Genomic DNA, 108,068 nt, shown 5'->3' with positions numbered 1-108,068 from the left:
AGAAACCAAGCGACATGTCCGAGGAGGAGGCACGACGAGAGACGGAAGCGCGACGAGACGAGGACGTAGAACCGAGCGGCGCGCCCGACATCGCCGAACTGTCGCGCCAAGTCGAGGAGCTGCAGGCGGAACTCGACGCCTTCGAGTCGGACGTGAACGAGCGGACAGTCGACAAGCCGAAACTCGAAGCGGAACTGAAACGCTACGTTCGCGGACGGATGCGACGCGGGAAAGCCCGCGGATGGGGGCCGTACCTCGTGCTCCTCTACGGGACGGTGCTGACGCTCGGCGCGTTCTACTACCTCGGCGAAGCGCCGCTCGTCGCCGTGCTGGCGATGCTCATCATCTTCCTGTCGACGCTCGGCCTCTACGTCGTCTTCGTCGTCGTCGGCGTCGGCCTCAACGCCCTCGGCGTCCCGAGTCGAGCAGCCGACTGGGTCCGCAAGCGACGCTCCTAAGCGAATCGAACCGCAACAACGACCGATGCGTGGACTGGGATTCACTGAGACGCTCTCGAACCTCCCGGAGCCGTTCGTCGCCGCGTTCGCGCTCGTCACCCAACTCGGCGACGTGTGGTTTCTCTTTGCGACGCTCGGGCTTCTGTACTTGCTCGCCGGCGAGCGTATCGCCCGCCACCCGCGTCGGACCGGGGCGCTCCTGGTCGCGCTCTCTGTCGGCGCGCTGGCGACGACGCTCGCGCTCAAGGCGGCGTTCGGGTTTTCGAGGCCCCCCGACGCCGGGACGGCGTCGATTCCGCCGTGGCTACCGGCGATGCTGGAGACGGTGTATCTCAACGCCGCGACCGGTGACGGGCTCGGCTTTCCGAGCGGCCACGCCATCGGGACGACCGTGGCCTACGGCGGCGCAGCGGCGGTTCTCGACGTGTGGAACCGACGGAAGCGGACGCTCGTCGCGGGGACGCTGGTCGGCCTCGTCTGCCTCGCGAGGCTCGTCCTGGGAGTCCACTATCTCGTGGACGTCGTCGCCGGCGTCGCCGTCGGTCTCGCCTATCTCGCAGTGGCGCTCCGAGTCGCCGACGGCAACCCCGCCCGCGCGTTCGGCGTCGCCGCAGTCGCAGCCGCGGCGGGACTCGCCGTAGTGGTGTTCCGCGGAGTCCCTTCCGAACTCGGTCCGATGGCGACGGCGCTGGGTGCGGGCATCGCCGGCGGGGTCGTGTGGCAGCGCCTCGACGCCTCGCAGCTGTCGAACCCCGTCTCGGTGCCCGTCGCCGTCGTGGGTATCGCGCTGTCGGGTCTGCCGTGGGTGAGCGCGTATCTCGTCGAACCGGGGCCGGTCGTCTCGCTCGTCGCAGGGGCGACGGGGCTCTCGATTCTCGTCGCGCTGCCGGCGCTGTCGGGGCGTCTCGGCGGCGAAAAGAGCGGCGGGGAAACGTCTCGGGCGGCCTGAGCCGGCCGTTCAGAACGTCTCGAGGTAGCGCTCGACTTCCCAGTCGGAGACGTCGACGCGGTACTCGTCGTACTCCTGCGTCTTCGCTTCGATGAACTTCTCGCAGATGTGCTCGCCGAGCGCTTCCTGAACGTCTTCGTCCGCTTCGAGCGCGGCCACGGCTTCGCCGAGGTTGCCCGGAAGCGTCTCGATACCGTACTCCTCGCGCTTCTGCTCGTCGAACTCGTAGATGTTGTCTCTCACCGGGTCGGGCGCTTCGAGTTCCTGCTCGATGCCGTCGAGACCCGCGTGAATCATCACGGCGAGCGCGAGGTAGGGGTTGCACGACGGGTCGGGCGAGCGGAGTTCGATGCGGGAGGCGGCCGGGACGCGCGCGGCCGGTTTGCGGATGAGCGCCGAGCGGTTGCGGTCGGACCAGGCGACGTAGACGGGGGCCTCGTAGCCGGGGACGAGACGCTTGTAGCTGTTGACCGTCGGGTTGCAGATGGCGGTGATGGCGGGCGCGTGTTCGAGGATACCCTGGAGGAACTGCTTCGCGGTCTCCGAGAGGTCGAACTCGTCGTCGTCGTCGTGGAAGGCGTTCTCGCCGTCTTCGAACAGCGAGATGTGGGTGTGCATCCCCGAGCCGTTGATCTTCGCGATGGGCTTGGGCATGAACGTCGCGTGCAGGTCGTGCTCGGCCGCGATGGCGCGAACGACCGTGCGGAACGTCCCGACGTTGTCGGCCGTGGTCAGCGCGTCGTCGTAGGTGAAGTTGATCTCGTGCTGGCCCTCGGCGACCTCGTGGTGGCTAGCTTCGATCTCGAAGCCCATCGACTCGAGGCCGTAGATGATGTCGCGGCGGACGTCGGAGGCGAGGTCCTTCGGCGCGAGGTCGAAGTAACCGCCGGCGTCGTTGGTCTTTCTCGTCGCGCGGCCCTCCTCGTCCTCCTCGAAGAGGAAGAACTCGGGTTCGGGCGCGGCGTTGATGTCGTATCCCATCTCCTCGGCGCGGGCGATCGCCTGCTTGAGGACGTAACGGGGGTCACCCTCGAACGGTTCGCCCGTCGAGGTGTCGATGACGTCGCAGATGAGGCGGGCCGACGCGCCGCCCTCCGTCTTCCTCCACGGGAGAATCGCGAAGGTTTCGGGGTCCGGCTTGAGGCGCATGTCGGACTCCTGGATGCGGACGAACCCTTCGATGCTCGAACCGTCGAAGTAGATGCCTTCGGTGAACGCCTTCTCGGCCTGCGTGGCCGGAACGGCGACGTTTTTGACCGTACCGAGAATATCGGTGAACTGGAGGCGGAGGAAGTCGACGTTTTCCGACTCGATCTCGTCGATGACTGCCTGCGCTTCAGTGCTCAACCCCCCGTCTGGAGATGCGTTTTCGTCCGTCATGTTTCTGGACAGTCTATGCGTGCACACCCAGTATAAAGACGTTGTCGCTTACCGCAAAACACCCGCCAACGTTCTAGAATTGGATATTCGTTAAATTCTAATGCCCCCAGTGTGTGCGTGGGTGTAATGACGTACGAAAACCTCGATGCAAAACTCATCAATGCACTGCTTGGCGACGGACGCGCGAGCCTTCGTAGTCTCGCCGAAGAACTCGACGTGTCGGTCACGACCATCTCGAACCACCTCCGCGACCTGGAGGCGGAAGGCGTCGTCGAAGGCTACACGCCCATCGTCAACTACGACGCGCTCGGCTACGACGTGACGGCGGTTATCCAGTTGAAGGTCGAAGGTAGTGCGCTCCCCGACATCACCGAGCGACTGCAGGAGCAGAAGCAGATGATATCGGTGTACGAGGTGACGGGCGACTACGACGTCATCGCCATCGGCAAGTTCACCGACACCGACGGCATGAACCGGCAGATCAAGGAGTTGCTCACCGACGCGGACATCCGCGAGTCGAACACGAGCGTCGTGCTCAACGCCGTCGTCGAGAACCAGCAGTTCGAACTCGACGTCGAAGAGTAGGCGGAGTTCGACTCGTTCTCGCGGAACTCGCCGACGGTGAGCGACCGCTACTCGAAGTCTTCCTCGAACACGAACGTGCCGTTGCGCTGCACGACTTCGCCGTCGAGTTCGATGGTCGAGTTCTCGCTCATGTCGACGATCATGTCGACGTGTTCGGCGGACTCGTTGACCTCGTTCTCCTCGCCGACGCACTCGGCGTAGGCGCTGCCGACGGCCATGTGGACGGTGTCGCCCATCTTCTCGTCGAACAGCATGTTGTAGGTGAACTGGTCGATGGCGCGGTTCATCCCGATGCCGAGTTCGCCGAGGTAGCGAGAGCCCTCGTCGGTGTCGAGGATGCTCGTGAGTAGCTCTTCGTTGCGTTCGGCGCTGTGAGAGACGACCTTTCCGTTCTCGAACGTCAGGCGCGCCCCCTCGATTTCGCGGCCGTAGCGGTACAGCGGCAGGTCGAAGTAGACATCGCCCTCGACGCTGTCCTTGACCGGCGCGGTGAACACCTCGCCGCCGGGGAGGTTCGCCTCGCCGTAGTCGTTGATGGTCTCGTTGCCCGCGAGGCTCATCGTCACGTCCGTCTCCTCGCCCGAGGTGATGCGTACCTCGTCGGCGTCGTTCATCAGGTCGACCATCTGCTGTTGGAACTCGCGCTGGGCGTCCCAGTCGAGCGTGACGGCGTCCCAGACGAAGTTCTCGTAACCCTCGGTGCTCATCCCCGCGAGCTGGGCGTGACCCGTCGTCGGGTACTGGGTGAGACACCACGTCTTCGAGAGGCGCTCGTGGAGGATTTCTTGCTCTGCGCGGCGGAACGCGGCGTTCGTCTCGGGGGCCACGTCGGCTTTCTCGGAGACGTTACCGCCGCTTCGGGCGACGATGTACACGTCCATCTCCTCGTAGAGCGCGAGCTTGTGCGCCGGGGTGTCGAACTCGTCCTCGCGCGCGCGGAGGAACGCGCGCTCGGCGCGGTCGGAGTTGTTCAGGAAGATGGGGTTCGCGCCGCGGTCGCCGATGAGTTCGTGCAGCGCGACGGCGAGGTCCTCGGCCTCGCTCGGCACGTGGACGACGACGTTGTCGCCCGCGTCGATATCCGTCGAGTGGTCGACGATGGTCTGTGCGTGTTCGCGGATACGCGGGTCCATGACACGGGGTTCTTGCGGTGAGTGGATACGGTTTTCGGAGTTGTCGTCTGGATTTCGTGATTTCGCGGCGTGGGCGGCGAGTCGGTGAGTGACCGCTGACCCGAGAACCGGGACAGAGAGCGGAGCCGCCGGTGAAGAGGAGGTGTGTTTCTGCTGCCGGGCGCGCCGAGAGACCGCACCACAGCCTCCCCATCCGATTCGCTCACTTCGTTCGCTCATCCCTCGCGCGCGGCCCGTCGCCACGGAGGGCGACCGAGCCGCGCGCCATCGTATTCGCTTCACGGCCGTCTGCCCCTCCGTTTCCGCCACCACCGACTATTTCTCGCTGCGCCGGTATCGCCGTTGTATGATAGACCTCCGGAGCGACACCGTCACGATGCCGAGCGACGAGATGCGCGAGGCCGCCCGCGACGCCGACGTCGGCGACGACGTCTACCGCGACGACCCGACCGTCAACGAACTCGAACGCCGCGCGGCCGACCTCGTCGGCAAAGAGGCCGCGCTGTACGTCCCCTCGGGGACGATGGGCAACCAGATCGCTGTCCGCGTCCACACCGACCGCGGTCAAGAGATCCTCTGCGACGAAGAGGCCCACGTCGTCAAGTGGGAACTCGGCGGCATCGCCCAGCTCTCGCAGCTCCAAGTTCGAACCATCGACTGCGGCGACCGGTGCGTCCCGACGCCCGAACAGGTCCGAGAGCGCTACGTCGAGGAGGACCTCCACCGACCCGGCACGGGTCTCCTGTCGCTCGAAAACACGCACAACAGTCGCGGCGGCGTCGCCGTCCCCAAAGAACACGTCGACGCCGCGGCGAGGGCGGCTCACGACCTCGGCGTCCCGGTCCACCTCGACGGCGCGCGCGTGTTCAACGCCGCCGTCGCCCTCGACGAAGACCCCGAATCCCTGGTCGAGAACGTCGACAGCGTGATGTTCTGTCTCTCGAAGGGGCTCGGCGCGCCCGTCGGCTCGATTCTCGCCGGCGACGAGGAGTTCGTCGACCGCGCTCGACGGACCAGAAAACTGCTCGGCGGCGGGATGCGTCAGGCGGGTATCATCGCCGCGCCCGGCCTCCTCGCGCTCGACAACGTCGACCGACTCGCCGAGGACCACGAGAACGCCCGGACGCTCGCGGCCGGACTGGACGCCATCGACGGCCTCCGCGCGCCGACGCCCGACTCGAACATCGTCGTCGTCGACGTCGCCGGCGCGGGGCTGACCGCCGACGAGTTCGTCGACGCGTGCGTCGACGAGGGCGTCGCCTGCGGGGCGTTCGGCGAGACGACCGTCCGACTCTGTACGAACTGGGACGTCTCCGCGGCCGACGTCGAGGAGGCGCTCGACCGCATTCCCGTGGCCGTCGAGTCGGCGTAGACGGGGTGCGGACGCCGGACGAGGCGCGGACACCAGACGGGGTGCGGACGCCGGACGGGGCGCGGACGCCGGACGAGCGCGGTGCTCCGAACGAATCAATACCGCCTACTCGCCGCGCGGACCGCTGTTCGTCCCGAGCGTCGGAAACGCCTCCTCCGAGAGGTCCGCGCCGGATTCACCGGACTGGTCGTCCGCTTCGTGGGTGACGAAGTGGAAACAGGCACCGCCCTCGGGGCTGTCGCAGACGGTCACCGACCAGTCGTGCGCCTCCGCGATAGTGCGGACGATGTGGAGACCGACGCCGATGCCGTCGCCGCCGGTCGAGAAACCCCGGTCGAAGACGCGTTCGCGGTCCGCCTCGTCGACGCCGGGTCCGTCGTCGGCGACGAAGAAGCCGTCGTCGACCGGACCGACCGAGACGGAGACCGCGTCGCCGCCGTGTTCGACGGCGTTGCGAAAGAGGTTCTCGAACAGTTCGCGCAGTCGGCTCTCGTCGGCGTCGACGGCTATCGGCCCATCGGAGTGAAGCGTCGCGTTCGAGGTGTCGACGCCGCCCCACGCCCGCATCGCGATATCGGCGGCGTCCAGCGGCGTCCGCTCTTCGACGGTTCGGCCCGCCCGCGCCAGCGACAGCAGGTCGTCGATGAGGTCGTCCATCCGGCCGAGCGAGCGTTCGACGGCGTCGAGCGACTCCTCGGCGCCGGTCTCGCGCGCGATAGAGAGGTGGCCGACGGCGACCGACAGGGGGTTTCGGAGGTCGTGCGAGACGATGTGTGCGAACTCCTCTAACTGTTCGTTCTGCCTGGCGAGGCGCTTCTCGCGGCGGGTTCGCTCGGTGATGTCGGTGTAGATAGCGAAGCCCGCGACGTTCGTCTCGCCGATGGCCAGCGGGACCACGTGGAGGAGGAACTCCCGCGGACCGTCGGCGGTGAGTCGTCGGCACTCGCGGCGGAGGCTCTCGCCGTCCTGTAGCTGCCGGTTGAGCCGCGAGGCGGAACTCGGGTCGGTCCCGTCGACGCCCTCCCCGACGATGTACTCGTCGACGTTCTCGCCGACGATACTGTCGGCGTCGTAGCCGAATATCTCCTCGAACGCCGAGTTGACGCGCCGGACGATGGGTTCGCCGTCGACGAACTCGTAGGCGACGGCGGCGTCGGGGACGTTCTCGAACAGCGCGCTGAGTCGGTCGCGCTCGGCGGTGAGTTCGCGTTCGCGCGCGCGGAGCGTCCGCTCGGAGCGAATCCGGGAACGGGTCGTCCGGACGTACGAGACCAGAATCTCGGCGAACTCCAGGTCGCGCTCGTCGAAGGCGGCGGGTGTCGCCGAGAACGCCTGAAACACGCCCGCGTCGCCGATGGGGGTGCTGAGCACCGCGTGGTAGTTGTTGCTCACCGGTTGGGATTTGGCGTCGGTCTGGGCGTCGTCCACCAGGTACGAGCGGCTCTCGCGAAGCGTCCACCCGGAGAGGCCGTGGTCGACCGGAATCGTCTGTATCTCCCACTCGTGGTCGGTGTCGGACTCCGCGCGTATGCGGAACTCCCCGTCTTCGACCATCCGGATGTAGCAGGAGTCGAACGAGAGGACGTTCTCGGCCGTCTCGATGGCCCGTCGGTACAGTTCGTCTTCGTCCGTGCAGCCGACGAGGTCCGTCGTCGCCTCGTGGAGACGGGCGATCTCCTCGCGGCGCCGTCGCAGTGCCTCCTCCGAGCGGATACGCGACAGCGTCTCCGTCGCGTACGTCACCAGCAACTCGGCGAGGTGGAGGTCCGTCTCGTCGAACGCGTCGGGCTGCGTCGAGATCGCCTGGAAGACGGCGTCGTCGCCGAGCGCGACGCTGAGACCCGACTGGTAGGCGACATCCGAGGGTTCGGCCACCGGATGCGCGTGCAAATCGTCGATGACGAGCGACTCGCCGGTTCGGTACGTCCGTCCGGCGACGCCGCGCGACACCGGCAGTTCGTCGACGTGCGCCGAGGAGGGACAGGTCGCCTCCGGAACGACCCACTCGTCGCCGTCTGCGACGTCCTGGCGGTCGGCCGTCGGGTCGTCGGTGACGACGCCGACGTAACAGGTGTCGAACGCGAGCACCCGAGAGGCGATGTCGATCGTCGACTCGTACAGTTCGGCGGCGCTTCGAGCGCCGATGAGCGTCGCCGCGCCCCCGTGCAGTTTGGCGATTCGACGGCGGTTCGCGCTGTCGTTTCGACGCGTCGCCCACCGAATCTGCGCCGGCAGCACCGACGGGGTCTCGGCGGGCGCGAACGCGTCGTACCGCTGCGGACTGTCCACCGCGGTCGGCGAACCGCGCGTACAGAGGACCGTCGGAATCTCGCGCGCAGCACCCGAGAGCGAGAACGTGTCGGTGAGAACGAGGCAGTCGACGCCCGCGAGATTCTCGTCCACGGCGTCGAAGCCGCACCGCCGGACCGAAACCGTCTCCTCGGCGTCGAGAACGGCGTCGACGTTCTCGGCGGGGGCGTCCGCGACGAGAAGCACCTTGACCGACGATTTGGTTGGCATGAGAGAGAGTATTACTCAGATTAGTGTTTCAGCACCAACATAACGATTCCGGAGCCAATCGGACGGCGAGAAAATCCAGATTCACAGAGCCTCTGCCCGGAAGGTGAGTGTTCGGTCGGTCGGGGAGTCGATGACGAATCGCCGGGGACCGTTACAGCATCGGGGCGAGCGAGGTATTCAACCGCCAGATTTCGAAGTTGAGGACGGCGGCGAACGACGCCCAGAGCAGATAGGGGACGAGAAGCGCCGCCGCACGGCGGTCGACGCGGGCGAACAGCGCGATGGTGACCACGACGGCGACCCAGAGTGCGACGATGATACCGAAGGCGACGAGCGGCAGCTGGAGCGCGAAGAACGCGGGTGTCCACGCGAGATTCAGGACAAACTGCGCGGCGAAGGCGGCGTACGCGGCTCGAACCGCCGACGAGGGGCGGCGCTCCCACAGCAACCAGAGGGCGATTCCCTGCAGCGTGAACAGCGCCGTCCAGACGACGCCGAAGGTGATGGGCGGCGGGTAGAACCACGGTTTCTCGAGCGAGGCGAACCACGCCGTGTCCGGGCCGGCGAGCAGTGCGGGCGCCGCACCGACTGCGTTGACGAGGACGACGAACCCCAGTGCAGTCGCGAGCGAGCGTCCGTCCGGGAGCGTTCGGCTTTGCGTGCGTTCCATACTCACCGTGAGGGACGCCGGGAGCCTAACGCTTCTCCCGACAAACCGATGGCGAAACGCCGCCCGGCGTTCCCGAATCCTTTTAGCCGGTCATCGGCCAAACAGAACCAATGAGCAGCCTCGAATCGGAGTATCGTCTCGACTATTTCGAAGAGAACGACTTCGAGCGCAAGGAGTGCGTCTCCTGCGGTGCCCACTTCTGGACGCGCGACCACGACCGCGAGACGTGCGGCGAACCGCCGTGCGACGAGTACAGCTTCATCGGCGACCCCGGGTTCGCCGAATCGCACACGATGGAGGAGATGCGCGAGGAGTTCCTCTCGTTCTTCGAGGAGAACGGCCACACGCGTATCGAACCGTATCCGGTCGCGGCGAACCGCTGGCGCGACGACGTGCTGCTGACGCAGGCGTCCATCTACGACTTCCAGCCGCTCGTCACCTCGGGCGAGACGCCGCCGCCGGCGAACCCGCTCTGCATCAGTCAGCCGTGCATCCGAATGCAGGACATCGACAACGTCGGCAAGACGGGCCGCCACACGATGGCGTTCGAGATGATGGCCCACCACGCGTTCAACGCCCGCGAGGAGGTCGGCGACCGGTACGCCTACGAGGGCGAGGTGTACTGGAAGGACGAGACGGTGCAGTACTGCGACGAGTTCTTCGAGAGCCTCGGCGCGAACGTCGAGGAGATAACGTACATCGAGGACCCGTGGGTCGGCGGCGGCAACGCCGGTCCCGCCATCGAGGTCATCTACAAGGGCGCGGAGCTGGCGACGCTCGTCTTCATGTCGATGGAGCAGGACCCCGACGGCGAGTACGAACTGAAGGACGGCAACCGGTACTCGCCGATGGACACGTACATCGTCGACACCGGCTACGGTCTCGAACGCTGGACGTGGATGAGCCAGGGGACGCCGACCGTCTACGAGGCGGTCTACCCCGATATGATCGCGTTCCTCAAGGAGAACGCCGGCATCGACCACACCGACGAGGAGGAGGAACTCGTCCACCGCGCCGCGAAACTCGCCGGGGCGATGGACATCGACGAGGCCGAGGACATGAAGACGGCGCGTGCCGAAATCGCCGGGCGACTCGACGCCGACGCCGACGAGTTGACCGAACTGATGCGGCCGCTCGAAGACATCTACGCCATCGCCGACCACTGTCGGACGCTCGCGTACATGTTCGGCGACGGCATCGTCCCCTCGAACGTCGGGACGGGCTACCTCTCGCGGATGGTGCTTCGACGAACGAAGCGACTGGTCGACAACGTCGGCGTCGACGCGCCGCTGGACGAACTCGTCGACATGCAGGCCAAGCGCCTCGGCTACGAGAACCGCGACACGGTTCGCGATATCGTCCGCACCGAGGAGCGCAAGTACAGAGAGACGCTCGAACGCGGCGGTCGGCGCGTCCGCCAGTTGGCCGAGGAGTTCGCCGAGAAGGGCGAGCCGATTCCGACGCAGGAGCTCATCGAGCTGTACGACAGCCACGGCATCCAGCCCGACATGGTGCAGGAGATAGCCGACGAGCGCGACGTCGACGTGGAAATTCCCGACGACTTCTACTCGCTCGTCGCCGCGCGCCACGAGACGCCCCAGCAGACCGAGGCGGCCACGGAGCGCGACGAACGGCTCTCGGACCTCCCGGAGACCGAGCGACTCTACTACGACGACCAGGAGCGCACGGAGTTCGAGGCCGTCGTCCTCGACGTGTTCGAGCGCGATGACGGCTACGACGTCGTGTTGGACCAGACGATGTTCTACCCAGAAGGCGGCGGTCAACCCGCCGACCACGGCCATCTCGTCTCCGACGACGGCTCCGTCGAAGTGAGCGACGTGCAGCGTCGCGACGGCGTCATCCTCCACCGGACCGACGCCGACCCCGGCAAGGGCGAGTTCGTCCGCGGGCAGGTCGACATCGAACGTCGCCGCAGCCTGATGCAACACCACACCGCGACGCACATCGTCGGCTACGCGGCCCGAGAGGTCCTCGGCGACCACGTCCGACAGGCGGGCGCGCAGAAAGGCGTCGAGCGCTCGCGTTTCGACATCACTCACTACGAGCGGCTCACGCGCGAGCAGGTCGAGGAGATAGAGCGCGTCGCCAACCGACTCGTCCGCGACAACGTCCCGGTGAAACAGGAGTGGCCCGACCGCAACGACGCCCAGGAGAAGTACGGCTTCGACCTCTATCAGGGCGGCATCCCGCCGGGCGAGCAGATTCGACTCATCCAGGTCGCCGACGACATCCAGGCCTGCGGTGGCACGCACGTCAATCGGACCGGCGACATCGGCACCATCAAAATCCTCACCACCGAGCCCGTGCAGGACGGCGTCGAGCGCATCATTTTCGCGGCGGGCGACGCCGCGATTCGCGCGACTCAGGAGACGGAGAACCACCTCCGCGACGCGGCCGAGGTGCTCGACGTCAACCCCGAGGACGTGCCGGACACCGCCGAGCGGTTCTTCACCGAGTGGAAGGAGCGCGGTAAGCAGATAGACCGCCTGAAGCAGGAACTCGCCGAGGCTCGCGCCGCGGCCGAGGCCGAGGAGATAGACGTAGGCGGGACGCCAGCCGTCGTCCAACGACTCGACACCGACACCGACGAACTCCGCGCGACGGCCACCGCGCTCTCCGAGGACGGGAAGGTCGCCGTCCTCGGCAGCGGCGCGGGCGGCAGCGCCCAGTTCGTCGTGAGCGTCCCCGACGGCGTCGCCATCAACGCCGGCGAAGTCGTCGGCGAACTCGCCGGGAGGGTCGGCGGCGGCGGCGGCGGTCCCGCGGACTTCGCGCAGGGCGGCGGCCCGGACGTCGACAGCCTCGACGAGGCGCTCGACAGCGCGCCCGACGTGCTTCGGAACGTTCTGAACGCGTAGGCTCGCGGACGGTCGGCCCCTCTGTCTCTTTCTCTCTCCGCGACTCGCAGACGCAACGCTGACGGTGTCGAGAGACGAGCATCCGTCAATGACTACCGCAACGAACGGCGGCGTCTCGCTTCACTACCAGACCGACGGTGACGGCGAAACCGTCGCGTTCGTCGGCGACGCGGGCTACGGCGCGTGGCAGTGGGGCTGGCAACACGCCGCCGTCGCCGGGCCGTTCGAGAGCCTCGTCTACGACCAGCGCGGCGTCGGCCGCTCGGACGTGCCCGACGGACCGTACACGGTCGGCGAGCTCGCACAGGACCTCGAAGTCGTCCTCGCCGACCACGGGGTCCGGAAAGCGCACCTCGTCGGCGCGGGTCTCGGCGGGATGGTCGCTCTCCAGACGGCGCTCTCGTCGAACCGCGTGGCGAGTTTGACGCTGGTGGCGACCGCCGCCACGGGGACGGGGTTGGAGCTCGCACCGCTGCACGGGCATCCCGACGACCGTGAGGAACTCCGTCGGACGACCGAAGCGGCCCTCTCGGCGGCGTTCGTCGAGCGACACCCCGACGTCGTCGACCGAATCGTCGCGTGGCGGGCCGACGAGGACGCGTCGCCGCGAGTGTGGGACGCGCAGACGACCGCCACCGAGCGGTTCGACGCGAGCGACCGACTGTACGAGATTACGGCTCCGAGCCTCGTCCTCCACGGGACCGCCGACTCGGCGTGGCCCGTCGAACGAGGGCGGAGACTCGCAGACGGCCTCCCGCGCGGGACGTTCGAGGCGGTCGACGGCGCGGGTCACCTCGTCGGCGTCGAAACGTCGAAGGACGTCAACGACCGCCTCTTGGCGTTTCTGGAAGAGCACTCCGACGTGGAGTATCTCTGAGACCCACCCCATAGACGTCGGCAGGATTCGCCCGGACGCAACGCCTTTGACCCCCGAGAGACTCAGTCTCCAGCATGAGCAGACTTCGCTTCGCGCTTCTCGACGCCTCTCACGGCAGCGGAAGCACCAGACGGAACTTCAGACGCGAACTCGACGCCGACCTCGTGGAGTTCGCCGCCAGCGAGGGAGAGCTTCCCGACGGCTACGAGTACGACGGCGTCGTCGTCACCGGCTCTCGGGCCTCCGTGTACTGGGACGAAGAGTGGATACCGCCGCTCGTCGACTACGTCGCCGAAGCCGCCGGGCGTGGGATTCCCGTGCTCGGCGTCTGCTACGGCCACCAGGTGCTCGCGGAGGCGCTCGGCGGGCGCGTCGGCGGCATGGACGACTTCGAAATCGGTTACAACGAGGTCGAGCATCTCGACAACGACCCGCTGTTCGAGGGCATCGACGACCGGTTTACCGTGTTCACGACCCACGGCGACGCGGTCCTCGAACTGCCGCCGGGCGCGGAGCTACTGGCGAAAAACGAGTTCGGCGTCCACGCCTTCCGTACGGGCGACAGCTACGGCGTGCAGTTCCACCCCGAGTACGACGTTGAGACGGCGCGCGAGGTGACCGAGGGCAAGCGCGAGCGACTCGGCGACGAGCGGGTCGACGAGGTGCTCTCCGGTATCACGAGCGAGAAGTTCGACGCCGCCTGCGAGGCCAAGCAGTTGTTCGACAACTTCGTCGCGCACGCGAAGCGCGTTCGCGAGGGGCAGGCGGCGGAAGTCTGAGCCATCTCGGCGGCGGGTGCGTCAACAGGCAACAGGCAACACTTACGAACACTTTTTCACACGACGCCGCGCAGAGTCCTACATGCTCGATTACGTAGATTTGGAGGCCGACCTCGACGAGGAGGAGCGGATGATTCGCGACACCGCCCGCAGGTTCGTCGACGAGAAGGTCAAACCGGAGATCGGCGACCACTACGAGGCGGGGACGTTCCCCGAGGAGCTCATCCCCGAGATGGGCGAACTCGGCTTCTACGCGCCGAACCTCGACGGCTACGGCCTCCCGAACGTAGGCGAGCGCGCCTACGGACTGCTGATGCAGGAACTGGAGGCCGGCGACGCGGGCATCCGGTCGATGGCGAGCGTGCAGGGCGCGCTCGTGATGTACCCCATCCACGCCTTCGGCAGCGACGAGCAGAAAGAGCGCTGGCTCCCGGAGCTCGGGACGGGCGAGGCCGTCGGCTGTTTCGGTCTCACGGAGCCGAACCACGGGTCGAACCCCTCGGGGATGGAGACGCGTGCGGAGCGCGACTCCGCCGAGGAAACCTCGGCTGACCCCCGAGAAGCGACGAACGCTTCTCGGGACGGCGACGAGTACGTCCTCAACGGCTCGAAGACGTGGATCACGAACTCGCCCATCGCGGACGTGGCCGTCGTCTGGGCGCGCGACACCTCCGCCGACGGGTCGCCGATTCGCGGGTTCCTCGTCGAGACCGACCGAGACGGCGTGACGACGAACAAGATAGACGAGAAGCTCTCGATGCGCGCGTCCATCACGGGCGAGATCGGCCTCAACGACGTCCGAATCCCCGAGGAGAACGTCCTCCCGGGTGTCGAGGGGCTAAAAGGCCCGCTCTCGTGTCTCACGCAGGCGCGGTTCGGTATCGCGTGGGGCGCGGTCGGGTCGGCGCGCGACTGCTTCGAGACGGCGCGGCAGTACGCGACCGACCGCGAACAGTTCGGCGGCCCAATCGCACGCTTCCAGATTCAGCAGGAGAAACTCGCGGAGATGGCGACGCAGATCACGACGAGTCAGTTGCTCGCGTACCGCCTCGCCGACCTGAAAGAGCGCGGCGACCTCCGACCCGAGCAGGTGTCCATGGCCAAGCGCAACAACGTGCGGATGGCGCGCGACCAGGCGCGAATCGCCCGCGAGATGCTCGGAGGCAACGGTATCACGACCGACTACCCGCCGATGCGGCACCTCTCGAACCTGGAGACGGTGTACACCTACGAGGGAACCCACGATATCCATACGCTGGTCCTCGGGAAGGATCTCACCGGGATTGCGGCGTTCGAGTAGTCTTCGAGAAATATCGCAATCGCGGTGAGAAACCGGGATTGCGGCGTTCGAGTAGTCTTCGAGAAATATCGCAATCGCGGAGAGAATAACCAGTTCGACTATCTTACAGTCAATTTCTGAATCAGTTTTCGCAGAGACGCCGCAGACGTTGGAAATCGAGCACCTATACCGGTTAGGGATGTACGTTTCGGTTGTGACACGGACGGGGAGGCTTTACCTGTCGACGACGTAGCGTCGGGCGAGCCATGACCACTCCAGCGTACAACGGCTCAGCCGAACTCGACCTCACGCACGCCGAGTCGTGGGTCGTCCACGCCGCCGTTCTCGCGGCCATCGAGCGCACGCTCGACACCGGGCAGAAGCCGATGCAGGAACACGCCCTCCGCGAGAAGGTCGAAGAGGACGAAACGTTCACCGACAGCGAACTCCGGAGGCTCCGACAGATGCTCGCGACGTATCTGGAGTCCGCACCCGAACGCGACGTCGAACCCGGCGAAGCCGTACTCGGCTACATCCGCCGAACCATCGAATAACTGGCCCTCGGTCCCCGAACCGGGCGAACGCGCCGCCGTTTCGCCGCCCCGTCAGACCGACGACCGACTGACGAACCGTCCCCAGACCGCCCGTCGGTCGGCGGCCCACCGATACAGTCGCTCGCGGAGCGACGGGTACGCCGGCACTCGACGGAGTACCGAAAACACACCGTCGAAGACGGGATGCAACGCCGCGAGCACTCGCTCCGCGGCCGCTCCGCAGGAGTAGACAGTCTCGTCCGTGAGCAGATGCGCACAGTTCTCGTAGTCCGCCGGGAGGCGCGCGAGCTGGTCGTCGGCGAGTTCCGCGAAGCCGATCAACTCGAACTCGCCGTAGCGGTCGGCGACGACGGCACACCACGTGCAGAAGCCGCAGTCGTCGTCGTAGACGAGACGTGGCGCGGACATACGCTCCCGTTCGACGGCCGCCCCCTTAGTGTTCCCCGTTTTTCACCCCTCCCAGTAGCCGACGGTGTCGTCGCGGCGGTAGTAGCCCTCGACGACTCGCGGGGCGTCGCTGCCGGGAGCCGACCCGGCGAAGATGCCGACCTTCCCCGAATCCGGGTAGACGCTCACGTCCGGGTCGTCCATCGTCGACAGCATCAGATAACGGAGCGTCTCGCCGCCGTCGCTGCCGACTCGGTGGGCGCTCTCCTCGCCGGCCGGCAGTGCGACGTAGTCGCCTTCTCGCAGGTCGTACTCGTCGCCGTCGAGACGGAGCGTGCCGCGACCGGAGAGTACGTAGATTGCCTCCTCGTTGCCCGTGTGGAAGTGATAGGGCCACGAGTTTCCGCCGGGCGGGAGTTCGTAGAGACTGCAGCCGAGGCGGTCGCCGCCGGCGGCGCTGGCGAGTTTCTTCCGTCGGAAGTGGGTGTCGTCGCGCTCGGTCTCGGTCCAGTCGATGTCGGCTTCGTTGACGGGTTCCATACGCCGGCTTCGCGGGCGGTGGCTATCAAACCGGGTCGAAACGAATCGGACGCCAAAGGCAGTAATGGGGTGACGACGCCACGAGCCGTTCGCTCGCGGAGACGCCATCAGACTCGTCTGACTCGGCTGACGGGCCATCTGCTCACGCCGTTCGCAGAGACGTGCCCTTAAGTAGCTGACTCTCTCACCGTTCGGTAATGGGAATCGACCCGAACTTCGACGCAAACCTGGAGAAAGTCGGCGAGGAGAACGGCGTCGACGTGTGGGGACCCGTCGACCCGCCGGAGAAACTCGGCATCCACGGCACGCACGTCGCTGTCGACTACGACATCTGCTTCGCCGACGGCGCGTGTCTCGAAAACTGTCCCGTCGACGTATTCACGTGGGTGGACACCCCCGACCACCCCGAGAGCGAGAAGAAAGTCGAACCGACCTACGAGGACCAGTGTATCGACTGCATGCTCTGCGTCGATATCTGCCCCGTCGACGCCATCGACGTGGACGCGAGTCGAGACTGAGCCGCCGTCCGTCGCCGCGGACCTCCTCTCGAAGACGAGAGTCCCCGAGAGCGACCGGTACCCAGTTAGATAACGTCGGATGTGGCACTCACTAGTGTAATGACCTCGCAAGAAGTCACGGACACGCTAAAGCAGGCGTACATGGACGAGATAGAGACGGTGATGAACTATCTGACGAACTCTATCGTGCTCGACGGCGTCAGCGCCGAGGAGGTCAAGGAGTCGCTCCGCGAGGACATCCAGGAGGAGCTCGGCCACGCGGAGATGCTCGGCGAGCGGCTCAAACAGCTCGACGAGCAGCCGCCGGGCTCCGCCGAGTTCGAACCCCGACAGGAGACGCTCCAGCCGCCGGAGGACACGACGGACGTGTACTCCGTCATCGACGGCGTGCTCGACGCCGAGGAGGACGCTATCGAGACGTACCGCTCGCTCATCGAGCAGGCCGAGGAGGCCGGCGACCCCGTCACCGAGGACATCGGCGTGACCATTCTCGCCGACGAGGAGGCCCACCGCACCGAGTTCCGCGGCTTCAGAAAAGAGTACAAAGGCGACTGAGTCAATCTGCCCGTCGAGCGCGCCGTTCGTCGCTCGACCGGCGTACCGGACCAGTAACGTTAATACGGACAGAGAGGATAGGGACAGGTATGAAGCGCCGTGCCCAGCGCAAGATGGACGAACTTGAGCGCGAAAACTACGACGCGTACGTCGCGATGGGCGAAGTTCAGCTCGACGAGTAGCTGTATTCTCAGAACAGGTTGTCGAAGTGCGCACACCAGACAGCGTACAGCTCGTCGCGCTCGCGGAGCGTATCCATCCGAACGGTGACGAGGTCACGCCGAACCCGTTTCGAGTCGCGTATCGTAGTTACGATCCGTTCTCCGGGCCATCCAGACGGACGGATGTCGTTTTCGGCGAGAAGGTAATCCAGCGTGACCATCGCAGTTCGGTGGTTAGCGTCCGGGAAAAAGTGTTTCCCGACGAAAGCGCGCATCCAGTACGCACACTGGCAGTGCACCGCTGTTCGCCGAGGTAGTCCACGCATCACTCGCCGAAGGTTTTGATTACGGACGTTGCTGATACGACGTTCGGTAACTGCCGGAAGCAACCGGGTATCGTAGACGTGATCCGGGTTGTGATAGAATATCCGATTTCGGTCTTTGACGTCCTCCGCCTCGAGACACGAAAGATCGGTGATTCTGGTCACGGGTCGACAACCGAAACGGAACGGGTGACGACATTACAGTTACGGTTAGAGTGACAAAGAGCGACCGAAGTGTAGCCGCAGCGGAGTCAGTCCGCGGTCGCCGGACGCGCGTCGTCGACTGCGGTCGCCGTCTCCGCCTTCGCGTCGAGCGCTTCGATGAGCAGTTCGGCGACGTCGACGATTTCGATGTCGTCCTCGAAGTCGCCCGTTTTCCGCCCGTCCTCGTACATCGTCATGCACATCGGACAGGCGACGACGAACTTCTCGACCGCCGAGCCCGCGTCGGTGTCTTCTAGCGCCTCGCGGAGTCGCTCCTCGCTCGGTTTCGGCTCTTCGTCGAACTCCATCCAGAGCCCGCCGCCGCCGCCGCCGCAGCAGAAGGAGTCCGCGCGGTTGCGCGGCATCTCGTGGAGGTCGCAGCCGGTCGCTTCGATGATGTCTCGGGGTGCTTCGTACACGTCGTTGTAGCGGCCGAGGTGGCAGGGGTCGTGGTAGGTGACGGTGTAGTCGAGTTCGGTGCCGTCGAGTCCGAGGCGGCCCTCGGAGACGAGTCGTTCGACGACCTGCGACCAGTGGTACACCGGAATTTCTCCATCATCGTTCCAGTACTCGTCGTACTCGAACGGCATCACGGGGTCGTCGGCGAACTCGCCGAAGTCGATCTCCGGGTACTCGTTCTTCATCGTGTTGTACGAGTGCGGGTCCGTGCAGACGATTTTCTCGAATTCGCAGTCCTCGAACGTCTCGACGTGGTGGCCGGCGAGTTCGAGGAAGAGGAACTCCTCGCCGACGCGGCGGATGTCGTTGCCGTCGAACTTCTCGTCGTCGAAGAGGATGCCGAAGGAGACGCCCGCGCGCTCGAACAGCGTGGCGAGCGAGCGCGCGACCTTCTTGTTCCGGTCGTCGTAGCTCGGGTAGTCGCCGACGTACCAGAGGAACTCGACTTCCTCCTCGCGGGCGTCGGTGAGGTCGAAGTCGAGGGTATCGGCCCAGTCGGCGCGTTTGCGCGGCGGGTCGCCGAACGTGTTGCCCTTCTGCATCAGGTTGCCGAAGACGTCCTGCATGTTCGACTGGACCGCGCCCTCGTCGGTGAGTTGACGGTTCATCCGGGTGAAGGAGTTGAGGTGCTCGATTTCGACTGGGCAGGCGTCCATACAGGCCATGCAGGCCATGCAGGACTCCATCGTCGAAGCGTCGATGACGGCGTTACCGCCGTCGGCGATTATCGGCTTCGACTCCGTCTCGCCGGCGTCGAGCGACTCTCTGTAGGATTTGAGGTCGAGAATCACGTCGCGCGGGTCGAGCGGCCGGCCGGACGCTTTCGCCGGGCAGACAGACGAGCAGCGACCGCACTTCGTGCAGGCGTCCTGGTCGAGAATCTCCTTCCAGGAGAAGTCGTCGATGGATTCGGCGTTGACGTGGTCCAGGTCGGCGGGGACGCTCGGCAGTCGCTTGCCCGCCCTCTCGTCGCGGGTGACGACGTTGGCGAACGACGAGAGCATGTGGAACGGTTTGGCGTAGGGAATCCACGCGATGAACCCCAGCGCGAGAAGCGAGTGGCTCCACCAGCCGAACCAGTACAGCGACTCGGCCTGTCCGGCCGACATCCCCGCGCCGTCGAATACCAGCGCGAGGAAGTAGCCGACGAAGCTCACCGTCTCGAACTCGGGGAACCCGGTGCCGACGATGCGGAGCCCCTCGATGAGGTAGCCGCCGACGCCGAGCAGAAACAGCGTCCAGACGAACGCGTCGTCCTCCGTCGAGGTGTGTTTCCCCCAGAGTCGGTCGTGGCGGACGGCGTAGCGTCGGTACAGCGCCATGGAGACGCCGACGACGAACAGAAAGCCCATCGCGTCCATCACGAGCGAGTACGAGAGGTAGAAGTCCCCTCGGAAGAACGACCCCTGTCCGAGCAGTTTCGTCCAGATGTCCATGTCGAACGCGAGGATGGAGGTCCCGATGAACAGCGTCAGAAAACCCCAGAGGATGAACGCGTGCATCACACCCGCGTAGAGGTCGCGGTCGAACTGCTTCTCGTTCGAGAGGGCGATTCGGGCGGCGGTCCCGACTCGCTCGGGGAGTTCCGCGAGGCGGTCGACGGGTTCGTCGCTCCCGCGGGTGTAGCGGGCGAACCGCTCGTACACGCCGTAGGCGAAGACGAGAATGACCAACGCCGCCAGCCAGTAGAAGACGACCTCGCCGACGTGGCTGATAGTCCAGAACGTCGGACGCGTCGGCGCCTCCGCCTGCAGGAGCGCCGCTGGAACGCCCGGAGACGGCGCGAACGCGCCGCCCACCTGCAAATCTGTCATACTCAATCACCGGGGTACGGACCGGTTAAATCTTGCCACCCGCTTCGCCGCGCGAGAGAGCACGAACGGGGCGGAGCGGTAGACGGCGCGAGGGTCAGACGACCGCCCACGCCGCAAGAACTGCCGCGACGGTAAACCCGAGCCAGTCCAGACGGGCGAACCGGAGCATCGGCAACGTCGGGTTCCAAGCGAAGCAGCGAGCGCGGAGTGCGAGCGACAGTCGGTCTGCGCGCCCGAACGCGCGACCGAGGCCCGCTATCGCCGTGAGTTCGATGCGCTCGACGACCGGTCGCTCGTCGCCGAGTCGGGCGGCCATCGCCTCGCGGGTGCGCCGCAAATCCGAGAGCAAGAGCGGGAAGAATCGGAACACGAGCGCGATTCCCGTACCGAGGAACTGTCCGAGTTTCCCGGGCACGGTGCGCTGGACGGCCGCTCGCGTCTCGCGGACGGGCGTCGACCGGACGTAGGCGGCGGTGACGAACAGTACGAGGAGGGCGCGATAGCTGGCGAGCGCGGGGTCGATGGCGTCCGCGAAAACGACCCACGGCGGGCCGAGCGTCAGCGCCGAGACGAGCGGCCCGGCGGCGAGAAACGGGAGCACGAAGCGGTACCCCCGCAGCGCGGAGAGGGGCGAGAGACCCGAGGACGACAGAAGTGCGGCGGTCACACCCGAGAGCACGAGCAGGCCTCGGGGCGTCTCGTGGGCGAACGCGGCACCGACGAAAGCGAACTGCACGAGGAGCTTCGTCCGCGGGTCGAGGCGGTGGGCGAGCGAGTCGCCCGGCGAGTACGTCAGCACGGGTCGACCGGTGGAACGCGCACGTCGAGGTCCGCGAGCGACTCGCGGGTCGACGCCGATTCGGGGTCGCCGTCGACGACGACTCGACCGTCGGCCATCGCCACCACGCGGTCCGAAAGCGAGAGGAGGTCCCGCAGGTCGTGGGTGACGACGACGACGCTCGTCCCGTCGGCGCGGAGCGCCCGGAGACGGTCGAGCACCGAGCGCCGCGCGGGTTCGTCGAGACCGGTGAACGGTTCGTCCAGCACGAGATGCGTCGGTTCCATCGCCAGCGCGCCCGCGATGGCGACGCGTTCGCGCTCGCCACCCGAGAAGTCGGCGACGCGTTCGTCTTCTCGCCCCGCGAGGTTCACCGCCGAGAGCGCGGCGTCGACGCGGCGGTCGATTTCGGCGTGAGAGAGGCCGAGGTTCTCCGGGCCGAACGCCACGTCGGCGCCGACGGTGGCGGCGACGAGTTGGTCGCGCGGGTCCTGAAACACCATGCCGACGGCGACACGCGCGGCGACGAGGTCCTCGTGGACCGCTCTGCCGTCGACGGACACCTCGCCCGAATCCGGTTCGAGCAGACCGTTGAACTGGCGGACGAGCGTCGACTTGCCGGAGCCGTTCGCGCCGACGAGCACGAGGAACTCGCCGTCTTCGACGGTGAGCGACACGTCGTCGACGGCGACGGTGTCGCCGTAGCGGTGCGTGAGGTTGCGGACCGTTATCATCCTATGCGGCGGCGACGGCGTCCGAACGGACGATACCGACGGCGGCGGCGATCTTCAGCGCCTCGGCGGGCAGAAAGGCGGCCGCGCCGACGGCGAACGCCTCGCCGACGCCGACACCGAGTGTCAGCATCAGCCCGACCATCCCGAAGGCGTAGACGACGACGGTGCCGGCGACCATCGCGCCGACGAGCAGCGACGTGCTCGCCTCGCGGTACTCTCGGAGCGAGAGGCCTCGGTGGACGACGACGCCGACGAGCGCGGCGGCGACGGGGTACGACCAGAGGTAGCCGAGCGTCGGGTCGGCCAGCAGTGAGCCGAAGCCGGCTCCACCGCCCGTGAAGACGGGGACGCCCGCCGCGCCGGCGGCGAGATACAGCACCATCGCCGCGCCGCCCCAGACGGGGCCGAGCATGATTCCCGCGAGGAAGACGCCGAGGACCTGCAAGGAGACCGGCGCGGGCGACACTGGGTTCGGAAACGAGACGTACGCGAACGCGCCCACCAGCGCCGCGAACAGCGCGGCGCGGGCGACGTTCTTCGCCGTCTCGTCGCCGACGAGTTCGACGTTGTCTGTCGATGTGGCCATAGTTCGATTGTTTCGTAAACCCACTTTAACACCACGGTTTACGACATTCCGTACCCCGTGTGAGTTGGCAGTAGGCTTTTGTACGGCAGGGATGTCTAATAGCCACCATGGACGAGAAGACGGCGGAACTCCGGGACATCTTCATCGATGCTACCGGCTCGGATACCGTCACGGAGAGTCAGGAGGAGGGGCGGGGGTCCCTGACCGAGGACGAGGAGAACATCGAGCGACGACTCGACGAACTCGTCACGACGATGCGGAACCGGTACGAGTTCGCGAACGACCTCGAAACCGCGACGCTCGTGCAGGTCGTCCGCGGATTCTACGACGAGCAGTCGGACGAGGAACTGGCCGCGGAGCTGAATCTCGACGAGTCGGAACTGTTCGACGCGCGAATGGACCTCCACCTCGTGAGCGAGTCGGACCGCGACGCGCCGTTCGCACTCGACGAACTGCGGACGCTCGTCGTCGACGACGTGCCGATGAGCGACCGGGCCGCCGAACTCGACAGCGACGAGTCGACCGTCCGCCGGTACTCGGCGGTCGTCGAGGCCGACCAACGCTCGACGCGGGCGAACGACCGGTTCCGCGACGAGTTCGCCGAACTGCTCACCGATTCGGACCTCTCGGCGCGCCTCGTCGAGACCGCCCGCGAGGACGGCCTGAAAGAGGCAACCGAAGATATCGAGACGAACGTTTCCTTCTGACGCACCTTTTTACGCCTCGGGTTCGCGCAGAGCGCGAACCGCTCGGCGCAAAAATCTGCACCAAAAAGGCCGCTCGCTCGACCTGACGGCCTCGCTCGCGGTCGAACGGCTCGGCGAACCGCTCCGCACAGCACGATACTGCACAGCACCGAACCGGGCCGTAGGTTCAAATACCGGAGCGGGACCAACCCACCGCGTGCCGACGTTCACCGACCTCTCGCGGGCGACGTACTGTCCGCGACAACTGTACTACGCTCGCCGCGACGAGGACCGGGGACCGCCGCCGGAGGTCGCCGACGTTCGCGAGTTGGCGTTTCGCTACGAGGAACTGGTCGACGCCGACGACGAGGCGATTCGAGGGCTTCCCGTCGCAGTCGAACCCGACGAGTATCGGCGTGCGCTCGACCGACTCCGCGAACGCGACGAGTGGACGAGTCTCTGTAACCCCGCAGAGCGTGACCGCCTGCTTCGCGGGAGGGACGCGCGGGGAATCGCGCACAAGATTCTCCCGGACGAGTCCGAAGACGACCCGCCGACACCGACGCTCGTCTCGCCCGGCCACCCGCCGGAGCAGGGGGTCTGGAAGCCGCAGAAAGTGCGTGCCGTCGCGGCGGCGAAGGCGCTCTCGTGGGAAGAGGAGCGCGAGGTACCCCGAGCCCTCGTCGAGTATCCGGCAGTCGGCGCCGTGCGGACGGTCCGGCTGACGACCCGCGCGAAGGCGGCGTACCGAACCGCGGTTCGGACAGTGCGGTCGATGGACGGCCCGCCGCCGCGACTCCGCGGCAGCGACAAGTGTTCGTCGTGCGAGTACCGGAGTCGATGCGGGGTCAAGACGCGGTCGCTCCGGTCGTTACTCGGACTGTGAGCGCCGATTCCGGAGGAGTCACTCCCGCGCGAGCCACGCCTCGATGTCGTCGGCGCGCGCGCCGCGGCGGTGAACGACGTTCTCGCCGACGTCGACCACCGTGCTCTCCGCGCCGGGTGCCTCGCCGTCGTCGAGCACCGCGCCCACCGCGTCGCGGATTCGGGAGTCGAGTTCGTCGATACGGCGGACGCTTCCGGCCCCGCTCCGGTTCGCACTGGTCGCCGTCAGCGGCGTCGGCGCGAGTTCCGAGAGGAGTTCGAGCGCCAAGTCGTGGTCGGGGACCCGGATACCGACGCGCTCGCGTCCGGCGGTGAGCGCGTCCGGGACCACCTCTCGGCGGGCGGTGACGACGGTCACGGGTCCGGGGAGGAACTCGCGCATGAACCGAATCTCCCGGTCGGTCGGGTCGATGTACGAGAGCGCCGCGTCGACGCTCGGAGCGCCGAGCGACAGCGGCTTGTCGCGAGCGCGGCCCTTCAACTCGAACACGCGTTCGACGGCGTCGGCGTCGAGCGCGTCCGCGCCGAGTCCGTACACCGTCTCCGTCGGATAGACGACCGCCTCGCCGCGTTCGACCGCGGCGACGGCGTCTGCGACTGTGTCCATAGCCGTGGGTAGGCGCTCGGATAAAAAAGCGTGCTGCGTTCGGTCGTCGCTCGACTCAGACGAGGTCGTCGATAGCCGCCTCGACCTCGTCGTAGTCGGGGAAGTCGGGCCACTCGCTGGCGACCCACGCGTACTCGACGGTGCGGTCGTCGTCGAGCAGGAACACCGCCGGGCGCGCCTCGGCCACGCCCGCCATCCCGTCGAGGTCGTTCTCGACACCGTACTCGGCGGCGACGCCGTTCTGCGGGTCCGAGAACAGCGAGTACGACATCTCGCGTTCCTCGATGAACGTCTTGTGTTCGTACGGCGAGGAGATGGAGAGGCCGACGACGGTGAGCGTGTCACCCCAGTTACGGTCGCGGATCTCGTTCCACACGTACGTCGCCGGGAACGCGCCGTCCATCGTGTAGAACACGAGGAGGACGGGCCCGTCGGCGGTGAGTTCGGACAGCGACGCGTCCTCCCAGTACTCGGCGTCGACGAGCGGTCGGGTGAAGTCGGGCGCCGTGTCGCCGACGTCGACGTGGTCGGTCTCGGGGAGTTCGACGACCTCGAAGTCGACCACTACGCCGCACCTCCGTTGTCGGCGTCCACACCGCCGTCGGTCGCCGCCTCGCCGTACGTCTTGTCGAGATACTCGACGATGTTCGCCGACTCCGACATCGTCAACCCCGTGTTCTCGTCGACGATGGCCGGAACGGTCCGCTTGCCGGAGATTCGCCTGACGACGTTGCGCTCGGAGTGCATCGGTTCGACGAACCGCGACCGGTAATCGAGGTCGTACTCCCGGAGTTTACGGACGACGCGCTCGCAGTACGGACACGCCTGTAATCGGTACAGGGTGATAGCTGGGTCGTCGGACATGCGTCCCAGTACGAGCGTTCGCGGCCTAAGCGCTTCGCTCGCGGCACCTCCCTGACGGGGAGGACAACTCTTAATTCAGGGCCAAGATAAGAATACGTGTCACATGGGTTTGCCGCTGCTACACACGGCCTATTTTCCGCCTCATCAACCCGCGCAGGCGATTGGTCCTATCCCGATTAACTCGACGACTGTCGCCGTCGCCGGTGTCGTCACCATCGGGATTCTCGTCACGCTCTCGGCGTTCTTCTCCTCGTCGGAGATAGCGATGTTCTCGCTGGCGAAACACCGCGTCGATTCGCTCGTCGAGGACAACGTCCCGAACGCGGAGACGGTGCAGGCGCTGAAGGAGAACCCACACCGGCTCTTGGTGACGATTCTCGTCGGCAACAACATCGTCAACATCGCGATGTCCTCGATCACCACCGGGTTGCTGTCGTACTACAACTTCAGCGGCCTCGAGTCCGTGCTCATCTCGACGCTCGGCATCACGACGCTCGTGTTGCTGTTCGGCGAGAGCGCGCCGAAGTCCTACGCGGTCGAGAACACCGAGTCGTGGGCGCTGCGTATCGCTCGCCCGCTGAAGTACTCCGAGTACGTCCTCTACCCGCTGGTGGTGTTCTTCGACTATCTCACGCGGACTATCAACAAATTCACCGGCGGGCAGTCCTCCATCGAGTCGTCGTACATCACCCGCGACGAGATTCAGGACATGATCGAGACGGGCGAGCGCGAGGGCGTCATCGAGGAGGAGGAGCGCGAGATGCTCGACCGCATCTTCCGCTTCACCAGTACTATCGCCAAGGAGGTGATGACGCCGCGTCTCGACGTGACCGCCGTCCCGAAGGACGCGACCATCGAGGAGGCCATCGAGACGTGCGTGCAGGCCGACCACGAGCGCATCCCCGTCTACGACGGCAACCTCGACAACATCATCGGTATCGTCAACGTCCGCGACCTCGTCCGCGAGCAGCACTACGGCGAGGGCGGTAACGGCCTGAGCGACGTGGTCAACCCGACGCTGCACGTCCCCGAGTCGAAGAACGTCGACGAACTGCTGGCGGAGATGCAGGACAACCGCCTCCAGATGGTCGTCGTCATCGACGAGTTCGGCACCACCGAGGGTATCATCACGCTCGAAGACGTCGCCGAGGAGATCGTCGGCGACATCCTCGAAGGCGACGAGGAGGAGGCGTTCGACCCCGTCGACGAGCGGACGACGCTCGTCCGCGGCGAGGTCAACATCGACGAGGTGAACGAGGTGTTGGAACTCGAACTCCCGGAGGGCGAGGAGTTCGAGACGCTCGCGGGCTTCATCTTCAACCGCGCGGGTCGCCTCGTCGAAGAGGGCGAGAAGATCGAGTACGACGGCGTCGTCATCCACATCGAAGAGGTCGACAACACCCGCATCATGCGCGCGCGCATCACGAAGCCGGAGTCGCCGACGACCGAGAACGAGGAAGAGGCCGAGCAAGAGGGAGACCACGAACAGCCCTCCGAAACCGACCAACCGAGTCGAACGTAAGTCGAACGTAGTACGTGTCGGGCGACGACGGGGACGGTACCCGGACCGACCGCGACGGCTCATCGGCCGCCACCCGACGAACGTCGACGACACTCCCAACCGTCGTGATCCAGTCCGGGGCCGCAGACGTCGGAGTCGCGCCGGCGCCGCCGCGTCTACCGCCGTCGTCTCGGCGGACGCCGAGGACGGTAGCGGGGGCGACAGCGACGGAGAGACGGTCTCAGGGCGACAAGAGCAGGTCGACGCCGGTGAAGATTCCGTACCCTAACGCGAGTGCCAGCGCCAGCGACCCGACCCACGCCAGCACCGTGTACAGCATCTTCTGCCGACTCACGCCGCTCCCGCCGGCGGCGTAGCCGCTGCCGATGATGGCGCTGACGATGATCTCGTTGAACGAGACGGGGATGCCGAAGGCGACGGCCGCCTGCGCGATGGCGAACGAGGGGATGAGCGCCGCGATGGAGCGCCGCGGCCCGAGCGAGGAGTAGTCCTGTGCGATGGCTTTTATCATCCGCGGCGCGCCCGTCCACGACCCGGCCAGGAGCCCGAGACCCCCGCCGACCAGGACGACGACCAGCGGGATCGGCGTCGCCGGGCCCAGGAGCGGCACGAGCGGTCCGATGGCGAGGCCGACCTGACTGCCGCCGGCCGAGAAGGCGACGAGACCGCCGAGCGCCAGGAGGAACCGTCGCTGGCCGGCGGCGGCGTCGCGTCGCATCTCCCGGTACAGCGCGGCGGTGACGAGCGCCGCGAGGGCGAGCGTCACGACGAGACGGCCGACGGGAACGCCGGACACCGACGGGATGCCGAGTCGGGTCGCCGCGGCGGTTGCGATGCTCGCCCCGGCGCTCCCCGGACCGAGCACCGAGAACTGGACGTTGGCGACGAGCGCGCCGACGAGGCCCGCGAGGAACGGTACGGCGGTCCGTTCGGCGACGCGTTCGGACCGGAGGGTCTTGGCCGTCGCGTAGGCGATGCCGCCGCCGACGAACGGCGTGAGAACCCACAGCGCCACGATTTCCTGGTACTTCGCCCACGCGGGAGCGCCGCCGAGCGCGAGCCCCACGCCGACGACGGCGCCGGTGACGGTGAACGCCGTGGCGATGGGGTAGCCGGTGAAGACGCCGACGGCGACGAGCGCCGCGGCGGTCAGCAGTCCGACTATCGCCGCGATGGCCGACAGTTGGACGCCGACGATGAGCTCCGTGCCGACCGCCTCGGTGACGCTCGCGCCCTGCAACACGGCCCCGGCGAACCCCAGGATGCCGACGATGAAGCCCGCCCGCATCACGGAGATGGCGTTGGCTCCGACGGCGGGGGCGAACGGCGTCGACCCCGACGACCCGGCACCGATGGCCCACGCCATGAACAGGCTGGCGATGGCCGCTACGACGAACGTCGCGAGGGTTTCGACGGCTACCATTCTGGTCTCTCCTGCGCGCGCAGTTTACAAGTGCCTACCGGGAACCGGCGAGTTTCGGCACGAACTCGTCTCGTCGGTGACACGGGTCGAATCAGCGTCGGCGTCCTTCCTGGTACCCCTGCTGGAGACCGGTGACCGTCCGCCGGACGAAGAGATACGCGAAGAAGACGAAGAGCAACATGGCGACGACGAGACCGACGAACACCGGGTCGTTACCGAGCGCGTCGACGACGGTGTCGACGAGGGAGCCCTGGACGACGACGGACGACGAATCGGACATAGCGACCACTCGCCGCGGCGGCCCTATAGCCGTTTCGCCCGGGAGGGACGAGGAGACGCCGAGGTGAGGGGGAACGCTCTTGTGTACCGCCTCGGAATCGGGGGTAGATGGCCGGTCTGTTGCCCTCCAGCCCCGACACCTCCGACGCGGACCCCGGCGACCCGCGTGTCATCGGCCTCGACAGCGACGCCGCCGACGAACTGCTCTCGGCGCTGTCGTCGCGGACTGCCCGACGCGTCCTCGCGGCGCTGCACGAGGAACCGACGACGCCCGCCGCCCTCGCCGAGCGCGTGGACACCTCGTTGCAGAACGCCCAGTACCACCTCGGCAGTCTCGAAGAGGCGGGTATCGTCGAAGTCGTCGGTACCGCCTACTCCGAGAAAGGCCGCGAGATGAAGGTGTACGGTCCCTCCGACAGGGCCCTGGTCGTCGTCGCCGGCCGCGAGGAGGAGACGAACGGGCTCCGGGCGCTCCTCTCTCGACTCGTCGGCGGTGTCGGTGTGCTCGGGGTCGCCAGCCTCGTCGTCGACCGACTGCTCGGCGGCCCGACCGCCGAGTTCTCGCCGTTCGCCATGGGATCCGACGGCGGGGCGGAGGGACAGAGCGGCGAGTACACCGCGGAGGCGGGTGATGGCGGCAGTGCGACCGGCGGAGGTGGTGCAGACGGCGACGCAGGAGACGACGCGGACAGCAGCGACACAGGAGACGACGCGGGCGACGACGCCGGAGAGTACGACGCGAGCGCCGACGGTAACGAGAGTGTGACGGTCTCGGAACCGACCGAGACCGCGGACGGGACGACCGCCGGGGTACAGACGGAGGCGACTGTCGAGGAGGGTGCGGCGACGCAGACGCCGACGGAGACGGCCCAGTCCGACGCGGCGACGGAGACGTACGCCGAGACGGCGACGGCGGCCGACGACGGGGGAACGACGACGCAGACGGCCGCCGACGCCGCGACCGAGGTTTCGGGCGGTGTCTTCGACGCCGGCGGGCAGTCGCTCGTCGACGTCCTCGTCGCCTCGCCGGGGTTTCTGTTCTTTCTCGGCGGCGTCGCGGTGCTTCTGGTCGCGCTGTACGTCCGCTCGCGGCGATAGGTGAAACGGGCGTTTGACCTTACGGTGCGTATTTGACACCTGGACCGGTAGACGAGAGTGCAACCGCCTCGCTTCGGCCCACCGTGACCGTCGTCTTCCCTCGACGTCGCGCCGGTCCGCGTGCTGACCGAACGGACCGACGAGGCGGTGCGCGGCCCTCCAACCCTCCGACCCTCCGTTCGCCCTCCTCCCTCTCACCCTCAACGCCCGAAAGCCGCGGTTACGTCGGTTACCTCGGGTCGATACGGAACGTCTCGAACACGTCGCCGTCCGGCGTGCAGAGACGACCACAGAGGCCGTCGCCTTCGGGTGTCAACTCGGCGTGCGCCGCCCGATAGCCGCGCGGTTCGGCGTGACTGCCCGGGTTCAGAAGCGCGAGCGGCCCCGTCGCGTCGAACCCGGGCCGGTGGCTGTGGCCGAAGATGACCGCGTCGGCGTCGCGTTCGCGTCCGAACAGCGTCAGCGCCGTGTCGCCGCCGCGACGCGTGTGCGTGACCGCGAATCGGACTCCGGCGTACTCGACGGTCCGGGCGGCGGGGAGTCGCTGGCGAATCCCGGCGTCGTCGTTGTTGCCGCAGACGCCGCGGAACGTCGCGGCCTCGTCGACGAACGCGTCGAGCACCGTCTCGGTCACGAAGTCGCCGGCGTGGACGACCATCTCGGCGTCGCGGACGGCCCGCAACGTTCTGCCTCGCAGTCGATGCGATTCGGTCGCGTGTGTGTCGGAGACGACGGTGAGCACAGCGGGTGTAAGTGCCGGTGGATACTGAAACCACCCGCTGGCTTGCCGGTGCGGGCAAAACGGCTATTAGTTAGCGCCGTGACCGGTTGGCTATGGCAGGAAGCAAGTCGGTCGTCATCGCCGCGCTGATAGCCAACGGGGCGATTGCGGTGATGAAGTTTCTCGGCTATCTGCTGACCGGCAGTCCCTCGATGCTCTCCGAGACGTATCACTCCATCTCTGACACCGGTAATCAGGTGTTCCTGCTGGTCGGTATCCGCTACAGCGGGAGAGACCCGAGCAGACAGCACCCGTTCGGCTACGGCAAATCGCAGTTCTTCTACAGTTTCCTCGTCGCGGTGATGCTGTTCGGTATCGCCGGATGGGAGAGCCTCAAACACGGTTACGGCGCTATCATGCATCCCGGACACGGAGCCGAGTATCAGGTAATCGACTTTCTCGGATTTAGCTTCAACTCCGTCTGGGTGAACGTCGTCGTCCTCGTCGGCGCGATCGGCTTCGAGACGTACGCGTTCGTGAAAGCAAACGGGGAACTCCAGCGACAGATAGACGAGTACGGCTGGAGCGGCGTCCCCGAGGCGTTCCGCAGGACCAGCGACGTGACGACGCTGACGGCGTACACCGAAGACGCCATCGCGCTCGGCGGTGCGGCCATCGCGCTCGTCGGTGTGCTGCTGTCGTACTTCCTCGACGCACCCATCTACGACGCCGTCGCGTCGCTCGTCATCGGGTTCCTGCTGATGGGCTTCGCCGTCGCGCTGGCGTGGGAGAACAAGCGTCTGCTCATCGGCGAGAGTCTGCCGTCGGACGTCGAAGAGAAGCTCGAAGCGGTCATCGCCGAGCATCCGGGCGTGACGGGAATCGACAGTTTCCGCTCGGTGTTCGTCGGGGCGCAGAAGGCACTCGTCACCGCGGAGGTGCAGTTCGACGGAGAGTTCGACACCGGCGACCTCGACGCGGACATCGCGGAGATAAAGTCGAAACTCGAAGCGGCGGACAACCGCGTCTCGTACATCAACATCGAACCCGAGACGTGAGCGGTCCGGAGAGAGACCCGAGACGAACGAGTCGCTGGCTCGTCTCGGTGAACGCGAGAAAAACGCACTTGGTACGACAACTGTCGCACCGAGGCGTCGGTGTCCGACTATCGACACCACCCCGTTTCCGGATACCACGGGTCGATATATAAATTCTGCTGACGTTCTCAGTGGCAGAAACGTGTCGTCGCGCGGAGGACGCGAGACGGAGGCGAGACGAGCGGTCAGTCGTCGAGCGCCAGCGACGCCAGAAGCGCCTCCAACTGCACCTGTTCGTTCGCGCCCTCGGTGATGCGGTAGTCGGCCTCGCCGATGCGTTCCATGAGGCGGACCGCCGCGCGGTCGTCGAGACCGAACTCCCACACCGAACGGTGCAGTTGGTCGATGATGTCGCCGCCGGCCATCCCCACGTCGGTGAGCAGGTGGTCGAGTTTCGACCGCGCGGCCGCGAAATCGCCGTCGAGCGCCCGCGTCACCATCTCCTCGATATCCTCGGGGCGGGCGGTGGAGGTGATAGCGTAAACCGCCTCCTCGTCCACCGTCTCGCCGGTCGTCGCCGCCGCCTGCAGCGAGTTGATGCCGCGGCGCATGTCGCCGTTGGCCGCGTAGACGAGCGCGTCGACGCCGTCGTCGGTCACCTCGATGCCCTCCGTCTCGGCGATGTGGCGGACCGTCTCCTCGACGGCGTCGTCACCCAGCGGCGAGAACCGGAAGACGGCGCACCGCGACTGGATGGGGTCGATTATCTTCGAGGAGTAGTTGCACGAGAGGACGAAGCGGGTGTTGTCGGCGAACTGCTCCATCGTCCGGCGCAGCGCCGACTGGGCGTCGTTGGTCAGCGAGTCGGCCTCGTCGAGGAAGATGATTCGGTAGTCGTGGCCGCCGAAGGAGGCGCGCGCGAAGTTCTTGATGCGGTCGCGCACCACGTCGATACCGCGTTCGTCGGAGGCGTTGAGTTCCAGGAAGTTGCCGCGCCAGTCGTCGCCGTACACCTCGCGGGCGATGGCGGTGGCGCAGGTCGTCTTCCCGACGCCCGCCGGCCCCGCGAACAGCAGGTGCGGCAGGTCGCGCTGTTCGATGTAGCTCTGGAGGCGCTCGACGATTCGGTCCTGCCCGACGACCTCGTCGAGCGTCTGCGGGCGGTACTTCTCTATCCAGATTTCGCGACCCGGCGTTCCCTCGGCCTCGCTCATACCATAGCAAGGAGTCGGTCGCCCCATAAACTCCCCGAGACGACCGCGAGGTGAGAGGAAAGCGCCGGACGGAAACGCTGAAACCGCCCCGGAACCCACCGCGCGTATGGACGTGAGCGTGGAGATAGTCGGGGAGGAGAGCCGCGAGGTGGCCGTCGACGACGACGCGACGTACGCCGACCTCGTCTCGGCCGTCGGCCTCAGCCCCCACGAGGTGTCGGTGCTCGTCGACGGCCGGCCGGTACCCGAGGACCAACCCGTCGAGGCCGACCGGGTGAAGGTGCTTCGACTCATCAAGGGCGGATGAGAGACGCCGAGGGCCAGCCGTGACCGACCCAGAGCGGACGGCGACTATCAGAGTCGCCGACGGCGACGAACTCGTCGACGTGATGCGCGTCCTCGACGGCGCGGTGCTCGAACTCGACGCCGAGACGGTCGAAGCCGGACTCGGCACCGACTCGGTACTCGTCGCCGAACGGGGCGGCCACGTCGTCGGCGCGCTCGTCCGCGACGACGACCACGTCGAAGCGGTCGCGGTTCGACGACAACACCGAGCCGAAGGGATAGGCGGTGCGCTCGTCCGGGACGCGCTCTCTCGAACCGGCCACCTCACGGCGGAGTTCGACCCGCGGGTGCGCGAGTTCTACGAGTCGCTGGGGTTCGAGATACGCGAGCGGAACGGGCGACTGTGGGGAGAGAAGCGAAATCGCGCGCGCGACTAATCGGTCCGACCGCCGTCGCGGGCGGCTTCGAGGACCGCCGCGGTCTGAGCGCGCATGCAGACGGCCGATTCGGGACAGAGGTCGGCGAACTGTGTCGTCTCCCGTATCGGCGCGGGGGCGTCGTCTCGTTCGCACCGTCGGAAACCGAGCGACTCGAAGTAACCGGCCGCGGTTTCGGTGAGGAGATACAGCGTCTCGACGTCCCGCTCCGCGGCGTGGTCGGCGGCCGCAGCGGTGAGTACGCGTCCGTATCCCGTCCCGCGGGCGTCCGCTTCGACGGTCACCGAACGGAGAAGGGCGGCGTCCCCGTGCAGTTCGACCCCGCTGACGCCGACGGTCTCGCCGTCGACGGCGGCGACGAAGAACTGCGCGGGCGCGGTCCGCACGTCGTCCGCCGGGAGGCCGGCCCGTCGGAGCATCGACGCGACGGAGTCGAGCGCCGACTTCGAGGCCGGTCGGACAGAGAGGTTGCGAGACATCAGTCGCCCTCAGACGAAGGACGCGACGAGTTTCCGCCCCTCGACGAGCAGGTCGGTGACGCTGTCGGCGCTCTCCGACTCGGCGTAGACGCGCATCTTCGGCTCCGTCCCGCTCGGGCGGACGAGCAGCCACGACCCGTCTTCGAGCAGCAGTTTGAACCCGTCGAGCGTGACGACTTTCGACACTTCGCGGCCCGCGACCTCGTCCGGAATCTCGTCGGAGAGGTCGTCGAGGACGCGGGCTTTCTCTGAGTCGGGACAGTCGACGCTCACCTTGTCGGCGTGAATCTCGCCGTGTTCGGCTTCGAGGCGGTCGACCCGCGAGTCGAACGGCTCCTCGGCGGCGATGGCGGCCGCGAGAAGCGAGACGAGGACGCCGTCTTTCTCGCGGATGTGGCCGCGGACGCTGAAGCCGCCCGACTCCTCGCCGCCGACGAGCGCGTCGTGTTCGCCCATCGCCTGCGCGACCCACTTGAACCCGACCGCCGTCTCGAACACTTCCTCGCCGTGGGCCTCGGCGATGCGGTCGATGAGGAACGTCGTCGACACCGTCCGAATCGCGGGGCCCGAGTCCGCTTCGAGCAGCGCGTCGTACAGCGCGGCGAAGAAGAGGTTCTCGTCGAGGAAGCCGCGTTCGGGCGTGACGACGGCGAGTCGGTCGGCGTCGCCGTCGTTGGCGATGCCGAGGGCCGCGTCGCGTTCGGAGACGGCGTCGACGAGGTCACCGAGTAGTTCCTCGCTCGGCTCGGGCGACTCGCCGCCGAACGTCGGGTCGTCGTCGCAGCGGAGGCGGATCACCTCGGCCCCGGCGGATTCGAGCAGGGCGTCGGTGACGCCGCGGCCGCTGCCGTGCATCGCGTCGTAGACGACGGTCGTCCCCGAGAGGTCGGCTTCGACGAGGTCGCGGGCGTGCTCGGCGTGCTCGGTGACGAAGTCGACGCGCCGCACCTCGCCGCGGTCGTCGACGGGGTCGCGCGGCTCGGCGAGGCGCTCCTCGACGGCCGTCGTCACCTCGGGGAGCGCGGGCGCGCCGTCCTCGGGGATGAACTTCACGCCGTTGTACTCCGGCGGGTTGTGCGACGCCGTCACCATCAGCGCGCCCGAGAGACCGCGCGAGACGATGTTCCACGCGAGAACGGGCGTCGGGCAGTCGCGCTCCGGCAGCAGTACGTCGAAGCCGTTGTCCGCGAGCACCTCGGCGAGGCTCTCGGCGAAACCGGGCGAGGACTCGCGGGCGTCGTAGCCCACGGCGACGGGGTCGTCGTACCCCTCGTCGCGGAGGTAGTCGGCGACTGCCTGTCCGACGATGCGGACTCGGTCGTCGGTGAACGTGTCGAGCGTCGCTCGCCATCCGTCGGTGCCGAAAGAGATCGCGTCCATACGGCTACGTCCCGGGCAGCGGCAAAAAAACCACCTGCAGGCTTCGAGTCGAAACGGTGGGCGACGGGGGAAACGCCGCGGCGTCGACGGCCTCCGAGTGTCAACGGGTAAACTGGTTCTGCAAGCGTTCAACGCCCTTTTGAGCGTCCGCATCCAATCGAAATCAATGACACGCGTCGTCGCAGTGTCCGGGAGCCGTCGTGACGGCAGCTACACCCGCGAGGCACTGAAGTACGCCCTGAACGCCGCCGCCGACGTCGGCGTCGAGACCGACTTCATCGACCTCGGTGCGGTCGACCTCCCGCTGTACCACCCCGACGAGGACGAACAAGGCGAGTCCGCCGACTTGATGCGCCGGATGCGCAGGGCCGACGGCGTCCTCCTGGGGTCGCCCGTCTACCACGGCTCGTACTCGTCGGCGTTCCGCAGTTTCCACGACTACTGCTCGTTCGACGAGTACGAGGATACGGTCGTCGGCCTGCTGGCGACGGCCGGCGGCGGCTCCTACGGCAGCACGCTCGAACACATGCGCAGCACGGTCCGCGGCGTCCACGGCTACGTCGTCCCGCACCAGGTCGGCATCCGAAAGGCCTACGAGAAGTTCGAAGACCGCGCGGAGCCGGCGGCGAACGGCCAACCGGCGTACGAACTCGTCGACGAGGCTATCGAAGAGCGAATCGAGAAACTCGGCCGGACGGTGGCCGAGCACGCAAAACAGGTGAGCGCCGGAAACAGTCCGTTCGCGAACGAGTAGGTTCCCGAGCGCAGTGAGCGGCTCGGGCCGTCGGTCGGCGTCAGTACGTCCGTTCGGTGGCGACGACATCGGAGAGCGTGGCGGTCAACTGGGCGACGCTCGCTTCGACGGCCTCCTCGTGGAGTCCGCGTACCTCACGCGCCCCGGCTCGGTAGTCGAGCAGCCCCGCGTCGTCGAGTTTCGGAAGGTGCGTGTGGTGAAGTGCGAGCTCAAGCCGTTCTGCGGCTTCGGGGTCCGCGTCCTCGGGATCCGCGTCCTCAGCGTCGGCGCACCGTTCGGCGAGTTCGGCCGTCGAGACGGCGGGCCGAGACACGGAGTACAGATACGAGAGGGTCCGTCGGCGGACCGGGTCCGCGAAGGCGTCGAGCAGTTCCTCGTCCGTACGGGAGACTGTTCGGCTTCGGATTACCCTCGACAGAGGGTCGGTAGGAACCGCGTCATCCGACATGGATGCAGTGACGGTATCGAGCCCGTTAATCCGGCGGGTAGTTGCAACAAGGCCCTCTTGTGAGACGGCGGCGACCGGTCGTCGACGGCGGTCGGCGGTACTCCGAAGACGGAACCTCGCCCGAACAAGCGCGTCTGTCCCTGTCCACTTCCGTCGACGCCGCCGGCGTCACGCGTACAGTTCGTCGGCGAACAGGTGTTCGAGCAGTTGTTCGTTGCCGCGGCGGATGCGCTGTGAGAGCGCCTGCTGGGTGATTTCGAGTTCGTCGGCGAGTTCCGTCAACGTCACGCGACTCGGCGAGTCGAAGTAGCCGCGCTCGAACGCCAGAAACAGCGCTTCGCGCTGTTCGTTCGTCAAGTCGATGCGTTCGTCGCGGAGGTTCGCCTCGCTCAGCGTCTGTAAGCGGCCGAGCGTGAACGGAACGTCGTGAGCCAGGAGGTAGTCGTGAAACGACGAGAGCCGCTCGTGGGAGTGAAACAACAGACGAAAGTTCCAGCTCTGGTCGTCGTAGCCGCGCGCGTGGAGAATCACGCCGTTGGCCTCCGCCAACCCGTCGACGAAGCCGTACACGTCGGAGTTCCAGACGACGGAGTAGAGCGTCCGCCCCTGGACGCGCTCGACGACAGTCAGGTCGTCGACGAACCGACTCGAACGGACGCGGGACTCGAACGAGTCGAACTCGCCGCCCCACGCCCAGAAGATGGGGAGCACCTGTCCGCCCGCCGGGACGAGGCGCTCGAACTCGACGTGGAACTCGTCGTTCGCGGTGAGCAGCGTCCCCAGCGGGAACGAATCCGACGCGACGTGGAGTTCGGTGACGACGGCCATCGGTCGCGTCGAGCTACAGCGCGAGGTTAGAAGAAAGACGGGACACGACGCTCGAAGCGAACGTTCGGTTCCGCGAACGGAGCGCAGATAGCCGAACTGCCGTCGGGTCGAACCGACACCGCCCGCCTCAGCCGTCGACGAGTCGTTCCTTCTGTCGCCGCGAGAGCTGTTTGATCTCGTACTCGCGGCTCATCGCCGTCGACTTCGACGCGTACGTCTCCGAGTGGACGAGTTCGACGGGGGTCCGTCCGCGGGTGTACTTCGCGCCGTCGCCGGCGTTGTGCTGTTCGACGCGGCGCTGCACGTCGGTCGTGTACCCGGTGTAGTAACTGCCGTCGGCGCACTCGACGACGTAGACGTAGTGCACGAGTCGACGCAGGCAGCGGCGACGCTAAACGGCGTCGGTTGCGCGCAGAAGGCTTCGCGTGGTGGTTATCGATTCGTTACCCGACAGTGGTTACGCGTTGCGGGCGCGATGTCGCGCGACGTCCGCGATACCGGCGTTCGCCGAGCAAGCTGGACAGGCCATTAGACGCCCGTACTCGTCGGCAAACACCCGCGCGAAACGTTCGGAGACGTGCGACCCGCAGTGGTCGCAGGTTGGCATTGTTCGGGTCCGGCATCCACCAGTCAGCCGGTGTCTCGCCGTACGTGACCGAGGCACATGAAAGTGTTGCGCACGTGCGCGCGGCCGACGAGCGGGGTCGAACCCTACGCCCCGCGCGCGGCGGAGACGGCACGCGCGATGAGACCGGCCTGCGCGCCCGCGACGAAGCCGGCGTCGACGTTGACGACAGAGAGCACCGAACACGACTGGAGCATCCCCGCGAGCGCCGCGTCCCCATCGCCGCCGAAGCCGTAGCCGACGGCGACGGGCAGCGCGATGACGGGGGCGTCGACCATCCCGGCGACGACGGTGGGTAGCGCTCCCTCCCGTCCGGCGGCGACGACGAGCACGTCGGCCGCGCGGAGCGCCTCGCGCTGGTCGAGCACGCGGTCGATGTTGGCGACGCCCACGTCGTCGATGCGGTCGACCGTCGCGCCCATCTCGCGGAGCACCGTCGTCGCCTCGCCCGCCGCCGCCGCGTCGGAGGTCCCGGCGGTGACGACCGCGACGGTGGCATCGAGCGACGGACGCTCGTGGTCCGGCGCGCGCGCCACGAGTGTCCGCGCGCGCTCGTCGGTCTCGACTGTCGCGTCGGGGGCCTCCGCGTCGACGCGCGCGCGGACGGCCGCGACGTCGGCCTCGTCGGTGCGGGTGACGAGCGCTCGGCCGGTCGTTTCGAGCGCCGTGAGCACGAGCGACGCCGTCTCTTCGGGCGTTTTGCCGTCTGCGAGAATCGCCTCCGGCACGCCGCGTCGGTGCTCGCGGGCGGCGTCGAAGCGCCCCGCGTCGGTACTCGCGTAGCCCGACAGTCGGGCCTCGGCCGTCGCCGGCGAGAGTTCGCCGGCCGCGACTGATTCCAAAATGTCTCGCATAGCCGACGCTCCGCCCGCAGGGCACTCGTAACTGTCGTTTCCGGCCCATCGACCCGGGAGTACTTAAATCCAACGGGGGATTTGGTCGCGAACGACCGCGTGGGGGGCTGACAGCGCGATTTGGGAAATCTTATTAATAAGGCCCCGGTAGCCACGCTTGCATGGCAGACCTTATCGTCAAGGCAGCTGTTAAGGAAGCGCTCGATGACAAAAACGTCGCGTCGGACTTCTACGACGCGCTCGACGAGGAAGTCAAAGAGCTCCTCGACGACGCCGCCCGTCGCGCCGAGGCTAACGACCGAAAGACGGTCCAGCCGCGCGACCTCTAAATCCGGCGAGTAACCACCATTTTTTCGCGCCCGCGACCGAGAGCGACGGCGTTCGGGTCGGAGTCGCGTCGTATCCGCGAGCGGTAGCGGTAGCGCGTCACGCGCGGCGACGTTAGCGCGTCTCGACGCGCACGCCGTCGTCGCTACCGACGTGAATCTCGTCTGCGAGGCCGACGAACAGGCCGTGTTCGACGACGCCGGGGACCGCCGAGAGCGTCCGCGACAGCGCCGCAACGTCGGTTATCTCGCCGAACTCGCAGTCGAGCACGACGTTGCCGTTGTCGGTGACGACCGGCCCGTCCTTCCGCTCGGCCTCCCGGAGCACCGGGTCGCCCCCGGCGTCGGAGACGGCGGCGGCGACGGTCGAGCGCGCGTCCGGCAGCACCTCCACGGGAACCGGGTGCGAGAGCGTCTCCGCGAGTTTGGAGGGGTCGGCGACGACGACGAACCGGTCGGCGAACGTGTCGACGACTTTCTCGCGGGCGTGGGCCGCGCCGCCGCCCTTGACGAGGTCGAACCCCGCCACCTGGTCCGCACCGTCGATGGCGAGGTCGACGCCGTCGACGTCGTCGAGCGTGACGAGCGGGACGCCCACTTCGCGGGCGAGTTCCCGCGACGCGAACGAGGTGGGGACGCCGCGCACGTCGAGTCCGGCGTCGACCGCTCGTCCGAGCGCGCGAATCGCGTGCGCCGCCGTACTGCCCGTCCCGAGTCCGACGACCATCCCGTCGGCCACGAGGTCGGCCGCACTCTCGCCCGCGCGTCGTTTCGCCTCGTCGCTGCCGCCCGTCGTCTTCATGAACGAGGCTTCGGCGACGACGGCAAAAACGCTCCGGGGTTCGGCGACGACGGGCGTCCGCCGTTCGAGTCGGTACGCCGCCGGAGACAGTCCGCTCGCGGAGTCACTCAGTGCGACCGACGAGTAGTCAACCGCCTGACCTATATGGCCGCACACGAAATCAGGGCTGAACAGGCAATGACCGACATCAGATGCGGATTCGTCACGCAGACGCACTCGGGCGACGTGACAGCGTCCGAGGCTGTCGAGCAGGCCGACTCGTTCGGCTTCGACTTTCTCGAACTGTACATGGACGGCGCGACGGAGCGAACTCGACTGGACCGCGAGTCGTTCGCCGCCGCCGTCTCCGACGCCGCTCTCGACCTGCTCGTCCACCTCCCGTTCGTCGACCTCGACCTCGGGACGCCGCGCGACGGAGTCCGGGACGCCGCGCTGGACGAACACCGCGCGTGTCTCGACGCCGCCGCGGAGATGGGTGCGGAGAAGGCCGTCCTTCACGCGAGCACGCGCGCGACGTACCCCGAGTGGGACGCCGAGACGACCCACCCGCGGATGCTCGACGCGGTACGACAGTTGGACGAACACGGCCGGGACGTCGGCGTCGAGGTGTGCGTCGAGAACCTCCCCGGCGTCTCCTTCACCGTCCACGAGTTCGACCGCGTGTTCGAGGAGACCGACGCCTCGATGACGTTCGACACGGGGCACGCCCGCGTCGACGGGATGGACGCCGAGGCGTCGGCGGCGTTCTTAGACACGCACCGCGACCGCGTCTCGCACGTCCACGTCAACGACGCCCGCGGCCCGAGAGACGAGCACGTCCCGACCGGCTCCGGAACCACGGATTTCGAGACGATTCTCGCGCCGCTTCTCGACGACTGGACGGGAACCGTCTCCGCGGAAGTGTACACGTTCGACGCCGACTATCTCGAACTCAGTAAGCGAAAACTGGACGAGGTACTCGCCTGAGGATGCGAGACGAGGAGCTGCCGCCCGGCGAGGTCACGGGCGGACGCGACGAGTCCGAGATGAACGGCTCGGAGACGGACGAGCGGAACCGATCCGAGCGGCCGGACCAGTCGGACCACGTACGCGAGGGGAACGGCATGGAGGGACGAACCCGCGGCCAACGGTGGCTCTACTACGTCTCGCTGTTCCTCGAGACCGTCGCCGTCGCCGTCGTCGGCGCGGTCACCCAACGGGTCGGCCGCGACGACTCGCTGTGGGTGTTCGGCGCGCGCGGCGGCGCCGACTTCTGCGAGAACAGCAAGTATCTCTACCTCTCGGTCGCCGCCGACAAACCCGACGTTCGGCCCGTCTGGGTGACGAAGAATCGAGCGATCGTCCGCGAACTCCAGCGACACGGCTACGAGGCGTACCACGCCTTCTCCCCGCGCGGCGTCTGGCTCCAACTCCGCGCGGGAACCGTCTTTCTGACGCACAACCTCAAGGACGTGAATCGCTTCGTCGTCGGCGGGTCGACGCTCGTGATGCTCTGGCACGGCGTCCCGCTGAAACGCATCTCGTGGGACGCCGAACTGGCCGAGCGCCCCCGACCGGTGCGAGCGCTCTCGCGCTACCTCTACGACCAGTACGACCTCGTCTCGCTCACCGGGTCGGGCGCGCGCGAGTCGTTCCGGACGGGGTTCGGCCTCCCGGACGACCGACTCGTCGTGACGGGCTACCCGCGGACCGACGTGTTCTTCGAGTCGGTGTCGGGGGCGACGCTCTGCACCGACGAGACGGAGCTGCAGCGGGTGCAGCGTCTCGCGGAGGAACACCGGGTGTGGCTCTACATGCCGACGTTCCGCGAGAACCCCTCGGCGCGGGCGTCCGAGCACGTCGACTTCGCGGCGCTCGAACGGGTGTTGGCCGAACGCGACGCCTATCTCGTCGTCAAACTCCACCCGAAGGAACGGCTGGACGCCGACCTCTCGACGTTCGACCACCTGCTCGAACTCCCCGCGGGCGTCGACGTCTACCCGCTGTTACCGGCGACGGACGGCCTGATCACGGACTACTCGTCGGTGTTGTTCGACTATCTGCTCCTCGACAGGCCGGTGATACGCTACGCGTACGACCTGGAGGCGTACCGGGCCGGGCGGGGGTTCTACTACGACTACGAGGAGCTGGCGGCCGGGCCGACCGTTCGGACGTTCGACGACCTGCTCGACGCGCTGGAACGGAGCCTCGACGGTGACGACGACTACGCGGCCGAGCGCCGCGCCGTCCGCGACCGGTTCTTCGACGACGCCAGCGGTGGCTACGCCGACGCCGTGTACCGGGTGGTGAGCGAGCGACGTGGCTGACAGTCGACCGAAAAGTAAAGAACGGGGTACGAACGAACTCGGTTGTGAACCGCTACGACGGGCCGTGACGGGTGGCACACTCCGGAGAGATATAGTCAAGTATGAGAGGTATGTACACGAACAGAGATAGTTTGATGTACGTGACGGTACACAGTTCAAACACGAACGCATGGCACAGCTAGCAGGGCAGGAAACGACGACCGGGAGGGAGGCGGACGTATCGCTCATCGCCCACCGCGGGTTCGCCGGCGTCTACCCGGAGAACACGCGGGCGGCGTTCGGTCGCGCCGTCGGCGTCGGCGGAACGACGGTGTCGCCGCAGGCCGACGTCGTCGAACTCGACGTGATGCCGACGGCGACGGGGGAAGTCGTCGTCTTCCACGACACCGACCTCGGGCGGCTGACGAACGCGCCGGCCGCGCTGGCTGACCAGAAAGTGTGGGAGACGCCGTACGAGACGCTTCGGAAACTCGACGTGCTCGGCACCGGCGAGTCGGTGCCGCTGCTCGCCGAGATACTCGAACTGATTCCCGAGTCCGTCGGCGTCAACGTCGAGTTCAAGAACCCCGGCGTCGACGACGTTCGGTACGGCTCGCTCGACGCCGACGAACTCGTGGAGCGGCGCGCGGTGTGGAAACCGTTCGTCGAACGCACGCTCTCGGAGTTGACCGCCCACTCCCACGACGTGCTGCTGTCGTCGTTCCACGAGGGGGCGCTCGCCGCCGTCCGGGAACTGGACGACTCGGTTCCTATCGCGGCGGTGTTCTGGGACGACATCGAAGCGGGCTTTCGGACCGCCCGACGACACGACTGCGAGGTGCTGCACGTCCCGTGGAACATGGTACACGGCACCGACCTGTTCAACGCCGACTACCACGCCGGCCCGTTCGACCCCATCGACCTCGTCGAACTCGCCCACGAGGAGGGGAGACGCGTCAACGCGTGGACCGTCGAGAGCTGGTATCAGGCCGACCAGCTCCGTCGGGCGGGCGTCGACGGCATCATCGCCGACTACCCGAACCTCCTCCAGTACGGGTCGTCCGGCGGTGTGACGGCCGACTCGAACGCGGTGAACCCGTCGCTTCGGTCCCCGGACGCGCCGCCGCAGTGAGTGTTCGAAATCGACGTACGTCACGTCTCCACGACTTACTCCCCGCGGCTTAATTCCGTTACTCGTTAACCCTCACTTATTGTCCCTCGCGTGGTACACACCGAGAATGACATATCCGAACACTGCAGTCATTCTCGCCGCGGGCATCGGATCTCGACTTCGGCCAATAACGCTCCGCAAACCGAAGTGCAGCGTCAGCGTCGACGGCACGCCGATTCTGGAGTATCAGCTCCGCGCGTACGCCGAGGTGGGTCTCGACGAAACCGTCGTCGTCGCCGGCTATCTGAGCGAGAAGACGCGGGCGTTGGCCGAACGCGTCGCCGCCGACTACGAGGGGTTCTCCGTCACCGTCATCGAGAACGAGGTGTACGCCAACACGGACAACATGTACTCGCTGTCGCTCGTCGAACCGCTCCTCGACGGCGAGCCGTTCTTCCTGAGCAACGGCGACGTGGCGTTCGAACGGGAGGTCGTCGAGCAGCTGGCCGCCGCCGACGCCGACAGCGCCATCGCCTGCGACACGTCGCTGTTCTCCGAGGAGGCGATGAAGGTGACCGCCGACGAGCGCGACTGCATCTCCAGCATCTCGAAGGAGTACACCGACTCGGAGGCCCACGCCGTCTCCATCGACGTCTACCGGTTCTCGGGGGCGTTCTCGGCGGCGCTGTTCGACGAGATCGAACGGAGCGTCGAACAGCACGGCGAGTACGGCGGGTGGACCGAACTCGCCATCGACCGGCTGCTCAAAAGCGGCCGTTTCGACGTCGACCCGGTCGACATCGCCGGCGCGCGCTGGGTCGAGATAGACAACCTCGACGACCTCGCGGAGGCAGACCGGCGGTTCGCCTCGCTGAGCCCGCTCGGCGAGAAGCGGGCGGCGTTCTTCGACCTCGACGGCACCGTCTACCTCGGCGACGAACTCATCGCCGGCGCGGCCGAGGTGGTCGCCGAACTCCGGGAGGCGGGCGTCGACGTGTTCTTTCTCTCGAACAACTCCTCGCGGTGGAAACCCGGCTACGTCGAGAAACTCCGGAGTCTGGGCATCTCGGCGACGCAGGAGTCGGTCATCCTCTCGACCGACGGCGTCATCGCGTACCTCGAATCGGTCGGCACCGACGAGACGTACGTCGTCGGTACCGAGGCGATGCGCGACGCGCTCCGCGAACGCGGGTTCGCCGTCGAGTCCGACGACCCGACGCACGTCGTCGTCGGTTTCGACACCGAACTCACCTACGAGAAGGTCCGCCGCGCGACGCTCGCCATCCACGACGGGGCCGAGTTCCTGCTCGCGCATCCCGACGCGGTCTGTCCGACCGACGAGGGGCCGATTCCCGACTGCGGGTCCATCGGCGCGCTCGTGGAGACGGCCGTCGGTCGTCCACCGGCGCACGTCTTCGGGAAACCCAACGCGGAGATGCTCCTGCCCACGATGGAGGAGTACGGCTACGAACCCGACGATGTGGTCGTCGTCGGCGACCGGTTGGAAACCGAACTCCGGATGGCCGAGCGAATCGGCTGTGAGTCCGTCTGCGTGCTCACCGGCGACGCCGACCGCGCCGACGTCGAGGCCAGCGACATCGTCCCGTCGCTGGTCGCGCCGTCGATAGCGACGCTATCGGAGTTTCTCTGAGGGCGGAGACAGCGAACCGCCGAACACGCGGTGAGAATCGGCGGGGGTAATTAGACGGTCGACGACCGAACGAAGAACGAGTACCATGTTCAGTTGGACGAGAACTGAAACCGAGATAGCCGTCTCGTGGCTGCTGGTCGCCTGTCTGGTCGCGGCGGGCGCCGTCGGACTCCGGAGCGGTGCGTATCCGATGGCGGTGTTCGCGCTCCTCTCGGCGGGGCTGGCCGCCGCGCCGGCGGTTTTCACTCGGGAGCGCCGCGCGACGCTCCCGTGGCCCGTCGTCGGACTGGCCGCCGTCGCGGCGCTCGGGCAGCGGTTCACCCAGTTCGACGGCGTGGCGACGTACGTCTGGGTCGTCGCGGTGACGCTCATCCTCGTCGTCGACCTGCAGGCGTTCACCGACGTCGAGATGTCGTCGCGCTTCTCGGCGGCGTTCGTGACGACGACGACGATGGCGGTCGGCGCGGTCTGGACGGTGCTGCGGTGGGTCTCCGACGCGTTCTTCGGTACGTCGTACCTCGGCGGCGTCGACCCGGTGATGTGGGAACTCGTCGGCGCGACGGTCGTGGGGGTGGTCGTCGGCGTCGCGTTCGAGTACGGTTTTCACGGTGTCATCGACGCAGGCGTCGAGCGCCGTCTCGACCGGGGTGAGCGCCGATGACGGTGTTGGAAGAGCGCTTCGGGATTCCCGCCGCGTACCAGCGTATCGCGGCGCGACTGATGCAGCTCGTCCTGGCCGGAATCGCCGGTTACGGGCTCGTCAGCGGCCAGTTCGGGCTCGTCGTCAACGGGACGCTCCCGCTTCTCATCACTTTCCTTCCGGCGGTGTTGCGCCGCGACTACGGGTTGCCGATGAACGCCGGGTTGACGCTGTGGGTGACGGCGGCGGTGTTCCTCCACACGCTCGGGATGGTCGGCCTCTACGACGCCTTCGGCTGGTACGACCAGCTGACCCACGTGCTCTCCGGCAGCGTCGTCGCCGGCTGCGGCTACGCGGTCACGCGGGCGCTGGAACTGCACTCCGACGACGTGGAGTTTCCCGAGGAGTTCGTCTACGTTTACATGTTCGTCTTCGTGCTCGCGTTCGGCGTCCTCTGGGAGATAATGGAGTTCTCGACGGAGGTGGGGGCGCGGGTGTTCGGCGGGCGGGCGTACCTGGCGATTCACGGCGTCCGCGACATCGCGCTCGATTTCGCCTCGAACGGCGTCGGGGCGGTCGTCGTCGCGTTGGTCGTCCGCGAGGTCAGAACGCGGTTCCCGGCGGCGCTGGCCCGCGAGATGGACGAGTGAGGCTCAGTCGAGGCGGTCCAGCACCGCGTCGGGGTCGTACGACAGCGTCAGCGTCCGCGAGCGACCGCGACCCTCGATGCTGGCGTAGTCGGCCTCGATGACGCCGAGTTGGTCGAGTTTGTTGATGATCTCGGAGTAGCGCGTGTAGCCGAGGCCGGTGTCGGCGTGGAACGCCTCGAACACTTCGCCGGCCTGTCCGCCGTTGTGTTCGGCGAGCACCTCGACGAGCGCGCGTTCGGAGTCCGACAGTCCGCGGAGGCTGCGGGAGAGGTGAACGTACTTCGACTTGTCGTAGGCGCGTTCGACGTCTTCGAGCGTCACCGTCCGCGAGGCGCGCATCTCGGCGTTGAGCCCCGCTCTGCGGAGCAGATCGATGCCGACGCGCAGGTCGCCGCTCTCGGCGGTGAGTTCGGCGACGCGGTCGAGTTCCGGCGCGCCGATGACGCCGTCGTGGAACCCGATTCGAGCGCGCTCGCGGAGGATGTCGACGATCTCGTCGATGTCGTAGACGGGAAAGTACACCTCCTCGGGACGGAAGACGCTCTGGACGCGCGTGTCCAGTTCGTCCATGATGTCGAGCGAGAGGTCCGAGGAGATGATGATGACGCCGATGCGCGCGCCGCTGTGCGCCTCGTGGGCGCGAAGCAGCGAGTACAGCGTGTCCGAGGCCTCGTTCTCGTAGAACAGGTAGTTCACGTCGTCGAGCGTGACGACGAGCACGTCGTCCTCCTCGACGAGTCGGTCGGTGATCTGACCGAACAGCTTCTTGAACGAGATTCCCGACGACGGGGGTTCGTACTCGAAGATGCTCTCGAAGAGCCGGGAGAAGACGGCGTAGCGCGTCGAGTCGACCTGACAGTTGACCCGGACCGTGCGCACGTCCGTCTGCCCGCGAAGCTCGCCGAACAGTTTCTGGACGGCGGTCGTCTTGCCGGTTCCCGGCGGGCCGCGGACCATCGTGTTGAGCGGGCGTGCACCGCGAACGGCCGGACGGAGCGCGTACTGCAGGCTCTGCAGCTGGCTCTCACGGTGTTGGAACGTCTCTGGGACGTAGTCGATCTCGAAGACGTGTTCGTCTCTGAACACCGTCTCGTCCCACGAGAGCATCCCCCCGTCGGGGTCGTCAGCCATCACTTTCACCACGCTTCGGTGGCTACTTAACCGTTTGCCAACCCCGAAGTGAAAGTGAAACTGGTCGCCAGCGGCTCTCTCGCGGACGCCAAGCACTGTTAAAACGACGAGAATGTTCGACGAGCGTTCAGAACTTCTCCAACAACCGCGCGTAGAACCCGCGGCGCGAGACCGCCCCGTCGCCGCTCCCGTTTGCTCGCTCGGCGTCGTCTCGGGCCTCGCCGGCCAACTTCTCGACGATGAGTTCGGGCGTCGAGCGCGCGAGGTGGCCTTTGACGGGCGAGCGGTTCACCCGGAGTTCGCCGTCGACGAGGCCGACGGCTTCGATACCGTCGACGGCGACGTCGAAGTCGGCGGCTTCGCGTATCTCGTCGGCGAGGTGCGAGACGAACACGCCGGTGGTCCCCTGTTCGTGGAGCGCTTCCAGGATGCCGGCGATGATGCGGGCGCTCGCACCGGGTTCGGTGATGCTCTCCAGTTCGTCGACGAGGACGAGGCGGCCGGACGCTCCGTGGGCGAGCGTCGCGAAGTCGCGGAGCGTGCTCTCGAACGCGCCCGCGTCGAGGGTCCCCTGACTCTTCGCGTAGTAGTGCAGTTCCGAGACGCGTTCGAGGCGGGCGCGCTCGGCCGGGACGGGGAGCCCCATCTGTCCGAGGATGACGACGACGGCGACCAGGTCGAGCGTCGACGTCTTTCCGCCGCTGTTGACGCCCGACAGGAGCGTCACGCCGGAGACGCCGTAGTCCACGGGGTCGACCGCGTCGAACGAGACGTCCAGGAGCGGTGACCGACCGGCCTCGAACTCGAATCCGGTTCCCGAGAACTCGGGGAGCACGCAGTCGAAGTCGGCGGCGAACCGGGCGACGGCGAGCTCCACGTCGAGTTCCAACGCGTCGGCGACGAGCGTCTCGACGGGCTCTCTCAGCGCCACCAAATCGTCGGCGAGGTCGGCTTTCAGCGTCGCCGCGCGGCGGTCGCGGCCGGCTTTCAGTTCGGTTCGCAGGCGCGAGACGGCCTCCTCGTTGTGGCCGACCGGGAACGTGGGGTCGCCGCCGAAGACGCGTTCGGCGAGGTCGTACTCGCCCTCCTCCAGCGAGAGCGCGTCCGCGAGGTGTTCGCGGGCCGTCTCGACGGCAGTGTCGTACTCGTCAGCGAGTTCGCGGGAGAGGAGGCTGTCGACGCGCGCGCCCTGTTCGACCAGCGAGAGGAAGTCCTGGCCCTGGATGGTCACGTCCTGCTCGCTGATAGCCTTCCTGAGGTGGTCGTTGGCGGCCGATTCGGCGGTCGAGACGGCCGCGTCGAGGTCGTCGACGGCGGCGGTGAGCCGGTCGAGTTCGTCGTCACCGACGAGTTCGCCGCTCTCGTCGACGCGCGTCAGTGCGTCTCGGAGGTCGGCCGGCGAGCACGCCGGGTCGAGGTCGGCCGCTTCGTGGACCGAGACGGCCGCGAGCAGTCGTTCGCGGTTTGCGGCGAAGAAGGCGAGGAGGCGCTCGGGGACGATCTCCTCGGGGTGTTCGGCGGCGTCGGGGCGGACGCGCACGTCGCCGTCGACGTCGACGCCCGCGAACGCCTCGTCGAGGGCGACGACCGTCGAGTACGACCGCGCGAGTTCCGCGAGGCCGTGAGTATCTTCGACGATTTCGACCGACAGTTCCGGGAACGCGGCTTTCGCCTCGGCGTAGCGCTCGGCGTCGACCGTCGCGAGACAGCGCTCGCGGACGCGGAGGTTCGGCGGCGCGCGCAGCGCCTCTACGTCGACGAGGGCGTCGAGGACCGCCGGGTCGGGGTCGCGTTCGAGCGCCGACTCGACGAACGTTCTGACTTCCTCGATTCTGGACTCGGAGGCGGTCGGAAACAGCGTCTCCAGGCGTTTCTCGGCGTACTCGGTGACCGCGCGCTCCTGCAGCAACCCGAGGACGTCGCGGTAGAGTTCGCGGGCGCGGTCGGTCGCCAGAAAGTCGCCGTCGTCGCCGTGGTCGGCTCGGATCGCCGCGCGGGCGATGGCCGCCGCTCGACCCTCGGTGATACCGGGAGCGCGCGAGAGCGTCGCCACGTCGCCGTCTCTGAGCGCCGACTCGGCGTCGTCGAGTTCGGCGAGCGAGGCGGCGGTCTTCTCGCCGACTCCCGGGATGGCCTCGAACTCCATTCGCCCGCGATTACCGCGCCGGGTGATAAAAACGTTCGCGGAGCGACGCGACGAGAGCAGGAAGTGGTCGGCGATCTCCGAGAGGTCGTCCGTCTCGAAGTCGTTCTCCTGCGGCGCGTCCCACTCTCCCTCCGTCGTCCCCGAGAACGCGGGTTCGTGTAGCTCGTCGTCGGTCGTGGCACGCGCGAAACCGGCCCACGTCGAGCGTCTTCAGCGCTGGGTCCGCAGAGGAGATTCGAGATTCGTCGCCGACGTGCCGGGGACAACGCGCTTTTGACGCGGCGCGGCCAACGACGGTGCATGGACCTCGAAGGGAAGATAGACGCCGTCGTCGACGACCTCAGAGAGCGCGACGGCGTCGTCGTCGCGTTCTCCGGCGGCGTCGATTCGAGCGTCGTCGCCGCGCTCGCCCGGGACGCGCTCGGTGACGACGCGGTCGCCTGCACAGCCAAGAGCGAGACGCTACCGGCCGAGGAACTCGACGATGCGAAGCGCGTCGCCGAGGAGATCGGCATTCGGCACGAACTCGTCTCCTTTTCGGAACTCGACAACCCCGATTTCGTCGCCAACGACGGCGAGCGGTGTTACCACTGCCGGACGATGCGCCTCGGCAAGATGTACGAGACGGCCCGCGACCTCGGAATCGGCACCGTCTGCGACGGAACGAACGCCTCCGACCCCGGCGAGGGACACCGGCCCGGCCTCCGCGCGGTGAAGGAGTTGGAGGTGTTCTCGCCGCTTCTGGCCCACGACATCACGAAGGAGGAGGTCAGAGAGATCGCCGACCGCTACGGGCTCTCGGTCGCGGACAAACCGTCGATGGCCTGCCTCTCCTCGCGGATTCCGACCGGTCTCGAAGTGACCGAAGAACGGCTGACTCGCGTCGAGAAGGCCGAGCAACTGCTGCGAACGTGGGGGTTCTCGCAGTTCCGCGTCCGCGACCACGACGGCCTCGCGCGCATCGAAGTCGCCGAAGAAGAGTTGGAGCGGGCGCTCGACGCCGACTTCGTCCGCGCGGCCCGCGACCACCTCTCCGAGGTCGGCTTCGACCACGTGACGCTCGACCTCCACGGCTACGCCACCGGGAGCGTCAGTCCGGCGAACGACACGTACGGCGAGGACGACGCGGGAGACGGGGAGGAGAGCGAACCGCTCGTCGCCGACGTGTTCGCGCAGGAGTACCCCGTCGGCGAGGACGACTGACCACAAACGTCGATAGTCGAAGACGGGCGAGCGAGACGCTACGGAGAGAAAATAGCGAGCAGGCGGCCCTCGGTCAGTGTCAATCGGTCTCGGAGCGGTCGGCCGCGCAGCCGCCTCGACTCGCCCCGAGTCAGTCGTTAGCGCATGGGGGCGACTGGCCCCGTCATCGCTGATAAACGCTCGGAGCGGTCGCTGCCGATGAGGAGTGAGAAACAGCACAGAGACGGAACGAAGCCGACGCTAGTTCCCGGTCCAGCGGAGCAGCGCGAGCGTCCCCTCGAACAGGAATATCATCGTCACGGCGACGATGATGGGTGCCATCCCCGTCGGGTCCGGCGTCGCGATGAAGGAGATGCCGGCGAACGCCCCCCAGAAGAGGAGACGCTTGTCCTCCATCCAGAGGCGGGTGACGAGGTTCATCATCACCGCGAGCATGATGAACAGCGGAATCTGGAACACGACGGACATGTACGCCGTCAGCAGGACGATGAGGTTGAACGTGTCCTTCAGCGCGAAGGCGACCTCGACGGCTCTCGTCGTGTACACCGTGAAGTAGTCGAAGACGAACGGGAGGACGAGGAAGTGCGAGAACGCCGCGCCGACGACTGCGAGAACGAGGCTCGTCGGGATGGCGGCGAGGTAGTAGCGGCGTTCGCGAGGGTAGAGTCCGGGCCGCATGAACCGATACGTCTCGTAGACGAAGATGGGAAGGCCGACGATGACGCCGGCGAGACCGGCGACCTTCAGTTCCGTGAGGATGAGTTCGAGCGGACCGTAGACGTGCGGGCGGTTCGACGCGGGGTCGGGGATGTACGACGCCCACAGGTAGTTGATGAGGTCGGCGCCGAGCGGGTAGGCGAGGAGCGTCGCGATGCCGCCGAAGAGGAAGACGACGCCGAGGCGGCGCATCATCTCCTCGATGTGCTCCGTGAGCGGCATCTCCTGGTCCGACGCCGGACCGTCGCCGAACAGGCCGCCGTCGTCGGCCGTTTCGTCGGGCGCGGGGGCGACGACGTCGTCGGATTCGGGTGTCGCGACGTCGGCGTCAGCCGTCTCTGCCGACTCGACAGTCGAATCCGTGGACACCTCGGAGAAACCGGGCGTCGAGTTCGCTTCCTCGCCCATTCACCTCCACTACGGCGCGGTGGCGTTATAGGCCTTTTTCATCTGCGCGTCCGCGCGACGGTGAGAAAAGATTGATAACCGCAAGAGGGTTTCCTACACCTATGTCCAGCGCGCTCGACGAGGATACCCGCCAGACGCTCGACGCGGGGCGGGAGACGGCCGGCGCGATGTTGCGCTCGGCCCAGAAAGACCTCCAGAAGGTCTTCATCGTCTTTCTTATCGGGTTTCTCGGGACGTTCTACGCGCTCCAGCTGTGGGTCTGGGAGTTTCTGAAGAACGTCACCGAAGCGCAGATGAACGCGGCGACGGCCGAGAACGTCCGTTTCATCGCGCAGACGCCGTTCGACGTCATCCTCCTCCAGGGGAAGATAAGCATCGTCGCCGGCATCATCGTCGCGTTACCCATCTTCATCTACTTCTCCCGTGACGCGCTCAGAGAGCGCGATATGTGGCCGCAGTCGCCGGTGAAGCCGTGGAAGATCGTCGTCATCGGTCTCATGGCGGCGGTGCTGTTCTTCGCCGGCTTGGTGTACGGCTACTCGCTGTTCTTCCCGCTGATGTTCAAGTTCCTGGCGAACAACGCCATCTCCGTCGGCTTCTCACCGCGGTACTCCATCGTGAAGTGGGCGCAGTTCATCTTCCTGCTCACGCTCTCGTTCGGCTTCGCCGCGCAGATGCCGCTGGCCATCACGGGACTCTCGTACAGCGGTATCGTCAAGTACGAGACGTTCCGCGACAAGTGGCGCCACGCCGTCGTCCTCATCTTCGTCTTCGGCGCGTTCTTCTCGCCGCCGGACCCCTTCACCCAGATCATGTGGGCGGTGCCGCTCCTGGTGCTCTACGGGGCGAGCCTCTACCTCGCGAAGGTCGTCGTCACCGCCAAGCGGGGCAGCCAGCAGATAAACCTCGGGCGGACCGTCCGCACCCAGTGGAACGTCGTCCTCGGGTTCGTCGCGCTGTTCGCCGGGTCGGTGTACGCCTTCTACAGCTACGGCGGCGTCGGACAGGTGAACCGGGGCCTCGCGTGGCTCGGCAGCAGTTATCGAGTGGTGCCGGTCGCGAATCAACTCCCGTACGGAGCGGAGACGACCGTTCTCGTCTACTCGGCCGCCGCGGGCGTCGTCGGCCTGCTGCTCGGCCTGTTCTACGGCATCTACCGCGACATCGAAGCGACCGCCGGTTCGCAGGTCGGCGGGCAGACGGGCGACCCCGCGGCCATCGACCTCACCGAACTCGACGCGGCGGGCGTCCGCGCCGCACCGCCGGAAGCGTTCGCCGGCCTCACCGAAGAAGAGGCGATGGGCTACGCCGGCGCCGCCATCGACGACGGCGACAACGCGAAGGCGCAGGCCATCCTCGACCGCTTCGACGAGGCCGAGGAGAGCCGCGACGACGAGTCGGAGTCCGAGGGTCAAACGAACGTTCCCGGCGTCGACGACGACGTCGGCGACAGGGCCTCCAGGGCCAGCGGGACGCTGCTGGAGGGGCTCACCGACGGCGAACGCGACGAGGACGACATCGGCGGCTACTACAAGGACCTCGCGTTCATCGTCGACAGCCTTCGCTCGCGGTCGTTCGTCCTCATCGGCTGGTTTATGCTCGTTCTCGCCGGGACGTTCGCGTGGCTCTACAGCGGCGGTATCGGCGACATCTACAAGGGTTTCCTCTCGCAGATGCCCGCCGCGTTCGACATCGAACAGGTGAACGTCATCACGCTGCACCCCGTCGAGGCGCTCATCTTCGAGGTGAAGTTCTCGACGCTCGTCGCCGTCATCGCCACGCTGCCGCTCCTAGCGTACTTCGCGTGGCCCGCCCTCCGCGAACGGAACTTCGTCCGCGGCCACCGCGGCGTCATCTTCGGGTGGGCCGGCGTGCTGCTCGTGGGCCTGCTCGGCGGCCTCTACCTCGGCTACATCTACGTCGCCCCGGCGGTCATCTCGTATCTGGCCGCCGACGCGCTGGCGGCGAACGTCGTCATCAGCTACCAGATCACGGACTTCTTCTGGCTCATCTTCTTCACCACCGCCGGTATCGGCATCCTCGCCGACATCCCCGTACTGATGGTGCTTCTCAACACCATCGGTATCTCCTACCGCCGGATGCGCGGGCGCTGGCGGGAGGTCACGGTGGCGATTCTCACCATCGCGGCGCTGTTCACCCCCGCGGACGTCATCACGATGTTCATGGTGACGATTCCGCTGATGGTCGCCTACGGCGTCGGCATCGGCGTCCTGTTCGTGCTGACGCTCGGCGGGCGGCGCGACCTCGCACCCGCGCCCGGGACGACCGACGCCTGAACGACCGACGAACTGAGTCGCCGGCGGTGTCAGGCAAAGATCACCGCTGCAGCCCGATTTTGTCGTGAATTTCGCCGACGAAACTGTAACACGTAAGTGGCCGCCTTCGATATGGCGGGTATGGCCAAGATAAGCGTCGAAGTCCCCGACGAGTTGCTCGCGGACCTCGACGAACACGTCGGCGACGACAGGAAGTTCGTCAACCGGAGCGACGCCATCCGGGCGTCGATTCGCAAGACGCTGGACCTCCTCGACGAGATAGACGACCGACACGGGCGGTTGGACGACGAAGTCCGCGGAGGCGGCGACGGAAACGACGACACCGACGGCGGCCGCGGCGACAGCGAGGACGACCGTGCGTGAGTCGCGCTTGGCGACGGGCGAGGTGGCGCTCGTCGGCCTCTTCGTCACGGCGCTCGTCACCGCGCAACTGACCGCGGCGAAGCTACTCGCGTTCGACCTGCCGCTGTCGCTGCCGGTCGTCGGCGACGGCCTCGCGCTCCCCGGTGCGGCGCTGGCGTACGCGCTGACGTTCTTCGCCTCCGACTGCTACTCGGAACTCTACGGCAGAGAGGCGGCCCAGCGGATGGTGAACGTCGGTTTCGGGATGAACCTCGTCGTGCTCGCGTTAGTCGCCGGGACCATCGCCGCGCCCGCGCTCGACCCGACGTTCAGCGAGCAGTTCGCGGCCGTGCTCGCCCCGAGCGCGAACATCGTCCTCGGCAGCCTCGTCGCCTACCTCGTCAGCCAGAACTGGGACGTACTCGTCTTCCACCGCATCCGTGAGGCGACTGGTGGCGACCACCTGTGGCTCCGCAACGTCGCGTCGACGGCGACGAGCCAAGCGCTCGACACGGTGTTGTTCGTCACCGTCGGCTTCCTCGTCGCGCCGGCGGTGTTCGGCATCGGGGAGGCGACGCCGGTCCCCGTCGTCGTCTCGCTCGTCGTCGGTCAGTATCTCCTGAAACTGATCATCGCCGTCGCGGACACGCCGTTCGTCTACGCCGTCGTCGGACTGCTCCGGCGGTCGGGCGACGACGAGAACCGGCGACCCGCCGCGTAGACGGCGCCGAACGACGGGAGCGAGAGTGTTCGACTACCGAGACACTCCGGCTGCCGTGAATTGGACTTATCGCTCCCAGTAGCTAACGTGAGTCATGAGTTCCGCGCGTCGTATCCGTCTCACCGAGAGCGACTGGATGGAGGGTGGCATCAACTGTCCGAACTGCGACCGGTACCTCCCGTTCGGCGATATCGTCGCCGTCGGTCGATGCGGCGGGCGCGTCCGGCCCGACGAGGCGTGTCGGACCGAGTTGGCGCTCGACGTCGTCGTTCGGTGAGTCGCGTCTACGCGACCGCCGAAGAGAACGAGACGACGCGCCGCTTCAAGCGGCGTCGACGCGCTCGGCGAAGCCGAACTTCGGTTTGACGTCGGTGACGCGCACGCGGACCGTCTCGCCTTCCTCCGCACCGGAGACGAAGAGCGTAAAGCCCTCGACGCGGCCGATGCCGTCGCCTTCGTTTCCGGTGTCCGTGATTTCGAGGTCGAGTTCGTCGCCGACGGCGACGGGCGCGGTGATGCGACCCTTGGCGACGAGGTAGAGTTCGGAGGACTGCTTGCGAGAGGCCTCGGGGCGAACCTCGCGGACGTACTGGAACTCGGGTTCGATGTCGTCTTTGAGGTCCTGGAGGTCCTGGCCGTCGAACACCTTCACGACGAGGTCGCCGCCGGCGTCGAGGACGTCCATCGCCACCTCGAACGCCTGCCGGGCGAGGTAGACCGAGCGGGCGTGGTCCAGCGAGTACTCACCGGTCATGTTCGGGGCCATGTCGGAGATGACGACGTCCGCACCGTCCTCGCCGACGAGGTCGAGGAGCGTCTCCTTCGTCTCCTCGTCGGTCATGTCGCCGCGAATCGTCTCGACGTTGTCCGCCTCTAACGACTTGATTCGCTGGAGGTCGACGCCGACGACGGTGCCCTCGGGGCCGACTTCCTCGGCGGCGACTTGGAGCCACCCGCCGGGAGCGGCGCCCAAGTCGACGACCGACGCGCCTCGGTGGAGGAGGTTCGCCGTCTCGTCGAGCTGCTGGAGTTTGTACGCCGAGCGGGCGCGGTAGCCCTCCTGCTTGGCCCGGTTGTAGTATTCGTCTTTGCGCGCCATTTCCCGGAGATTGCGCGCGAAGCCGAAAAACGCCTTCGTTCGGGGGCGAAGGCGTTTCTCACCGGTCACTCGACGCGGAGTTCGTCGTCCTCGGGGACGTCGTCGGCGTCCCACGCGATGGAGAAGTCGACGCGTTCGCGGGGCTCCCGTCGTCTCGGCGGTCCAGTTCGTCCGCGAACTCGCGGAGGTACGCAGCGACTTCCGCACGCGACAACTGCCGCGACGTTTCGAGCTCTACCACAGTTCACAGAACGCACAGCAGAGGGACTGGTAGTTCGACTGTTTGCGTACGCAGGCGTGACGCGGAGGTTCCGGCGGACGCGAGCGGCGTTTCGGAGAGCCGCGTGAACGGTGAAAACCACCCGACTCGTCGGGGCCTCATGCGCGCACGCGCACGCACTAAACCACGGGTATTTTTAATACCCCTCTCGTAGGTCGCCACATATGTTCCAGGCCATCGTGAGCGCGTCGACGCTCCGGGACGCGCTCGATTCGGTGAGCGTGTTGGTCGACGAGTGTAAGATTCGACTCAACGAGGACGAACTCGCAATTCGAGCCGTCGACCCCGCGAACGTGGGGATGGTCGACCTCTCGCTCGACGCCGCGGCGTTCGAGTCCTACGAAGCAGACGGCGGCGTCATCGGCGTCAACCTCTCGCGACTGGAGGATATCGCGGGGATGGCGAACACCGGCGACCTCGTCCACCTCGAACTCGACGAGGAGACGCGAAAGCTTCACATCCAGATAGAGGGCCTCTCCTACACGCTCGCGCTCATCGACCCCGACTCCATCCGGCAGGAGCCGGACATCCCGGACCTCGACCTCCCGGCGACCATCGTCGTCGAAGGCACCCACCTCGACCGCGGTATCAAAGCCGCCGACATGGTGTCAGACCACATCGGTCTCCGCGTCGACGAGGACGCCGAGACGTTCCACATCGAAGCCGAGGGCGACACCGACGACGTCGACCTCGAACTCGGCCGCGACGACCTCATCGACCTCGTCGCCGGTCCCGCCGACTCGCTGTTCAGCCTCGACTACCTCAAGGACATGAACAAGGCGATTCCCTCCGACGCCGAGGTCACCGTCGAACTCGGCGAGGAGTTCCCCGTCAAACTTCACTACGAGTTCGGCGAGGGCATGGGCCACGTGACGTACATGCTGGCCCCGCGCATCCAGAGCGACTGAGTCGCTGCCGCCGTTCTCTCCTTTCGTCTGCGGTTCTCGTAGGTATCTCACCGGTCACGGTCGGCTGCCCTCGTCACCGCCGTCGGTCTCGCCCAGCGCCCCGTCCCTCTCGTCGATGTCGACCGGTGCGCGGAGATTCGCCCGAGCGATGCCGACGAGGATGACCAGAATCGGCAGCAAGAGCAGCGCGCCCGCAACGAACGGCGACCAGTAGGTGAACACGTACAGCGCCGCCATCGCGGGCGGGCCGACGGTTCGGCCCAAACTACCGGCACCTTGCGTGACGCCGAAGGCGCTACCTTGTGTCTCGGCGCTCGTCGCCTTCGAGACGAGCGTCGTCAGCGCGACGTTCAACAGGCTGTTGCCGAGCGACAGCAGCGCGAGGACGACGAGCAGCGCCAGGAGCGCGGGCGTGAGATACGCCGGGGCGTCGACGGTCGGAACCGAAAACAGCGCCCCGAGCTGCGGCGAGAACGGAATCGCCGCGAGCGCAACGAGCAGAACCACTGCCCCGGCGACGGCGATGGACGAGTCGCGGTAGCGCCGCGAGAGACGCCCGACGAGGAGCCCCTGATTGAACACGCCCAACACGCCGATGTAGGTGAGAAGCAGCGCCGTCTGCGTCTCCCGGTAGCCGTAGACGTCGGCCGCGAAGGGGATGAACATCACCTGGACCCCCGAGAACGCGACGGAGACGAGAAAGAAGGAGACGACGAGGCCCCCGAGGTCGGGGTCGTCGAGCGCGTCGGCGAACTGCGAGACGAGCGTCGTCCGCGGAGCGGTGCCGCGCGTCCGCGCCGGTTCTTCGAGGAACAGCGCCGCGAATCCGAGACTGAGGAGGCTGAGTCCGGCGGCGGCGAAACTCGGCAGCGAGAACGGCGTCGCGGGGACGAACGCCGGAAACACGTCACGGGCGACGGCGACGACGGCGTCGCTGGCGAACAGCCCCCCGATGGCGGGGCCGAAGACGAACCCGAGCGCGAACGACGCGCCGACGAGCCCCAGCGCCTCGGCCCGTCTGTCGGCGGGCGTGATGTCGGCGACGTACGCCTGCGCGGCGGCGATGTTGCCGCCCATCGCCCCGGCGAGCATCCGCGAGACGAACAGCACGGCGACGCCGGCCGTGAGACCGAAGACGGCCGAGAACTCCGCGGCGAGACCGAAGATGGTCCACGCGACGGCGCTTCCGGCGAGCGAGAGCATGATGACCGGACGCCGGCCCCGTCGGTCGGAGAGACGACCGAGAAACGGCGCGAAGCCGAACTGCAGCAGCGAGTAGGAGGCGGCGAGCAGGCCGATGAACACGTCGCTGACGCCGAAGCTCCGGACGTAGAAGGGGAGGATGGGGATGACGACCCCGAAGCCGAGGAGGTCGACGAAGACGACGGCGACGACGATGGCGAGCGCCCGTCGCGGGTTCCGCACGGCGTCTGTCGCCGTCGCTGCGCGAGGCGTACTCATTTGGAGAGAGGAGGCGGTCTGCGGGCCTAACTCTATCGCGGCCGCGTGGTCGTGAGGAGGAGAAGGCGAGGGAGTGGCGGCGGGTATGACTCAGTTGTGCCGGTCGATGACGCGCTTTGCGGCTTGGGCCTTCTCCTTCCAGCCGTAGCCCGCCTCGTAGACGTGGCGCTTGTTCTCGACGAGCTGTTCGGGCGAGGCCTCCTCGAAGCCGCCGCGGGCCCACGTGCCGCTGTCGCGGAGCCACGCGACGACGTTCTCCTTCGTCTCGGCCCACGAGAGCCCGACCATCTCGTACCAGGCGACCATGGCGAAGACGGCGTTGTCGTGGCAGCCGGGGTAGCTCCCTCTTCTGTAGAGGGTTCTCATCGGCTCCCGGGTCGGCTCGGAGACCATCTCCTTGTACTCGGCGGCGGTGAGCAGTTCGAGGCGGCCGTCGTCCTCCTGCAGCCGCTCGTCGTACTTCAGACGGTCGAGCGCGGCGACGTGCAGCGGTCCCCACTCGCCGTGGACGGCGTCGGGGAGGCTCTCCTCGTGTTTCGGGCCGGCCGAGAGCAGCGAGACGATGTCGGTGTACGCTTTCTCCACCTCGGGCCACGCGGTGCCCTCGAAGCGGCAGTCGGCGTCGTGCAGGCTGTTGGTGGTGAGACAGCCCGGACAGGGGTAGTCGAAGCGTGGCACGGTCTGGAGGTGGTTTTCGTCGAGTCGTCTTAGGTTTCGCGGTTGTGGGTTTTGGCGGAGGGACTGCGAGGCGGGGCGGAGTCGAATCTCGTGGGGTCGAACGAAATCGGTGGGTCGAGCGAAATCAGAGAACCGGGCGAAATTCGAGAATCAAGCGAAAACCCGGGAGTCGGGCGAAATCCGGGAACCGAGCGAAATCCGAGAGCCGAGCGAAATCTGAGAGCCGAGCGAAATCCGGGAGTCGAATCCGACTGCCGGGCACACCGAGACACCTCACCCTCCCCAACCGACTCGCTCACTCCGTTCGCTCGCCCCTCGCACGAGGCGGCGCGTTCACGCAGGAACGCCCCGGCGCGCGCCGGAGCGCCGTCTCGTCGGCGCGAGAGATGCGCGAGGGAGCCGCCCGCGTTCGTGCGGGCGGCGAGGGTGGGGAGGGCCGAGGCGAGTGGTGGCGGTGCGGTCTCTCGGTGTGTCCGGCAGCAGAAGCCATCCATCGGTCGTCTGACCCGAGCCGTGCACTCGGCCTTCTGAACCGGACCTCGCTCTCGACCTTTTTGTGGGGCGTCCCGAAATCGCCCCTCACGACCTGGAGTCCGTAACAATCGACTCCGAACTACCGCAATCGTTGATGCGGAATTATCAGTAACGTGATGTTTTTCCGTGTCGACGCTTCAGAGACAGTCGCTATGAGAGGTCAGCACACCGGCCGAAACTACCTGGGCATGGAACTCGACGGATGGCCGGCGACCGAACTGCTGGACGACGAACTGCTCGAACGCGGATATCTCGCCGACGGCGGCCGACGGTCCGACGCTGGTCTCTCGGAGTAACTTCCGACTGGTTTTCGCCGGAGCCGACGTTTCGGCCGCGAATCACCGCCCTGCCGAACCGAACTTACGAACCGCCACCAACCGCCGTATTTATCCATACCCACCGGAAACCGTACGCTCCATGAACGCGCGCCACGCCCGCTACCCGTTCTTCGCGGCCGCGAGAGAGGCCGTCGGCCAGTCGGACGTGGCGCTCGGCGAACTCGTCACGACCGACGACCCCGCCGTTTCTCGTGCGCTGGAACGCGTCGAGCGCGCGCTGATGGCCGGCACCGTCGAGAGCGAGACTCCCGGCGAGTGGTCCGCCCGCGACGAGCTCCTCTCCTACCCCGTCGCGCGCATCCTCGTCTCGCTCATCGACGCGCCCGCCGCGGTTCGCAAGTACGCCCAGGCCGAGGCGGCGACGGCGTACGACCGGTTCACCGACGACTTCGAGACGAGCGACGACGGCCTCAAAAGCACGGGAACGAGAACTGTCGAACTCGACGACTTCCTCACGGAGTTCGAGTTGACCGACGCCGTGCGACCCGAGGGCGACGCGCAGACGACCGGACCGACTCGCAAGGACGACGGTTACCGCGTCGCGCTCGGCACGTATCTCACTCTCTCCGAGCCCGGTTGGGGCGAGAACTGGCGACTGGTCAACCGCGAGGTCGCGGACGGCGAGGTGCGGATCACCCGCGAGGAACTGTACGAACTGCTCCGCGAGGCGGTCCGTCGACGAGTGGCCGAGGGGCTCCCGTTCGTCGTCGGCGACGACGCCGTCGCCGAGGCGCTGGACGCCGAAGTCGACTCGCTCCGCGGCCTGTTGGCCGACCGGAAACCCGTCGGGCGCATCGACACCGTCGTCCCCGAACTGTTCCCGCCCTGCATGAAACACCTCCTCGAACGGACCCGCCGGGGAGCCGAGTTAGCCCCCCACTCGCGGTTCGCGCTCACCGCCTTCCTGACCGGCATCGGGATGGACACCGACGAAATCGTCGCCGTCTACCGCGAGTCGGCGCTCGACGAGGAGGAGATACGGTACCAGACCGAGTACCTGCGCGACGAGGCGGGCACGCAGTACGCTCCGCCGTCGTGTGCGACCATGGTCGCCTACGGCGACTGCGTGAACAAGGACGAGCGCTGCGAGACCATCACGCACCCGCTGGCGTACTACGCCAGAGCGCTCGACGACGAGGGCGAACGCGGCGCGAACGCCGCCGACTGAACCCTCTCGGTCGAGAGGGGGAACGGGAGCGGGAGCCGGCGCTCACCGCGAGAGAAAGACGCCGACGATAGCCATCAGCACGACGAACAGCGCGATGCTGGCGACGAGCGCGAGCCCACCGGTTGGGCCGAGGTTCGACCCGCCGTACGACGTCCCAATGTAGACGGTGGCGGCGATGAAGAGGCTGACAGCGACAACGGAGACGACGATTTCACGCAGCGTCTCCCCATCGAGTTCCATAGCACCGGCTTCCCGCGAACGGAGTAAAACATCTTCGATGCCGCGTTGTCGGAGCGGACGTCGCCGGATTCTCGCTCGGCTCACCGGTCGTCGGCAGCCCCGAGACACGTCCAAATACCGATACATATCTCGTTCTTAGGTTGCGGAATTTAAGAACCCCATTTTGCCGAATTTGCGCGTTTCGAACACCCGAGCCGAAGGTTTAGGTGTCTTCGGACCCTCTCTATTGATACGGGGAGTGCCGCCCACGCCCCGGTGAAATTATGACGCACTCACGAAACGCATCCGCGTCATCCGCGACCCGGAAGACCACACTGCCAGCCGACGGCTACGAGGGCCGATCGCTTCGCGCCCGCGCAGACCCGATGGCCGTCCGACCGCTCAGAGACCGCCGCTACGTCGTCGAGACCGACAGCGGAACGTACGTCGTCGACCTCGAAGACCGCTCGTGTACCTGTCCCGACTACGCCATCCGCGGCGCGCGCTGCAAGCACCTGCGCCGCGTCGCCATCGAGGTGAACGAGCGACGCCAACCCGCGCCGACCGAGCGACGCTCCGTCTGCGCGGTCTGCGGCCGCGTCGTGTTCGTCCCGTTCGAGGCGACCGGTCCGCAGCTCTGCACCGACCACGACTTCGAGAGCGGCGAGTTCGTCCGCGACCGCGAGAGCGGGTCGGCGCTCGTCGTCACCAACGTCGTCCACCGCCGCGCCGACGACGTCGTCGTCGAGGACGGCACCGGCCGCACCGTCGCCGACTACGAGACCAACGCGGAGTACGGCGACCACGAACCGGTCGTCGAGGCGGTCTACCTCGGCTCGGTCCGCGCCGTCGACGGCGAACTGACGTTCGACCGCGCACGGCGCTACAGTTTCCCGGCGTCGCGCCTCCGCCACGTCGACCGTGAACGCGGCGAGCGACCGCGACCCGACGGGTTCCAGTCGCAGTTGCCGCTGGCGGAAGCGTAGCTGCGTTTACAGCGCGACTTCCGTGTTCAGTCGTCCCTGACCGAATAGAACCACGGGTGTTCCCACACCCGTCGAAACGGTCGAGTCCAGCGAGACACTGGCGGTACCTGCTCCGTCAGCGGTCGCACGAGTTGCGATCGAGCGCCGTCGGGCAGCCACTCGCCTCGTAGAACGACACCGGTCCGTATCCCAGACCGACCTCGTCGATTCCGATTTTCTTGCAAACCCGTCCGTTCTCGTCCCACGTGATGGTGTGCCACGTCTCGTCCTCCGGAAGACGGACGGCCATCCGATAGGACCGCGCCGACCGTGGCCAGTCGCACGGCAGATGAATCTGTTCGCCCGGTCGTAAGTTGACCGTCGAGCGAAAAACCGTCTCGCCGTTCGCATCCAGCCGAAGGTCTACGCTGACCGGCTCCGACCGTCGATTGCTGACTCGGACGTCGTAGAGACGAGTGCGGAGGAGCAGCGAGCCCAAACCGAGTAGTCCGGCGCTACCGATGACGCCGCCCGCTTTGAGAACGGTTCGTCGCTTGAGCATACGGAGATAATACGGTAATCTACCGCTGAATCAGATAACGATTGTGACTTGTCGAAACGGTTTCGTTTCGCCGACGGTTGAGAGAAAGGTGCGCCGAGAGAACTCGTCGTGCTGTCGAGCCGAAAGCGACAGCGACGAGGGAGAGAGAACGAGAAGAGAACCCCGATTGCGTCGAGCAATCCCGAATCAGGACTCCACGTCGCCGAGCGTCGTCTTCGCCGACTCACCGACGAACTCCGCAAAGTCCTCGCCGTCGGCCAGCGCCGTCTCCTTCTTCACCCGGTAGTTGCCGCCGTCGGTGACGTAGAGGTCGCCGGGGTGAAAGAAGTACCAGTCCTCGCGGTCGAAGCGGACGGCGATGCGGGCTTTCGCGCCGAAGTTCCGCGCGAAGAAGATGAGCGCCTCGACCTCTTCGCCGGTGAGATAGATGGGGTCGCTCGCGCTCGACTTCGCCTCGATGGCGTAGAACCGGTCGCCGTTACCGGCGAGCACGTCGGGGAGTTCGCGGGTCGTCGCACCGCCGCTGGCGGGCGCGCGCATCACCGCGAACCCCGCCTCGTCGAGTTTGTTGACGAGTTCACGCTCGCGACGGTCACCTTTCGCGTTAGACATACTGTGTTCTGTGTGTAATCCACCTAAAAAGGCTACGTCCGTCGCGTCAGGTCGGCGACGGGGTCGGCGTCGTCGCCGAAGACCGCGCCGACGACGGCGAAGGCGACGCCGAGGGCGAACCAGGCGATGGCGAGAACCGAGACGCCGAGGGCGACGTTCGCGAGACTGGCGAGCATGAAGAGTGCGATCGGTAAGGTGAACTCCTCGTCGACGTTCATGCCCGGGCGTTCCCGAGTACTCCTATAGGCCTTCTGTCTGGAGACCGTGTTCCGAACTGAAGGGTCAGAGTGATGGTGGCAGCGTCACAGCGGTACGATATGTCCGAGGGTACGAACGGGGCCGGCCGGACGGAGGCGTGGCAGTTCGAGGCGATGTTCGACGACCCGACCTCGTTCATCGGCGTGTTGACGCCGGACGGGCGACTCCGTCGGGTCAACGAGACGGCGCTGTCGTTCGGCGGAGTCGACGCGGCGGCCGTAACCGACGTGCCGTTCTGGGAGACGCCGTGGTGGGCGCACGACGAGGAGCAGGCGTCGGAGCTGAAGACGTCCGTCGAGCGGGCCGCGGACGGCGAGTTCGTTCGATTCGAGGCGACGAACGTCGGCGACGACGGCGAACGGGTACACCTCGACGTCTCGCTGCAACCGGTTCGAGACGACGCCGACGAGGTGGTCTCGGTGGTCGTACAGGGCAGAGACGTCACCGACCGCGTCCACGCTCAACGGGCGCTGGAAGAGCGACAGGCGACGATAGAGACGCTTCACGACGTGGCGAGCGACCTCGAAGCCAGCGACACCCAGGCGGCGGTGTACGAGCGGACGGTGACCGCCGCCGAGGAGGTACTGGAGTTCGAGCGGTGCTCCGTCGGCGTCCTCGAGGACGGCCTCATCGTCCCGCAGGTACAGTCGTCCGAGTCGATGGGCGACGACACGCGCCCGCGGCGTCCCGGCGAGGGACTGGTCGGGAAGACGCTCCGAACGGGCGAGTCGTATCTGGTCCGTGACGTCGCGTCCCACGCGGACGCCGACCCGACGAAGGAGTCGTTTCGCTCGGGCATGAGCATCCCCTTCGGCGACGGCGCGGTGTTCCAAGCCGTCGCGACTGAACCGGACTCGTTCGACGAGTCGGACCTCGAACTGGCGGAGTTGCTGCTCTCGCACGCCTCCGAGGCGCTCGCGCGTATCGAGACGGAGGCGACGCTCCGCCAGCAGAACGAGCGCCTCGACGAGTTCGCCTCCGTCGTCGCACACGACCTCAGAAACCCGCTGAACGTCGTCGCCGGCAACGTCGAACTCGTCCGGAAGACGGACGACGTGGACCGGTTGGACGCCGCTACGCGGGCCATCCAGCGGATGGAGAGCCTGCTCTCGGGGCTGCTGGAGCTCGCGCGAGCCGGGAAAGTCGTCGGCGAGACCAGGCCGGTGTCGCTGTCGGAGGTCGCCGAGGCGGCGTGGTTCGGCGTCGACGCGCCCGAGACGACGCTGTCGATAGAGACGGACCTCACCGTCGCAGCCGACGAGTCGCGCCTCAGACAGGTGCTGGAGAATCTGTTTCGGAACGCTGTAGAACACGGTTCTACAGGCGGTCAGGCGGAGCCTGACGACGCTGTCGAACACGGGAACTCCGCGGTGACGATAACCGTCGGCCGACTCGACGACCGACCGGGGTTTTTCGTCGCCGACGACGGCCCCGGAATCCCCCCGGAGAGTCGCGATTCGGTCCTCGAACGCGGCTTCTCGACGACCGATGGGGGCACCGGCTTCGGCCTCTCCATCGTCTCGACCATCGCCGAAGCCCACGGCTGGACGGTCACCGTGACGGAGAGCGAAACCGGCGGCGCGCGGTTCGAGTTTTCGGGCGTCCTCGCGGCGTGAAAAGCGACGTTCGGCGGTGTTACGTCCCGTGCTGCCAGCTGCCCATGTACTCGCGCTGCTCGTCGGTGAGCGCGTCGTGGTCGACGCCCTCGGCGTCGAGCTTTATCTCGGCGACGCGGCGGTCCAGTTCGTCGGGCACGTCGTGGACGCCCGCCTCGTACTGGTCGCCGTTGTCGACGAGTTCGCGGACGCAGACGGCCTGCACGCCGAAGCTCTGGTCCATCACCTCGACGGGGTGACCGAGCGCGATGGGCGCGGCGAGGTTGACGAGGCGGCCCTCGGCGATGACGTTGAGCCGGCGGCCGTCTTCCATCTCGAACGCCTCGACGCCGTCGCGGGCCTCGTAGCGGTCGACCGCGAGGTCGTCGAGGTCGTCTAAATTCACTTCGATGTCGAAGTGACCGGCGTTGGCCAGCAACACGCCGTCTTTCATCTCCTCGAAGTGCTCGCGCGTCACGACGTCGCGGTTGCCCGTCGTCGTGAGGACGACGTCGGCTTTTTTCGCTGCTTCGGCCATCGGCAGCACCTCGTACCCCTCCATGTGCGCTTCGAGCGCGCGACGGGGTTCGACTTCGGTGACGATGACGTTCGCGTTCTGGCCGGCGGCCTTCTTGGCGACGCCCTTCCCGCAGTAGCCGTAGCCGGCGACGACGACGTTCTTGCTCGCCCACGAGAGGTTCGTCGTCATGGCGATGGTGGCCAGAGAGGACTCGCCGGTGCCGTGGACGTTGTCGAAGAGGCGCTTCATCGGCGTGTCGTTGACCGCGAAGATGGGGTAGTCGAGCGCGCCGTCTTCGTCCATCGCGCGCAGGCGGTGGACACCCGTCGTCGTCTCCTCGCAGCCGCCGATAATCGTCTCCACGAGTTCGGGGTACTCCTCGTGGACGACTTTCACCATGTCCATCCCGTCGTCGACGGTGACGGTTGGTTCGTGGGAGACGACCGAGTGGATGGCCGCGTAGTAGTCCTCGTCGCCGACGCCGCGGACGGCGTAGGAGGTGATGTTCTCGTGGGCGTCGAGCGCCGCGCTCACGTCGTCGTGCGTCGAAAGCGGGTTGCAGCCGGTGATGGCGACTTCCGCGCCGCCGTCGGCCAGCAGTTCGACGAGGTTCGCCGTCTTCGCCTCGACGTGCATCGCCATCCCGATGGTCTGGCCCGCGAAGGGTCTCTCGGCCTCGTACTCCTCGCGCAGGGCGGTGAGAATCGGCATGTGCTGCAGCGCCCAGTCCATCTTGCGGCGGCCCTCCGCGCGGGCGGCCTCGACGTCGTCGAGGTGCTCGCTCACGGGAGCGTAGCTCGTGCTCATGGCTGGGGCTTTGCTCACCGCGCCCAAAACGATACCGAAGGCGGCGGCCGTCCGAACCGACCGCCGACCGGGTCGACGGCTGGCTGCTCGAAGGAGGTTCGAAGAGGAGAGCCGGTTCGACGCGTCGGAAGGAGTTAGGCGGCCGCGGTTTCGTCGTCGGAGACGGTCGGTCCCGTCACCGCGGGGCCGTTGTCGATGGCGGGCGAGTCGCCGCCGTTTCCGTTGCCGTTCCCGTTTCCGCGAGCGCCGTCGGTTCCGTTACCGGACGCCTCGTCGGTTTCCGTAGCGTCGCCGTCGGTTCCGTCGTCGGAAGCGTTCTTGCCGTCGGCGTTACCCGGACGGTCGTCGCCTTCGCCCGCGCCGTGACCGCTGCCGTTACCGGGGTTCGACTGGTTCCCGCGGTCGGCGTTCGGTCCCTTGTCGGACGGCGGGCCGGCGTGGTCGGGCCGGTTCTCCTCACCCTGGCCAGGGTTGTTCCCGCGGACGAACTCGGAGACGATCTGTCCGATACCGCCTTCGCGGTCCTCGTTACCGAGGACGCTCTGGACGAACGAGGAGACGCGCTGACCGAACGCCATCGGTTCCTCGTCGGCGACGGTGAGCGTCGTCGTCGTGTTCACCGACTCGTTGTCGGCCGTCGCGGTGACGGTCACCGAGACGTTCTCCTCGGGTTCGGGCAGCGAGACGCTGCCGTTCTCGCCGGTCGTGTAGTTGCCGACGCCCGAGTAGTTGGAGTCGTTGCCGTTTTCGGCCACCTCGACCGTCGCGTTCGGTACGGCGGTGCCGTTTTCGGTCACGTCGACCGTCGCCTCACCGTCGTCTCCCTGCGAGACCGACACCGAGAGTCCCTCTCCGGTCGAGGGCGTGAGTTCGACAGACTCGGTCGCGTTGAACGAATCGCTGGTGACGTTCAGCGTCACGTTCACGGCCGACTCGGGTGCCGGGAGGACGGTGGTTCCGTTCTCGTCGGTCGTGTAGTTGCCGATGCCCGTGTAGTTGCCGTCGGCGGTCACGTTGACCGTCGCGTTCTGTACCTCGGAGGCGTTCTGCGTCACGGTGACTGTCGCTTCGCCGGTGTCGTCGCTCTGGTCGACGTCCACGTCGAGCGACGCGTCCGCTGCGAGCGCGCCCGCGACACCCGGTGCGAGCGCCGTGCAGAGGAGTACTAGCACGAACGTGAGAGTAACTTTTCTTGAACTCATCAACTTTCCCGACATCCAGGGAGTAGATAAAGGGGGGCTGCCGTTCATCCGGTTCGGTTCGTTGAAAACGGACGAGAACCGTTTATAACCGTTCAAACTACTTTCTAAATCGTTTATCTTTCCTCTCTAATTGACTATCACGAACGATTACGTGGCGCGGGCGAGCGCCTCTCGGGCGTGGTCGGTCGCCCGCCGCATCACCGATTCGGCGTCGAGCGTCAGCAGTTCGCGGTCCCGCATCAGCACCTCGCCGTCGCAGACGGTGTGTCGGACGTCCGACCCGCGAACCGCGTACGCGAGGTGGCTCACGTGGTCGTGCGCGGGCGTGAGGTGCGGCGCGTCGAAGTCGACGACGACGACGTCGGCGTTCGCGCCCGCTTCGAGGCGACCGGAGTCGAATCCCAGGGCGTCCGCCCCGCCGCGCGTCGCCAGTTCGACGACCGTCTCGGCGGCGACGGCGCTCGCGTCCTCGGCGGCGAGTTTACCGACCATCGCCGCGTCGCGCATCTCGTCGAACAGGTCGAGGTCGTTGTTCGACGCCGCGCCGTCGGTGCCGAGGCCGACGGAGACGCCCGCGTCGAGCATCCGCTGGACGGGCGCGATGCCCGAGGCGAGTTTCATGTTCGACGCCGGGCAGTGAACCACGCTCGTTCCGCGCTCCGCGAGCAGTGCTATCTCCGTGTCGTCGACGTGGACGCCGTGGGCGAGGAATTCCGAGTCGCCGAGCATCCCGAGACCGGCGGCGTACTCGAGGGGACGTTCACCGCGTTCGTCGACGATGGGGTCGACTTCTTCGGTCGTTTCGTTCCCGTGATAGTGGACGGGAACGCCGAGTTCGCGGGCGCGGGCGACCGACTCGCGGAGTTCGCCTTCGCTCACCGTCGTGAGGCTGTGCGGCATGTACGCCGTCGAGATTCGCCCGTCGGCCGCGCCGTCGAACTCGGCGGCCACGTCGAGACTTTCGTCGATGTCGGCCCGCGCCGCCTCGTCGTCCTTGCCGACGGTGACGACGCCGTGACCGAGGCGGGCGCGGAGACCCGCCTCTTCGACGACGTCGGCGATTTCGGGGACGTGGAAGTACATGTCCGCGAAGCCGGTCGTCCCCGAGCGAATCATCTCGACCATCGCCAGTTCCGCGCCGACGCGGACGTCCTCGGGGGTGAGCGCGCCCTCGACCGGCCAGATATCCTCCCGAAGCCACGTCTCGAGCGGTTTGTCGTCGGCGACGCCGCGGAGCAGCGTCATCGGGACGTGCGTGTGCGCGTTGACGAGACCGGGCATCACGAGCCCGCCCTCTGCGTCGAGCGTCTCGTCTCCCGTCTCTGTGTCGCCGACGGCGAGAATCTCGCCCGAATCGGCGTCGACCAGCACGTCGCCGTCGTCGACCGACAGGTCCGGCAGGAGAATCTCGCCGCCGGTAATCTGGAGCGTCGTCATGACGCACCGTACAGACGAGACGACCAAAGGCGGTCCGGTTCCGAGGGAAGAATCGCTCGTGTCGATGCCGAAAGAAAATGTCTGCGGGATACACTTATCATACGAGATGATTGATATCCCGGTATGGCTGTCACAGCCTCCCCGCTCCGACAACTCGTCGTCGGCGACGAGGACGCCGTCGAGTGGCTCGCCCTCATCCCCCTCCTCTTCACCGTCGAGTGTATGGGTGTCGTCGTCTGTCGGATGCTCGGCCTGTTCCCGCTGGTGGTCGTTCCCGGTGCGCTGGTCACGCTCGCGTTGATGGTCGTCCCCTCGGCTTTGAGCGCGACCAACGGCGGCGGCCTCTTCGGGAGCGTCGTACTCGGCCTCGCGCCCGTCTCCGGCCTGCAACTGGCGCTGAGCGGCGAAGCACCGCTCGGCGTCGACGTGGCGACGATGGCGAGCGTCGGCGTCGTCGCCGGCGTCGGCCTCGGCGCGGCCGGATTCGCCGTCGGTCTGGCGATGCGGTAGAGAAGCGACCGGGCCGAAGCGCAGAGAGGGAAAGACAGTTCTCCCGCGCCCGCGAGCATCACGGTATGCGAATCGCCGTGCCCAACAAGGGCCGCCTGCACGACCCGTCGATGGAACTTCTCGAACGCGCCGGACTCCACGTCGAGAACGGTGCGGCCCGGAAACTGTACGCCGAGACGGTCGACCCCGACGTCACCGTCCTGTTCGTCCGCGCCGCCGACATCCCCGGCTACGTCCGCGACGGCGCGGCCGACATGGGAATCACCGGCCTCGACCAGGTCCGGGAGTCGGGTCACGAACTGACCGAACTGCTCGACCTGGGCTTCGGGAAGTGCCGCCTCGTGCTCGCCGCCCCCGAGGACGGCGAGATTCACACCGTCAGCGACATCGAGGGCAGGACCGTCGCCACCGAGTTCCCGCACGTCACGCGCACGTTCTTCGAAGAGCGCGGCGTCGACGCCGACGTGGTCGAGGTGACGGGCGCGACGGAACTCACCCCGCACGTCGAGATGGCCGACGCCATCGTCGACATCACGAGCACCGGGACGACGCTCCGGGTCAACCGTCTCGCCGTCGTCGAGGAGGTGCTGTCGAGTTCGGTTCGGCTGTTCGCCCGACCCGACGCGGCCGACGACGAGAAGGTCCAGCAGGTGACGACGGCGTTCGAGTCGGTGCTGGCCGCCGACGGCAAGCGTTACCTGATGATGAACGCGCCGAAGTCGAAACTCGACGACGTGCGCGAGGTCATCCCCGGGATGGGCGGACCGACGGTGATGGACATCGCCGGCGGGCCGCAGAGCGACTCGAACGCGAACGGTGGAACCGCGAGCGGAACGGAGGACGACGACGCCACCGTCGCGGTCCACGTCGTCGTCGACGAGCGCGAGGTGTTCGAGACCATCGGCAACCTCCGCGAAGTCGGCGCGTCGGACATCCTCGTCACCGAAATCGAACGGCTGGTCGAGTAGCACGGCGTCGAAAGTCGCTCGACGCCGCCGAGACGGCGTTCATCGCCGCCGCAGGTCCGGTTCGGTGAGGCCGTGGTAGAGCACCACTCGCCCGTAGCGTTTCTTCGCCCACGCCGCGACGAGCAGACAGCCGACAGAGAGCGCGGAGACGCCGAGCAACCCCGCGTCGGGACCGAACGCGCCGCCGGTGTACAGTTCGGGACCGTGCCGATTCAACACCAGAAGCGACGCCGAGGGGTCGACGCCGCCGACGGGGAGGCCGAACACCGGTCCCTGAAACAGGTTCCAGGAGGCGTGAAAGCCGACCGGGAGCGCGATTTCGCCGGTGAGCACGTACGCGAACGCGAGGAGGACGCCCGCGAACGCGACGCCGAGCGTGCTGACGACCGTCGCGTTGGGGTTTGTGACGTGTAGCAGCGCGAAGACGGCCGCCGAGACCACGATCGCGCCGCCGACGGCCCGGTCGGCGTCGAAGTCGGCGTGACCGAACAACCCCTCGGCGAGGTTCGTGACGACGTAGCCGCGAAACAGCAGTTCCTCGTGGAAGCCGACGAAGACGACGAACCCGACGGACAGCAGCAGTTGCGGGAGCAGCGACGGGAGCGGCGCGCTGAACACCGCCTCGACGCTCACCCACCCGGCGCCGTACTCGACGAGAAAGACGAGCGTCATCAGCGCCGTCCCGAGGCCGAAACCGACGCCGAGGTCGATCCACCAGTCTCGGTCGACGTGGAGGCCGAAGTCCGCGAAGTAGCGTCGGTCGAGAAACGTCCCGCTGAACGAGACGGCCGCGATAGTCGCCGTTCCGAGGAGCACGAGCGGCGCGAACTCAGAGAGCAGCGCGACGCTCCCGCCGACGACCGCCTCGCCCTCCCCGTTCGGTGCGGTGAACGCGACCAGGACGAACCACCCGGTGAGCGTCAGCGCCGCGATGAGCAGGGTCGTCGCCGCGATGCGCCACGGCGCGCGCAGACGGCGCTCGTCGAGGTTCCACAGCATCTCCGGGACGAGACTGTTCACCGGACGCTCACCCGCCCGGAACCGAGCGACGACCCGAACGGACCCGCCGCGCGCGACCCGAGTCGCCCGAACGGGCACGGCGTCGGATGACGAAAGACGTCCATGTCGTTCTTGTACTCACGAACGTCCTACTTGTATCTATCCGTCGTCAGAGAGGCGGGGGGTGGACGGCGACGAATCCGCCGGAGGTCCAGCGAACGTCGCGCGACGGACGGCGGTTAGCCGGGCGCGCTTTGCCAGAGCGCGAGCAGGCTAAAGACGAGCGCGCCAAGGATGATACTGACGACGACGTGGATGACGACGATGTAGGCGGTCAACCGCCACGACCGGTCGTAGAGGTACTTCACCGCCGCGGCGTCGAGCGCGAGCGCCACCGGCAGCGCCAGCGCCGCCGAGACGTCGAACGCCGTCGAGAGAACCGCGACACCGGCCGGGAGCGGACCGACGCCGAACGCGTTTCGAACGGCGACGTCGCCGAGGACGTTGCGGGCGGCGATGTGGGCCGTCGCGGAGAGAAACAGTGCGAAGAGGCCGGCGGTGCCGGCGATGGCGACCGGACTCCCGAGCGTCGTCTGCAGCGGAACGACCATGGTCGGGTTTCGAGGGCCGACCGTATGGTGTTTTCCGAACGCGACGGACGACGTGCGCGACGGTGGCGGGGCGAAACGACCGCCTCGACTTTGTTACCCGGTGCCGAACGCTCTGTATGCCGACCGAGAGCGATCCGAACGTCGAAACGGACGGTGGCGACGCAGACGGTGAACCGAGCGACGGCGACGTCGACGGGAAATCAGACGACGGCGACGACGATAACGAATCAGACGACGGCGACGTGAGGAGTAATCGACGCGACAGAGAGGGCGGTTACGAACCGAGGTCGGACCCGTCGGCGGCCGAACCGACGGAGCCGAGCCCGTCCGAGCCGAACCCGCCGGAGAACCTCCCGACGGCGGTCGTGGAGATGCTCCGACGGCTCTCGGCGCACGACCTTCGAGAGGCCGTGCTGTACGGTCAAGAGCTGCTACAACTCCGGCAGCGGACGGGCCCGCGCATCGAGCCACGGGTCGGCGAGGAGTTCGTCCGCGTCGAGGACCGCGACGGTTACACGCTCGTCGTCAAGCGCGAACCGTGCGGCGAGGGTTGCGAAAACTGTCCGCACGGGCCGTACGGCTATCACGTCACCGAAGAGAAACTACCGAGCGGCGAGCGCCGAACGCGGTGGACGCTCATCGGTCGCGTCGAAGGATAATCAGTCGAGGAGACCGAGTTCGGAGAGTCGGCTGACGATCTTGTCGACGGCGTGTTCGGCGTCGACGGGCTGTTTTCCGCCCGTGATGACGAGTTTGCCGGAACCGAAGAGGAGCGCGACGACTTTCGGTTCGTCGAGACGGTAGACGAGGCCAGGGAACTGCTCGGGTTCGTACTCGATGTTCTCGAGACCGAGGCCGATGGCGATAGCGTTGAGATTGAGATTGCGGCCGAGGTCCGCGCTCGTGACGATGTTCTGGACGGTGATTTCAGGGTCCTCGTCGACCGGAATCTGGAGGTCGCGGAGTTTGTCGAAGACGATTCCGAGACTCTCGTGAACGTCGTCGGTCGACTTCGCGCCCGTGCAGACGATTTTCCCGGACCGGAAGATGAGCGCGGCCGACTTCGGGTTCTGCGTGCGGTAGACGAGACCGGGGAACTGCTCGGGGTCGTAATCGGCACCTTCGAGGTCCATCGCGACGCTCTGAAGGTCGAGTTCCTGTCCGATTCCGGTGGAGGCGACCACGTTCTCTATGTTTATCGTGTCCTTGGGGTCACTCATGGAACGGTTTAAGTATCGTATTTAAGGTTTAAAAAGGTTGGTGCAGGGGTTGATAGGTTCGATTCTAGTGAACGCGACCGATTTTGCGGCGCTCGGTGGGTCGCACCCGAGAAGTCGCCCGTTCGAACCGTTCGACACGCTCATACGTCGCCCCCGACAGATTCGACCGTGTACTGTCTGGAACTCGCCGGCGAGGACGACGCGTTCGCGGCCTACGAGGCCCGCGCGGCCGCCGGAGAACCGGAACTGGCCGCCCCCGGCGTCGCTCTCGCGCGGACGCTCGACGTTGCGCGCGCGAGAACGCTCGCGTACACCCACCGCGCCAGCGACCTGGTCGGCCATACCGACGCCAGCGTCGAGAGCGCTCGCGTCCTCCTCGAAGCGGCGTCGCTGTCGCGGGAGGGAACCGTCGCCGTCCGCGCCCGAGACGTTCGCGGCGAGAGCGGCGTCTCGACCGGCGACGCCGAGCGCGAACTCGGCGGCGTCCTCGTCGACCGCGGCTACTCGGTCGATTTGGACGACCCCGACAACGTCCTCCGCGTGGTTTTCGCGGACGAGCGCTGCTTCGTCGGTTGGCAGGTCGTCGAGAGCGTCCGCGACTACGGGAGCAGAAAGCCGACCGACCGACCGTTCTTCCAACCGGGGAGCATGGCGCCGCTCGACGCCCGCGCGTTCGCCAACATCGCCGGAGCGAAGCCGGGTGCCCGGATGTTAGACCCGATGTGCGGCACCGGCGGCACGCTCATCGAAGCGGGACTCGTCGGCGCGACGCCCGTCGGCGTCGACGCGCAGGCGAAGATGGCCGCCGGTGCGCGAAAAAATCTCGACGCCTACGTCGACGGCGACGCCCACGTCGTCCGCGGCGACGCCACCGCCCTCCCTTTCTGCGACGACGCCGTCGACGGCGTCGTCTTCGACGCGCCGTACGGCCGTCAGTCGAAAATCGCGCGGCACTCGCTCCGAGACCTCGTTTCGGGGGCGCTCGAAGAAGCGTACCGCGTCGCGCCGCGGGGCGTCCTCGTCGCCGACCGCTCGTGGCGCGAGGAAGCGGAGAGCGCCGGGTGGACGGTCGACGAGACATTCGAACGGCGGGTGCACCGCTCACTCGTCAGGCACGTTCACGTGTTGCGGAGCGACGATTGAGGCGGAACGACGATTAGGGCGGAGCGACCGACTTCGGCGACGAACGATGTTCTGAGTAGAGGAACACGTCTCTCCGTTTGCAGAACGCGGGTGCGGGATTTCGTCAGGACTGTCGCGCTACGACCGTCTCGCCCGCACGGACGCGCTGGCCCTTCTCGACGCAGAGGTCCGTCGCGTCGAACCGCTCGGGGAGCAACACGTCGGCGCGACTGCCGAAGGCGATGTGACCGATTCGTTGCCCGCGTTCGAGCGTCGTTCCCTCTTCGACGTAGGGGTGGATGCGCCGGGCGAACGCGCCGGCGATGAGCGATATCTCGAACTCGCCGCAGTCGACGTCGACGCGTTCGTTTCGCTCCGAATCCTTCGAGAACGCCGGTCTGTGTGCGCCGGGTCGGTGCGTCACCGACTCGACGTCGGCGTCGGCGGGCGCGCGGTTGACGTGGACGTCGGTGACGTTCATGAACACGCCGACGCGGACGCGGTCGCCCTCGCGTCGGACGACCGAGACGCGGCCGTCGGCCGGCGAGACGAACCCCGACTCGGGGGCGGTGCGGTCGGGGTCGCGGAAGAACCAGAGGACGAACAGCGCGACCGCGACGCAGAGAAGCCCCACCGGGGGGACGAGCACCGAGAGCGGGACGGCCAGAAGCGCCGGCGGGAGCGCGTAGCGCCGCGCCGACGGGGCGAACTGCCGCGGGACCGCCGCCGCGACGCGGCGGGGTGAGAGCGGGGCCATCTACGCAGCCCCACCCGCGGGCGACCACTCGGTCAGCAGGTGACAGACGTGGATTCGGTCGTCCGTTCCCGTCGCCAGGTCGAGGTCGACCTGCCCCGCGAGTCGGTGGAGGCGCGCGAGGTCGTCGCCGCTGTAGTCGGTCCGAGCGACGCGGAGCAGTTCGCCGAGCAGCTCTTGGCCGCTGTATCCCTCGTCGAGGAGGTCGTCGACGGCTTTGCGGGCGGCTTTGAACTCCCCTTCCCTCGCCTCGGCGAGGACGTCGCGGAGCGCCTCGTCGTCGCCGACGTCGCCGAGCGTCTCGAACGCCGCGTTCATCGTCAGTCCGTCGGCGGCGGCGGCGGTCGCCTGTGCGCTGAGAATCGCCTTGCGGAGGTTGCCGCCGGCGAATCCGGCGACGTACTCCAGGCCGTCTTCGTCGTAGTCGGTCCCCTCGGCGTCGACGATGCCTCGGAGGACTTCGACGGTCTCGTCGGTCGTCGGTGCGCGAACCGGTACCGGGAAACAGCGCGAGCGAATCGGCGGGATGAGTTTCGTCGGCTGCCGCGTCGTGATGACGAACTGCGTCGTCCGGTGGTGCTGCTCCATCACGCGGCGCAACGCCTGCTGGAAGTCCTCGCGGATGGCTTCGGCGTTGTCGAGGACGATGGTCTTGTACTCGCCGGAGACGGGCGCGTAGCTCGCCGACTCCTTGAGCACGCGGTTTATCATGTCGCGTTTGGCCATCCGGCTGCGACCGGCGAGAAACGACTCGAAGCGAGGGTCTTCCCGGAGTTCCTTCTTCGTCCGGCCGAAGAAGTCGGCGACGTTAATCTCGACGAGGTCGTTGTCGACGTCCTCGTGCGTCTCGCGGGCGAGCGCTCGGACCGCCGCCGTCTTTCCCACACCCGGCGGCCCCTGAACGACGAGGTTCATCGGTTCGTCGACGGTGCGAGCGAGTCGCTCTCGCACAGCCGCCTGCGGGAGGTCGGCGAGGTCCGGTGCGTGCGCATCGGTCCACAGGGGGGCGTCCATTGGCTCGGTATTGTCGGCAACGACGTAAGAATCGGTCGGTTCGACGCACCTCTCGCGGTCGTTCGACTCGTTCGACCTACCCGCCGACCGACGACCAGCTATCCGAACTCGACGCGATGAGAGCCGCCTCGGTCGTCGTCTCGTTCGTCCGACCGGTCTCGTTCGTACTCGAGCCGTTCTCGCCCGTATCGGACTTTCCGGACGCATCGGAACCGCGGTCCGTCGGCTCGTCGTCCTCGGCGTCGACGTCGACGATTTCGACTTCTTCGCCCGTCCCGGACTGATCGATGACGGGTTTGAGGATGTACTTCCCGCTCTTTCCCGCCTCGAAGACGGAAACGTCGAAGACGAAGTCGACCGCTTCGCCGTTTCCGAGCGTGAACCCCTTGTGAAGTTGCAGTTTGTCACTCGGCAGTTTTACGCGCACTTCCTCTCCGTTTTCGAGGGTGCCGTTCACCGACGAGACGTAGATGAAGACACTCCCGTAACTTCCGCCGGAGACGTTCAGTTCCCCGAGCGACGTCGAGTTAGCGCCCTGAAGTCGCGTGAGGTCGACAGTTCGTTCGTCGACGTCGAACTCGCGCCACCCTTCCTCGGGTGCCGAGTCGTCGGCTTCGGTCGCCGTCCCGTTCGCCGTTCCGTTCGCCGTCTCGGTGGCGTTCGTCTCGTCGCGGGTCGTCGGCTTCAGTCCGACTTTCGTGATCGTGACGTTGAGGTGTGCGAAGTCGCCGATAGCGTTGCGCTCGTCGCTCACGTAGAAGCGGACGGTTCCATCGCTCCCGTCGACGTGGTCGGTCTGCGTATCGACCGACGCGTCGGTCGAGGGGCCGTCCTCTGAAATCCCGCCAGTGCATCCGGCCAGCACCACCAAGAGCGCCGTCAGCACGCTGACGGCTGTCGTCTGGTTCATGTACTCTGTCCAATTCGAACGTTCCCTAAAGTAATACAGTGTTCGTTCGGATAGTTTTCTGTGCGTGAACAGTTTGGAGCGTCGACCTCGGAGTCGCCACAGTCGGCGCAGTCGGTGCAGTCGGGGGGTTTTGACCTCGTTTCTGCAGTTCGAGCGCGTCTGTGAGAGACGGACCGTCGTACCCGGCACCGACTCGACGGCGTATCCGACACGGGTTTAGCCCGTGCCCGTCTCACAGCGTGTATGTCGATGCGCGTGACCTTCTTAGGAACCAGCGGGGCCGTTCCGACGACGCAGCGGGCCCCCAGCGCCGTCCTCCTCAACCGGGAGGGCGAGCGCCTGCTTTTCGACTGCGGCGAGGGAACTCAGCGGCAGATGATGCGCTTCGGAACCGGCTTCGGCGTCTCCCACCTGTTCGTCACACACCTGCACGGCGACCACATCCTCGGCATCCCCGGCCTGATACAGTCGTGGGACTTCAACGGCCGCGAGGAGGCGCTGGCCATCCACGCACCCCGCGGGTCGAGAGAACACGTCGAGAACCTCGTCCACGCGGGCGGCTACCGGCCGAGTTACCCCGTTCGAGTCCACGAGGTCAGCGCCGGGGCGACGGCGCTGGAAGCGGAGGAGTACGAGGTTCGGACGTTCGAGACCAACCACCGGACGCGCTCGCAGGGTTACGCGCTCGTCGAGGACGACCGACCCGGGCGGTTCGACCGCGAGCGGGCCGAGTCGCTGGGCGTCCCCGTCGGGCCGAAGTTCGGCAGGCTCCACGAGGGCGAGTCGGTCGAACTCGACGACGGCCGGGTCGTCGACCCCGAGGAAGTGGTCGGCGAACCGCGACCGGGGCGAACGTTCGTCTACACGGGTGACACCCGCCCGGTACAGGCGACCGTCGACATCGCCGAGAACGCGGACCTGCTGATTCACGACGCGACGTTCGCCTCCGACAACGCCGGACGCGCCCGCCAGACGGCGCACTCGACGGCGAGGGAGGCGGCCGACGTCGCGCAGCGCGCGGGCGCGAAGCGTCTCGCGCTGACGCACATCTCCTCGCGCTACGCGGGCGACGCCTCGCAGTTGGCCGAGGAAGCCGCGGAAGCGTTCGACGGCGAGTCGTTCGTCGCCGAGGACGGCCAACGGGTCGAGATTCCGTACCCGGACGCCGAGTAGAATCCGCCGGTCCCCGAAAGCCGCCCGTCGGTTCCGGCGTGGGGTATTTACTCACTGACCACTTATTCCGTCAGCGTGAACGCTCGGACGCGTGCGCTCGACTCCGTCGTCTTCGGCGTCGACATCCAGAGCGGTGACGTTCGCGGAGACGCGCCCTCCTACGCGCTCGTCGCCCTCGACGGCGACGAGGTGGAACGCGACGTGGTCTCGCTTCGGAAGCTGAGACGACTGGTCGAAGCGCGAGAACCGGCGATGATAGCGACCGACAACATGTACGAACTCGCCGCCGACAAGGACGCGCTCGTCCACTTTCTGCGGTGGCTCCCCGAGGAGACGAAACTCGTCCAGGTGACCGGCGCGGAGCGCCCCGAACCGCTGTCGCGGGTCGCCTCCCGCCACGGCGTCCCCTACGGCAAGAAGCCGATGAAGGAGGCGGAGGCCGCCGCGCGCCTCGCGCTCGGCAACGTCGGCTACGAGGTGAGCGCCTTCACCAACACGACGACGGTGAAGGTTTCGCGCGGTCGCTCGACCGGTAAAGGCGGATGGAGCCAGGACCGGTACACGCGGCGCATCCACGGCAACGTCAGGCGTCGCGCCCGCGAGATAGAGTCCGAGCTCGACGAAGCCGGACTGGAGTACGAACGAGACGCGACCGAGAAGTACGGCGGCTTCTCGAACGCCGTCTTCACGGTCGAAGCGCGTCCCAAGGACATCCCCGTCTCGGCGAACCGCTCCGGCGACGTGCGGGTCGAAATCGAGCGCGAGCGACGCGACGGCGTCGAGTTCGAACCGCTCGTGAAACGGCGCGACCGGGTCATCGTCGGCATCGACCCCGGCACGACCACCGCCGTCGCCGTCGCGGACCTCGACGGCAACGTCCTCGACGTCTACTCGTCGCGAACCGACGACACCGCGGACGTCGTCGAGTGGCTCATCGAGCGCGGGCGGCCGACCATCGTCGCCGCCGACGTACAGCCGATGCCCGAGACCGTCGAGAAGTTCCGCCGGAGTTTCGAGGCCGTCGGCTGGGCCCCGCCGAGAGACCTCCCGGTCGACGAGAAACTCCACCGGACTCGGAACGTCGACTACGACAACGACCACGAGCGCGACGCGCTGGCGGCGGCGCTGTTCGCGTACGATGACCACGAGGACCAGTTCGCGCGAATCACGCGGAAGGTGCCGCCGAACGTCGACCGCAGCGAGGTCATCGCGCGCGTTCTCGCCGAGGAGGAGCCCGTCGAAGCCGTGCTTCGGGAGCTCGACCCCAACGTCGAGGACGACGACGAGGACCAGTCGACGCACGAACCGCGCGAACTCACCGAGGAGGAAAAACGCATCAAGCGACTCGAACGGCGGGTCGAGCGCCTCGAAGAACACGCGGACGACCTGAAGGCCCGTCTGGAGACGAAAGACGAGACTATCGCGGAGTACGAGCGCGAACTCTCCGACGCCCGACGGAAGGAACGCCGCGAGGCTCGCGAGCGGCGCGAGGTCAACCGCTTGGAGCGCGAGAACGAGCGACTGGAGCGCGAACGCGACCAGGCCGAGGAGAGCGCCGAGGAGCTACAGCGCAAACTCGACCGCCTGAAGACGCTGTGGAAGCTCGACCACTCGAACTTCTCGGACGTGGCGGGCGACCGCGACCTCGTCGCGGTGAAAGTCGTCGAGCAGTTCACGCACGACGCCATCGAAGCGGCTCAAGAACAGTTCGGTCTGGCGTCGGGGGACGTGGTGTACCTCCGCGACGCCAGCGGTGCGGGTCGACGCACCGCCGAACTGCTCGCGGAGACCGAACCGCGGGTGGTCCTCCGCGACGGCGGCCTCTCGGACGTCGCCGACGAGCTGCTGTTCGAGGCCGAGATTCCAGTCGGTCCCGCCGACGACGTGTCGATGCAGGAGGTCGACGAACTCGCCGTCGCCCGCGAGAGCGACGTAGAGGAGGTCATCGACGACTGGAGAGAGCGCGCCGAGGAGCGTCGCCGCGACCAGAACTCGGCGATGGTCGACCAGATCATCTCCGAGCACCGCGCCGAGAACCGCGGTCGATAGACGGGCGGACGGCCCCGGTCCGGCCGTCCGTTCGGCTCCGGAGACCCGGCCCAAGACCCATTCGTCCTCGCGTTGAGAGACACGGTATGTCTTCGCGCGAGGTCAGCGGTGCCAGCGTTCGTCTCGTTTTTGCGGGCGTGTTAGTGACCGCGCTGGGTATCGTCGCTGCGCTTATCCTCCTGCCGTTTCTCACGTATCTGCTCGCCGCAGCGCTGCTCGCGTTCGTGCTCTACCCGCTTCAGCGGCGGCTCGCAGCCCGGGTCGGGACGCGGCTCTCTGCCGCCGCGCTGGTGGCGCTGTCCGTTCTCTGCGTGGTCCTCCCGCTCGGACTGCTGGTGTACCGACTCGCCAGCGGCGGCAGCGTCGTTCCGGGAGAGCTCGAAGAGCTCCCCCGGCTGCCGGTGATCGAGTCGCTCATAGAGCGGTCGGTGGGCGTCGAGATGTCGATTCGCTCGCAGCTGAACACCGCTCTCGGACAGGTTTCGTCGATGCTCGCCGAACAGAGCTCCGGCATCGTCGGCGCGGGAGTGCACGCGACGTTCGGCGTGCTCCTGTTCGTGTTCGTGCTCTACTATCTGCTGAAGGACGGTCACCGACTGGTCGCGTGGCTCCTGTACGTCACGCCGCTCCCCGAGGCGGTGCAGGACGAACTCGTCGCGCAGACGAACGCGATGACGTGGGCCGTGCTCGAGGGACACGTCCTCGTCGCCGTCGTCCAGGGTATCGTCGCGGGTGCCGGTCTCTTCGTCGCCGGCATCCCGAACGCGGGGTTCTGGACGTTGGTGATGATGGTGGTCGCGCTCATCCCGGTTCTCGGCGTCGGCGTCGTCGTCGGTCCGGCGGTGCTGTATCTCGTCGTCGTCGATAGACTCCTCGCCGCCGTGCTGCTGGCTGCGTACGGCGTGACCATCGTCGCGCTCATCGACGACTACCTGCGGGCGTACCTCATAAATCGAGGGTCGGCACTCAACTCGGCGGTCATCCTCGTCGGCGTTCTGGGTGGCGTGTACCTCCTCGGTCCGATGGGGCTGTTCTACGGACCGATTCTGCTCGGTCTGTTCAAGGCGACCATCGAGGTGTTCGACGACTACTACGAGGTGCTGGAGCGTCCCTGACGCCCCCGATGCGTCGCTCCGAGGGCACCGTCACCGGTGGGCTGACAGCCGGAACTCGCAGTCGCGGAGCGGCGTTCCGGACACCCGCCTCGACTCGCTCCGCGGCGATGCTCAGCGCACGCCGGGGAGTGGTCCCGTCATCCGGTTTGAACCCTCGGACGCCCTGACACACTTCCAGAAGTCATATCCCACACCCCACGCTCGGTACGAGTATGGACGCCTACGAGCGAATCACCCGGAACGCCTCCGAGGTGGTCACCGAGGACGAGGTACGCACGCTAGCTGAATCACCCGAGGGCAAGCGGGCGTACGTCGGCTACGAGCCGTCGGGCGTCCTCCACATCGGTCACATGCTGACGGCGACGAAGCTCATCGACCTGCAGGAGGCGGGCTTCGAGGTCACCGTGCTTCTGGCCGACGTCCACGCCTACCTCAACGACAAGGGGACGTTCGAGGAGATACGCGAGACCGCAGAGCGGATGAGAGAGCAGTTCGTCGCCTACGGCCTCGACGAGTCGAAGACGGAGTTCGTGCTCGGCTCCGAGTTCCAGTTCGACCGCGAGTACATCCTCGACCTCCACGCGCTCGAACTGAACACCTCGATGTCGCGCGCCGAGCGGGCGATGGCCGAGATCAAGAGCGGCGAGGCGGTGAAAGTCTCGCAGGCGGTGTACCCGCTGATGCAGGCGCTCGACATCGTCTACCTCGACGTCGACCTCGCCATCGGCGGGATGGAACAGCGGAAGGTCCACATGCTCGCCCGCGACACGCTGCCGAGCATCGGTGAGGAGTCACCGACCTGCCTGCACACGCCGCTCATCGCCGACCTCGGCTCCGGCGTCGGGAAGATGTCCTCCTCGAAAGGCGTCACCATCTCGATGGAGGACTCGACCGAGGAGATCGAAGAGAAGGTCAACGGCGCGTACTGCCCGCCGACGGCCGACCCCGACCCCGACGAGGAGGGCAACGACCGCGAGAACCCCGTCCTCCAGATCTTCGAGTACCACGTCTTCCCGCGCTTCGAGACGGTGGTCGTCGAACGCCCCGAGAAGTACGGCGGTAACCTCGAATACGACGACTACGAGTCGCTGGCGGCGGACCTCGAATCCGGCGAGTTGCATCCGGCGGACGCCAAAGGCGCGCTGGCGGCGTACCTCGACGAACTCGTCGCGCCGGGTCGCGAGAAGATTCGGCAGGCGAAGCAGTAGCGGTCGCCCGGTTCGAGAGTGGAGCGCCCGCTCAGGCGAAGCCGAACGCCTGCATCGTACTTTTGACGATTCCCTGCGCGACGAGACCGACGCCCGCCAGCACGAGCGCGAGGCCGGCGGCGACGATGGGTGCCTGATAGGCGACGATACCGATTCCCGCGAGCAGCAGAACGACGCCGAGAACGCCGGACGTACCGAGCTTGTCGAGCATACCCGATACTCCTCGCGTCTGTCCGGTAAAACCACCGGTCGCGTCGCGGGAGAGGTCGTTCTGTCGCCCGTTCGGCTTTCAACGGCGGTTTTAACAATTACGACGACGAACGGCCCTTATGAGCGAGAACGAAGGGCGCAACAACCTTCGAATGCCGAACGACGACGAGGAGTTCGCGGTCGTGACGAACATGCTCGGCGCAAACCGCGTGAAGGTTCGCTGCGCGGACGGCACGGAACGGACCGCTCGCATTCCCGGCCGGATGCAGAAACGCATCTGGATACGCGAAGACGACGTCGTCCTCGTCGAACCGTGGGACTGGCAGGACGAGAAAGCCGACGTGACCTGGCGCTACAAGAAGCAGGAGGCCGAGCAGTTGCGCGAAGAAGGGCACATCCAGTAGCCAGTCGTAGTTCGATGCGGTTCGGGGTCTACGGACCGAAGCGACGACGTGGAGCGACCGCTGGTCCGCACCTGTGAGTCTTTTAACGCCGGCGCTCGTAGCCCTTCACGAATGACTGACGAGTTCGGCCTGATAGCGCCCGACGCCGCCGACGGCTTCGGAGACGAGTGGGAGGAGATAGACGTCTCCGACACGGAGGCCGACCGTATCGCACGCCGCCGGGACCGCGAGTTCAGCCAGTTCAGAAAGCGCATCAAGGACGCCGACCAGTTCAAAGTCGAGCAGTCGGTGTTCGACGACGCCACGTTCGCGGCCATCTACAAACTGGTTCAGGACGGCTACATCGAAGCGTTCGGCGGCCCCATCTCGACCGGCAAGGAAGCGAACGTCTACGAGGCGCTCGGAGCCGACGACACCGACGTCGCGGTGAAGATATACCGAATAAGCGCCTCGAACTTCCAACAGATGCGCGAGTACCTCGAAGGCGACCCGCGCTTCGAGGGCATCGGCAACGACAAGGGAAAGATCGTGCTCGCGTGGGTCAGAAAGGAGTTCGCCAACCTCGAACGCGCCCAGAAGGCGGGCGTCCGCGTGCCGACGCCCATCGCCGTCGAGCGCAACGTGCTCGTGATGGAGCTCGTCGGCCTCGTCGAGGAGCGCGCGCGCCGCCTCGCGGAGGTGAACGTCGAAAACCCGCAGACGGCGTACGAAGTCGTCCGCGAGTACATGCGACGCCTCCACGGCGCCGGGTTGGTCCACGGCGACCTCTCGGAGTACAACATGATCATCCACGAGGGCGAACTCGTCATCATCGACCTCGGGCAGGCCGTGACGGTTCACCACCCCAACGCCGCCGAGTTCCTCGACCGCGACTGCGAGAACGTCGCGAACTTCTTCTCCCGACAGGGTCTCGACGTGACCGGCGAGGAACTGCGCGAGTACGTCACCGAGGTCGAACCGGAGCCGTAGCCGGTCGTCGGCCGCAGAGACAACTCTCACGACGATGCAACCTGCGGTATGGGCAACAGGTGTCGACACTCCGACGTATGCAATCCATCGCGGACGCCGGGACGCTGAGCATCTGAGCGTACTCGTCGACACGCTTTTTCCCTCTCCCCATCTACTCGATGACGATGAACGCCGCTCCCTGGCGCTGGTGGTCGCCCGCCTCGGGAGCGGACAGTCCCGCCGTCGTCGTCGCCGCGGCGTAACCCGGTGACCCCGACGCGGGCGCTCACTCTGTTCTCCTCGGTCGCACCGCGTTCGACTACCGCAACCAACTAATCCACCAGCAGATGCCCGATTTCACCGTCACACCGTACAGCGTCGAGGGCGAGGTCGACTACGACCGCCTCCTCGACCAGTTCGGCGCAGACCGACTGACAGACGAACAGTTATCGACCTTCCCGCAGCCGCCGCACCCCCTGCTCCGCCGCGGCGTGTTCTACGCCGGCCGCGACGTAGACCGGTTCACGAGCGCCGCCAGTCGCGGCGAGACCGTCTCGGTCGTGACCGGCCGAGGACCGTCGGGACCGATGCATCTCGGCCACGTCCTCCCCTTCTACTTCGCGAAGTGGCTGCAGGCGGAGACGGGCGCGTACGTCTACGTCCCGCTCTCCGACGACGAGAAGTACTTCTCGAAGGACCTCTCCTTCGAGGAGATTCACGACCACACGCGCGAGAACCTCCGCGACCTCGTCGCCGTCGGCTTCGACCCCGAGCGGACGCGCTTCGTCGTCGACACCGCCGACGCCGACGTACTCTACCCGCTCGCCGCCGAGTTCGCCAAGGAGATCACGCCCGCGACGGTCGAAGCGACCTACGGCGACCCGCCGAACGTCGGACTGGGGTTCTATCCGGCGATGCAGGCGACGCATCTCCTGTTCCCCCAACTGCTCCGCGGCCGTCACCCGACGCTCGTCCCCATCGCCGTCGACCAGGACCCGCACATCCGCGTCTGCCGCGACATCGCCGGAAAACAGCGCTACGACGTGGGGAAGCCGGGCGCACTACTCTCGAAGTTCCTCCCCCGACTGGGCGGCGGCGGCGGTAAGATGAGCAGTTCGGGCGACGACCCGAGCATCTACCTCACCGACGACCGCGAGACCGTGCGAGAGAAGGTGTCGAAATACGCCTTTTCGGGCGGTCGGTCGGACATCGACGGACACCGAGAGAAGGGCGGCGACCCGGAGGTCGACGTGGCGTACCAACTGCTGTTCTCGTTCTTCGAGTCGGACGACGAGACCGTCGAACGACTCGCGCGCGAGTACCGCACCGGGGAGTTGCTGAGCGGGGAGATGAAGCGGTACGCCGCCGACCGAATCGCCGACTTTCTGGAGGCGCACCAGTCGCGGCGGCCCGAAGGCGGGATTCGAGAGTCCGTCGAACCGTACCGTCTGACCGAGGACGAACGAGCGAAGGTGCGGCCGGACGTGTTCGGCGGAGTGTAGGCGTCCGAATCGGGTCGCTTCCGCGAGAGAAGTCGCTCGGTCGCCGGATAGTCCGCGAAACCGCCGCAGAAGGTTAATTCGACTGACGGCGTACCGACGCTATGAACCGCGCGCGGACGGTCGGGTTGTTTCTCCTCCTGCCGCTGCTGTTCGGGGCGGCGTTCCCAGCTATCAAAGCCGGACTCGACTACGTCCCGCCGCTGCTTTTCGCCGCAGGGCGCTACCTGCTGTCGGCGCTCCTGCTTCTCGGCTTCGCCGCCGCGACGAGCGACGCGTGGCTGCCGCGGACGCGAGACGACTGGGTAGCCGTCTTCGGCGCGGGCGTCTTCTTCATCGGCGGTACCGGTCTCCTGTACCTCGGCCAGCAGTACACCACGAGCGGCGTCGCCGCCATCATCTACAGTCTCATCCCGATTCTGACGCCGCTCATCGCGTGGGGGCTGCTACCGCACGAGAGCTTCTCGCGGCGGTACGTTCTGGGGCTGTTCGTGGGGTTCGTCGGCGTCGCGCTGGTGATTCAGCCCGACCCGTCGAACCTGTTCGGCGAGTCGGTCCTCGGCGAGGGACTCGTCCTGTTGGCGGCGACGAGCGTGACGCTCGGCAGCGTACTCATCCGCCGCTACCAGCCGACGATGTCCGTCGTCGCGCTCACCGGCTGGGCGATGGTTCCCGGCGCGTTACTACAGCTGGCGTTCAGCGCCGCCATCGGCGAGTCGCTCGCGGCGGTTCGCCCGACGGCGACGGCCATCTTGCTCCTGCTCTACCTCGCGGTGGTCGCCAGCGGCGTCGGCTTCGCCGTCTACTTCTATCTCCTGGAGACCATCGGGCCGCTGGAAGTGAACCTCATCTCGTATCTCATCCCCGTCGTCGCCGTCACCATCGGGTGGTTCTTCCTCGACGAAGCCATCACGACGCTCACGCTCGTCGGGTTCGGCGTCATCGTCGTCGGGTTCGCGCTCCTGCGCGGCGAGGACCTCGCGCCGATACTGCGTCGGCGATTCCGGAACCGGAGACGTCCGGCCGCGTGAGTGACGGTATCGAGAACCGAGGGGGCGGCGCTGAGGGAAATCTTAAACGGCTCCGACGGGTAGCACGCATCATGCAACACGTGAAGGTACCGCAGGACCGCATCGGTGTTCTCATCGGTGACGGCGGCGAGACCATGCGCGAGATCGAGAGTCAGGCGGAGGTCCGCCTCGACATCGATTCCGAGTCCGGGTCGGTCGCCATCGACTCGGTCGGCGACCCCGTCACGGGTCTCGTTGCGCCGGACATCGTCCAGGCCATCGGTCGCGGATTCTCCCCCGAGGCCGCGCTGTCGCTTCTGAACGACGAGATGCGGATGTTCGACCTCATCGACCTCGACGAACAGACGCGAAACAAGAACGACCTCCAGCGCCAGAAAGGTCGACTCATCGGCGAGAACGGCCGAACGCGCGAACTGATGGAGGAGCTCAGCGGCGCGGACGTCGTCATCTACGGCTCGACGCTCGGCATCATCGGCCAACCCGAGGAGGTCGAGGCGGTCCGCCGCGCGGCCGGGATGCTGCTCGACGGCGCACCCCACGGCGCGGTGTACTCGTTCCTCGAACGCAAACACAACGAACTCACCCGCGGATTCGACGTCTCCTCGGACTGAGCGCGACGCCTCCGAACCGTTGTCGACTACTTATACCCACAGCGAGCGGACGTTCGATTTCGCTGTCAAAGCTACACCGTGTGCCGTTTTGGCATAGCATCGTTCGATAGGTTTTTATAGAATCACAAACAATCCCGGAGTGATTATGTCTCAGCGACGCCGGATGGGCAATCAGCCCATGATCGTACTCTCGGAGGACAGTCAGCGAACGTCCGGAAAGGACGCGCAGTCGATGAACATCACCGCGGGCAAAGCCGTCGCGGAGTCGGTCCGCACGACACTCGGCCCGAAGGGGATGGACAAGATGCTCGTCGACTCCTCGGGCGGCGTCGTCGTCACGAACGACGGCGTGACCATCCTCAAGGAGATGGACATCGACCACCCCGCGGCGAACATGATCGTCGAAGTCTCCGAGACGCAGGAGGACGAGGTCGGCGACGGTACCACGTCCGCCGTCGTCGTCGCCGGTGAACTCCTCGACCAGGCCGAGGAGCTTCTCGACTCCGACGTCCACGCGACCACCGTCGCGCAGGGCTACCGGCAGGCCGCCGAGAAGGCGAAGGAGATTCTGAACGAGCAGGCAATCGACGTCTCCGAGGACGACCGCGAGACGCTCGTCAAAATCGCCGCGACGGCGATGACGGGTAAGGGCGCAGAGAGCGCCAAAGACCAGCTCGCCGAACTCGTCGTCGACGCCGTGCTCGCCGTCGCCGATGAGGACGACATCGACACCGAGAACGTCAGCGTCGAGAAGGTCGTCGGCGGCGCAATCGACAACTCCGAGCTCGTCGAGGGCGTCATCGTCGACAAGGAGCGCGTCAACGACAACATGCCGTACGCGGTCGAAGACGCCAACGTGGCGCTGTTCGACGGCGCGCTCGAAGTGAAGGAGACCGAGATCGACGCCGAGGTCAACGTCACCGACCCCGACCAGCTCCAGCAGTTCCTCGACCAGGAAGAGAAACAGCTGCGCGAGATGGTCGACAAGCTCGTCGACGTCGGCGCCGACGTCGTGTTCGTCGGCGACGGCATCGACGACATGGCCCAGCACTACCTCGCCAAAGAGGGCATTCTGGCGGTTCGCCGCGCCAAGAGCGGCGACCTCAAGCGCCTCGCCCGCGCGACGGGCGGCCGCGTCGTCTCCAACGTCGACGACATCGAGGAGGACGACCTCGGCTTCGCCGGCTCCGTCGCCCAGAAGGACGTCGGCGGCGACGAGCGCATCTTCGTCGAGGACGTCGAAGAGGCCAAATCCGTGACGCTCATCCTCCGCGGCGGCACCGAACACGTCGTCGACGAGGTCGAGCGCGCTATCGACGACTCCCTCGGCGTCGTCCGCACGACGCTCGAAGACGGTAAGGTGCTGCCCGGCGGCGGCGCTCCCGAGACGGAACTCGCGCTGCAGCTCCGCGACTTCGCCGACTCCGTCGGCGGCCGCGAGCAGCTCGCCATCGAGGCGTTCGCCGACGCGCTGGAGGTCATCCCGCGCACGCTCGCCGAGAACGCGGGTCTCGACTCCATCGACTCGCTGGTCGACCTGCGCTCCCGGCACGACGGCGGCGAGTTCGGCGCGGGTCTCGACGCCTACACCGGCGACGTCATCGACATGAACGAGGAGGGCGTCGTCGAACCCCTCCGCGTCAAGACGCAGGCCATCGAGTCCGCCACCGAGGCGGCCGTGATGATCCTCCGCATCGACGACGTCATCGCGGCGGGCGACCTCCGCGCCTCGACCGACGACGGCGGTGACGACGAGATGCCGCCGGGCGGCGGTGGCATGGGCGGCATGGGCGGTATGGGCGGCATGGGCGGCGCGATGTGAAGATCGGGCAACGCCCGATTTTCAGTGGCAGTCGAACGTAGTTCGACTCAGCCGATGTGAAGCTCGGCTAATTCACAGCCGTGACCCACCGCAACCGCTTCGAACCGTCTCTCGACCGTCGGCCCGTTCGCCGATTCCGCATTTTTCGCGTCGACCGCGCTTCCGAGTGGCGACGCCGTTTCTCGACCGACCGCGTCACCCTCGGCGTCTCGGCGGCACCGGCGTCCGAGTCGACAGCCGCCGCTCCCGCCGGTGCGACCGTCGCTTCCAAATACAAGCCCAACCGACAACTCGCTCATCTCCCAACACGCAGACAGGTGAGAGCCATGTCGGAGAATCGTCGGACGTTCGTTCGAGGTATCGCGACGACAGTTCTCGCAGCGGGAGTCGCAGGCTGTGCCGATATGGGCGGAGAGACCGGCGGCGACGGAGGCGACGAAGCCCAGGAGGGAGAGAACGGAACCGACGGTGCCGCGGACGCCGGCAACGAGACGACGGCGACCGAAACGGAGGAGACAGCCGAGAACGAGACCGCCGAAAACGAAACGGTCGAGAACGAGACCGCTGGCAACGAGACCACCGGGAACGAGAGCGACGTGGAGGGGACGGTCGGCGAGCAGTCACAGCAGGACCTCGAAATCGACCGACACAGCTACTTCCAGCGCGACGGGGAGAGCGGCGTGGAGGGAGTGATACGGAACACCGGCGACACGACGTACGAACTCGTTACCGTCCACGTCGCCCCTCGCGCGGACGAGAGCGACGACAGCGCCAGAGAGTACCCCGAACAGCAGGAGGAGTACCGCGATACGCTCGCCCCGGACGCGACGTGGGAGTTCGAGGTCGTCTTCGATGCGCCCGAGGGACGGAGTCCCGACAGCTACGTCGTCTGGGTGACCGGTCGAGAGGACGCCTAACCGGGCTTTCGATGGACCGCGTCGCCGACTCTGATCGCCGGAGGCGACTCTCGCTCCGCGGTGAGAGACAGCCACGAACGACAAAAGTCACATCCCGACCGTCGTGGTACGGTGTCGCGCATGACCGCAATCAAAATAGTGAAAGTGCTCGGCACCTCGGAGGAATCGTGGCAAGACGCCGCCGAGGAGGCGTTCCGAGAGGCGAACAAGACCATCGACGACATCAGCGGCATCGAGGTCGAAGACTGGACCGCAAAAGTCGAGAACGACGAAATCGTCGAGTACCATACGACAGTGGAGGTCGCGTTCCCGGTACACGGCCAAGAGTAGTAACGGATAGCCGAGAAGAGATGAGAGTCTCGTGAGCAGGGTGAGGCGGAGAAGCCGTCTCGCTTGCCTGTAGGCGACCCACGAGTCGCCCGCAGACGAAGCGAGCGAGCACGATGGGAGTCACGCGAGCGTAGCGAGTGTGACTACATCGTGCGAGCGAGGGTGAACGAAGTGAACCCGAGCGAGCACGATGGGATTTGAACCACCGGAACTTCGCTTCGCTCGTTCCGTAATTCAAATCCCACGTGAGTCTGTTCCGACACGCCTCGCTGCGCTCGGCGGTCTCTACGAGCACGATGGGAGTCACGCGAGCGTAGCGAGTGTGACTACATCGTGCGAGCGAGGACGAACGAAGTGAGTCCGAGCGAGCACGATGGGATTTGAACCCACGACCGTCGGATTAGAAGTCCGACGCTCTATCCAGACTGAGCTACGTGCCCTCGACTACGACGATTCGGTCCGACCAAAAAGCGATTGTGGTTCATCGCACCGCGCGAACAGCCGTGAGAGCGTGTGTCACCCGTCGAAGCGGTACAGCGACGTGACGTACGGAAGCCGATTGAACATCCAGTACGCGACCGGCAGACCGACGATGGTGACGGCCAAGAAGGCGGCGACGTTCGCCCAGAACCAACTCAGCCACCAGCCGACGACCACGAAGTACACCGCGCGGACGAGAAGCGAGCGCTGGCCGCGCGCCGCCTCCGGTTGGGTGCGCGAGCGGGGTTCTTTCAGGCTCAACACGGTGGGGACGAGGTTCGTGAGTTTGATGCCCAGCGGCAGGAGGACGACCGTCGCCGTCAGAAACCACGCGAGGTTGACCACGAGCGGCGTCGCCCACCAGCCGACGAGCACGAACCACAGCGCACGGACGAGAAGCGAACGGTCACTCATACGTGAACGAAGGCGCTGCCCGACGAAAAGCGTGCTGGCGTCCGCGAGAACAGCAAGCCTAAGTCCGCCCTGCAAGTATCGAGAGACGAATGAGAGTCATCGGTACCGTCGGCCTGCCCGGCAGCGGGAAAGGCGAGGCCGCGAACGTCGCACGCGAGACTGGAATTCCAGTCGTCACGATGGGCGACGTCATCCGCACCGAATGTCGCGCCCGCGGCCTCGACCCCGCCGAGCACCACGGCGAGATCGCCAAAGCGCTCCGCGAGGAGAACGGCCCCGACGCCGTCGCCGCGCGGTCGCTGCCGCTCGTCCGAGACCGACTGGAGAACCACGACGCCGTCCTCGTCGACGGCATCCGCTCGGGCGTCGAAGTCGACCGGTTCGAGGAGGCGTTCGGCGACGACTTCTACCTCGTGAGCATCGAAGCGCCGTTCGAGGTGCGCGCCGAGCGTCTCTCCGAGCGCGGCCGCGACCTCGGGGAGGACGACGGCGGCGAAGGGCTTCGCACCCGCGACGAACGCGAACTCGGCTTCGGGATGGGCGAGGCGATGGAACGCGCCGACGTGCGCATCGAGAACACCGACACGCTGGAGGCGTTCCGCGAGCGGATACAGGCGGTCGTCCGCGGTGAGACCTCGGAAGCGAGCGCCGAAGGAGAACGAACGCGATGATATACAGTATCGACGTCCGCATCGAAGCGCCCGTTCGGCCGACCGAGGTGACGGACCGCGTCGCCGACGCCATCACGAACCTCTTTCCGAACGCGGAGCTCGAACACGAGTCCGGCCGACTCGTCGCCGAGACGCACTCGCTCGACGAGTTCTCGGACCTCCTGCACGAACAGGAGATTCTCGACACCGCCCGCCGCGAGTTCGCGAAGCGGGGCGACGAGTCGGGCTTCTCGTTCGCGCTGAAGAAACAGGCGGCGCTGAAAGGCGTCGTCAACTTCGCCGTCGGTAACCCCGACGAACTCGGCGACATCGAGGTCCACGTCACCGTCCGCGACCCGAGCGTCGACGAGTTCGTCGACCACGTCGCACCGCCGACGAGAGACGGTCGCCCCCTCACCGACTGATGGCTTGGCGGCGGGACAAACCTGGACCGGCGAGCGTCCACGCGGCGGCGCTGATGACCGTTCTCGGGCTGACCGCGCTCGTCACCGGACGGGCGTTTCTCTTCCCGAGTCTCGGACCCTCGGCGTACGTGCTGGCAACCGGCATCGGTGACGAGGACAGCGCCCCGACGCGGGTCGTCGGCGGTCACTTCATCGGCGTCGTCGCCGGGATGCTCACGTATCACCTGTTGGCCGACGGCCTCGTCGCCACGCAACCGCTCGACCCGTTCTCGATGGCCGGCGTCCGATTGATGGCCAGCGCCACCGTCGCGGTGGGGTTGACGACGGCGGCGATGCTCGCCACCGACCTCCGACATCCGCCGGCCTGCGCGACGACGCTCATCGTCGGCCTCGGGCTGTTGACGAGCGTCGAGGAGGCGGTTATCATCATGGTCGCCATCGTGCTGCTGATGGTCGTCCAGCGGGGGTTGCTGGCCATCCGCCGCGCGACGGGACCGTTGACCGTCCCGTCGGACGAACACACGCCGGAAGCGTCGAAATCGAAGGGCGACCGCAACGTCGCCGACGAGAGTCGCGCCGGCGGAGAGAACGACTGAACCGGTGGTCGGTCGACCGTTCGGCGCGTGATTCGCTGGCAAACAGTTATTACTCGAACCGCGTATCGTCTTCGAAGAGTCGTATTCTGTCGGCTCTGAAAGAACTATGGATTTGGATAACTTCCTCGAAACGCACGGACCGAAGGAGGGCGGCGACGTCTTCCAGCGCGAGAACTCGAAGATGCTCGACGTCTCGCTGGACGGGAGCGTCATGGCGAAGGCGGGAGCGATGGTCGGCTACACCGGCGATATCTCCTTCGAGCGGAAGTCCGGCGGCGGACTGACGGGCATGCTGAAAAAGAAGGCGACCGGCGAGGGGACCGTGCTGATGCAGGCGACGGGGTCGGGTCACCTCTACCTCGCCGACCAGGGAAAGGAGGTCCAGATTCTCGAACTGGACGCCGATGACGAGATAAGCGTCAACGGCAACGACGTGCTGGCGTTCGAGGAGAGCGTCACGTGGGACATCAAGATGATGAACAGCATCGCCGGTACGTCGACGGGCGGCCTGTTCAACGTCTACCTGAAGGGGCCGGGTCACGTCGCCATCACGACCCACGGCGAACCGCTCGTGCTGCCGACGCCCGTCAGCACCGACCCCAACGCCACCGTCGCCTGGAGCAGCAACGTCTCGCCGAGCACGAAGCGGGACCTGAACATCAAGAGCTTCCTCGGGCGCTCCTCGGGGGAGACGTTCCAACTGCAGTTCGCCGGCGAGGGCGGCTTCGTCGTCGTTCAACCGTACGAGGAGCAGTCGCCACAGGAGTGAGTCGGACGCTATCGGTCGCCATCGGTCGCGGCCCAAATCCCGGCCCCAACCCCGACCCCGACCTCGTTCAGGGGACGAGCAACACCGCGACGGCAACGCCGATGAAGACGACTTTCAGCGCGGTGTTGACGGCGACGACTTTCGAGCCGAAACTCGCCCCCCAGATGCCGTACTGGAAGGGGATCGAGCGCTTGAACGTCGAGACGGCGAAGGAGACGATGCCGCCGAGAAGCATCGTCGCCACCGCCTGCCGCGGCGTGAACACGCTCCCGATCTGCGGCGCGATGGTCACCGCGCCCGTCGTCGTGTCGAACGCGAAGACGGCGATGACGGGCACCGCCGCGCCCGGAAGACCGACGAGCGTCGCCAGAGGGTCGGCCGCGCTCGTCAGCGCCTGTAGCGAGTTCGTCTCTACGAGCAGCGTAACGAGCGCGTAGACGACGGCGAGACGCGGGACGATGCGGCGGAGTTTCTTCCACGTGCTCGTCGCCGCTCCGCGGAGTTTCTCGGGCGTCGACTGCGCCTCGCGGTCCGGCGCGTCGATTTCGTCGGGCAGCGCCTCGGAGTTCACGTTTCGTCCCGACAGCAGCAGCGCGCCCGCCAGAATCCCGACGAGCGTGATGCCGAGCGCGATGGCCGCTCGCGCGCCGACGTACATGAGTCCGACGCGAAGCCCGAGGATGGGAATCAGCACCGGCGCGTAGAACGTGAAGATGTGCTGGACGAAGCCGAAGAACGTGTTGATGGTGACGGCGACGAGCGTCGCGCGGTCGTCCAACATCCCCGAGTCGCGGAACTCAGCGAGCATCCCGTACCCCGCCGTCGTCGACGCGGTGGTCGTCAGGATCGCCGTGCCGACTTCCCGCGGGAGGTTCGCGGGCCTCGTCAGCGGATACGCCAAGACGGTGATGTAGCGCACCGCGCCGAAAGCGACGGCGACGTTGGCGAGGAAGACGCCGACGCCGATGGCGACGGCGATGGTCGCGACGCGGGAGGCGACCTCGGCGAGAAACGACGGGTCGAGCGCCTGTACGACGGACTGCACGGTCTTCGGTCGGTACCGGGCGGCCAAATGGGCGTCGGTCGGCGACGGAGGGGAATCGCGCTCAGCAGGGAACGACGTCGTCGCCGTCGTCGCGTCGAACGTCGTCGTTCGCGACGACGTAGCGCGCGTTCGTCGCCCCGTCGGCCTCCTCGACGACTGTCTCGTTGCCGCTCTCTCGCTCTGCGGAGTACCAGTACGGATGCGTCACTTCGACGTGAACGCCGTCGGCGGTTCGGTCGGTCACGGTCGCCTCCTCGTCGGTGACCGTCGGCGTCGCCCCCCACCCCGTCAGGCAGGACGCCCCTTCGAGTCGCTCCGTGATGTACGCCTCCTCGGCTTCGAGCGCGCGTTCTTTCGCCTCCTCGTCGGGAACGGCGGACGAGGGTATCGCGGTCGGTTCGGGCGTCGGTGAATCGGTGGACGCCGAGTCGTTTCCGGTCGAGTCGGCGGGGTCGGCCGGTCCGGACTGGACACAGCCAGCGGTTCCGACGCCGAGCGCGACGCCGCAGAGTCTGAGGGCCTCCCGTCGACTGGAGGGCAGAGACATGACCGCCAAGTTGCAGGTGGCGGCTAAATGCTTTGTGCGGGAGTGACTCAGCCCCGGTACGCGTGCAGGGCGACCAAGAAAACCAAGAGCAGTGGTACGAGTGGAACCGCGACTTCGAACGGGACCAGAAGCAACGTCAGCGAGGCCATCACGACGAATTCGAGGACGACGAGAACGCTGATGACTTCGGAGGGGTTCGCCATCGCTGTGCGATTTCTGTCTCGACGTGATAACTCCCGGGGTGAGTCGGGGTCGGACAGCACACCCGCACACTCGCACATCCACCGGCACATACCGACGACCGGCTTACACTAACGACCGACGCGTACTGACGACTGATGCACGCTACGACAGAAACGCGCTAAGGACCGATTCACACCAACACGAGAACGACGCCGAACAGCACGAGCACCCCGAGCACGTCGCAGGTGTTCGTCACCACCGGGATGACCACGTCGTCGGGGTCGAGTTCGAGGCGGTAAGCGGCGTACGTCGCGACCAGCGTGACCACGATGGCGAGCACCGCGAGCACGGCCCCGCTGGCGGTGGCGACGAGAACGACGGTCGAGAAATCCAGCGCCGCACCGCCGACGAGCGTCTGAATCGCCCACGCGCCCGCGCCGACGAGCGGAAACAGCGTCAGCGAGAGCCCGATGGTAGCGACGGCGTTGCCCAACAGCAGTTCGTCGTCCGGGGCGAAGTCGAGCAGTCCGAGGTGGAACGCCGTCGAGAGACGCGCGGCGAGGATGCTCCCCAGATTACCCGCCATCCCGATGGTGACGGGCACGAGCACGAGAAGCGACGGGTACCGCAGCAGCGTCGACTCGAACGTGTCCAGCACGAGGCCGCTGGCGAGTTCGACCGCCGTCAACACGAGGAGGACGGGGAGCATCGTCCGCATGATTCGGCGGACGGTCCACTGCGTGTCGGGCACTCAGCCACCCCCCAGCGCGAGCACGACGCGGGCGGCGAACAGCATCGTCGCGATGCCGACCACGTCGCCGGTAGTGGTGACGACGGGGCCGGCGAGCGTGTCGGGGTTCATCCCCTGTCGATAGCCGTAGAAGACGACGCTCAGTACCGCGACAGTCAGCAGAAGTCCGGAGATGACGCCCGCGATAGCGGCGATGCCGACGAGCGTCCAGAGCGTCGCCACGGGTCGGCCGAGAGAGACCAACACGGCGTAGGCGAGGACGGCCGCGAAGACGCTGACGAGAATCCCGTTGGCGAGTGCGGCGACGATAGCGTTGCGGATACGTCGGTCCGAGAACGCGAAGTACGGTTCGACGAGACCCTGGTGGAGGCCGGAGGCGAGGCGAGCGCCGAGCGACCCGTAGACGTTCCCGCGGGTCGCCAGAAGCGCCGGGACGAGGACGATGAGTCCGGCGACCCGTTCGAGTTCCGCCTCCATCCCGCCGAGGACGACGCCCGCGAAGAGACCGCCGACGGCGCTCAACAGCAGCACCGGTAGCGCCTCGCGGTACGCTTCGACGGCGACGTCGCGGACGGACATACGACCACAGACGCGCGGCGGCGGTAAAAATCGGGTGGCGAGAGTGTACGGAACAACTGTGTGTCACGGTGACACTGAAAAAGGCGCCGGGGTGTCACGGCTCGCAACGGTGCGCGTCGACCGATATCACGCCGCGGCTCGGCTATCGGCGTCGTCGCCGACGAAGACGAGCGCACCCGTCAGCGCCGCCGCGGCGGCCATCGAGACGGCGAGCACCGAGAAGGCCACGCGGAAGTCGGCGACGTCCGAGAGTATCCCGACGGCCGCCGGCGCGAGCGCCCCCGCCACCATCAGTAAGGTCCGAACCGCGCCGAGGCCGCCGCCGGCGACGCTGTCGGGGATGACCGAGACGAGGTACGCCCCCCGAACGGGGCGAAAGCCGTGCGACCCGAGGCCGAGCGCGACGACGATGACACCCAGGACGGGAACGGTCGCCTCGCCGACAGTGACGAGCGAGACGAGCGCGAGCGACGCGAGGCCGAGGGTGAAACCGACGATGGGGAGTTTACCGACCCGGTCGCTGGCCTCACCGGTGACGAGCTGAACGAGGCTGACGACGAACAGCACGCTGTAGATACTGTTGGCCGTGACCGTCGAGAGTCCGGCGCTCTGTTCGAGATACAGCGGAAGAAAGGAGACGACGCCGTTGTACGCGAAGGAGAAACAGACCGTGACGAGCACGAAGACGAAGAACCGGGGACGGCGAAACAGCGCGGCGTACTCGCGGACGCCCGCGCCCCGGTCGGCGGCGACGTTGCGACTGTCGGGGACGCGCTTCGGAACGCGGAGCGCGAACGCGCCGGCGAGGGCGACGCCGACGCCGCCGCCGAGCAGGAACACCGCGTGCCAGTCGGTGTACGCGCCGGTGCTCAGCGCCACGACGGCGGCGGGAGCGGCGACGCCGCCGAACGCGCCGAGCGTGTCGAGAGCGCCGAGCGCTCGTCCCGTCTGCGCGGGGTACACCTGCGAGAGCAGGCGGACCGCGACGGTCTTGTGCACCCCCGTACCGAGGCCGACGAGCAGCATCGCGACGACGACGAGCGCGAACGGAACCGACGGGACGAGCGCGAGCGCCCCGACGGCGGTGACGACGGCGCCGGCGGTGATGACGGTCACCGCGCCGACGCGGTCGGCGAGCGCACCCGAGGGGAACTGCATCACCGCGTAGACGAGCATCAACGCCGTGTACGCGGTGCCAACGACGGCGTTGGAGACGCCGTACTCCGCCTGGAACGTGCCGAAAAGCGGCGGGAACGCGTACCGAACGAACTTGGCGAGAAACCAGAGAAGCGCCGTCAGGACGAGCGCGTCGAAGCGGGCGAGCGAACGCAGACGGCGATACATTCAGGTGGGGGTTGTCGGCGAGCGGCAAAAGGAAACTGAAACCGGCGGTTCGCGAAGCGAACGCCCGAGACGAGGGAAAAATGATTATATAGCTACTAGTTATCGACACAGATATGGACAGAGCATCGGTCGCACTCGGCGGCGCGCTCAGCGCCGTCACTTCCGTCGTCGCCGTCGTCCTGTACGGGCCGCAGGCCGCCGCTCCGTGGGGAGTCCTCGCTGGAGCGGTCGTCGCGCTCCGCGCCCGCGACGCCACCGACGGCCTCTTCGACGGGGCGCTCGCCGGCCTCGTCGGCGCGGTCGGCGGCGTGCTCGCGGTGGTCGGCTTCTACGCGCTCGACGTGTACTTCCACGTCGGAGACGCCGAAGTCGCCGGCAGCGTCGGCGCGTACTTCTCGGTCCCGAGCGTGGTGATGTTGGTGCCGTCGTTCGCTCTCGGCGGGATGCTCGCCGGCGCGCTCGGCGTCGTTCTCAGAGACCGAGTCGAGACGAGGGTCGGCGCGTGAAAGCCGTCCGCCAACTGACGCTCAGAACGGGCCGAAACCGCCCATGCCGCCACCGCCGCCCTGTTTCTCCATCTTCTTCATCATCCGCTGCATGTCGCCGTCGCCCATCCCCTGGAACTGCTTGAGCGTCTGCTCCATCATCTTGTGCTGTTCGAGCAGTTCGCGGACGGTCTCCTCGTCTCTGCCGCTGCCGCGCGAGATGCGGCGAACCTGACTCGCGCCGACGCTCCGGGGGTTCTCCATCTCGGCCTCGGTCATCGAGTCCATGATTATCTCGAAGCTCCGCATCCGGTTCTGCGTGACGTCCATCGCGTCGTCGGGCAGTTGGTCCATGAGTCCGCCGCCGAGCCCCGGAATCATGTCCATTATCTGGTCGAGCGGTCCCATCTTGTTCATCGCCTCCATCTGCTTCTGCATGTCCTTGAGCGTGAACGACCCCTTCATGATGTCCTCGGGGTCCCAGTCGTCGTCCTCGGCCTGGGTTTCGGACATCGCGCGCTCGACGCGCTCTGAGAGCTGTTTGAGGTCGCCCATCCCGAGGAGCCGGGAGATGAAGCCGTTCGGCTCGAAGCGCTCGATGTCCTGCACCGTCTCGCCCGTCCCGAGGAAGGCGATGGAGGAGTCCGTCTCGTTGACGGCGGTCAGCGCGCCCCCGCCTTTCGCCGTCCCGTCGAGTTTCGTGATGACGACGCCGTCGATGCCGATGGCCTCCTCGAACTGCCGGGCCTGCTCCTTCGCGCCCTGACCGATGGCCGCGTCGAACACGAGGAGACTGAGGTCGGGGGCGACGAGGTCCTCTATCTCCTCGATTTCGGCGATGAGTTCGTTTTCGAGGCCGTGGCGACCCGCGGTGTCGACGATGTGGACGTCGGCGTCCTCGGTCGCCTCCAGGCCCTCGCGGGCGATGGCGACGGGGTCGGACTCGTCGGGGTCGCCGTAGAACTCGACCTCCGCGCGCTCGCACATCTGCTTGGCCTGGTCGTACGCGCCGGGGCGGAACGTGTCGGTCTGGATGACCGCCGGGCGCAGCCCCTTCTTCGAGAACCACCACGCCATCTTCGCGGCGGAGGTGGTCTTCCCCGACCCCTGGAGGCCGGCGAGGAGGATGGTCTGCGGTTCGAGCGGAATTTCGGTGGACTCGCCGACGATGGCGACCATCTCCTCGTAGACGATCTTGAGGACGTGGTCGCGCGCGGACGTTCCTCCGGGCGGTTCCTCCTCCAGCGCGCGGGTCTTGATGCTGTCCGACAGCTCCATCACGAGCGAGACGTCGACGTCGGCCTGGAGGAGCGAACGCTGAATCTCCCTGACGACCGCCTCCACGTCCTCCTCGCTGAGGCGGGTCTTCCCTTGCAGCGTCTCCAACGTGCCGCGAAGGGAGCTACCGAGGTTGTCGAGTACCATTTGCCAAGAGTACGCCACCGAACCGGTAAAGGCTTTATTCGTCGCGCCGCGGCGACCCGTCGGTGTCAGGTCTGTCGAACTCGACGGAACGTTCACCAGAACCGACTCGAACCGAGATTTATCCCCGCGGGCGACGCCCTCTCCCCTATGACGAACGACGCAGGCGACGACCAGTCGCCCGGCGGCGACAGCACAACCGGGTGGGAAGAGGCCGGCCGAATGGAACTGAACCCGGACGCGTTCCTCGAAGACGACGAGGGTTACGCCATCGAGTGCCCGGAGTGCGGGTCGCAGACGCCGCTCATGCGAGTCGTCGAGACGGGTCGATGCGACGGCTATCGAGGAGACACCGTTCAGTGTAGCGCGCTGCTGCGCGTCGAACTCGCGTGGAAGTCGGAAGGCGAACCGGAGTAGCCGTCGCTCGACGACGGAGTTCGGAACTGAAGAAGTCGGGGTCGAGGGAGAGTTACTCCTCGTCTTCGAGGAGGCTCGCGACGAGTTCCTCGGGGACGAACCGCTCGATGTCGTCGTACTCCTGGCCCGTGCCGAGGAAGAGAATCGGCTTCCCGGTGACGTAGGCGATGGAGATTGCCGCGCCGCCCGAGGAGTCGGCGTCGGCCTTCGTCAGAATCGCGCCGTCTATCTCGGCGGTCTCGTCGAACTTTTTCGCCCGCTGGACGGCGTCCTGACCGGCGACCGCCTCGTCGACGAACAGCGTCATGTCCGGGCCGACGACGCGGTCTATCTTCTCCAACTGCGCCATCAGGTCGTTGGAGGTATGGAGCCGACCGGCGGTGTCGCCGAGGACGACGTCGATGTCGTGGGCCTCGGCGTACTCGACGGCGTCGTAGATGACCGCCGCCGGGTCGCCGCCCTGCTCGTGGGAGATGAGCTTCCGGTCGAGGTTCTCGGCGTGCTTGCGAATCTGTTCGTTCGCGCCCGCGCGGTAGGTGTCGCCGTTGGCGAGCACCGTCGAGTAGCCCTGCTTCTCGAAGTACTCCGAGAGTTTGGCGATGCTCGTCGTCTTTCCGACGCCGTTGACGCCGGTGAAGATGATGGTGACGGGCTTGTCGGCGTCGGCGATGCGCTGGTCGAAGTCGAACTGACCGACGCTGATGACGTCGAGCAGCGCGTCGTGCAGCGCCTCCTCGACGAGTTGCGCGGTCGTCTGCACCTGCTTGCGCGTGGTGCCGAGCATCTTCTCGCGGATGGTGTCGAGCATCTGCTCGGCGACGCCCATCTCCACGTCGCTCTGCAGCAACGCCATCTCCAACTCCCACAGCGGCTGTTCGAGGTCCTCCTCCTCGATGATGATACGGCCGGTGGCGAACGCCGCCGCCCGCTTCAGTCGGCCAGGTCCCGACTGCTCTTCGTCTTCGTCGTCGACGGACTCGTCGGGGACCGGTTCAGGAGGCGTCTCCGCGGGAGACTCGGCGACCGCCTCGGCGGCGTCCGTCCCGGTGGTGTCGGCGTCTTCGGCGACGGCCTGTGCCGACGGTGCGCTCTCGTCCGGTTCGGCCGTCCCGGTCGCTTCGGCGACGGTGTCGGCGTCGGCTCCGTGGGCCGACGTCCGCGCCGGCTCCGTCGTCTCCGTCGCGCCGTTCTCGACTGCGCCGCTCGTCTCGGTGCCGTCGACGGACTCCGCGCTCGCGTCGACCGATTCAGCTGTCTCCGCGGCGGCCGCGCCGGTCGCGTCCGTCTCCGCTGCGTCGGCCTTCGCTACGCTTTCGGCCTCCTCCACGCCTTCGGCTTCCTCTACGCCTTCGGCCTCGGCTTTCTCCTCGGCGGTCTCCTCAACGTCTTTGCGGAAGCTGTCGAGCTTCTTCTTGAGTCCGTCGAACATGAGGGGTCTCGTGAGTTACTCGTCGTCGCCTTCCTCCTGCTGCATCTGCTGCATCTGCTGCATCTGCTGCTGCTGGAGGCGCTGCTGAAGTTCCTGTGCTTGCTGTTCGATCTCCTCGCTCTCGTCTTCGAGGTCGCGGATTTCGCCTTCGACGCCCGCGATACGCTCGTCGACGGCGTCCTGCTTGCTGCGGAGCGCCTCGATGGCGCCGTCTCGTTCCTGCTCGGCCGCGTAGTTGCCGCCGAGACTGACGACGACTTCGTCGATGTCCTGGACTTCCGCGCGGACGTACGCGCCGCCGCCGAGCGGTACCTGGACCGTCGAACCGGTTTCGAGCGTCTCGAGCGCCTCGACGGCCTCGTCCATCTCGGTTTTCTCCTGTTCGAGGTCGGAGACGTCGGCTTCCAGTTCCTCTATCTCCTCGTCGATGGCCTGCAGTTCCTGCGAGAGCTGCTGAAGTTGCTGCTGTCCGCCACCGCCCATCATTGTGCGGTCACCTCGTCGAGTTCGACCTGCATGCGTTTGAGACCGTGTTCGCTGCCGAACCGCGAGAGCGTGTACTCGCGGGCGACGTTCTCGTTCTCGGCTTCGATTTCCTTGGTAAACGTCCGATAGCCGTCGCGGCTTCGGAATCGGCCGCGTACAGTAAACTGGCTCATGGGAAAGCGTGGGGTAGCGAGCGGGAAGTATCTTCCTACTCGGGGAGTCGAGCGGAGCGCTCGAAGCGGCAGACGCGGCCCCGAAAAGTCGACGAGTTCAGTCGATGTAGCCGAGCGTCTCCTCGATGCGTCCGAGTTCCGGGCCGGTCGTCTCCTCACCGACGACGTAGCTCTCGTCGTTGGCGACGAGTCCGGAGCCGACCAACGGCGCGCCGTAGTTGACGGTGCCGATGTCGGCGTAAACGTCGAGGTGCTCTTCGAGCGCCTCCAGTTCCGGTTCCCGGGATTTCGGGTGACAGAGGACGCCGGTGTTGTTGGCGACCGCCGCGGTGCCGACGGTCCGGACGTCGCCGAGGTCGCCGCGTTCGACCGGCACGTCGAGCGCTTCCTCGACGGCCGCGACCGCCTCGTCGTCGAGATCGGGGTGGACCCACGCGCCGTAGTCGTTGGCGAGGACGACGTTACCGGCGGCGTTGATACGTCCCGGCAGCGGAACGACCGGGAGACCGACCGCGTCGGCGATTCGCTCGCGTTCGCGGTCGGTCGCGCGACCGGAGACGAGAACGCCGTTCTCGTTGCCCATCGCCAGCGCGCCGACGGTGCCCGACCCGCCGACCGTAGTCGGCACTGCGGGGACGCCGAACTCGTCGGCCAGAGACGAGACGAGTTCGTCGTCCGCGTCCGGACGGACGAGCAGACAGTCGTTCGTCGCACGCGCGAAGACGCCGACGTACGGCGACCCGGCGAAGGAGGCGCGAAGCACCGTTTACTCGGCCGGTTCGGCCTCGACGATGGCCTCGCCGTCCTCGTCGAACCGCGCGGCGCGGACGCGAATCTTGCGCGGCGGGTTCTGGCGACCCTCCGCCCAGACGGCCTCGTTCAGCGACGGTTCGAGGCGGACGGCGTCCTCGTCGACGTTGAAGTTCTTCGCGAGGTGCTGGCGGATGAGGCTCATCGCGCGGTCGGCACGCTTCTGGACGGCGACTTTCTTCACGCCGCGGAGCGGAACGGTGACGACACGTTCTTCGAAGTCACTTGCGCTCATTATTCGTCAGTGTCGCTTCGCCGCCAGTTGCGGCGCTTGGGGTTTCGCGTGACTTGCATGTCCGTCTTCAGCATGACCCACGTGGGGACGCGGCTGTTCTGGCGCTCCAGTTTCGCCAGCCGCTTCTTCTTGGCCTTCGATTTTTTACTCATAGTAGCAGTGGGTTCCGTTGCGCGGCATAAAATCTTGTTCCTTCGCGTCGCGGCCGCGTCACTGAATCGCACGTGTCCGCTCGTGACAGCCGGTGACGACGTTCCGCCCGCGATTGTCCGTCTCGGTATCCGGCTTTCGAGACGGCACCTCCCGAGTGCGCTCGAACCAACCGGACGATAGAACGTCGGTCGGTTCGGGCGACGACCCGCAGCGTACACGGTGTTCAGCGGCCGGTTGGTCTGCTCTACCACCTTATATTCTTGTCATTAAATTCTAATTATTTAATTGCTCGACAGTTATAAGTTAATAGAGCTAATACATCTATCCTATGGTTCCGCCGACACACTACTACCGCCGGTCCGACGAGACGAGTCTCTGCGTGGACATCGCCCGAGCCGTCGGAAAGCTGTTCGACGTAGATCCGGGGGAACTACCGCCGCTGGCGGACTCGTTCGACGTCGAAGCCGCCGAGGCCGTTCTCGAGAGCGAAAGCGAGACCGTCGTCGTCTTCACGTATCTGGGTCAGTGCATCACGATCACCAGCGATAGGATGATAACCATCGAATCGCCCGGCGGCGGAGTCGGGTACGGGCGCGTGACGAACGGGCACGACGCCTGAGTCGCGGTCGCTGACGCGGTCGAAGGGAGGTGGCTGTCGACACCAGCTACATGTGACTCGCGGCCGTACCCGCCGTATGTCGCGAAACTTCCGCGGCGAGGACAGAGGAAAACGCGTCGTCGACCACGAAGGCAACGAGGTCGGCACTATCGAACTCGTCGACGACAACGACGAGTACGCGAACGTCGAGCGCGGGGGCAGCATCACCGAGGGAATCATGGAGATGCTCGGGTGGGAGTCCGACGGTGACAGCAGACTCCACCGCGAGCACGTCATGGAGATGAACGACGAGGAGGTGCGCCTGAAAGAGCCGCAGGAACGACGCGAGTAGGAGCGGGGCCGATACGACGCCGCACTCAGAGCGCGAACTGCCTCACCGTCGAGTACTCCGGGCCGTCGGGGCCGAGAACGCTCTGCTTCAGTCGAAGCTTCTCGACCCGGAACGTCCCGACGGTGGGTTCCGTCCCGCGAACGACTCGTCGAACCACGTCTTTTCCCCGGGCGTCGTCCATCCGCGCCAGCGTCACGTGCGGCGTGAACTCGCGGGACTCCGGCTCGAACCCGATGGCGGTCGTCTCCCGTTCGACGGCTTCGGCGAGTCGCGTCGTCCGCTCGCCGCCCGCTTCGAGGCCGAGCCAGACGACGGTGATGTAGTCGAGCGACGGGAAGACGCCCAACCCCCCGACCGTCGCCTCGAACGGGTCGACATCCGCGGCGTCGACGGCCGATTCGAGCGCTTCCCCGACTTCCTCGAGCCGGTTCTCGTCGGTTTCGCCGAGAAACTTCAGCGTGAGATGCGCCCGCGTCGGGTCGACGAAACGCAACCCCTCGGCGTCACGGAGATCGTCTTGGACGGCGGCGACGGCGTCGGCGAGCGAACGCGGCAGGTCGATGCTGACGAACAGTCGCATGTGCGAGTGTCCGACGAGGAGCGCGTTAAGCGTCGGGGGTGGGCGCAGACGGTGAGCGGCGTCTCGGCCGTCGGTAACCGGGGGTGAAAGTGAACGAGCCTGTCGATGGACGGACGCTACGGCGTCTGAACCGCCCGTAGTTAGCGCCGCTGTTCACTCCCGATTCGGGGCGACAGTGGACTTACCCGGATGCGACCCCAAGCGAGCGTGTAGCGGTTCTCCGACCGCACCCATCGCGATGACTAGATACGGCTACGCGGCGATGAACACGACTCTCCGCGAGGAGGGCATCAGAGCGAATCGCGGGATGCGACAGGCGACGTTCGAGGAACGCGGCCTCCAGTACGCCGGGGAGTTGGCGGAACGGAACTGTCGAGACCTACGTCGAATCGTCGAGTGGAATCTCGACCGCGACATCCGGTTCTACCGAATCACCTCGGACCTCCTGCCGTGGTACAGTCGGTACGAAATCGACGACCTGCCGAATTCGGCGGCCGTACTCGGAGAGCTCGAAGCGGTCGGCGCGCTCGCCGCCGATAACGACCTCCGCCTGTCGTTTCACCCGAGTCATTTCGTCAAGCTGGCGAGTCCCGACGAATCGGTCGTCGAAAACGCCGTCGTCGACCTCGAAAACCACGGTTCGCTCATGGACGCGATGGGGCTGTCACGGACGACGTACAACGCCATCAACGTCCACATCGGCGCGCACTACGGCGACAAGGAGGCGACCGGTCGTCGGTTCTGCGAGAACGTCGACCGCCTCTCGGAGTCGGTCCGGACCAGACTGACCGTCGAGAACGACGACAGAGAGTCGCTCTGGGGCGTCTCCGAGCTGGTCGACGCCGTCGCCGACGAGGCCGGAATTCCGGTGACGTACGACGAACTCCACCACCAGTTCACAGACCGCGGACTGACGCGACGGGAGGCGGCGCGGTTAGCCGCCGGCACGTGGGAGACGACGCCCATCGCGCACTACAGCGAGTCGAGGCGGCTGTACGAGACCGATTCGACGAGTCGCCCGCAGAACCACAGCGACTACGTCCGAGGTCCGATTCGGACGTACGGGACGGGTGCAGACGTGATGATAGAGGCGAAGATGAAGGAACGAGCGGTTCTGAACTACCGACGACGGGTCGATGAGGGGGCCCGAAGTCGAGCGAGAGGCGACGGCCGCGGGACGTAGCGCTTATCCAGCGCCGTCGCCAAAGCCGGGTTATGACTGACGACGGCGACCGAGAGCATCGCTACTCCGAGGGCCAGGGGTTCGACGATGCTTACGACGACTTCACGCTCGACCCACCGGAGCTGAAAGTCGACCCCTCGAAGGTCGACCCCGTCGACTCCCGCGTGTTGGCCGACATCCTCGACCGACGGAACGTCGACCGCGACGACGTCGACGTGACGAGCCTGATGGAAGTGGGCCTCTCGTACATGCAGATCAACCGCTTCGAGGAGGCGACCGAGACGTTCGCCCGCGCGGCGCAGTTCGCCGAGGAGGAGAGCCTCGAAGCCCAGGAGGCGTGGGTGAACAAAGGCGTCGCCCACGCGGAGCTCGAGGAGTTCGACGAAGCCATCGGCGCGTATCGGGAGGCGCTTCGCGCCAACGAACGCTCGGAACACGCCGCCACCGCCGAGACGAATCTGGCGTACGCGCTCTGGGAGTTCGGCGAAGTCGAGGAGGCGCTCGAACACGCCGAGCGCGCCGTCGAAATCGACCCGCGCTTCCC

The 108,068-nt window shown here is 66.8% G+C and carries 120 protein-coding genes, 1 tRNA gene and 2 pseudogenes (2 of these 123 running past the window's edge); 62 read left to right on the top strand and 61 right to left on the bottom strand.

The features are described 5' to 3' along the window. A protein-coding gene (locus FCF25_RS07820; protein WP_232819707.1) for a YihY/virulence factor BrkB family protein crosses the window boundary here: on the top strand, positions 1–458 show its 3' portion. 775 nt of this gene lie to the left of the window's left edge; the window shows 458 of its 1,233 coding nt (coding positions 776–1,233); the start codon falls outside the window, past its left edge; it ends in the stop codon at positions 456–458. Between the two features lie 25 nt (positions 459–483). Then, positions 484–1,407: a phosphatase PAP2 family protein gene (locus tag FCF25_RS07815; protein ID WP_137048054.1), complete on the top strand. Its 924-nt coding sequence runs from the start codon at positions 484–486 to the stop codon at positions 1,405–1,407. A 9-nt stretch (positions 1,408–1,416) separates the two neighbouring features. On the opposite strand, the gene glnA is transcribed toward FCF25_RS07815, so the two are convergent. Further along, positions 1,417–2,787 (bottom strand): type I glutamate--ammonia ligase, encoded by a 1,371-nt coding sequence (glnA, locus tag FCF25_RS07810; RefSeq protein WP_117593411.1) that lies wholly within the window; start codon positions 2,785–2,787, stop codon positions 1,417–1,419. 126 nt (positions 2,788–2,913) lie between these two features. On the opposite strand from glnA, the gene lrp reads away from it, so the two are divergent. Next, a complete protein-coding gene (lrp, locus tag FCF25_RS07805) occupies positions 2,914–3,372 on the top strand; it encodes an HTH-type transcriptional regulator Lrp (RefSeq protein ID WP_117593413.1) in 459 nt (152 codons plus the stop codon). Positions 3,373–3,419: 47 nt separating this feature from the next. Here lrp and FCF25_RS07800 read toward each other — a convergent pair whose 3' ends face one another. Next, on the bottom strand, positions 3,420–4,505 hold the full coding sequence (locus FCF25_RS07800; RefSeq protein ID WP_137048053.1) for an aminopeptidase: 1,086 nt from the start codon (positions 4,503–4,505) through the stop codon (positions 3,420–3,422). A gap of 346 nt (positions 4,506–4,851) precedes the next feature. On the opposite strand from FCF25_RS07800, the gene FCF25_RS07795 reads away from it, so the two are divergent. Further along, on the top strand, positions 4,852–5,877 hold the full coding sequence (locus tag FCF25_RS07795) for a low specificity L-threonine aldolase (protein WP_137048051.1): 1,026 nt from the start codon (positions 4,852–4,854) through the stop codon (positions 5,875–5,877). Positions 5,878–5,982: 105 nt separating this feature from the next. Here FCF25_RS07795 and FCF25_RS07790 read toward each other — a convergent pair whose 3' ends face one another. Then, positions 5,983–8,397 (bottom strand): GAF domain-containing protein, encoded by a 2,415-nt coding sequence (locus tag FCF25_RS07790; protein WP_137048050.1) that lies wholly within the window; start codon positions 8,395–8,397, stop codon positions 5,983–5,985. A 151-nt stretch (positions 8,398–8,548) separates the two neighbouring features. Beyond that, positions 8,549–9,067 (bottom strand): TspO/MBR family protein, encoded by a 519-nt coding sequence (locus FCF25_RS07785; RefSeq protein ID WP_117593423.1) that lies wholly within the window; start codon positions 9,065–9,067, stop codon positions 8,549–8,551. A gap of 110 nt (positions 9,068–9,177) precedes the next feature. On the opposite strand from FCF25_RS07785, the gene alaS reads away from it, so the two are divergent. From alaS to FCF25_RS07760, 5 genes are all read left to right on the top strand, one after another. Continuing rightward, positions 9,178–11,946 (top strand): alanine--tRNA ligase, encoded by a 2,769-nt coding sequence (alaS, locus tag FCF25_RS07780; protein ID WP_137048048.1) that lies wholly within the window; start codon positions 9,178–9,180, stop codon positions 11,944–11,946. An 88-nt stretch (positions 11,947–12,034) separates the two neighbouring features. Further along, positions 12,035–12,823, top strand: a complete 789-nt coding sequence (locus tag FCF25_RS07775) for an alpha/beta fold hydrolase (RefSeq protein WP_137048047.1) — start codon at positions 12,035–12,037, stop codon at positions 12,821–12,823. A 74-nt stretch (positions 12,824–12,897) separates the two neighbouring features. Continuing rightward, on the top strand, positions 12,898–13,602 hold the full coding sequence (locus FCF25_RS07770) for a type 1 glutamine amidotransferase (protein WP_117593429.1): 705 nt from the start codon (positions 12,898–12,900) through the stop codon (positions 13,600–13,602). A gap of 82 nt (positions 13,603–13,684) precedes the next feature. Then, positions 13,685–14,902, top strand: coding sequence for an acyl-CoA dehydrogenase family protein (locus FCF25_RS07765; RefSeq protein ID WP_137048045.1), 1,218 nt, complete (start codon positions 13,685–13,687; stop codon positions 14,900–14,902). A gap of 245 nt (positions 14,903–15,147) precedes the next feature. Continuing rightward, the gene (locus FCF25_RS07760; RefSeq protein WP_117593433.1) at positions 15,148–15,435 is read left to right on the top strand and encodes a hypothetical protein; all 288 of its coding nucleotides are present in this window, start codon (positions 15,148–15,150) and stop codon (positions 15,433–15,435) included. Between the two features lie 51 nt (positions 15,436–15,486). Here FCF25_RS07760 and FCF25_RS07755 read toward each other — a convergent pair whose 3' ends face one another. Together FCF25_RS07755 and FCF25_RS07750 are read right to left on the bottom strand one after the other, a co-directional pair. Next, entirely contained in the window at positions 15,487–15,843 is a 357-nt protein-coding gene (locus FCF25_RS07755; protein WP_117593435.1) for a thiol-disulfide oxidoreductase DCC family protein, read from the bottom strand. Between the two features lie 42 nt (positions 15,844–15,885). Then, positions 15,886–16,362 carry a cupin domain-containing protein gene (locus FCF25_RS07750; protein WP_137048043.1) on the bottom strand — a complete coding sequence of 159 codons (477 nt, stop codon included), beginning with the start codon at positions 16,360–16,362 and terminating at the stop codon, positions 15,886–15,888. Between the two features lie 197 nt (positions 16,363–16,559). Here FCF25_RS07750 and FCF25_RS07745 point away from each other — a divergent pair, with 197 nt between their 5' ends. Further along, the gene (locus FCF25_RS07745) at positions 16,560–16,880 is read left to right on the top strand and encodes a ferredoxin family protein (RefSeq protein WP_117593439.1); all 321 of its coding nucleotides are present in this window, start codon (positions 16,560–16,562) and stop codon (positions 16,878–16,880) included. Positions 16,881–16,979: 99 nt separating this feature from the next. After that, positions 16,980–17,435, top strand: coding sequence for a ferritin-like domain-containing protein (locus FCF25_RS07740; protein WP_117593441.1), 456 nt, complete (start codon positions 16,980–16,982; stop codon positions 17,433–17,435). Positions 17,436–17,625: 190 nt separating this feature from the next. Here the strand turns inward: FCF25_RS07740 and FCF25_RS07735 are convergent, their stop codons facing one another. From FCF25_RS07735 to FCF25_RS07715, 5 genes are all read right to left on the bottom strand, one after another. Then, the gene (locus FCF25_RS07735) at positions 17,626–17,817 is read right to left on the bottom strand and encodes a hypothetical protein (protein ID WP_137048042.1); all 192 of its coding nucleotides are present in this window, start codon (positions 17,815–17,817) and stop codon (positions 17,626–17,628) included. Between the two features lie 353 nt (positions 17,818–18,170). Beyond that, the gene (locus FCF25_RS07730; RefSeq protein WP_137048040.1) at positions 18,171–20,396 is read right to left on the bottom strand and encodes a (Fe-S)-binding protein; all 2,226 of its coding nucleotides are present in this window, start codon (positions 20,394–20,396) and stop codon (positions 18,171–18,173) included. A 94-nt stretch (positions 20,397–20,490) separates the two neighbouring features. Beyond that, entirely contained in the window at positions 20,491–21,195 is a 705-nt protein-coding gene (locus FCF25_RS07725; RefSeq protein ID WP_137048038.1) for an energy-coupling factor transporter transmembrane protein EcfT, read from the bottom strand. After that, complete coding sequence (locus FCF25_RS07720) at positions 21,189–21,908, bottom strand: energy-coupling factor ABC transporter ATP-binding protein (RefSeq protein WP_137048036.1); 720 nt, start codon at positions 21,906–21,908, stop codon at positions 21,189–21,191. Before FCF25_RS07720 ends, FCF25_RS07725 begins: the two co-directional genes overlap by 7 nt. A 1-nt stretch (position 21,909) precedes the next feature. Continuing rightward, complete coding sequence (locus FCF25_RS07715) at positions 21,910–22,494, bottom strand: biotin transporter BioY (RefSeq protein ID WP_137048034.1); 585 nt, start codon at positions 22,492–22,494, stop codon at positions 21,910–21,912. Positions 22,495–22,601: 107 nt separating this feature from the next. Between FCF25_RS07715 and FCF25_RS07710 the strand changes: the two genes are divergently transcribed. Beyond that, positions 22,602–23,201: a conditioned medium-induced protein 4 gene (locus FCF25_RS07710; protein WP_117593451.1), complete on the top strand. Its 600-nt coding sequence runs from the start codon at positions 22,602–22,604 to the stop codon at positions 23,199–23,201. A 196-nt stretch (positions 23,202–23,397) separates the two neighbouring features. Next, positions 23,398–24,066, top strand: a complete 669-nt coding sequence (locus FCF25_RS07705) for a hypothetical protein (RefSeq protein ID WP_137048033.1) — start codon at positions 23,398–23,400, stop codon at positions 24,064–24,066. 18 nt (positions 24,067–24,084) lie between these two features. Here FCF25_RS07705 and FCF25_RS07700 read toward each other — a convergent pair whose 3' ends face one another. Genes FCF25_RS07700 through FCF25_RS07690 form a run of 3 tightly spaced genes read right to left on the bottom strand, consistent with a single transcriptional unit; the run spans position 24,085 to position 25,536 of the window. Continuing rightward, positions 24,085–24,672 carry an L-threonylcarbamoyladenylate synthase gene (locus tag FCF25_RS07700; RefSeq protein WP_137048031.1) on the bottom strand — a complete coding sequence of 196 codons (588 nt, stop codon included), beginning with the start codon at positions 24,670–24,672 and terminating at the stop codon, positions 24,085–24,087. Positions 24,673–24,727: 55 nt separating this feature from the next. Next, positions 24,728–25,237: a redoxin domain-containing protein gene (locus tag FCF25_RS07695; RefSeq protein WP_137048030.1), complete on the bottom strand. Its 510-nt coding sequence runs from the start codon at positions 25,235–25,237 to the stop codon at positions 24,728–24,730. Continuing rightward, the gene (locus tag FCF25_RS07690; protein WP_117593459.1) at positions 25,237–25,536 is read right to left on the bottom strand and encodes a glutathione S-transferase N-terminal domain-containing protein; all 300 of its coding nucleotides are present in this window, start codon (positions 25,534–25,536) and stop codon (positions 25,237–25,239) included. The genes FCF25_RS07695 and FCF25_RS07690 overlap by 1 nt, the downstream gene beginning before the upstream one ends. Positions 25,537–25,639: 103 nt before the next feature. Between FCF25_RS07690 and FCF25_RS07685 the strand changes: the two genes are divergently transcribed. After that, positions 25,640–27,058 (top strand): hemolysin family protein, encoded by a 1,419-nt coding sequence (locus FCF25_RS07685; RefSeq protein WP_117593461.1) that lies wholly within the window; start codon positions 25,640–25,642, stop codon positions 27,056–27,058. A 220-nt stretch (positions 27,059–27,278) separates the two neighbouring features. Here FCF25_RS07685 and FCF25_RS07680 read toward each other — a convergent pair whose 3' ends face one another. Both FCF25_RS07680 and FCF25_RS07675 read right to left on the bottom strand, forming a co-directional pair. Then, the gene (locus tag FCF25_RS07680; protein ID WP_117593463.1) at positions 27,279–28,481 is read right to left on the bottom strand and encodes an inorganic phosphate transporter; all 1,203 of its coding nucleotides are present in this window, start codon (positions 28,479–28,481) and stop codon (positions 27,279–27,281) included. A 91-nt stretch (positions 28,482–28,572) separates the two neighbouring features. Further along, positions 28,573–28,761, bottom strand: a complete 189-nt coding sequence (locus FCF25_RS07675) for a hypothetical protein (protein ID WP_117593465.1) — start codon at positions 28,759–28,761, stop codon at positions 28,573–28,575. 107 nt (positions 28,762–28,868) lie between these two features. Here FCF25_RS07675 and FCF25_RS07670 point away from each other — a divergent pair, with 107 nt between their 5' ends. Continuing rightward, positions 28,869–29,858, top strand: a complete 990-nt coding sequence (locus tag FCF25_RS07670; RefSeq protein WP_137048028.1) for a winged helix-turn-helix domain-containing protein — start codon at positions 28,869–28,871, stop codon at positions 29,856–29,858. Between the two features lie 229 nt (positions 29,859–30,087). Here FCF25_RS07670 and FCF25_RS07665 read toward each other — a convergent pair whose 3' ends face one another. Further along, a complete protein-coding gene (locus tag FCF25_RS07665; protein ID WP_137048026.1) occupies positions 30,088–30,600 on the bottom strand; it encodes a metallophosphoesterase in 513 nt (170 codons plus the stop codon). Positions 30,601–30,692: 92 nt separating this feature from the next. Between FCF25_RS07665 and FCF25_RS07660 the strand changes: the two genes are divergently transcribed. Further along, positions 30,693–31,637, top strand: a complete 945-nt coding sequence (locus tag FCF25_RS07660) for a cation diffusion facilitator family transporter (protein ID WP_137048024.1) — start codon at positions 30,693–30,695, stop codon at positions 31,635–31,637. A 224-nt stretch (positions 31,638–31,861) separates the two neighbouring features. Here the strand turns inward: FCF25_RS07660 and FCF25_RS07655 are convergent, their stop codons facing one another. After that, positions 31,862–32,830 (bottom strand): replication factor C small subunit, encoded by a 969-nt coding sequence (locus FCF25_RS07655; protein ID WP_117593473.1) that lies wholly within the window; start codon positions 32,828–32,830, stop codon positions 31,862–31,864. 106 nt (positions 32,831–32,936) lie between these two features. Between FCF25_RS07655 and FCF25_RS07650 the strand changes: the two genes are divergently transcribed. Continuing rightward, on the top strand, positions 32,937–33,137 hold the full coding sequence (locus FCF25_RS07650; RefSeq protein WP_117593475.1) for a ubiquitin-like small modifier protein 2: 201 nt from the start codon (positions 32,937–32,939) through the stop codon (positions 33,135–33,137). Between the two features lie 19 nt (positions 33,138–33,156). Further along, on the top strand, positions 33,157–33,552 hold the full coding sequence (locus tag FCF25_RS07645; RefSeq protein WP_254425848.1) for a GNAT family N-acetyltransferase: 396 nt from the start codon (positions 33,157–33,159) through the stop codon (positions 33,550–33,552). On the opposite strand, the gene arsN2 is transcribed toward FCF25_RS07645, so the two are convergent. Both arsN2 and FCF25_RS07635 read right to left on the bottom strand, forming a co-directional pair. After that, positions 33,549–34,031, bottom strand: a complete 483-nt coding sequence (gene arsN2 / locus FCF25_RS07640; RefSeq protein WP_137048022.1) for an arsenic resistance N-acetyltransferase ArsN2 — start codon at positions 34,029–34,031, stop codon at positions 33,549–33,551. The two genes, FCF25_RS07645 and arsN2, sit on opposite strands and share 4 nt — an antisense overlap. A 9-nt stretch (positions 34,032–34,040) precedes the next feature. Then, the gene (locus FCF25_RS07635) at positions 34,041–35,411 is read right to left on the bottom strand and encodes a phosphoglucomutase/phosphomannomutase family protein (protein ID WP_117593479.1); all 1,371 of its coding nucleotides are present in this window, start codon (positions 35,409–35,411) and stop codon (positions 34,041–34,043) included. Between the two features lie 166 nt (positions 35,412–35,577). Between FCF25_RS07635 and FCF25_RS07630 the strand changes: the two genes are divergently transcribed. After that, positions 35,578–36,165: an NADPH-dependent FMN reductase gene (locus tag FCF25_RS07630; protein WP_137048020.1), complete on the top strand. Its 588-nt coding sequence runs from the start codon at positions 35,578–35,580 to the stop codon at positions 36,163–36,165. A 40-nt stretch (positions 36,166–36,205) separates the two neighbouring features. Here the strand turns inward: FCF25_RS07630 and FCF25_RS07625 are convergent, their stop codons facing one another. The 4 genes from FCF25_RS07625 to larB all read right to left on the bottom strand — a co-directional run bounded on the left by FCF25_RS07625 (position 36,206) and on the right by larB (position 38,920). Continuing rightward, positions 36,206–36,613 carry a hypothetical protein gene (locus FCF25_RS07625; protein WP_117593483.1) on the bottom strand — a complete coding sequence of 136 codons (408 nt, stop codon included), beginning with the start codon at positions 36,611–36,613 and terminating at the stop codon, positions 36,206–36,208. 168 nt (positions 36,614–36,781) lie between these two features. After that, the gene (locus FCF25_RS07620) at positions 36,782–37,441 is read right to left on the bottom strand and encodes a helix-turn-helix domain-containing protein (RefSeq protein ID WP_137048018.1); all 660 of its coding nucleotides are present in this window, start codon (positions 37,439–37,441) and stop codon (positions 36,782–36,784) included. Positions 37,442–37,568: 127 nt separating this feature from the next. Continuing rightward, a complete protein-coding gene (locus FCF25_RS07615) occupies positions 37,569–37,808 on the bottom strand; it encodes a GIY-YIG nuclease family protein (protein WP_117593487.1) in 240 nt (79 codons plus the stop codon). 344 nt (positions 37,809–38,152) lie between these two features. Then, positions 38,153–38,920 carry a nickel pincer cofactor biosynthesis protein LarB gene (larB, locus tag FCF25_RS07610; RefSeq protein ID WP_137048017.1) on the bottom strand — a complete coding sequence of 256 codons (768 nt, stop codon included), beginning with the start codon at positions 38,918–38,920 and terminating at the stop codon, positions 38,153–38,155. Between the two features lie 161 nt (positions 38,921–39,081). Here larB and FCF25_RS07605 point away from each other — a divergent pair, with 161 nt between their 5' ends. Continuing rightward, positions 39,082–39,249 carry a DUF1931 family protein gene (locus tag FCF25_RS07605; protein WP_058583225.1) on the top strand — a complete coding sequence of 56 codons (168 nt, stop codon included), beginning with the start codon at positions 39,082–39,084 and terminating at the stop codon, positions 39,247–39,249. 112 nt (positions 39,250–39,361) lie between these two features. On the opposite strand, the gene rpiA is transcribed toward FCF25_RS07605, so the two are convergent. Further along, positions 39,362–40,048: a ribose-5-phosphate isomerase RpiA gene (gene rpiA / locus FCF25_RS07600; protein ID WP_137048015.1), complete on the bottom strand. Its 687-nt coding sequence runs from the start codon at positions 40,046–40,048 to the stop codon at positions 39,362–39,364. 177 nt (positions 40,049–40,225) lie between these two features. Between rpiA and FCF25_RS07595 the strand changes: the two genes are divergently transcribed. The 6 genes from FCF25_RS07595 to FCF25_RS07570 all read left to right on the top strand — a co-directional run bounded on the left by FCF25_RS07595 (position 40,226) and on the right by FCF25_RS07570 (position 46,385). After that, a complete protein-coding gene (locus FCF25_RS07595) occupies positions 40,226–41,014 on the top strand; it encodes a sugar phosphate isomerase/epimerase (RefSeq protein ID WP_117593493.1) in 789 nt (262 codons plus the stop codon). A gap of 2 nt (positions 41,015–41,016) precedes the next feature. Continuing rightward, positions 41,017–42,354: a CDP-glycerol glycerophosphotransferase family protein gene (locus tag FCF25_RS07590; protein ID WP_137048012.1), complete on the top strand. Its 1,338-nt coding sequence runs from the start codon at positions 41,017–41,019 to the stop codon at positions 42,352–42,354. Between the two features lie 169 nt (positions 42,355–42,523). Then, positions 42,524–43,465 carry a glycerophosphodiester phosphodiesterase gene (locus FCF25_RS07585; protein WP_117593497.1) on the top strand — a complete coding sequence of 314 codons (942 nt, stop codon included), beginning with the start codon at positions 42,524–42,526 and terminating at the stop codon, positions 43,463–43,465. Positions 43,466–43,571: 106 nt separating this feature from the next. Continuing rightward, a complete protein-coding gene (locus FCF25_RS07580) occupies positions 43,572–45,095 on the top strand; it encodes an HAD-IIA family hydrolase (protein WP_137048010.1) in 1,524 nt (507 codons plus the stop codon). A gap of 85 nt (positions 45,096–45,180) precedes the next feature. Then, a complete protein-coding gene (locus tag FCF25_RS07575; protein WP_117593501.1) occupies positions 45,181–45,756 on the top strand; it encodes a hypothetical protein in 576 nt (191 codons plus the stop codon). Beyond that, positions 45,753–46,385: a hypothetical protein gene (locus FCF25_RS07570; protein ID WP_117593503.1), complete on the top strand. Its 633-nt coding sequence runs from the start codon at positions 45,753–45,755 to the stop codon at positions 46,383–46,385. The genes FCF25_RS07575 and FCF25_RS07570 overlap by 4 nt, the downstream gene beginning before the upstream one ends. Before the next feature lie 3 nt (positions 46,386–46,388). Here FCF25_RS07570 and FCF25_RS07565 read toward each other — a convergent pair whose 3' ends face one another. Together FCF25_RS07565 and FCF25_RS07560 are read right to left on the bottom strand one after the other, a co-directional pair. Next, positions 46,389–47,516: an ORC1-type DNA replication protein gene (locus tag FCF25_RS07565; RefSeq protein WP_117593505.1), complete on the bottom strand. Its 1,128-nt coding sequence runs from the start codon at positions 47,514–47,516 to the stop codon at positions 46,389–46,391. Between the two features lie 127 nt (positions 47,517–47,643). Further along, positions 47,644–49,662: a helix-hairpin-helix domain-containing protein gene (locus tag FCF25_RS07560; protein WP_137048008.1), complete on the bottom strand. Its 2,019-nt coding sequence runs from the start codon at positions 49,660–49,662 to the stop codon at positions 47,644–47,646. Between the two features lie 300 nt (positions 49,663–49,962). Between FCF25_RS07560 and larE the strand changes: the two genes are divergently transcribed. Continuing rightward, a complete protein-coding gene (larE, locus tag FCF25_RS07555; RefSeq protein WP_137048006.1) occupies positions 49,963–50,865 on the top strand; it encodes an ATP-dependent sacrificial sulfur transferase LarE in 903 nt (300 codons plus the stop codon). Positions 50,866–51,105: 240 nt separating this feature from the next. Here larE and FCF25_RS07550 read toward each other — a convergent pair. Continuing rightward, positions 51,106–51,831: pseudogene (locus FCF25_RS07550) on the bottom strand (twin-arginine translocase subunit TatC); the annotation flags it as partial. A gap of 260 nt (positions 51,832–52,091) precedes the next feature. On the opposite strand from FCF25_RS07550, the gene FCF25_RS07545 reads away from it, so the two are divergent. The 4 genes and pseudogenes from FCF25_RS07545 to FCF25_RS07530 all read left to right on the top strand — a co-directional run bounded on the left by FCF25_RS07545 (position 52,092) and on the right by FCF25_RS07530 (position 55,627). Continuing rightward, positions 52,092–54,287 (top strand): twin-arginine translocase subunit TatC, encoded by a 2,196-nt coding sequence (locus FCF25_RS07545; protein ID WP_137048004.1) that lies wholly within the window; start codon positions 52,092–52,094, stop codon positions 54,285–54,287. 120 nt (positions 54,288–54,407) lie between these two features. Next, positions 54,408–54,578: pseudogene (locus tag FCF25_RS07540) on the top strand (ribbon-helix-helix domain-containing protein); the annotation flags it as partial. 64 nt (positions 54,579–54,642) lie between these two features. Further along, complete coding sequence (locus tag FCF25_RS07535; protein WP_137048001.1) at positions 54,643–55,350, top strand: queuosine precursor transporter; 708 nt, start codon at positions 54,643–54,645, stop codon at positions 55,348–55,350. 94 nt (positions 55,351–55,444) lie between these two features. Then, positions 55,445–55,627 (top strand): hypothetical protein, encoded by a 183-nt coding sequence (locus FCF25_RS07530; RefSeq protein ID WP_117593516.1) that lies wholly within the window; start codon positions 55,445–55,447, stop codon positions 55,625–55,627. 45 nt (positions 55,628–55,672) lie between these two features. On the opposite strand, the gene FCF25_RS07525 is transcribed toward FCF25_RS07530, so the two are convergent. Further along, positions 55,673–56,449: an RlmE family RNA methyltransferase gene (locus tag FCF25_RS07525; RefSeq protein ID WP_117593518.1), complete on the bottom strand. Its 777-nt coding sequence runs from the start codon at positions 56,447–56,449 to the stop codon at positions 55,673–55,675. Between the two features lie 444 nt (positions 56,450–56,893). Between FCF25_RS07525 and FCF25_RS07520 the strand changes: the two genes are divergently transcribed. Then, complete coding sequence (locus FCF25_RS07520) at positions 56,894–57,637, top strand: DNA polymerase sliding clamp (protein WP_117593522.1); 744 nt, start codon at positions 56,894–56,896, stop codon at positions 57,635–57,637. Between the two features lie 54 nt (positions 57,638–57,691). Here FCF25_RS07520 and FCF25_RS07515 read toward each other — a convergent pair whose 3' ends face one another. After that, positions 57,692–59,098 (bottom strand): MFS transporter, encoded by a 1,407-nt coding sequence (locus FCF25_RS07515; protein ID WP_137047999.1) that lies wholly within the window; start codon positions 59,096–59,098, stop codon positions 57,692–57,694. Positions 59,099–59,188: 90 nt separating this feature from the next. Then, entirely contained in the window at positions 59,189–59,776 is a 588-nt protein-coding gene (locus FCF25_RS07510) for a hypothetical protein (RefSeq protein ID WP_137047997.1), read from the bottom strand. A gap of 686 nt (positions 59,777–60,462) precedes the next feature. On the opposite strand from FCF25_RS07510, the gene FCF25_RS15575 reads away from it, so the two are divergent. Together FCF25_RS15575 and FCF25_RS07505 are read left to right on the top strand one after the other, a co-directional pair. Beyond that, entirely contained in the window at positions 60,463–60,606 is a 144-nt protein-coding gene (locus FCF25_RS15575) for a hypothetical protein (protein ID WP_157972687.1), read from the top strand. 121 nt (positions 60,607–60,727) lie between these two features. Further along, positions 60,728–61,816: a DNA primase large subunit PriL gene (locus FCF25_RS07505; RefSeq protein WP_137047995.1), complete on the top strand. Its 1,089-nt coding sequence runs from the start codon at positions 60,728–60,730 to the stop codon at positions 61,814–61,816. A gap of 42 nt (positions 61,817–61,858) precedes the next feature. On the opposite strand, the gene FCF25_RS07500 is transcribed toward FCF25_RS07505, so the two are convergent. Continuing rightward, the gene (locus tag FCF25_RS07500; RefSeq protein WP_117593530.1) at positions 61,859–62,056 is read right to left on the bottom strand and encodes a hypothetical protein; all 198 of its coding nucleotides are present in this window, start codon (positions 62,054–62,056) and stop codon (positions 61,859–61,861) included. Between the two features lie 263 nt (positions 62,057–62,319). On the opposite strand from FCF25_RS07500, the gene FCF25_RS07495 reads away from it, so the two are divergent. After that, positions 62,320–63,021 (top strand): SWIM zinc finger family protein, encoded by a 702-nt coding sequence (locus FCF25_RS07495; RefSeq protein WP_117593532.1) that lies wholly within the window; start codon positions 62,320–62,322, stop codon positions 63,019–63,021. Between the two features lie 115 nt (positions 63,022–63,136). Here the strand turns inward: FCF25_RS07495 and FCF25_RS15570 are convergent, their stop codons facing one another. The 3 genes from FCF25_RS15570 to FCF25_RS15565 all read right to left on the bottom strand — a co-directional run bounded on the left by FCF25_RS15570 (position 63,137) and on the right by FCF25_RS15565 (position 64,392). Beyond that, on the bottom strand, positions 63,137–63,310 hold the full coding sequence (locus FCF25_RS15570; protein WP_168191221.1) for a hypothetical protein: 174 nt from the start codon (positions 63,308–63,310) through the stop codon (positions 63,137–63,139). A gap of 438 nt (positions 63,311–63,748) precedes the next feature. After that, positions 63,749–64,174 (bottom strand): Holliday junction resolvase Hjc, encoded by a 426-nt coding sequence (gene hjc, locus FCF25_RS07485; RefSeq protein ID WP_117593536.1) that lies wholly within the window; start codon positions 64,172–64,174, stop codon positions 63,749–63,751. A gap of 32 nt (positions 64,175–64,206) precedes the next feature. Beyond that, positions 64,207–64,392 carry a hypothetical protein gene (locus tag FCF25_RS15565; protein ID WP_168191220.1) on the bottom strand — a complete coding sequence of 62 codons (186 nt, stop codon included), beginning with the start codon at positions 64,390–64,392 and terminating at the stop codon, positions 64,207–64,209. Between the two features lie 99 nt (positions 64,393–64,491). Here FCF25_RS15565 and FCF25_RS07475 point away from each other — a divergent pair, with 99 nt between their 5' ends. Beyond that, on the top strand, positions 64,492–66,048 hold the full coding sequence (locus tag FCF25_RS07475; protein ID WP_168191219.1) for an ATP-binding protein: 1,557 nt from the start codon (positions 64,492–64,494) through the stop codon (positions 66,046–66,048). A 19-nt stretch (positions 66,049–66,067) separates the two neighbouring features. On the opposite strand, the gene FCF25_RS07470 is transcribed toward FCF25_RS07475, so the two are convergent. From FCF25_RS07470 to FCF25_RS07460, 3 genes are all read right to left on the bottom strand, one after another. Next, positions 66,068–67,354 carry an adenosylhomocysteinase gene (locus FCF25_RS07470; RefSeq protein WP_117593540.1) on the bottom strand — a complete coding sequence of 429 codons (1,287 nt, stop codon included), beginning with the start codon at positions 67,352–67,354 and terminating at the stop codon, positions 66,068–66,070. 134 nt (positions 67,355–67,488) lie between these two features. Beyond that, positions 67,489–68,556: a hypothetical protein gene (locus FCF25_RS07465; RefSeq protein WP_137047991.1), complete on the bottom strand. Its 1,068-nt coding sequence runs from the start codon at positions 68,554–68,556 to the stop codon at positions 67,489–67,491. 147 nt (positions 68,557–68,703) lie between these two features. Then, entirely contained in the window at positions 68,704–69,993 is a 1,290-nt protein-coding gene (locus FCF25_RS07460) for an amidohydrolase (RefSeq protein ID WP_137047989.1), read from the bottom strand. 123 nt (positions 69,994–70,116) lie between these two features. Here FCF25_RS07460 and FCF25_RS07455 point away from each other — a divergent pair, with 123 nt between their 5' ends. Together FCF25_RS07455 and hisG are read left to right on the top strand one after the other, a co-directional pair. Next, entirely contained in the window at positions 70,117–70,503 is a 387-nt protein-coding gene (locus FCF25_RS07455; RefSeq protein WP_117593546.1) for a hypothetical protein, read from the top strand. A 65-nt stretch (positions 70,504–70,568) separates the two neighbouring features. Then, entirely contained in the window at positions 70,569–71,471 is a 903-nt protein-coding gene (gene hisG, locus FCF25_RS07450) for an ATP phosphoribosyltransferase (RefSeq protein WP_137047987.1), read from the top strand. A 39-nt stretch (positions 71,472–71,510) separates the two neighbouring features. Here hisG and FCF25_RS07445 read toward each other — a convergent pair whose 3' ends face one another. Continuing rightward, the gene (locus tag FCF25_RS07445; RefSeq protein ID WP_117593550.1) at positions 71,511–72,491 is read right to left on the bottom strand and encodes a CPBP family intramembrane glutamic endopeptidase; all 981 of its coding nucleotides are present in this window, start codon (positions 72,489–72,491) and stop codon (positions 71,511–71,513) included. A 218-nt stretch (positions 72,492–72,709) separates the two neighbouring features. Then, on the bottom strand, positions 72,710–73,081 hold the full coding sequence (locus FCF25_RS07440) for a hypothetical protein (RefSeq protein WP_137047985.1): 372 nt from the start codon (positions 73,079–73,081) through the stop codon (positions 72,710–72,712). Positions 73,082–73,197: 116 nt separating this feature from the next. Between FCF25_RS07440 and FCF25_RS15805 the strand changes: the two genes are divergently transcribed. After that, positions 73,198–73,740: a hypothetical protein gene (locus tag FCF25_RS15805; protein WP_198665666.1), complete on the top strand. Its 543-nt coding sequence runs from the start codon at positions 73,198–73,200 to the stop codon at positions 73,738–73,740. Here FCF25_RS15805 and FCF25_RS07430 read toward each other — a convergent pair whose 3' ends face one another. Next, complete coding sequence (locus FCF25_RS07430) at positions 73,741–74,301, bottom strand: TATA-box-binding protein (RefSeq protein WP_117593554.1); 561 nt, start codon at positions 74,299–74,301, stop codon at positions 73,741–73,743. A 177-nt stretch (positions 74,302–74,478) separates the two neighbouring features. Here FCF25_RS07430 and FCF25_RS07425 point away from each other — a divergent pair, with 177 nt between their 5' ends. Then, positions 74,479–75,444, top strand: coding sequence for a methyltransferase domain-containing protein (locus FCF25_RS07425; RefSeq protein WP_174786394.1), 966 nt, complete (start codon positions 74,479–74,481; stop codon positions 75,442–75,444). A 103-nt stretch (positions 75,445–75,547) separates the two neighbouring features. Here FCF25_RS07425 and FCF25_RS07420 read toward each other — a convergent pair whose 3' ends face one another. The 3 genes from FCF25_RS07420 to FCF25_RS07410 form a co-directional block, all read right to left on the bottom strand. After that, positions 75,548–76,180: a protein sorting system archaetidylserine decarboxylase gene (locus tag FCF25_RS07420; protein ID WP_137047981.1), complete on the bottom strand. Its 633-nt coding sequence runs from the start codon at positions 76,178–76,180 to the stop codon at positions 75,548–75,550. Beyond that, positions 76,181–77,191 (bottom strand): AAA family ATPase, encoded by a 1,011-nt coding sequence (locus tag FCF25_RS07415; RefSeq protein WP_137047979.1) that lies wholly within the window; start codon positions 77,189–77,191, stop codon positions 76,181–76,183. Positions 77,192–77,267: 76 nt separating this feature from the next. Beyond that, a complete protein-coding gene (locus FCF25_RS07410) occupies positions 77,268–78,101 on the bottom strand; it encodes a DUF4382 domain-containing protein (protein WP_117593561.1) in 834 nt (277 codons plus the stop codon). A gap of 249 nt (positions 78,102–78,350) precedes the next feature. Here FCF25_RS07410 and rnz point away from each other — a divergent pair, with 249 nt between their 5' ends. The 4 genes from rnz to FCF25_RS07390 all read left to right on the top strand — a co-directional run bounded on the left by rnz (position 78,351) and on the right by FCF25_RS07390 (position 83,646). Next, on the top strand, positions 78,351–79,274 hold the full coding sequence (gene rnz / locus FCF25_RS07405; protein WP_174786393.1) for a ribonuclease Z: 924 nt from the start codon (positions 78,351–78,353) through the stop codon (positions 79,272–79,274). 75 nt (positions 79,275–79,349) lie between these two features. Further along, a complete protein-coding gene (locus tag FCF25_RS07400) occupies positions 79,350–81,323 on the top strand; it encodes a DUF460 domain-containing protein (protein ID WP_137047975.1) in 1,974 nt (657 codons plus the stop codon). 86 nt (positions 81,324–81,409) lie between these two features. Beyond that, a complete protein-coding gene (locus tag FCF25_RS07395; protein ID WP_137047974.1) occupies positions 81,410–82,438 on the top strand; it encodes an AI-2E family transporter in 1,029 nt (342 codons plus the stop codon). 212 nt (positions 82,439–82,650) lie between these two features. After that, positions 82,651–83,646, top strand: coding sequence for a tyrosine--tRNA ligase (locus FCF25_RS07390; protein WP_117593565.1), 996 nt, complete (start codon positions 82,651–82,653; stop codon positions 83,644–83,646). A gap of 31 nt (positions 83,647–83,677) precedes the next feature. On the opposite strand, the gene FCF25_RS07385 is transcribed toward FCF25_RS07390, so the two are convergent. Beyond that, positions 83,678–83,857 carry a hypothetical protein gene (locus FCF25_RS07385; RefSeq protein ID WP_117593567.1) on the bottom strand — a complete coding sequence of 60 codons (180 nt, stop codon included), beginning with the start codon at positions 83,855–83,857 and terminating at the stop codon, positions 83,678–83,680. Positions 83,858–83,975: 118 nt separating this feature from the next. On the opposite strand from FCF25_RS07385, the gene eif1A reads away from it, so the two are divergent. From eif1A to FCF25_RS07345, 8 genes are all read left to right on the top strand, one after another. Then, positions 83,976–84,260: a translation initiation factor eIF-1A gene (eif1A, locus tag FCF25_RS07380; protein WP_117593569.1), complete on the top strand. Its 285-nt coding sequence runs from the start codon at positions 83,976–83,978 to the stop codon at positions 84,258–84,260. A 111-nt stretch (positions 84,261–84,371) separates the two neighbouring features. Beyond that, the gene (gene rio1, locus FCF25_RS07375; protein WP_117593571.1) at positions 84,372–85,229 is read left to right on the top strand and encodes a serine/threonine-protein kinase Rio1; all 858 of its coding nucleotides are present in this window, start codon (positions 84,372–84,374) and stop codon (positions 85,227–85,229) included. A gap of 326 nt (positions 85,230–85,555) precedes the next feature. Further along, positions 85,556–86,710 carry a tryptophan--tRNA ligase gene (locus FCF25_RS07370; protein WP_137047972.1) on the top strand — a complete coding sequence of 385 codons (1,155 nt, stop codon included), beginning with the start codon at positions 85,556–85,558 and terminating at the stop codon, positions 86,708–86,710. Between the two features lie 101 nt (positions 86,711–86,811). After that, the gene (locus FCF25_RS07365; RefSeq protein ID WP_137047970.1) at positions 86,812–87,738 is read left to right on the top strand and encodes a DMT family transporter; all 927 of its coding nucleotides are present in this window, start codon (positions 86,812–86,814) and stop codon (positions 87,736–87,738) included. Between the two features lie 71 nt (positions 87,739–87,809). Continuing rightward, on the top strand, positions 87,810–88,349 hold the full coding sequence (locus tag FCF25_RS07360; protein ID WP_117593576.1) for a KH domain-containing protein: 540 nt from the start codon (positions 87,810–87,812) through the stop codon (positions 88,347–88,349). Positions 88,350–88,527: 178 nt separating this feature from the next. Continuing rightward, positions 88,528–90,171, top strand: coding sequence for a thermosome subunit alpha (gene thsA / locus FCF25_RS07355; RefSeq protein ID WP_117593578.1), 1,644 nt, complete (start codon positions 88,528–88,530; stop codon positions 90,169–90,171). Between the two features lie 404 nt (positions 90,172–90,575). Further along, positions 90,576–91,088, top strand: a complete 513-nt coding sequence (locus FCF25_RS07350; RefSeq protein WP_137047969.1) for a hypothetical protein — start codon at positions 90,576–90,578, stop codon at positions 91,086–91,088. Between the two features lie 120 nt (positions 91,089–91,208). Beyond that, entirely contained in the window at positions 91,209–91,418 is a 210-nt protein-coding gene (locus FCF25_RS07345) for a dodecin family protein (RefSeq protein WP_117593581.1), read from the top strand. A 365-nt stretch (positions 91,419–91,783) separates the two neighbouring features. On the opposite strand, the gene FCF25_RS07340 is transcribed toward FCF25_RS07345, so the two are convergent. After that, a tRNA-Arg gene (locus tag FCF25_RS07340) sits at positions 91,784–91,858 on the bottom strand. 76 nt (positions 91,859–91,934) lie between these two features. Beyond that, positions 91,935–92,312, bottom strand: a complete 378-nt coding sequence (locus FCF25_RS07335) for a YccF domain-containing protein (protein WP_117593583.1) — start codon at positions 92,310–92,312, stop codon at positions 91,935–91,937. A gap of 89 nt (positions 92,313–92,401) precedes the next feature. Here FCF25_RS07335 and FCF25_RS07330 point away from each other — a divergent pair, with 89 nt between their 5' ends. The 4 genes from FCF25_RS07330 to FCF25_RS07315 all read left to right on the top strand — a co-directional run bounded on the left by FCF25_RS07330 (position 92,402) and on the right by FCF25_RS07315 (position 94,752). Next, entirely contained in the window at positions 92,402–92,983 is a 582-nt protein-coding gene (locus tag FCF25_RS07330; RefSeq protein ID WP_117593585.1) for an AAA family ATPase, read from the top strand. Beyond that, entirely contained in the window at positions 92,980–93,387 is a 408-nt protein-coding gene (locus tag FCF25_RS07325; protein WP_117593587.1) for an RNA-binding domain-containing protein, read from the top strand. Before FCF25_RS07330 ends, FCF25_RS07325 begins: the two co-directional genes overlap by 4 nt. Continuing rightward, the gene (locus FCF25_RS07320) at positions 93,387–93,983 is read left to right on the top strand and encodes an HPP family protein (protein ID WP_137047967.1); all 597 of its coding nucleotides are present in this window, start codon (positions 93,387–93,389) and stop codon (positions 93,981–93,983) included. Before FCF25_RS07325 ends, FCF25_RS07320 begins: the two co-directional genes overlap by 1 nt. A 106-nt stretch (positions 93,984–94,089) precedes the next feature. Next, positions 94,090–94,752, top strand: coding sequence for an AIM24 family protein (locus FCF25_RS07315; protein ID WP_117593591.1), 663 nt, complete (start codon positions 94,090–94,092; stop codon positions 94,750–94,752). 67 nt (positions 94,753–94,819) lie between these two features. Here FCF25_RS07315 and FCF25_RS07310 read toward each other — a convergent pair whose 3' ends face one another. The 6 genes from FCF25_RS07310 to FCF25_RS07290 form a co-directional block, all read right to left on the bottom strand. Then, entirely contained in the window at positions 94,820–95,797 is a 978-nt protein-coding gene (locus FCF25_RS07310; protein ID WP_137047965.1) for a nucleoside recognition protein, read from the bottom strand. A 61-nt stretch (positions 95,798–95,858) separates the two neighbouring features. Beyond that, positions 95,859–96,344, bottom strand: coding sequence for a hypothetical protein (locus FCF25_RS07305; RefSeq protein ID WP_137047963.1), 486 nt, complete (start codon positions 96,342–96,344; stop codon positions 95,859–95,861). Between the two features lie 47 nt (positions 96,345–96,391). Continuing rightward, on the bottom strand, positions 96,392–96,547 hold the full coding sequence (locus FCF25_RS15560; RefSeq protein WP_168191218.1) for a hypothetical protein: 156 nt from the start codon (positions 96,545–96,547) through the stop codon (positions 96,392–96,394). Positions 96,548–96,717: 170 nt separating this feature from the next. Then, entirely contained in the window at positions 96,718–97,245 is a 528-nt protein-coding gene (locus FCF25_RS07300; protein WP_117594192.1) for a magnesium transporter, read from the bottom strand. 33 nt (positions 97,246–97,278) lie between these two features. Beyond that, the gene (locus FCF25_RS07295) at positions 97,279–97,857 is read right to left on the bottom strand and encodes a magnesium transporter (RefSeq protein ID WP_137047962.1); all 579 of its coding nucleotides are present in this window, start codon (positions 97,855–97,857) and stop codon (positions 97,279–97,281) included. Between the two features lie 126 nt (positions 97,858–97,983). Next, positions 97,984–99,201, bottom strand: a complete 1,218-nt coding sequence (locus FCF25_RS07290) for an MFS transporter (protein ID WP_137047960.1) — start codon at positions 99,199–99,201, stop codon at positions 97,984–97,986. 113 nt (positions 99,202–99,314) lie between these two features. Between FCF25_RS07290 and FCF25_RS07285 the strand changes: the two genes are divergently transcribed. Continuing rightward, positions 99,315–99,707, top strand: a complete 393-nt coding sequence (locus FCF25_RS07285; RefSeq protein ID WP_117593599.1) for a hypothetical protein — start codon at positions 99,315–99,317, stop codon at positions 99,705–99,707. A 21-nt stretch (positions 99,708–99,728) separates the two neighbouring features. On the opposite strand, the gene FCF25_RS07280 is transcribed toward FCF25_RS07285, so the two are convergent. Then, positions 99,729–101,111 carry a signal recognition particle protein Srp54 gene (locus FCF25_RS07280; RefSeq protein ID WP_137047958.1) on the bottom strand — a complete coding sequence of 461 codons (1,383 nt, stop codon included), beginning with the start codon at positions 101,109–101,111 and terminating at the stop codon, positions 99,729–99,731. 147 nt (positions 101,112–101,258) lie between these two features. Here FCF25_RS07280 and FCF25_RS07275 point away from each other — a divergent pair, with 147 nt between their 5' ends. Then, complete coding sequence (locus FCF25_RS07275; protein ID WP_117593603.1) at positions 101,259–101,525, top strand: hypothetical protein; 267 nt, start codon at positions 101,259–101,261, stop codon at positions 101,523–101,525. A gap of 52 nt (positions 101,526–101,577) precedes the next feature. On the opposite strand, the gene ftsY is transcribed toward FCF25_RS07275, so the two are convergent. The 6 genes from ftsY to FCF25_RS07245 all read right to left on the bottom strand — a co-directional run bounded on the left by ftsY (position 101,578) and on the right by FCF25_RS07245 (position 104,810). Further along, entirely contained in the window at positions 101,578–102,954 is a 1,377-nt protein-coding gene (gene ftsY / locus FCF25_RS07270) for a signal recognition particle-docking protein FtsY (RefSeq protein ID WP_137047957.1), read from the bottom strand. 15 nt (positions 102,955–102,969) lie between these two features. After that, positions 102,970–103,437 (bottom strand): prefoldin subunit alpha, encoded by a 468-nt coding sequence (gene pfdA / locus FCF25_RS07265; protein WP_137049374.1) that lies wholly within the window; start codon positions 103,435–103,437, stop codon positions 102,970–102,972. After that, positions 103,437–103,613, bottom strand: coding sequence for a 50S ribosomal protein L18Ae (rpl18a, locus tag FCF25_RS07260; protein WP_117593609.1), 177 nt, complete (start codon positions 103,611–103,613; stop codon positions 103,437–103,439). Before rpl18a ends, pfdA begins: the two co-directional genes overlap by 1 nt. 97 nt (positions 103,614–103,710) lie before the next feature. Then, positions 103,711–104,376 (bottom strand): translation initiation factor IF-6, encoded by a 666-nt coding sequence (locus FCF25_RS07255; protein WP_117593611.1) that lies wholly within the window; start codon positions 104,374–104,376, stop codon positions 103,711–103,713. Positions 104,377–104,379: 3 nt separating this feature from the next. Beyond that, positions 104,380–104,658 (bottom strand): 50S ribosomal protein L31e, encoded by a 279-nt coding sequence (locus FCF25_RS07250; protein WP_117593613.1) that lies wholly within the window; start codon positions 104,656–104,658, stop codon positions 104,380–104,382. Then, the gene (locus tag FCF25_RS07245) at positions 104,658–104,810 is read right to left on the bottom strand and encodes a 50S ribosomal protein L39e (RefSeq protein ID WP_058583304.1); all 153 of its coding nucleotides are present in this window, start codon (positions 104,808–104,810) and stop codon (positions 104,658–104,660) included. Before FCF25_RS07245 ends, FCF25_RS07250 begins: the two co-directional genes overlap by 1 nt. A 329-nt stretch (positions 104,811–105,139) precedes the next feature. Between FCF25_RS07245 and FCF25_RS07240 the strand changes: the two genes are divergently transcribed. Both FCF25_RS07240 and FCF25_RS07235 read left to right on the top strand, forming a co-directional pair. Then, positions 105,140–105,430: a HalOD1 output domain-containing protein gene (locus FCF25_RS07240; RefSeq protein WP_117593615.1), complete on the top strand. Its 291-nt coding sequence runs from the start codon at positions 105,140–105,142 to the stop codon at positions 105,428–105,430. Positions 105,431–105,506: 76 nt separating this feature from the next. Beyond that, entirely contained in the window at positions 105,507–105,761 is a 255-nt protein-coding gene (locus tag FCF25_RS07235) for a PRC-barrel domain containing protein (protein WP_117593617.1), read from the top strand. A gap of 25 nt (positions 105,762–105,786) precedes the next feature. Here FCF25_RS07235 and thpR read toward each other — a convergent pair whose 3' ends face one another. Further along, positions 105,787–106,341, bottom strand: coding sequence for an RNA 2',3'-cyclic phosphodiesterase (gene thpR, locus FCF25_RS07230; protein WP_137047955.1), 555 nt, complete (start codon positions 106,339–106,341; stop codon positions 105,787–105,789). 238 nt (positions 106,342–106,579) lie between these two features. On the opposite strand from thpR, the gene uvsE reads away from it, so the two are divergent. Both uvsE and FCF25_RS07220 read left to right on the top strand, forming a co-directional pair. Further along, entirely contained in the window at positions 106,580–107,524 is a 945-nt protein-coding gene (uvsE, locus tag FCF25_RS07225) for a UV DNA damage repair endonuclease UvsE (RefSeq protein ID WP_137047953.1), read from the top strand. 32 nt (positions 107,525–107,556) lie between these two features. After that, positions 107,557–108,068, top strand: partial view of a tetratricopeptide repeat protein gene (locus tag FCF25_RS07220; RefSeq protein ID WP_117593623.1) — the 5' portion only. It continues 229 nt past the right edge of the window; 512 of the gene's 741 nt are visible here — the first part of the coding sequence; it begins with the start codon at positions 107,557–107,559; its stop codon lies off the right edge, out of view.

This window comes from Haloprofundus sp. MHR1 (assembly GCF_005155585.1).
Taxonomy (GTDB): domain Archaea; phylum Halobacteriota; class Halobacteria; order Halobacteriales; family Haloferacaceae; genus Haloprofundus; species Haloprofundus halophilus.
Note: the sequence above shows the minus strand (reverse complement) of the source record. Positions and strands in the feature narration are given on the sequence as shown.

Excerpts from the sequence above, each read along its gene's own strand:
- FCF25_RS07815 (WP_137048054.1), top strand. The coding sequence starts at position 484 with ATGCGTGGACTGGGATTCACTGAGACGCTCTCGAACCTCCCGGAGCCG.
- glnA (WP_117593411.1), bottom strand. The coding sequence starts at position 2,787 with ATGACGGACGAAAACGCATCTCCAGACGGGGGGTTGAGCACTGAAGCG.
- lrp (WP_117593413.1), top strand. The coding sequence starts at position 2,914 with ATGACGTACGAAAACCTCGATGCAAAACTCATCAATGCACTGCTTGGC.
- FCF25_RS07800 (WP_137048053.1), bottom strand. The coding sequence starts at position 4,505 with ATGGACCCGCGTATCCGCGAACACGCACAGACCATCGTCGACCACTCG.
- FCF25_RS07795 (WP_137048051.1), top strand. The coding sequence starts at position 4,852 with ATGATAGACCTCCGGAGCGACACCGTCACGATGCCGAGCGACGAGATG.
- FCF25_RS07790 (WP_137048050.1), bottom strand. The coding sequence starts at position 8,397 with ATGCCAACCAAATCGTCGGTCAAGGTGCTTCTCGTCGCGGACGCCCCC.
- FCF25_RS07785 (WP_117593423.1), bottom strand. The coding sequence starts at position 9,067 with ATGGAACGCACGCAAAGCCGAACGCTCCCGGACGGACGCTCGCTCGCG.
- alaS (WP_137048048.1), top strand. The coding sequence starts at position 9,178 with ATGAGCAGCCTCGAATCGGAGTATCGTCTCGACTATTTCGAAGAGAAC.
- FCF25_RS07775 (WP_137048047.1), top strand. The coding sequence starts at position 12,035 with ATGACTACCGCAACGAACGGCGGCGTCTCGCTTCACTACCAGACCGAC.
- FCF25_RS07770 (WP_117593429.1), top strand. The coding sequence starts at position 12,898 with ATGAGCAGACTTCGCTTCGCGCTTCTCGACGCCTCTCACGGCAGCGGA.
- FCF25_RS07765 (WP_137048045.1), top strand. The coding sequence starts at position 13,685 with ATGCTCGATTACGTAGATTTGGAGGCCGACCTCGACGAGGAGGAGCGG.
- FCF25_RS07760 (WP_117593433.1), top strand. The coding sequence starts at position 15,148 with ATGACCACTCCAGCGTACAACGGCTCAGCCGAACTCGACCTCACGCAC.
- FCF25_RS07755 (WP_117593435.1), bottom strand. The coding sequence starts at position 15,843 with ATGTCCGCGCCACGTCTCGTCTACGACGACGACTGCGGCTTCTGCACG.
- FCF25_RS07750 (WP_137048043.1), bottom strand. The coding sequence starts at position 16,362 with ATGGAACCCGTCAACGAAGCCGACATCGACTGGACCGAGACCGAGCGC.
- FCF25_RS07745 (WP_117593439.1), top strand. The coding sequence starts at position 16,560 with ATGGGAATCGACCCGAACTTCGACGCAAACCTGGAGAAAGTCGGCGAG.
- FCF25_RS07740 (WP_117593441.1), top strand. The coding sequence starts at position 16,980 with ATGACCTCGCAAGAAGTCACGGACACGCTAAAGCAGGCGTACATGGAC.
- FCF25_RS07735 (WP_137048042.1), bottom strand. The coding sequence starts at position 17,817 with ATGGTCACGCTGGATTACCTTCTCGCCGAAAACGACATCCGTCCGTCT.
- FCF25_RS07730 (WP_137048040.1), bottom strand. The coding sequence starts at position 20,396 with ATGACAGATTTGCAGGTGGGCGGCGCGTTCGCGCCGTCTCCGGGCGTT.
- FCF25_RS07720 (WP_137048036.1), bottom strand. The coding sequence starts at position 21,908 with ATGATAACGGTCCGCAACCTCACGCACCGCTACGGCGACACCGTCGCC.
- FCF25_RS07715 (WP_137048034.1), bottom strand. The coding sequence starts at position 22,494 with ATGGCCACATCGACAGACAACGTCGAACTCGTCGGCGACGAGACGGCG.
- FCF25_RS07710 (WP_117593451.1), top strand. The coding sequence starts at position 22,602 with ATGGACGAGAAGACGGCGGAACTCCGGGACATCTTCATCGATGCTACC.
- FCF25_RS07700 (WP_137048031.1), bottom strand. The coding sequence starts at position 24,672 with ATGGACACAGTCGCAGACGCCGTCGCCGCGGTCGAACGCGGCGAGGCG.
- FCF25_RS07690 (WP_117593459.1), bottom strand. The coding sequence starts at position 25,536 with ATGTCCGACGACCCAGCTATCACCCTGTACCGATTACAGGCGTGTCCG.
- FCF25_RS07685 (WP_117593461.1), top strand. The coding sequence starts at position 25,640 with ATGGGTTTGCCGCTGCTACACACGGCCTATTTTCCGCCTCATCAACCC.
- FCF25_RS07680 (WP_117593463.1), bottom strand. The coding sequence starts at position 28,481 with ATGGTAGCCGTCGAAACCCTCGCGACGTTCGTCGTAGCGGCCATCGCC.
- FCF25_RS07675 (WP_117593465.1), bottom strand. The coding sequence starts at position 28,761 with ATGTCCGATTCGTCGTCCGTCGTCGTCCAGGGCTCCCTCGTCGACACC.
- FCF25_RS07670 (WP_137048028.1), top strand. The coding sequence starts at position 28,869 with ATGGCCGGTCTGTTGCCCTCCAGCCCCGACACCTCCGACGCGGACCCC.
- FCF25_RS07660 (WP_137048024.1), top strand. The coding sequence starts at position 30,693 with ATGGCAGGAAGCAAGTCGGTCGTCATCGCCGCGCTGATAGCCAACGGG.
- FCF25_RS07655 (WP_117593473.1), bottom strand. The coding sequence starts at position 32,830 with ATGAGCGAGGCCGAGGGAACGCCGGGTCGCGAAATCTGGATAGAGAAG.
- FCF25_RS07650 (WP_117593475.1), top strand. The coding sequence starts at position 32,937 with ATGGACGTGAGCGTGGAGATAGTCGGGGAGGAGAGCCGCGAGGTGGCC.
- arsN2 (WP_137048022.1), bottom strand. The coding sequence starts at position 34,031 with ATGTCTCGCAACCTCTCTGTCCGACCGGCCTCGAAGTCGGCGCTCGAC.
- FCF25_RS07635 (WP_117593479.1), bottom strand. The coding sequence starts at position 35,411 with ATGGACGCGATCTCTTTCGGCACCGACGGATGGCGAGCGACGCTCGAC.
- FCF25_RS07630 (WP_137048020.1), top strand. The coding sequence starts at position 35,578 with ATGACACGCGTCGTCGCAGTGTCCGGGAGCCGTCGTGACGGCAGCTAC.
- FCF25_RS07625 (WP_117593483.1), bottom strand. The coding sequence starts at position 36,613 with ATGTCGGATGACGCGGTTCCTACCGACCCTCTGTCGAGGGTAATCCGA.
- FCF25_RS07620 (WP_137048018.1), bottom strand. The coding sequence starts at position 37,441 with ATGGCCGTCGTCACCGAACTCCACGTCGCGTCGGATTCGTTCCCGCTG.
- larB (WP_137048017.1), bottom strand. The coding sequence starts at position 38,920 with ATGCGAGACATTTTGGAATCAGTCGCGGCCGGCGAACTCTCGCCGGCG.
- FCF25_RS07605 (WP_058583225.1), top strand. The coding sequence starts at position 39,082 with ATGGCAGACCTTATCGTCAAGGCAGCTGTTAAGGAAGCGCTCGATGAC.
- rpiA (WP_137048015.1), bottom strand. The coding sequence starts at position 40,048 with ATGAAGACGACGGGCGGCAGCGACGAGGCGAAACGACGCGCGGGCGAG.
- FCF25_RS07595 (WP_117593493.1), top strand. The coding sequence starts at position 40,226 with ATGACCGACATCAGATGCGGATTCGTCACGCAGACGCACTCGGGCGAC.
- FCF25_RS07590 (WP_137048012.1), top strand. The coding sequence starts at position 41,017 with ATGCGAGACGAGGAGCTGCCGCCCGGCGAGGTCACGGGCGGACGCGAC.
- FCF25_RS07585 (WP_117593497.1), top strand. The coding sequence starts at position 42,524 with ATGGCACAGCTAGCAGGGCAGGAAACGACGACCGGGAGGGAGGCGGAC.
- FCF25_RS07580 (WP_137048010.1), top strand. The coding sequence starts at position 43,572 with ATGACATATCCGAACACTGCAGTCATTCTCGCCGCGGGCATCGGATCT.
- FCF25_RS07575 (WP_117593501.1), top strand. The coding sequence starts at position 45,181 with ATGTTCAGTTGGACGAGAACTGAAACCGAGATAGCCGTCTCGTGGCTG.
- FCF25_RS07570 (WP_117593503.1), top strand. The coding sequence starts at position 45,753 with ATGACGGTGTTGGAAGAGCGCTTCGGGATTCCCGCCGCGTACCAGCGT.
- FCF25_RS07565 (WP_117593505.1), bottom strand. The coding sequence starts at position 47,516 with ATGGCTGACGACCCCGACGGGGGGATGCTCTCGTGGGACGAGACGGTG.
- FCF25_RS07560 (WP_137048008.1), bottom strand. The coding sequence starts at position 49,662 with ATGGAGTTCGAGGCCATCCCGGGAGTCGGCGAGAAGACCGCCGCCTCG.
- larE (WP_137048006.1), top strand. The coding sequence starts at position 49,963 with ATGGACCTCGAAGGGAAGATAGACGCCGTCGTCGACGACCTCAGAGAG.
- FCF25_RS07545 (WP_137048004.1), top strand. The coding sequence starts at position 52,092 with ATGTCCAGCGCGCTCGACGAGGATACCCGCCAGACGCTCGACGCGGGG.
- FCF25_RS07530 (WP_117593516.1), top strand. The coding sequence starts at position 55,445 with ATGAGTTCCGCGCGTCGTATCCGTCTCACCGAGAGCGACTGGATGGAG.
- FCF25_RS07525 (WP_117593518.1), bottom strand. The coding sequence starts at position 56,449 with ATGGCGCGCAAAGACGAATACTACAACCGGGCCAAGCAGGAGGGCTAC.
- FCF25_RS07520 (WP_117593522.1), top strand. The coding sequence starts at position 56,894 with ATGTTCCAGGCCATCGTGAGCGCGTCGACGCTCCGGGACGCGCTCGAT.
- FCF25_RS07515 (WP_137047999.1), bottom strand. The coding sequence starts at position 59,098 with ATGAGTACGCCTCGCGCAGCGACGGCGACAGACGCCGTGCGGAACCCG.
- FCF25_RS15575 (WP_157972687.1), top strand. The coding sequence starts at position 60,463 with ATGAGAGGTCAGCACACCGGCCGAAACTACCTGGGCATGGAACTCGAC.
- FCF25_RS07505 (WP_137047995.1), top strand. The coding sequence starts at position 60,728 with ATGAACGCGCGCCACGCCCGCTACCCGTTCTTCGCGGCCGCGAGAGAG.
- FCF25_RS07500 (WP_117593530.1), bottom strand. The coding sequence starts at position 62,056 with ATGGAACTCGATGGGGAGACGCTGCGTGAAATCGTCGTCTCCGTTGTC.
- FCF25_RS07495 (WP_117593532.1), top strand. The coding sequence starts at position 62,320 with ATGACGCACTCACGAAACGCATCCGCGTCATCCGCGACCCGGAAGACC.
- FCF25_RS15570 (WP_168191221.1), bottom strand. The coding sequence starts at position 63,310 with ATGGCCGTCCGTCTTCCGGAGGACGAGACGTGGCACACCATCACGTGG.
- hjc (WP_117593536.1), bottom strand. The coding sequence starts at position 64,174 with ATGTCTAACGCGAAAGGTGACCGTCGCGAGCGTGAACTCGTCAACAAA.
- FCF25_RS15565 (WP_168191220.1), bottom strand. The coding sequence starts at position 64,392 with ATGAACGTCGACGAGGAGTTCACCTTACCGATCGCACTCTTCATGCTC.
- FCF25_RS07475 (WP_168191219.1), top strand. The coding sequence starts at position 64,492 with ATGTCCGAGGGTACGAACGGGGCCGGCCGGACGGAGGCGTGGCAGTTC.
- FCF25_RS07470 (WP_117593540.1), bottom strand. The coding sequence starts at position 67,354 with ATGAGCACGAGCTACGCTCCCGTGAGCGAGCACCTCGACGACGTCGAG.
- FCF25_RS07465 (WP_137047991.1), bottom strand. The coding sequence starts at position 68,556 with ATGAGTTCAAGAAAAGTTACTCTCACGTTCGTGCTAGTACTCCTCTGC.
- FCF25_RS07460 (WP_137047989.1), bottom strand. The coding sequence starts at position 69,993 with ATGACGACGCTCCAGATTACCGGCGGCGAGATTCTCCTGCCGGACCTG.
- FCF25_RS07455 (WP_117593546.1), top strand. The coding sequence starts at position 70,117 with ATGGCTGTCACAGCCTCCCCGCTCCGACAACTCGTCGTCGGCGACGAG.
- hisG (WP_137047987.1), top strand. The coding sequence starts at position 70,569 with ATGCGAATCGCCGTGCCCAACAAGGGCCGCCTGCACGACCCGTCGATG.
- FCF25_RS07440 (WP_137047985.1), bottom strand. The coding sequence starts at position 73,081 with ATGGTCGTTCCGCTGCAGACGACGCTCGGGAGTCCGGTCGCCATCGCC.
- FCF25_RS15805 (WP_198665666.1), top strand. The coding sequence starts at position 73,198 with ATGCCGACCGAGAGCGATCCGAACGTCGAAACGGACGGTGGCGACGCA.
- FCF25_RS07430 (WP_117593554.1), bottom strand. The coding sequence starts at position 74,301 with ATGAGTGACCCCAAGGACACGATAAACATAGAGAACGTGGTCGCCTCC.
- FCF25_RS07420 (WP_137047981.1), bottom strand. The coding sequence starts at position 76,180 with ATGGCCCCGCTCTCACCCCGCCGCGTCGCGGCGGCGGTCCCGCGGCAG.
- FCF25_RS07415 (WP_137047979.1), bottom strand. The coding sequence starts at position 77,191 with ATGGACGCCCCCCTGTGGACCGATGCGCACGCACCGGACCTCGCCGAC.
- FCF25_RS07410 (WP_117593561.1), bottom strand. The coding sequence starts at position 78,101 with ATGAACCAGACGACAGCCGTCAGCGTGCTGACGGCGCTCTTGGTGGTG.
- rnz (WP_174786393.1), top strand. The coding sequence starts at position 78,351 with ATGCGCGTGACCTTCTTAGGAACCAGCGGGGCCGTTCCGACGACGCAG.
- FCF25_RS07395 (WP_137047974.1), top strand. The coding sequence starts at position 81,410 with ATGTCTTCGCGCGAGGTCAGCGGTGCCAGCGTTCGTCTCGTTTTTGCG.
- FCF25_RS07390 (WP_117593565.1), top strand. The coding sequence starts at position 82,651 with ATGGACGCCTACGAGCGAATCACCCGGAACGCCTCCGAGGTGGTCACC.
- FCF25_RS07385 (WP_117593567.1), bottom strand. The coding sequence starts at position 83,857 with ATGCTCGACAAGCTCGGTACGTCCGGCGTTCTCGGCGTCGTTCTGCTG.
- eif1A (WP_117593569.1), top strand. The coding sequence starts at position 83,976 with ATGAGCGAGAACGAAGGGCGCAACAACCTTCGAATGCCGAACGACGAC.
- rio1 (WP_117593571.1), top strand. The coding sequence starts at position 84,372 with ATGACTGACGAGTTCGGCCTGATAGCGCCCGACGCCGCCGACGGCTTC.
- FCF25_RS07370 (WP_137047972.1), top strand. The coding sequence starts at position 85,556 with ATGCCCGATTTCACCGTCACACCGTACAGCGTCGAGGGCGAGGTCGAC.
- FCF25_RS07365 (WP_137047970.1), top strand. The coding sequence starts at position 86,812 with ATGAACCGCGCGCGGACGGTCGGGTTGTTTCTCCTCCTGCCGCTGCTG.
- FCF25_RS07360 (WP_117593576.1), top strand. The coding sequence starts at position 87,810 with ATGCAACACGTGAAGGTACCGCAGGACCGCATCGGTGTTCTCATCGGT.
- thsA (WP_117593578.1), top strand. The coding sequence starts at position 88,528 with ATGATCGTACTCTCGGAGGACAGTCAGCGAACGTCCGGAAAGGACGCG.
- FCF25_RS07350 (WP_137047969.1), top strand. The coding sequence starts at position 90,576 with ATGGGCGGAGAGACCGGCGGCGACGGAGGCGACGAAGCCCAGGAGGGA.
- FCF25_RS07345 (WP_117593581.1), top strand. The coding sequence starts at position 91,209 with ATGACCGCAATCAAAATAGTGAAAGTGCTCGGCACCTCGGAGGAATCG.
- FCF25_RS07335 (WP_117593583.1), bottom strand. The coding sequence starts at position 92,312 with ATGAGTGACCGTTCGCTTCTCGTCCGTGCGCTGTGGTTCGTGCTCGTC.
- FCF25_RS07330 (WP_117593585.1), top strand. The coding sequence starts at position 92,402 with ATGAGAGTCATCGGTACCGTCGGCCTGCCCGGCAGCGGGAAAGGCGAG.
- FCF25_RS07325 (WP_117593587.1), top strand. The coding sequence starts at position 92,980 with ATGATATACAGTATCGACGTCCGCATCGAAGCGCCCGTTCGGCCGACC.
- FCF25_RS07320 (WP_137047967.1), top strand. The coding sequence starts at position 93,387 with ATGGCTTGGCGGCGGGACAAACCTGGACCGGCGAGCGTCCACGCGGCG.
- FCF25_RS07315 (WP_117593591.1), top strand. The coding sequence starts at position 94,090 with ATGGATTTGGATAACTTCCTCGAAACGCACGGACCGAAGGAGGGCGGC.
- FCF25_RS07305 (WP_137047963.1), bottom strand. The coding sequence starts at position 96,344 with ATGTCTCTGCCCTCCAGTCGACGGGAGGCCCTCAGACTCTGCGGCGTC.
- FCF25_RS15560 (WP_168191218.1), bottom strand. The coding sequence starts at position 96,547 with ATGGCGAACCCCTCCGAAGTCATCAGCGTTCTCGTCGTCCTCGAATTC.
- FCF25_RS07300 (WP_117594192.1), bottom strand. The coding sequence starts at position 97,245 with ATGCGGACGATGCTCCCCGTCCTCCTCGTGTTGACGGCGGTCGAACTC.
- FCF25_RS07295 (WP_137047962.1), bottom strand. The coding sequence starts at position 97,857 with ATGTCCGTCCGCGACGTCGCCGTCGAAGCGTACCGCGAGGCGCTACCG.
- FCF25_RS07290 (WP_137047960.1), bottom strand. The coding sequence starts at position 99,201 with ATGTATCGCCGTCTGCGTTCGCTCGCCCGCTTCGACGCGCTCGTCCTG.
- FCF25_RS07285 (WP_117593599.1), top strand. The coding sequence starts at position 99,315 with ATGGACAGAGCATCGGTCGCACTCGGCGGCGCGCTCAGCGCCGTCACT.
- FCF25_RS07280 (WP_137047958.1), bottom strand. The coding sequence starts at position 101,111 with ATGGTACTCGACAACCTCGGTAGCTCCCTTCGCGGCACGTTGGAGACG.
- FCF25_RS07275 (WP_117593603.1), top strand. The coding sequence starts at position 101,259 with ATGACGAACGACGCAGGCGACGACCAGTCGCCCGGCGGCGACAGCACA.
- ftsY (WP_137047957.1), bottom strand. The coding sequence starts at position 102,954 with ATGTTCGACGGACTCAAGAAGAAGCTCGACAGCTTCCGCAAAGACGTT.
- pfdA (WP_137049374.1), bottom strand. The coding sequence starts at position 103,437 with ATGGGCGGTGGCGGACAGCAGCAACTTCAGCAGCTCTCGCAGGAACTG.
- rpl18a (WP_117593609.1), bottom strand. The coding sequence starts at position 103,613 with ATGAGCCAGTTTACTGTACGCGGCCGATTCCGAAGCCGCGACGGCTAT.
- FCF25_RS07250 (WP_117593613.1), bottom strand. The coding sequence starts at position 104,658 with ATGAGCGCAAGTGACTTCGAAGAACGTGTCGTCACCGTTCCGCTCCGC.
- FCF25_RS07245 (WP_058583304.1), bottom strand. The coding sequence starts at position 104,810 with ATGAGTAAAAAATCGAAGGCCAAGAAGAAGCGGCTGGCGAAACTGGAG.
- FCF25_RS07240 (WP_117593615.1), top strand. The coding sequence starts at position 105,140 with ATGGTTCCGCCGACACACTACTACCGCCGGTCCGACGAGACGAGTCTC.
- FCF25_RS07235 (WP_117593617.1), top strand. The coding sequence starts at position 105,507 with ATGTCGCGAAACTTCCGCGGCGAGGACAGAGGAAAACGCGTCGTCGAC.
- thpR (WP_137047955.1), bottom strand. The coding sequence starts at position 106,341 with ATGCGACTGTTCGTCAGCATCGACCTGCCGCGTTCGCTCGCCGACGCC.
- uvsE (WP_137047953.1), top strand. The coding sequence starts at position 106,580 with ATGACTAGATACGGCTACGCGGCGATGAACACGACTCTCCGCGAGGAG.